The sequence below is a fragment of the Brachybacterium sp. B718/18 genome, from assembly GCF_055454375.1.
In genome coordinates, this window is sequence record NZ_JBVDDO010000003.1 from 73,491 (window position 1) to 177,137 (window position 103,647).

Here is a 103,647-nt window from a genome sequence, read left to right on the forward strand (position 1 = left end):
GTCGCCGAGGAGGAGCGGATCCGCACCGAGAAGGAGGCCAAGCGCCGCGCCCGTCAGCAGGAGCGCGAGGCGTACAGCCGCAGCTGACGCGGCGAGGTCGTCGTCGACTGCTGGCGCCTGGCGTACTGGTACGCCTCTATGCCTCTATGGGCGTCGTGGCACGCCGGGCGCCGGTGCTCGTCCGCGTCGGGGTGGCGTGACGGCGCTCAGTCCCGCGCGACCGCCGGGTCCTGCTGCAGCGCGGCGAGCACCAGCATCAGCTGGGCGGCGAGATAGGTGACCATGACCCACGCGCCGTGGGTCGGCAGCGTCAGCACGCCGAAGGCGTTCAGCGCGATCAGTGCATCGGAGAGCACGAACACCGCCGCCCCGATCCCGCCGAGCCTGCCGAGCCCCGTCGCGAGGCCGGCCATCGCCACGATCGCCCCGGCGTAGACCACGATCGCCGGGAGCAGGATGCCGGCCCGGGGAGCGCACAGGAGGATGATCACGATCGCCGCCGCGAGATAGGGCAGCAGCAGGACGGGCCGACGCAGCACGCTGCGCTCCCGCAGCGGCCAGAAGGCGCCCGCGTAGACGAGCTGCGCGAGCAGGAAGCAGCCCACCATCGCGAGGAAGGCCGCATCCCCCGCGAGCAGTCGGGGCACCGAGTCCCCGAGCCAGGAGAAGAGCAGCCCGAGGAGGACCCACCGCACCAGGCGCGGTCGCGGCGTCGAGGTGCCCGCGAGGAGCGCGACGGCGAGGAGCGGCATCACCAGGAGCTGCGTCAGGTCCGCCGTCGACCGATGACCGAGCAGCTGGGCGAGGAGGTGCAACGCCCCGACGACCAGATACACCCCCAGTGCCCCTCGCATGGGGCGGAGACTACCGGGGCTCAGCGGCCGACGGGGCCGTCCCAGTCCCAGCGGTGGACGGGCCGGTCCGCGGAGACCTCCGCCGCGGAGGTCGCGAACTCGTTCATCACGGTGCGGGTCGCCCACGCCCAGGAGGCGGAGATGGCCGACGCGGCGGGCTCGGGGATATCCGCTGCGGCGATCGCTCGGTCGAACACCGCGATGCCTGCCGCGTCGAAGTCCTCGTGGACGCCGTTGCCGGCATGGATCCGGTCGATATGGGCGGCGGGGCCGTAGGACCCGGTGTATCGCGGCGGGCCGCCGAGGGCCTCGCCGAGATAGGCGGCGAGCCGCTCCACATGGTCCTCGGCATATCCGTGGGAGAAGGCATGGGAGACGAGCGGGTCCTCGAGGGCGAGGTCGTGCCAGTGACGGGAGAGGCGGGGGAGGGCGTCCGGGCCGCCCGCCGCCTCGCAGATGCTGCGCCGCATGGCCCGGATGTTACGCCTCCCGGGGCGCAGGTCGGATCGTCTCGCCGGCATCATCCGTCGCCCCGTGTGGACCCGCTCTGGAGCCGCCGGTCAGCGGGCGTCCAGGATCGTGATCTGTCCGGCAGCCCCGAGAGGACCCGCACAGGATCCTCACGACTCCTCACGAACCCGGCGTCGGTGCAGGTCAGCGCTCCGCGTCACGTAAAGGGTGGACCATGCGCCGCTACTCGGAGGGTCACGCCGGGCCCGGGAGGGGCGTCGCGGACTTGATCCGCCCGGGGGCCGCTCCCCTACGGTGTCCGCCGTCCAGCTCCGCGGGAGCACCGTCGATGAGCGGTGGCCGCCGCGGGAACCGCGAGACCTGTGAAAGGACACCCATGTCCCGGCACAACACCCACCGTTCCACCCCGTCCGTCGGCGTCGTCCGCCGCGGCCTCACCCGTTCGGCCGTCGCCCTGGCCGGAGGCGCCGTCGTCGCCTCGGGCATGCTCGCCCTGACCACGACCTCCGCGAGCGCCGCGAGCGGCTGGGACGAGGTCGCCGCCTGCGAGTCCGGCGGAGACTGGTCGATCAACACCGGCAACGGCTACTACGGCGGCCTGCAGTTCTCCCAGCAGACCTGGGAGGGCTTCAGCGGCACTGAGTACGCCTCGAGCGCCGACCAGGCCTCCAAGAGCGAGCAGATCGCCGTGGCCGAGCGCGTGCTCGCCGAGCAGGGCCCCGGCGCGTGGCCCACCTGCGGCGTCGCCCTCTCCGGCGGCGCCGACACCGGCGGCGCGCCCGCCGCCGACGAGTCCGACGCGGACGACTCCTCCGAGTCGGAGCAGGACGACTCCTCGCAGCAGGAGCAGCAGTCCACCGAGAGCCGCGAGTCGGACGAGCAGGCGAACCGCTCCACCGAGCGCGAGAGCTCCGAGCCCCAGGGTGACTGGAGCTGCAACGGCGACGGCATCGCCGACAACTGCGACGACAACGGCTTCACGAAGGAGACCGAGCAGGAGCAGCCCGAGCAGGAGGAGGCCCCGGCCGAGGAGTCCGCTCCGGCCGAGCAGGATTCCGCGGACGAGCCCGGCTCGCGCGCGACCGGCGACCTCTCGGTGGCCGGCACCCTCGAGGTGGACGGGAAGATGGGCACCGAAACCATCACCGCCCTCCAGGACTGGCTGGGTGTCGAGCAGACCGGCGAGATGGACGAGGAGACCACCCTCGCCCTGCAGGCATGGTCGAAGACCGACCAGGACGGCGTGATCGGTGAGGACACCGTCGCCGGGCTGCAGCACGAGGTCGGTGCCACCCAGAACGGCTCCGACGAGATCGACGAGGACACCGTCGAGGTGCTGCAGGCCTTCCTCAACCTGTACTGATCCCGCATGCCCTGCCGCGCAGCCCGCGCGGCACTGCGATCCCGGACGGCCGGGCCGCCCTCGAGGCGGCCCGGCCGTCCCGCGTTCCGGAGGGCGGGCCTGCAGGGCGCGAGGCCTGCGCCTCTCGAAACTCGTGCCGCCGACCCCTTGTGCTTGACGCGACGTCACCCGACACAGTGGGTCATGCACCGAACGCGACGGCCGACGAGAGGAGAGGCGATGAGCACCCGGGACTGGCCGATGCAGGAGATCGTGCGGCTCACCGGCACCACGAGCCGCACCCTGCGGCACTACCAGCAGGTGGGCCTGCTCGAGCCGTCCCGCATCGGGCACGGCGGCCAGCGGTTCTACGACCGCACCGGTCTGCTGCGCCTGCAGCGGATCCTCGTGCTGCGCGAGCTCGGCCTGGGCCTGCCGGAGATCGGCCGGGTGCTCGCCGAGAGCGTCGACCTGGCGACGGCCCTGCGGGAGCATGCGGCGCAGCTCGACCTCGAGCAGGAGCGCCTCGCCCGGGTCGCCGCCTCGGTGCGCGCCACCCTCACCATGATCGTGACAGGAGGAGAGCTCGTGACCGAGACGATGTTCGACGGATTCGACCACACGCAGCACCGGGAGGAGGTGGAGCAGCGCTGGGGGCCGGAGGCCTACGCCCGCGCCGATCGCTGGTGGCGCTCGGTGACCGAGGCCGACCGCCGCCGGTTCCAGCAGGAGCTGACCGACGTCGTGGACGGCTTCGCGGAGCTCGTCGCCCGCGGGGCCGACGCCGCGGACCCCGCGACGCGGGAGCTCACCGGGCGGCTGCACACCTGGGTGTCACACGGCTGGGGCGGGCGGGCCCCGGAGGCGGAGGCCTTCACGGGCCTCGGCGAGCTCTACGTCGCCGATCCCCGCTTCGGGCGGACCTTCTCGCGGGACGGCGTCGAGCTCGCCCCCTTCGTGCGCGACGCGATGCGCGAGTACGCCCGGACCGTGCTGCGCTGACCCGCGAGGACCCCGCGTGCCGCGTGGTGCGACCGGGTCGGAACGTTCCGGCCCGATCGCACCGCGGGGCGAGAGTCATCGCACACGGCCCCCGCAGCCGCCTCGCGACCCCCGGGTCGGACCGGTACGGTCGCCGACGCCGTCCACCTGGAGCACCCGACCCTCAGGAGGTCCGCATGACCGGCACCCCCACCACCCGTACTTTCCGCACCGCCGTCGCGGTGCGCACGGCCGCCGCTGCCCTCGCCGTCGGCGCCGCCCTGGGCCTCGCCGCGTGCGGGCCCGAGGACCCGGCCCCGTCCGGCGCGAGCGATGCCGGAGGCGCCGCCCCGCCCGCCGCGAGCGACGGCGGCGGGGAGCAGGCCCTCCCCCAGCCCGACACCTCCTCGATCCCCGAGATCGTCGCCAAGGTGAACGGCGAGCGGATCATCCGCGAGGAGTTCGTGCCCGTCTACGAGGCGCAGTTCCAGCAGGCCGCGATGCAGCAGCAGACCACCGGGCAAGCGGTCGACGAGGCCACCCTGCAGCAGCAGGTCGCCGATCAGCTGGTCGACAACCGCCTGCTGCAGCAGGCCGCGGCCGACTCCGGCATCGAGGCGACGGAGGCCGACATCGACGCGACCCTCGACCAGATCGCCCAGCAGAACGGCCTCGGTTCCGGGGACGAGGTGGTCCAGACCCTCGCCCAGCAGGGGGTGGCCGAGGAGCAGGTCCGCGAGGATGCCGCGACCCAGTTCGTGCTGACCACCTATGTCACCCAGGAGGGCGGCATCACCGAGCCGACGGAGGAGGAGCTGCGCGCCCAGTACGACGACCTCGTCGCCCAGCAGGAGCAGTCCGGAGCCGACACCTCGCAGGTCCCGCCCTTCGAGGAGGTCCGCGAGCAGCTGGCCCAGCAGGCCCTCACCCAGCAGCAGAACGAGGCCGCGACGACCCTCGCCGCCGAGCTGCGCGAGCAGGGGGACGTGACGATCCTGCTGTGAGTCGCGCTTCCCGCTAGGGTGCCGGACGAGACGCCCGTCCCGACCCGACCCGACCCGACCCGACCCGACCCGACCCGACCCGACCCGAGAGGACCCCTGATGATCCTGATCAACGTCAAGTTCCCCGTGAAGCCCGAGTTCGCCGACCGCTGGCCGGAGATCTCCCGGCCCTTCACCGAGGCGACCCGCGCCGAGCCCGGCAACAAGTGGTTCGAGTGGTCCCGCAGCGTCGAGGACCCCACCACCTACGTCCTGATCGAGGCGTTCACCGACGAGGGCGCGGAGCCCCATGTGAACTCCGAGCACTTCCGCATCATGCAGCAGGAGTTCCCGCAGTATCTCGCCGCAACCCCGCAGATCGTCTCCCAGCAGGTGGACGTCGAGGACTGGGGCCCCATGGGGGAGGTCACCGTCGACTGACCGCCCCGGCACCCGGGAGCCGGCCGCGCCGTCGGCCCCGGGTGATGCCGGCCCGCCGCGCCGTCGTCGGCCGCCCGCCGTCGGCTCCTCAGCCGCGCAGGTCCGCGGCGACCGCCCGCAGCGACTCCGCAGAGCGGTGCAGGGCCGCGAGCTCCGCGTCCGAGAAGGGGGTCGCCGCGATCGGACGCGCGCCGTGGCGGCCGACGACGCAGGGCACCGACAGGGCCACCCCGTCGATCCCGTGCTCCCCGTGGAGCACCGGGGCGACGGGGAGGATCGCCTGCTCGTCCCGCAGAACCGCCTCGATGATCCGGGCGCTCGAGAGCCCGATCGCGTAGTTGGTGGCGCCCTTGCCGCGAATCACCGTGTAGGCGGCGTCCCGGACGTCGACCGCGATCCGGTCGAGCTCCGCCCGGTCGAAGCCGGTGCCGTCCTCTCCGCGCCAGTCGAGGATCGGGACGGTGCCGATGGTCGCCGTGGACCAGACGGGGAACTCGGTGTCACCGTGCTCCCCCACGATCTGGGCGTGGACGCTCGAGGTCGAGACCTTCGCGCGGCGGGCGATCTCCCAGCGCAGCCGGGAGGTGTCCAGCGCCGTACCCGAGGCGAACACCCGCCCCGCCGGGAGGCCTGCGGCCTCGTCGGCGAGCAGGGTGAGCACGTCACAGGGGTTGGTCACGATGACGTGCACGGCGTCCGGGGCGACCTCGAGCAGCTGGGGCATGAGGGTACGGAGGATGCCGGCGTTGGTCTCGGCGAGCTCGATCCGGGTCTGTCCCGGCCGCTGCTTCGCACCGGCGGTGATCACGACGACGTCGCTGCCGGCGGCGACGGTGATGTCGCTGCCGCCGGAGATCTCGCTGCTGCCCGCGAAGAAGGAGCCGTGCGCGAGGTCGAGCACCTCCGCCGCGGTCTTCTCGGGCGCGACATCGTAAAGGGCGATGTGCCGGGCGCTCCCCCGGATCAGCGCCGCATAGGCGACGCTCGATCCGACAGCTCCGGCTCCGACCACGGTCAGTTTTGAGGTTCCGCTCATGCCGCGAGCGTAGAGGCCCTCGCCGGTGCGCCGACAGGGGGCGCCAAGGTGCGGGACGGACGTTCCGGGGACTGCAACGCCCTGCAACTTCCCCGCTTCCGCCACCGGGACGGCGACGATCAGGGGACGCACCGCGCGCGCCCCACGAGGGCGCGGCGACTCGACGACGAGATCGAAGGAGGATCGCCCCGCCCACCGCCGACGGCATCCGTCGGGCCCGGTTCACCACCGCGTCCTGCCGATCCGTCCGGCCCCCGGTCCGGAGCGCTCCCCTTCACGACAGAACGGAGACAGCATGTCGGAGAAGAACGTCCGCCTCGGGATCATCGGCCTCGGCGCCCAGGGAGGCATGTACGCCGGCCTCCTCCAGGACGGGAAGATCGACGGGATGACGCTCGGCGCGATCGCCGACATCGACCCCGCGAAGAGGGAGCTCGCCGCGGAGAAGCACCCGGGCGTCCCCTTCTACGACGACTACGTGACCCTGCTCGACTCGGGTGACGTGGACGCCGTGGTCACCACCGTCCCCCACTTCCTGCACGCCGAGATGACCATCGCCGCGATCGGCAAGGGCATCCACGCCCTCACCGAGAAGCCCGCGGGCGTGTACACGAAGCAGGTCGAGGAGATGAACGCCTTCGCGGCGGAGCACCCCGAGACCACCTTCGCGATCATGTTCAACCAGCGCACCAACCCGGTCTACACGGACCTCAAGGCGCTCATCGACTCCGGCGAGCTGGGCAAGCTGCGCCACACCTCGTGGATCATCACCACCTGGTGGCGTCCGCAGGGCTACTACGACCAGTCGGAGTGGCGCGCCACCTGGGGCGGCGAGGGCGGCGGCGTCCTCGTGAACCAGGCTCCCCACCAGCTGGACCTGTGGCAGTGGCTCGCGGGCACCCCGAAGAAGGTCTTCGCCAAGCTGGCCTTCGGCTTCCAGCGCGACATCGCCACCGAGGACGAGGTCAACGCGGTCGTGGACTTCGGCGACGGCGCCACCGGCCACTTCATGACCTCCACCAACGACATCATCGGCACCGACCGCCTGGAGATGCTCTTCGACCAGGGCAAGGTCGTCGTCGACGCCTCGACCAAGGTCACCGTCTACCGCCTCTCCGAGAACGAGCGCGCCCTCAGCGACAAGATGACGATGCAGGACGTCGCGAAGCTGTTCCGCGGCGAGATGGATCCGAGCTCCGTCTACACCGTCGAGGAGAAGACCTACGAGTCGCAGTGGGGTCAGCAGCACATCGCCGTCCTCACCAACTTCGCGGCCCACATCAACGACGGCACCCCGCTGATCGCCGACGGCGCCGAGGGCATCAACGGCGTGCGCCTGGCCTCGGGCATGCAGCTGTCGGCGTGGACCGGCCGCGAGATCGACCTGGTGGACTACCCGGCGGACGAGTACCTCGCCGAGCTGAACCAGCGCATCGAGGCGGAGGGCAAGTTCCCCACCCGCTCCTGAGCGCCCCCGCGACCTCGCGGCACGTCCCGGCGTCGGCCCCGTCGGCGCCGGGACAAGCCGCACCCGCACCCCACCACCAGCCACGACCTCGAAGGAGAACACGCCCATGGCCGTCCTCGGACTGCAGCTCATGATGCTCAAGGACAAGATCAACGAGAAGGGGATGTACGAGGTGCTGCGCCAGGTGCGCGAGCTCGACATCGACGCCGTCGAGGTCTCCCAGGTGGAGATGACCGACGAGCTCATCGACGACCTCGTGCGCGGCAAGGCCGACTTCACTGTGGAGACCGCAGCGATGAGCGCCTCGATAGCCCCCGGCGGCAACGGCTTCGCTCTGGAGACCGAGTTCGACCGCGCCGTCGACGCCTGCCGCCGCACCGGCGCCCGCTTCCTGCGCATCGGCATGATGCCCTTCTCGGCGATGGTGTCGAAGGAGGCGACGGAGGCCTGGGCCGCGAGCGTCGAGCCGTACGCCGCCCGCCTGGCGGAGCAGGGCATCACCCTCTGCTACCACAACCACCACGTGGACCTGATCCAGTTCGACGGCGAGCGCATCTTCGACATCGTCCGCCGGGTCGCCCCCTCGCTGCTGTTCGAGGTGGACCTCCACTGGGTCCAGCGCGGCGGTATGGCCCCGCTGGACATGCTCGAGGCCTACGCCGGCGCCTGCAAGCTCATCCACGTCAAGGACTTCCGCGTGGCCCCGATGCCGGCGGAGGCCGTGCAGCGCTTCGAGGCCGGGAAGATGGACATGAAGGAGTTCTACGGGACGTTCCTCTCCCTCGGTCAGTTCGCCGAGGTCGGCCAGGGCAACATGAACTGGCCCGCCCTCCTGCCCGCCGCCGAGAAGGCCGGGGCGGAATACTTCCTCATCGAGCAGGACGACACCTACGGCCGGGATCCGGTCGACTGCATCCGCGAGTCCCGCGAGTACCTGAAGTCCATCGGGTACTGAGCCCGGGCCGCGCCCCGCGGGATGCCCCGGGGGCGATCTCCCGCACACCCCGCAGAGCGTCTCCACCAGCGCGTACGACGCCAGACGACGGCCGGGTCCCAGCATCGGGACCCGGCCGTCCGTCTCTCCGGCAGGCGGCCTAGAGTCGGGGCATGCTGACCGACACCGCGCTCCGCGAGGCCTTCTCCCACGTCCCCCAGGGAGTGGTCCTGGTCGCCGCGGAGATCGACTGGGTCCGGCACGGGCTCGTCGCGTCGACCTTCACGGTCGGGGTGTCCCTGGACCCGCCGCTGGTGTCCGTCGCGGTACAGCACAGCTCTCGCACCTGGCCGCTGCTGCGTGAGCACAGCCGACTCGGCATCACGGTGCTCGGAGCGAACCAGCGCGGGGTGACCCGCCAGCTCGCGGGTCCGGACCGCGAGCGCCGCTTTGACGGTCTCGACGTGGAGGTCGACGAGGGCGGGGCGCTCGTGCTGCGGGACGCCCCCGCCTGGATGACCGTGACGCTCCACGACGAGATGCGCGCCGGCGACCACGACCTCGCGCTGCTCGAGGTGCTCGCGATCGACAGCTCCCCCGCGGCGGCCGCGATGGTCTTCCACCGCAGTCGCTTCAAGAGGCTCGTCGAGGGCGACATCGCCTGCTGAGCGCTGCCCGCGCCGGGCGGCGCGGGATGGCACGATCGCCTCATGGCCACTCGACTGGTGCTGAGCCGACGCGGACGTCTGCTGCGCACCCTCCTCGTCACCGCCGCGGTGCTGCTGCTGGCGGTGCCGCTCGTCGTCGCGCTGACCTCCTCGGAACCGGATCCCGCGCTCGTCGGGCCGACGGGCACGGCGCTCCCCTCCGCCCCGGCGGATCCGGAGATCACCGCCACCACCGCCGCGGCTGATGTCGAGATGATCGCCCCGAGCGAGAAGCTGCATCGCTCCGGGACAGTCGGTCCCGGCACCTGGGCCGCCGCCGGGGCGGGCGCCGCGGGGCAGGCGACGACGGTGCACACCTATGCGCTGCGCGTCGAGGACGGGATCGGCGTCGACGTGCAGGAGGCGGCCGACGAGGTCGAGCGGATCCTCGCCGACGAGCGCGGCTGGGGCCCCGTCGAGGACGTCGCCTTCACCCGGGTCGCTGATCCGGCGACCGCGGAGTTCACCATCTCCCTCGCCTCCCCGACCACGACCGACGAGCTGTGCCTCCCGGCGCGCACGGAGAGCACCTGGTCCTGCCGCAACGACGGCGACGTGGTGCTGAACTCGGACCGCTGGTTGTACATGACCCCCACGTTCACCGATCTGCGGGAGTACCGGGCGTACATGGTCAACCACGAGGTGGGCCACTTCCTCGGCCACGGCCACCCCTCGTGCCCCGGCGAGGGGCAGCCGGCGCCGGTGATGCTGCAGCAGAGCATCGACCTGGGCGGCTGCACGCCGAACCCCTGGCCGACGGTCGCCGCCTGAGCGGGGTCCTCAGAGCTCCCGCACGGACCCCGATTCGACGTGCCAGCGGCGATCGGTGGAGACGGCCTCCAGCATGCGCCGGTCGTGGGTGACCAGAAGCAGGGTGCCGGTGTAGGACTCGAGGGCCTCCTCGAGCTGCTCGATGGCGGGCAGGTCGAGGTGGTTGGTGGGCTCGTCGAGGACGAGCAGGTTCACCCCGCGGCCCTGCAGCAGGGCGAGAGCGGCGCGGGTCCGCTCCCCCGGGGACAGCTCCGCCGCGGCGCGGCCGACGTGATCCGCGCGCAGCGCGAACTTCGCGAGCAGGGTCCGCACCTCGGCGGGGCTGAGCGCGGGCAGCTGGGCCTCGACCGCGGCGGAGAGCGGGAGCGGGGCGCCACCCGGCCCACTCGCCTCGAGCACGGTGCGGGCCTGGTCGATCTCCCCGATCAGCACCGAGGAGCCGAGGCTCGCCGAGCCCTCGTCCGGGGCGCGGTGCCCCAGCAGGAGGCGCAGCAGAGTCGTCTTGCCGGCGCCGTTGGGTCCGGTGACCCCCACCCGCTCACCGGCGTTCACCTGGAGGGACACGGGTCCGAGGGTGAAGTCGCCCTGGCGCACCACGGCGGCGCCGAGCGTGGAGACGACGGTCGAGGAGCGGGGCGCCTGCCCGATCGTGAACTGGAGCTGCCACTCCTTGCGGGGCTCCTCGACCTCCTCGAGGCGGGCGATCCGGCTCTCCATCTGCCGCACCTTCTGGGCCTGCTTCTCGCTGGACTCGGACTGCGCCCGACGTCGGACCTTGTCGTTGTCCGGTGACTTGCGCATCGCGTTGCGCACGCCCTGGCTGGACCACTCGCGCTGAATGCGGGCGCGGGAGACGAGATCCGCCTTGGTCGCGGCGAACTCCTCGTAGGCCTCGCGGGCGTGCCGGCGCACCGTGTCGCGCTCCTCGAGGTAGGCGTCGTAGCCGCCGCCGTAGAGCCGGTGGGAGGACTGCGCGAGATCGAGCTCGAGCACCTCGGTGACGCAGCGGGAGAGGAACTCGCGGTCGTGGCTGACCAGCACCGCCCCGCCGCGCAGGCCGCGTACGAAGGACTCCAGGCGGGCGAGGCCGTCGAGGTCGAGATCGTTCGTGGGCTCGTCGAGCAGCACCAGGTCGAAGCGGCTCAGCAGCAGCGCCGCGAGTCCGACGCGGGCCGCCTGCCCGCCGGAGAGCGCGGTCATGGGGGTGCTCGGGGCGAGGTCGAGACCGAGCTCCGCGAGGGTCGCGGGGATCCGGTCCTCGAGGTCCGCGGCGCCGACGGCGAGCCAGTGCTCGAGGGCGGCCGCGTAGGCGTCGGCGCTCGCGGCGGTCTCGTCGGTAAGCCGCTCGGCGGCGGCGTCCATCCGCGCGGTCGCCGCGGCGCAGCCGGTGCGCCGCGCGAGATGCCCGGCGATGGTCTCGCCCGGCCGGCGCTCGTGCTCCTGCGGGAGGTGGCCGACGACGGCGCTCGGCGGGGACAGCGCGATCGAGCCCGCCTGCGGGCTGTCGAGTCCGGCCAGGAGGCGGAGCAGGGTCGACTTCCCGGCGCCGTTCGCGCCGACGACGCCGATCACGTCCCCGGGGGCGACGGTGAGGTCGACCCCCTCGAACAGGATGCGGTGGCCGTACCCTCCGGCGAGACCGGAGGCGACGAGGGTCGCGCTCACCGGACCCAGACCGTGCCCGGCGGGGCGTCGAGGAAGAGGATGAGATCCACGGTGAGGTCCATGGGCCCATCCTCCCACCGTCCGCCCCGCGCCGCCCGGCCCGCACCGCCCAGAGGGGCTTCCGGCGCGGACCGGACGCGAGTAGCGTCGAGCCATGAGCAGCTCTGCGATGACCACCCCCGAGAAGGCCCAGGCGCTGAAGGCGCTCCACGAGGCCTCCGAGATCCTCCGCGTCGTGAACGTCTGGGACGCGATCAGCGCCCGCACCGTCGCCGACCTCCCCGGCACCCGCGCGCTCGCGACCGCCGGGCACTCGATCGCGGCGAGCCACGGCTTCGCCGACGGCGAGATCCCCCGCGACGTGGCCCTCTCGGCCATCGCCGAGATCGTCGCCGCGACCGATCTGCCGGTCACCGCGGATCTCGACGCCGGCTTCGGCGATCCGGGCGAGACGGTGCGCCGCGCGATCGGCGCGGGCGTCGTCGGCGCGAACGTCGAGGACCGACTCGTGCCGCTGCCGCAGGCGGTCCGCGCCGTCGAGGCGATCGTCGCCGCCGGCTCGGCGGAGGGCGTGGACTTCCAGCTCAACGCCCGCACCGACGCAATCGTGCGCGGCGGGGACCGGCCGCTCCAGGAGTCGGTGGCCGACGCGATCGAGCGGGGTCGGGCCTTCCTCGAGGCGGGCGCGAGCCTGGTCTTCGTGCCCGGGATCCTCGACCGGGAGGTGACGCAGCAGCTGGTCGAGGGGATCGGCGAGCGGAAGATGTCGGTGATCGGTCTGCCCGGGGCGCTCAGCGCCGCGGAGTACCAGGAGCTGGGCGTCGCCCGGATCTCCTACGGGCCGATGACCCAGCGCGTCGCACTGCGGGCTCTGCGCGACCTGGCGACGGACCTCTACGGGAGCGGCGTGATCCCGGAGGACACCCCGACGCTGAACTGATCCCGCTACCGGTATCCGGGAAGCCGCATGGACAGGACCTGTCCCTGCCCTACTCTCGGGCCATGATCCGACAGCTCATCGCGCGCCTGTTCTGGACGGTGTCGCCGTGGCGGCTCGCCGTCGAACGCGTCCCGGACCGGCCCACGATCTTCGTCGGCGCCCCGCACACCTCCAACTGGGACTTCGTGTACATGCTGGCTATCGGCTGGCGGCTGCGGCTCCGGCTGCGCTGGCTCGGCAAGCACACCCTGTTCACCGGTTGGAAGGGTCCGGTCATGCGCGCCCTCGGCGGGATCCCGGTGGACCGCCGCGACCCCGCCCGGGTGGTCGACGAGGTCATCGCCCTGGTGCACAGCGGGAAGGTGTTCGGGCTGGTCATCACCCCGGACGGTACACGGGGCGCCCACACCCACTGGAAGTCCGGCTTCCACCGCATCGCCCGGGCGACGGGGCTCCCGCTGACGCTCGGGTACATGGACCGCACCACGATGACCAGCGGCCTTGGCCCGACCTTCGAGGTCACCGGCGACGTCCGCGCGGACATGGACCGCATCCGCGCCTTCTTCGCCGACAAATCCGGCTACCACCCCGAGCTGCGCGTCGAGCCCCGACTGCGGGAGGAGGACGAGTCGAATGCCTGATCGCTCCCGCCCGCTGCGCCGTCTCGGGTTCCTCACCATCGGCCTGTTCGATCCCGCCGATCCCGGCCCGGGGCACGAGGCGACGCTGTCGCTGATCGAGCTCGGCGAGGAGCTCGGCCTCGACAGCGCCTGGCTGCGCCACCGCCACCTGCAGTTCGGGATCTCCTCCCCGATCGCGGTGATGGCCGCGGCGAGCCAGCGCACCTCCCGCATCGAGCTCGGCACCGCGGTGACCCCGCTGGGCTGGGAGAACCCGCTGCGCCTGGCCGAGGACCTCGCGACCGTCGACGTCCTCGCGGGCGGACGGATCAACCCCGGAGTCAGCGTGGGCACCCCGATGCAGTACGACACCGTCCGCGACGCCCTCTACCCGGACACCGCCGAGGTCGAGGACTTCTCGAAGGCGCGCGTGGAGCGCCTCGCACGGCTCCTCGCCGGCGAGCGGGTGCGCGAGCTCGAGGGGAAGCAGGGCGTGGTCGAGGAGTACTCGGCGCGGGTCGAGCCCCACTCCCCCGGGCTGCGCGAGCGGCTCTGGTACGGCGCCGGCTCCCTCGAATCCGCGGTGTGGGCCGGGGAGCACGGGCTGCACCTGCTCTCCTCGAGCGTGATCTTCCCCGGCCCCGACGAGGAGCCGGACTTCGCCGCGGTCCAGGCCGCGCAGCTCCGCGCCTTCCGCGCCGCGGGCGGGACCCGCGCCTCCCAAGGCCTCGTCGTGATCCCGACCGACTCGGCGAGCGCGGCGCAGGAGGAGCGCTACCGCGCCTACGTCGCCGAGCGCCTCCCCCGCACCCGTACCCCGCAGGGACCGCGCGGGATGCTGTTCGCCCCGGACCTGGTCGGCACGAGCGAGGAGATCGCCGAGCAGCTGTGGGCCCACGCGGGCTTCCGCGAGGTCGACGAGGTCGCCTTCGCGCTCCCCTTCAGCTTCGCGCCCGAGGACTACGCGGGGATCCTCACCGACATCGCCACCCGACTCGGACCGGCGCTCGGCTGGACGCCCGCACAGGACTGAACCGCCCCGGGGCCGGGGCGCCGCGGTCAGGACTGTCCGGCTCCGGCCCCGCCCAGCTCCTCGGCGAGCATGACCAGGATCCCGCTGGGCCCGCGCAGATAGGTCAGGCGGTAGACGTCGCCGTAGGTGGCCACGCCCCGCAGCGGATGGCAGCCGTGCCGGGCCGCTATCTCGAGCGCCGCGTCGAGGTCGTCGACGCGGAAGGCGACGCGGTGCATGCCGATCTCGTGCGGGAGGGTCGGGGTGGTCTCGAGCGCCTCGGGGTGCAGGTACTCGAACAGCTCGAGCCGCCCGGCGCCGTCGGGGGTGGTGAGCAGCGCGATCCGGGCATGATTGCCGTCGAGGCCGACGGCGGTGTCCGCCCACTCGCCCTGCACCGTGTCGGTCCCGAGCACTGTCAGGCCCAGATCGGTGAAGAAGGCGATCGCTTCGTCGAGGTCGCGCACGGCGATGCCGACGTTCTCCAGATGGATTCCCATGCTCCGGAGGCTAGCCCCCGGACGGGACGAGGAGGAGGATGCCGTCATGAGCACCCCGCGCATCGACGTGCAGACCTGCCTCTGGTTCGACGGCCGCATCGACGAGGCCGCCGACTTCTACGTCTCCCTCATCCCGGACTCGCGGATCCTCGCCCGCACCGCCTACGAGGCCGGCGGCGGCCCGCCCGACGGGCCGGACATGACCGGGCAGGCCCTCACCGTCGACCTGGTCCTCGGCGGCGTCCCGTACACGCTGCTGAACGGCGGCCCCGCTTTCCCGCTCTCCGAGGCGGTCTCGATCATCCTCACCGTGCAGACCCAGGAGGAGGTCGACCGACTGTGGGAGGCGCTGATCGCCGACGGCGGTGCCGAGTCGCAGTGCGGCTGGTGCCGCGACCGCTTCGGCCTGTCCTGGCAGGTCGTGCCCGAGCGGCTCAACGAGCTGCTGCGGGGCCCGCACGCCGAGGCGGTCACACGCGAGATGATGACTCAGGTCAAGCTCGACATCGCTCGTCTCGAGGCCGCCGCGCAGGGGTGAGCGGCGCGCTGGCGGCGCACTGAGGTCGACACTGTCGGCGCACGAGCCAGAATGGGACCCGAGACGGCTCGTCAGACGACACTGTCGACCCCGGCGCGAAGGAGGGTGAGGTGATGGCCGACCTCCACGTCGCCCCCGGCCCGGGCGCTCCCCAGGGGATCCTGATCCCGGAGGCGGAACTGATCGAGCGCTTCACCCATGCCTCGGGCCCGGGCGGCCAGGGGGTGAACACGACCGACTCCCGCGTGCAGCTCAGCTGGGACCTCGCCGCGAGCACCGCGCTCACTTCGGCGCAGCGGGAGCGCGCCGTGAGCGCGCTCGGCGAGGTCCTGCGGATCGAGGCGTCCGAGCAGCGCTCCCAGCACCGCAACCGGGCCGCCGCCCGCGAGCGCCTCGCCGCGCGGCTGCGCGAGGCGCTCGCGCCGCCGGTGCCGCGTCGGCCGACGACGCGCACGCGCGGCTCGCAGCGGCGTCGGCTCGAGGCGAAGACGCAGCGCGGGGCGATGAAGCAGCTGCGCCGTCGGCCGGAGATGTAGAGCACCGGTCCCGGAGGGGTCCCTTCCTGGCGGACGACGCTCTGCCCATGCACGCACAGCCCGTGTCCTTCACCGAGGTGCCCACCTCGGGTCTCGAGTCCTCCCCCGCGCTCGAGGTGAGCGTCAACGACGTCGAGGGGATCTTCTGGGTGCACGTGTTCTACGCGTCCGGACTCGCCGTGAACGTGCTGTGGACGCGCGAGGAGGGCGGCAAGCGGGCGGTCGGCTTCAAGCTCTCCGAGGGCATGGAGGTCCCGCCGGAGCTGGCGGCCTTCAGGTTCGCGCGACAGCGATCGAAGCTCGCCGGGGAGATCCGCGGCTCGTACTTCGTGATCACGGGCGAGCATCCGCTGCCCGAGGGCGCATGAGTCGGCGATGATGCGACGGTGACCAGCCGCCATCCCACCCTCGAGAAGCACCTGTGCCAGCAGTCGGGGGCGCCGCTCGCCGAGGCCGTCGCGCTCCTGCTGGTGAAGGTGGCCGTGCTCGCCCTGCCCGTGATGATCGTGTGGGCGGTGACGGTCGAGTACTACCCCGACGGGCTCGGCGGCTATCTCGGCTTCCTCGCCGTACTCGCCCTGCCGCTGCTCGGCCTCGTCTGGATCTCGCTGGTGCTCTCCAACCGCCTGATCGCCGGGCGGCTGCGTGGGGCCGGGCGATTCCGTCGGCCCTCCCGTGCCCGCCGACGGGCGGCCCGGCGGTCCACGTCGACCCCTCCCGTCGCGATCGCCCCCGCGGCGGCCTCGACCCCGTCGTCACCCGAGGTCACCCTGCGCACGACGCCCGCCGGGCAGGGTCCGGCGCTCCGACGCACCGCGCTCCTGCTCGCGCTCGGCCTGCCCGCGGCGGCGCTGGGCCTGTACGTGCTCCGCGCTCACGTCGTCCAGCTGCGCCGCGGGCTCACGGACCCGTTCGAGGACCTGTGGTCGTGGTCGGCACCGAGCCGCCTCGGCGCCGTCGGCGAGTGGTTCTTCACCGACGACCTGCTGGTCACGAAGGTGGCCGCGGTGTCCGCCTCGACCCTGTCCCTCGGCGCAGGGATCGTCCTGGCCCAGCTGATGCTCCCGCTGCTGCAGCGTCGCGGGGAGGACGCGCTGGACCTCGCCCTGACCCGTGAGGGTCTCATGGTGCGCGGCGGGTTCCTGCTGCGCTGGGAGGAGCTCGACGAGATCCTCGTCGTGCGGGACCGCCGGATGGGTTCTGTCGTCGGCCGGAAGGAGGTCCGGGTGGTCGGGCAGTCGCGGCGCGGAGTGAACCCGACGTTCATCCCGGGCCACTCCCGCACCCGGATCGCGCTGATCCCGTGGAACCTGCCCGAGGTCGCGCAGCGGGCGCTGGTCGCCGGGGCGCCGTCCTGCCGGGCGCTGCGCGTGGACCGTCCGCTCGAGACGGGGTACCTGCTGTGTGACCTGTGGACCCATTCCCCGGACGCCGTGGACCACGTGGTCGGCCGACTGCGGAAGCGCTGCTCACGGCTCGGCGTGCGCGTTCTCGAGGTGGAGCGGGGCGTTTGGGACCACGCGCTCGAGGGCCCCACCGGGATGCCGGGCATCCTGCTCGAGCGGGACCGACGCCCGCTCCGGGGCGGCGCCCGCCGCGAACCCCGCCGACGACCCCGACGCTCCGAGCCCTGGCCCGGCGCCCGGCGCGCGCCTGCGCTGACGTGATGACGATCCGTCTCGAGGCCGTGACGTTCGATGGGCCAGGCGCCGCGCCGGTCGCGGCGTTCTGGGCAGCGCTGCTGGGCCGGGAGGTCCGCCCCGAGCACGGCGCCGTGCTGGTGCCCGGGACGCCGACACAGGTCGGGCTGCGCTTCCGCGACGCGTACACCGAGCAGGAAGCGCCGCGGCAGCTCCATCTGCATCTCATCTCGACGTGGGGCAGGGTGCGGAGGTGCCCTTCGTGGTGCTCGCCGACCCGGGCGGGAACGAGCGATGCGTAATCGAGGCGGGCAATCGATACCTGGAGGGGACGGGTCTCCTCGGGGAGGTCACCTGCGACGGCTCCCCGGAGGTGGGGCGGTTCTGGAGCGCGGCCCTCGACTGGCCGATGGTGCTCGATCAGGACGGCCAGACCGCGGTCCAGTCACCGCTCGGCGGCACGAAGATCTCCTGGGCCTCCTGGGAGCACGATCCGGCGCCGCCCCGCTCCGCTCGGTGCCGCCAGCGCCTCGATCTGCTGGCTGATGATCCGGTCGCGGAGGCCGACCGGCTGGTGGGGTTCGGCGCGACGCGGATCGGCGAGCGCCATGACGGCTTGGAGCTGGCCGACCCCGACGGTCACGAGTTCGATCTGCGCCGCGGATGAGCCGCTCGCGGCGGCGACGTCCGGGCGCGCTCCCACTCGAGCGCCCGTGCCCAGTCCGTCGTCGGGGTGGCCGACTCGGCGGCCTCGACGTACTCCCCGCGGTCCAGGTGCGAGATGCTCGCCCGGTGCGCCACGAGGGTCCGAAGGTCCACGCGCACGGCACGGAGTGCCGCGTCGACCTGCGCCGGCGTGCCGTGCAGGACGGGGTCCAGGAGCGCGGCGGCCGCCTGCTCGTCCCAGTCGCCGCCGATGCCCGCCGCATCGCACAGGGGCCGCATCGCCGCATACAGCAGGAGATGACGCGGCAGGCTCGTGCGCAGCACCTCGAGATGGTCCTCGCGGAGCGGGACGGTGAACTCGCGGGGGTCGTGGTTCCCGTCGGCCCCGCCGACGACGTCGAGCCGGAGCGCGCCGTCGACCTCGACCACCCGGGGCATCCAGGTGTCGCGGGTGAAGCGGACCGTGGTCACCGGCGGCCTCCCGGGGTGCACAGCTCCCGGACCCACACCTCCGGGCCGCTCACTTGATGATCTCCGCATCGCTCGCGTGCAGGGCGGCGAGCCGCCCGCGCCAGAGGTCGAGCTCCTCCGGGGTCAGGCGGGTCCAGTCAGCGACCTCCTCGAGGATGCGCAGCGGCGCGCTCGAGCGGTAGGAGAGGGTCGGGTTGCCGGGGAACTTCTTGTCGGTGACGTTCGGATCGTCCTCGAAGGGACCGTCGGGGCCGAGCAGCACCGCGATCTCCGCGGCCAGGCCTCCGCCGTCCCGCTTCGCGGTGAAGTAGACGTGGTTCATCACCACCTCCGCGCGGTAGTTCGAGCGGTGCCCCGCGGCGAGGAGGTCCCCGGGCCGGAGCGCGGCCCGGGTGCCGTGGAAGTACTGGGGGGTCGAGGTCTCGTCGGCGTTCTCCACGGACGGAGTGTCCCACGGAGCACCTCCCCGGTCAGCCCTCCCCCGCGGCGCCGGGGCCGGAGCGCCCCTCGTTCGAGGACCGGGCGCCGATCGATGCGCACTCTCCCGCATCCGGCACGACCCGGGGCACCAGGCGGACCAGCACGACCAGGACCATCAGCTCGACGAGCGTCTGCGTGACCACGGCGAGCGGGGCAAGGTCGTACGCTGCGGGCAGCGCGAGGGCGAGCGGGAGGACCACGAGCGAGTTCCGGGTGACGCCGCTGAGCACGAGCGCCCGTCGGCCGGGCACGTCGAGGCGGGCGAGCCGGCCCGCGAGGAGGCCGAGGACCACCATCACCGCCGCGAAGAGGACGTGCACCGGCACCGTGCGCAGCAGGTCGCCGAGGCGGTCGCCGACGCCGGCGATCTGGGAGGCGACGACCACGGCGAGCGTCGCCGCCATGAGCGGCACCATCGCATCCTGCATGCCGCCGCCCACCCGACGGGCGAGCGGGCTCCGGTCCGAGGCCCGCCGGGTGAGCGCCGCCGCGAGGAGAGGCAGCACGATCAGGAGCGCGAAGGCCTCGAGGAAGGGCGCGAGGTCGATCGCGCGAGCGAGCTCCTCCCCCGCGAGCAGCCACAGGACGGCAGGAAGGAGCAGCATCTGGCCGAGCATCAGCAGCGGCGAGGCGGCGACGAGCCGTTCCGCGTCGCCGCCCGCGAGCCCGGTGAAGACGATGACGTAGTCGATGCACGGGGTCAGCAGCACCAGCAGCACGCCGATCAGCAGCGCCCGGTCGTCGGCGACCAGGAGCGAGAGCGGCCAGACGACCAGGGGCACGAGCACGAAGTTCGTCAGCAGCAGGGTCCCGAGGAAGCGGCGGTCGCGCAGCGCCCCGCCGATCCGCTCGAGCGGCAGTCCGAGGAAGGTGGTGTAGAGCAGGAGCGCCAGCACCGGGGTGACGGCGCGCTCCGCCCCGGGCGCGATCGCGGGGACGGCGAGGCCGACGACGGCGCCGAGCGCCAGTCCAGCGAGGTAGAGCGGGATCTGGTGACGCTCCATCCGCTCGACGATCGCGCGCATGCCGCACCTCCTCAGGGTCGGCGGAGGTCGCTCGCCTCCTCCAGCGCCTCGAATCCTGCCGCACGACAGGTCGCGACCGCTTCCGGGTTCGCCGAGGGTGTGGCGACGATCGCGCCGTCCTCGTCGCGCACCTCGTCGAAACGGGCGCCCCAGCGCGATCCGGTAGCGAGGATCGCGGAGATCGCGGTGCCGCGCAGAAAGGGCTCGGAATTGCGCCATGGGACGCCGACGGGTGGGACGCGCCGGTTCTGCGCGATGTCGTCGCACGCGATCCGCAGGGCGATCACCCCCGCTCCCTGCTGGCCGTCCGGCACCTCGACCGCGAGCTCGACCGCCATCACCATCCCGCCGATCCTCTCCTCGTGGACAATCGGCTCGGCGCCGAGGCGTCGAAGACGTGGTTCGGGAAGGCGGGTCGCGCGCTCATCTCCCCAGCCTCGCAGTGCACCGCCGCGACGTGACGGAGTCCGACACATCGACCGGCTCGGCCAGGCGCTCCGGAGGGGAGTCGAACGCGAGGAGGACGCGAGGAGGATCAGCCTCCCCGGACGCCCGCTCCACGAATGCGGGCGACGAGGTCGTCCAGCCAGGCACCCACGCTCTGCCGCGCCTCCGGGGTGTCCGGGTACCGGCAGCGCAGGTGGATGCCGGAGGTGTCGGTGACGAACCACAGCATCACTCCGTCAGTGCGGATGCCGGCGCTGATGTAGTGGGCGTCCAGGCTCCGGGTGTCGATCGTCACCGGCAGGCGACGCATGTCCAGCCACGACACGGCCAGCATCCCCGCCGCCTCGGGCATGCCGCCCCACGGCGTCATGAGCTCGGAGAGCGGATGGGAGCCGAGCCGCAGCGACTCCTTGATCGCGGCGGCGCAGGCCGACGGGTCGGGGTCGGCGGATTCCAGCACCGAGTTCGTGATGAACCAGCCGACGCTGCCGTGCCAACGCTGCTCGTAGCGGCTGTGCACCGGGAACACGGCTCTCAGCGCCGTGCCCGCGAGCTCCTGGGTGGTGCTCGTCATCGCGGAGATCGTCAGAGCGAGGGTCGAGACCCCCTCCTGCCGCGCCCGCTCGGAGTAGGCCGCCAGCGCGTCGCCGTCGAGCACGTCCCGGACGACCACCCTCTCGGGATGGACCGACGGATCTCCCAGCGGCAGCGGGAAGCGGGGCATCGCACCGCCGCCCGCGTCGATGACCTCGCGCCAGCGTCGATGCACCTCCTCCGGCGCCGCGGGACGGTCCCGGAGAGCCTCCGTGTGCTCGACGAAGGAGGGCACGGGCGCCGGTGCGGGGCACTCGCCGCGCTGGATCCTGTCGAGGGCGGTCAGGAGGTCCCGGACGATGACCAGCATCGACCACATGTCCACGTGGGAGTGGTCGGCGGCGACCACGAGCGTGGGCCCGTCGGACGTCTCGATCATGCACAGCCGGTGCGAGGGTCGCGAAAGCGGTCGGCAGTGCGCGTCCAGGACGTCCTGCAGCGCGGAGCTCATCGACTGCCCGGGCGCGACCTCGTGCTCGACCCAGGTCCCGGGGCCGTACGTGACCTCGTGCAGCGACGCGGGCGCATCGCCCCGATCGACGAAGACGGTGCGCAAGGTGCCGTGGGCCCGGACCACCACCGTCCACGCGGCGGCGAGCTCGTCACGATCGAGAGGGCCGGGCAGCCGGAAGGCGAGAGCCATCCAGGACCCGGGCCGGTCCCCGAGCTGAACGTGCCGTGCCTGGTCGAAGGAGATCGGCAACGACCGTCCGGGCGCTGACGCCTCGAGCTCGATCCCGAGCAGTGGCCCGAACGGCAGCCGCAGGTGGGAGACGTGCGTGAGCCGCATGGCGCTACTATAGGCGTGACCAGCGCAGATGCAGAGGCGGCGATCACATGCACAGGATCGAGGTCCCCGGAGCGCAGATCGCCTGGGCGTTCAGCGACGAGTCCGGCCCGCCCGTGGTCCAGCTTCACGGGCTCACCTCGAGCCGCTCCCGCGATCGACTGCTGGATCTCGATCTCGGGCGCGGGCTCTCCGACACGCGGCTGCTGCGGTACGACGCGCGCGGGCACGGGCACTCCACCGGCCGTCCGGTCCCGGAGGACTATCTGTGGCCCACCCTCGCCGAGGATCTGCTGCACCTGCTCGAGGTGTGGTTCCCCGGCGAACAGGTGCACGGCGTGGGCCCCTCGATGGGCGCGGGCACGCTGCTGCACGCTGCAGTGCTGGAGCCCGACCGCTTCAGCGGGTTCACCCTGCTGCTCCCACCGACAGCCTGGGCGACGAGAGCGGCGCGGGCCGAGGAGTACCGCAGGGCTGCGACGCTCCTCGAGGCGCACGGCATCGAGCGCATGCTCGCGGCCGACGCCGCGGCCCCGGGCCCGCCGGCGGCAGCAGGCCGCCCCGACACGGTGCCTCACGTCGCGGCGGACCTCCTGCCCGCCGTCTATCGCGGTGCGGCGCTCAGCGACCTCCCGACGCCGGAGCAGATCGCGCGCCTCACGCAGCCGACCACGGTGCTCGCCTGGATCGACGACCCGGGTCACCCGATCTCGACCGCCGAGGCGCTGGTCTCGCTCATGCCGAACGCCGCGCTGCAGGTCGCCTCGACACCCGACGAGGTGCGACGGTGGCCGGCCGTGCTCGCCGCCGACATCGCACGGTCGCCCCTCTCCGCCTGGTGCGCTCACAGACCGATGAGCAGGGGCAGGGTGTCGAACTCGGGTGCCGGATCCGCCCGCAGCCGGCCATAGGTCTCGACGTCGATGCGCTGCCCGTCGATGAGGAACTTGCCGCGCTCGGTCCCCTCCCGGACGAACCCGGCCCCCCTCGCGACGGCGCCGGAGGCCGGGTTGTTGGCGCGATGCCCGAGCTCGAGCCGCTCGAGGCCGCGCTCGGTGAGCGCCCATTCCGCGACGGTCGCGGCCGCACGGCGGGTGAGGCCGCGTCCTCGCGCGCGGTGCGTCATCCAGTACCAGAACCAGCCGCTGCGGTTCTCCTCGTCGACGGTGACGGCGACGAGGCCGATCAGCTCCTCCCCCTCGGCGATGGCCCAGGGCTCGTGCGGCGAGTCCTCGGCGAGCAGGTGCGCGACATAGCGCTCGGCTTCCTCGAGGGTGCTCACGTCCCCCTGGCGCGCCATGTCGTCAGCCGAGGCGAACGCGGCGTGCACCGCCGGGGCGTCGGACGGGCGGAGCCGCCGCAGAACGGTCGACGGGGTCGCGGCGTCCTCACCCCTGCATGTTTCCCGGGACGTGACGGCGTAGTCCCGAACGATCTCCGAGGTGGCCTCGAACCAGGGGCTCGCGCGGACACGGGCCTGGTGCGCATCGAACGCCGCGCGGTCCACGAACTCCTCGGAGACGCTCCAGACCAGCGGGTCCTCCGTCGGCTCGACCGCGAAGCGGAGACATCCGGGCTCGGCGAGGGTGCGGGCGACATGCTCGGGAAGGTGCTCCCGAGCCGTGGCGGCCTCGTCGAGGTCGGCGCAGAGGAGCCGCCCGGTGAGCTCGACGACGCCGGCGCGGATCCCGTCCTCCGTGCCGCCCGTCGGTCTGTCATCCGTCACATGCCCCTCCTCGTCATGGTCAGCCGTTCGGCGCGAGGAGGAACTCTCTGCTCGAGATCGCTTCCCTCACCGCTCTGGTGGTCTCCTCGGGCGTCTGGGCCGTCGTGTCGAGGACGTGGTGCTCGTACGCCGCCAGGCCCTCGAACTGCGACCACATCATGTCGACCGGGCCCTCGTCGACCAGGGCACCCGGAGCCGTGCGGGACAACGCCCGCCGGATCGTCTCGGCGCGTCCGGGGCGCAGCACGACGTAGTGGATCGCCGGCGCGTCCTGCCGTCCCGTCGGCGGAGTGAGGACGTCGAGCATCCACGGGCCGACGACGCCGTCGACGACCGTCGTGTACCCGCCCTCGGCGTAGGCCAGCGCCGCACTGCGGATCACGGTCATCACCGTCCGGTTCTGCTCCTCGGACTCGGGCAGGTACGGAGGAATCGCTCCGGAGGCAATGCAGTCCCAGAAGTCGTCGGTGTGCAGGTGCACGGCCCGGTCGTACCGTCGGGCGATCTCGGGCGCGGTGGTCGACTTCCCGGCCCCTGGCGGACCGGCCAGGACGATCACCTCGGCGCTCATAGCTCCACCCTACGGGGCGCGCACGTCCCCCGAGCGGTGGCGGAGCACGGACTCCACCGCGCGGCTAGGCTGGGGCGATGGCGACAGTTCTCCTCGTGCGGCACGGGCGCACCACGGCCAATGCGACGGGCCTCCTGGCGGGCCGGACTCCTGGCGTGAACCTGGACGAGGTGGGACTGGAGCAGGCGGTGCGGACCGGGGACCGGATCGCGGCGGTCCCCGTGGCCGGCGTGGTCTCGAGTCCTCTGGACCGCTGCCTCGAGACCGCACGGGCCATCGTCGGGCGACAGGCCGGCGCCCCGCCCGAGTCGATCGAGGACGAGCTCACGGAGTGCGACTACGGGCAGTGGCAGGGACGCAGGCTCCAGGACCTCGCCGCCGAGGCGCTGTGGTCGACGGTGCAGTCGCAGCCCTCCGCCGTCACCTTCCCCGGCGGCGAATCCATGGCGGGGATGCAGGCCCGGGCGGTCGCAGCGATCCGGCGCCACGACGCCGCGGTCGAGGCCGAGCACGGTCCCGGCGCGGTGTGGGCGGCGGTGAGCCACGGAGACGTCATCAAGTCGGTCCTGGCCGATGCGCTCGGCATGCACCTGGACATGTTCCAGCGGATCGAGGTCGGGCCCGCCTCGGTGTCGATCGTGACCTACGGAGCGGGCAGGCCGCGGGTCCTCGCGACCAACACCGACGCCGGCGACCTGTCCTGGCTCGCCAGGAGCGTCCCCTCCGGCGATGCCCCGGTGGGCGGCGGCGCAGGCGGCTCCGCCACCGTCAGGTCGGACGCCTAGGATCTGTACATGACCGACGTGCCCGCACATATTCATGAGTTCGACTGGCCGGATCGGGTCGTCATCGGGACGGTCGGACTCCCCGGGTCCCGGACGTTCTACCTCCAGGCGCGCACCGGGCGGCGGATCGTGAGCATCGCCCTCGAGAAGGAGCAGTCCGCCCTGCTCGCGGAGAAGATCGACGAGATCCTCGACCGGCTCCGCGAGGTCGAGGGCAATCGCTACAGCGTGCCCATCAGCACCCCCGTCGAGCTCGTCGACAACGATCCGCTCGAGACCGTCGAGGAGGAGTTCCGCGCCGGGACCCTCGGCATCGGCTGGGACCCCACCACGGCCCAGGTGATCATCGAGGCGCACCCGCTGCCCGCCGAGGGCGAGGAGTTCGACGAGGCCGCCGCGGCGACCTCCGAGATGTTGAGGGTGAAGATGCCCGTCGGCACCGCTCGAGCGTTCACCCGGCGCACCCGTGAGGTCGTCGACGCCGGACGTCCCCTGTGCACGCTCTGCGGCCATCCCATCGACCCCGATGGCCACACCTGCATCATCCCCGAGTCCTGATGTCCGCGCCGGACCTGGTGGCCGACGAGCTGGTGCTCACCGGTCGCCTCACGGCGGCGTCGAACGCGACGTTCCTCGCCGCCATCGGCGAGACGGTCGTCGTCTACAAGCCCGTGGCGGGCGAGGCCCCGCTCTGGGACTTCCCGGGCGCCACCCTGGCGCGCCGCGAGGTAGCCGCCCACCTGGTCTCCGAGACGCTCGGCTGGGACGTCGTGCCGCGCACCTGGCTGCGCGACGGCCCGTTCGGCGAGGGGATGGTCCAGCTGTGGCAGGAGCCGGATCCCGACCAGGACGCCGTGGACCTGGTGCCGTCGGACCAGGTGCCCGCGACGGGCTGGCGGACCGTGCTCGAGGGCGAGGACCAGGCCGGGCAGGCGGTGGCCCTCGTCCACGAGGACTCGCCCGCGCTGCGGCGCATGGCGGTGTTCGACGCGATCGTCAACAACGCGGACCGCAAGGGCGACCACATCCTCGCCATGTCGGGCGGGCACCGGCACGGCGTCGACCACGGCCTCACCTTCCATCACGAGGACAAGCTGCGCACCGTCCTATGGGGATGGATGGGCGAGGCGCTGCGTGCCGAGGAGCTGGACGGCATCGACCGCATCGCCGACGCTCTGGACGGCGAGCTCGGCCGAGACCTCGCGAAGCTGCTCCGCCCCGAGGAGCTCGAGGCGCTCGCCGCGCGCTGCACCCGGCTGCGGGCCGACGGATGCTTCCCGGCCCCGAGTGGAGTGATGCCCGCGGTGCCATGGCCGCTGTTCTGAGAGCTCTCGCCGTGCGACGATTCGCACCCGACATCCACCTGTCGACCTCGGGAGGCCCGACCATGGCGCAGTACATCATCTACTTCAACCAGCAGTGGGTGGGCGACCACAGCCCGGAGTGGTTCGCGGAGCGGGGCCCTCTCGCCAATGCTGTCGTGCAGGACATGCAGGATGCCGGGGTGCTGGTGTTCGCCGCGGGCGTCGACGAGGACGTCGATGCCGCGATCACCGCCGATGACACCGGAGGCACGCTGGAGTTCCGCGAGGGACTGCACACGCCGGACGAGCAGTACATCGGCGGGCTGACCATCGTGAATGTCGCTGATGACGAGAACGCGAGGATGTGGGGCGGCCGGATCGCCGAAGCATGCGGATGGCCGCAGCAGATCCGACGGGTCTACTGAATCACCCACGAGCCGGACCGCGAGCGCGGCCTGGATCTCGCGAGTCTGCTCCGCCCCGAGGAGTTCGCCGAGCGCAGCGCCCGGCGATGCGCTCGACGCTCCGATATCCCGTCGTGGTCCGGGGGCGCAGGAGCTCGATCGCGGCGGCCCGTTTCTCTAGGGTGCTGTCATCGTGTCCGGCTCCCGCGGCCACGACCGTGAGGGACGCAGAGAGGACACCGGAGACGTGATGACCGATATGCCGATCCAGGCGGCGCTGGACGCTGCGCTCGGGGCCGAACGGTCCGAGCAGCTGCTGACAGCGCTCGACAACTACTCGAACCAGCCCAACGCCATCAAGGGCGCGGCGAAGAGGGAGAGCGACCCCGAGGTCGAGGCGGCGGCGCATGCCGTGTTCGCCGCGGCCTCGCCGGAGGACATCGACCTCGAGCTCGACACGATCGGGATGTGGGGTCTGCTCACGCTCGCCGCGCGGGCGGACGTCACGATCCTCGACGCGCTGCCCGAGGACCGGAGGGACTCCCCGAAGGTCGCCTCGATCGGCCGGGCGGCGATCAAGCACCATCGCGCAGGAGCCTGAGCGCTCGGGGAGGACGGTGCGCCTCGATCAGCCCCGTCGTCTGGGCGGGGCGCCGCCGACGGCGCGCAGCTCGGCAGCCGGCCTCATGAGGTAGACGTCGATCGGGTCCTCGCTCACGAGGGTGAAGCCGTAACGCTCGTACAGGCGACGGGCGGGACTCCCCTGGAGGACGTTCAGCCGGAAGGGCTCTCCCGCGGTGTCCGTGCGCAGGATCTGCGCGAGGACCCGACCGCCCACGCCCCGTCCCTGCTGCGCGGGGTCGAGGTAGAAGTGCTCGATCCACACCCCGTCCGCCTCCGGTCGCACCGCGACCAGGCCGACGTCCTCCCCGGCGACCTGGATGACCCGGGTGTGCGCCGGGGTGAACGCGTCGAGGAAGCGCCGCCGCACGCGGTGCGAATCGTAGCGCCCGAGCCGCTCGAGATCGGGCCGCATGACCACCGCTCGGAGCTCGGCCATCCAGGGCGCATCGGCGATGCTGCTCGGTCGGAAGGTCGGCTCCGGGATCACGCGGCGAGACTATCCGCGTGCCGGGGGTGGGGTCTTGCGCTCCCGCGGTGCGGGACAGCACTCTGGGGTGCGGGTGCTGATCGGCGCTCGGTGAGCGAGGGGGATCCCATGTCATTCCAGGCCTATCTGGAGACGATCGAGAAGAAGACCGGCCTGACGCCGCGGCAGCTGGTCGAGATCGCGCAGGAGAAGGGCCTCGACCAGCCGGGCACGAAGGCCGGCGAGATCCTCGCGTGGCTCAAGGACGACTACGACCTGGGACGCGGCCACGGCATGGCTCTCGTCCACGTCATCCAGAAGGGACCGACGATCAGCAGCAAGCACGTCGGAACGGAGGGCGTGCATCGGGACGAGTCCGAGACGCTCTGGCTCGACGGGGTCGCGACCAAGCCCACGAGCTGACGCGCTCCCCGGGGCGGGGCGTCGCGGTCGATCCCGCATCAGCGGCTGCCGAACCGCGTCGTGAGGAGATCCGCGATCTCGTCGGCCGTCCGTCCGCCCGTGTCGACCTGCACGACGGCATCGGTCCACGCGGCATAGTCGGAGCGTCGGCGCTGCACGTCCTCCCAGGTCGGCTCGCCCACGTGCTCGAGGCCCCTCGAGGTCAGACGCTGGATCCAGCCCTGGGCCAGGGTCCGACGGCGGACCTGCATGAGGGAGGAGTCGAGCCCGGCGACTGGCGATATCCGGGAGTCTGCAACCATCGGCAGACCACTCGAGGTGCGCGGAGAGGGCGCCCCACAGGCCCAGAGGTATATGTCACGAACGGCAGAATATGCCGTAGTACGTCTGTGACCAGCACGTTCTGAGGGTCGAGAGCTCATCCCTCGGCTCGGAGCGCGGGATGCAGATGCTCGCCCTCGATCGCGACCCGCGCCTGCGCGGCCGCGGCGGAGAGCGCGGAGGGGATGCTCTGTCCGCGCAGCGTCGCCGCCAGCAGACCGGCCATGAAGGCATCGCCGGCGCCGTTGGTGTCCACGACCTCGGCCGGCACCGCTGCGACCTCATGCCGCGTCCCGTCGGCCTCCAGGGCGATCGCGCCCTGCGCGCCGAGGGTGCAGACCGCGAGTCGAGGACCGCGTGCGACGCAGGAGGCGAGCAGCGTCCAGGCGTCGTCGGTCGCATCGGCGTTCATCAGCACGACCTCGGCGGCCCGTAGGAAGGGCTCGTGGAACGCCGCGGTGCCGTCGTAGTCGTGCAGGTCGGTCCAGATGCTGGGGCGGCGCGGGGAGCGCTCGAGATCCCGGAGCACGGCGAGCCCCAGCTCCGAGAGGTCCAGCACGGCGACGCCGGCCGCGAGCGCCGACGCGGTGGCGGAGGAGACGTCGTCGGCCGACGGGGCCGACGGGGTCGCGACGTACAGGGAGACCCGCCCGTCCCGCGCCATCAGGTTCACATGCCTCTCGGTGCGCTCGCTCCGGACCGCACGCAGATCGACACCGGCACCGATCAGCAGCGCGGCGATCCGCTCGCCGTCCTCGTCGGCGCCGAGCGGCGCATGGAGCACCGTGGGGACGCCGAGAGCGGCGAGATGCGCCGCCTTGCCGGCCGATGTGCCTCCGACGGTGTGCCAGGCGCTCTCGGCGAACTGCATGTGCGGGACCGGTTCGGGAAGGCGGTCCAGGGAGATCAGGTGGTTCCAGGAGGCGGGACCGCAGACGACGACATGCGAGACCGGGTCAGGGGTGCTCATCGGATTATTGAACCCCATCGCGGGAGGCGAGGATGCGGGAGCGTCTCTGCGTGACACGGATCGGACGGTCCGCGTCGAGCGCGAGCAGGCGCTCGGCCTCGAGGTCGCGCACGATGCGCTCCGAGGAGACCTCCGGATACTGGGGATCGGTGCCGACCCACTCGTGGATCTCCTCGGCGTCGGCGCCGTCGGCCTGCTGGGTGAGCAGATGACCTCCGGGGGCCAGGACCCGAGCGATCTCGCGCGGATCGATCGCCTCATGGCGGGGCATGACCAGGTCGCTGCACTGCTCGCGGACCCGGCCCCGGGGATGATCGTCGCGAGCTCCTGCGATCCGCCATAGTGCGGGCGCTCGAACTCCACGGCGTCGCCACGGCTGGGAACGGATGCACGCCTCACCGGGCCAGACCGGTCTCAGGGCTACGGTCCCTCACCGCGCATGGCCGACTCAGCTGCCTCTCCGCTGGTCATCCAGCACCTGTTCCATCTCATCCGAAACCTCGTCCAGGAGGACCTGGAAGCCGGGCTCCTCGAGGGGGAAGTGGCCGCAGCCCGGAAGCATCACGACCCGGGTCTTGCCGCGAAGCCGACCAAGGTAGTCGAGGCTGAGCTCCGGCATAGTCCAACGATCCTCGGCCGGATGCAACAGCACGACCGGTGGTCCTTGGTATTGCTCGGGTGGAATAGCCGGACCCGCCTCGAGGAACGAGCGGTACCAGCCCACCGGCATCGCGCCACCACCGCCGCACGGGTCGGTGAGCACTGCATGACTGAGGACAGGGTCGTTCGAGATCGCAGACATAGGGGTCAGCACGCGGACCGGGATCCGTAGATTCGCCGCTGGCCCCCGGGCGAACTGCAGCAGTGGCAATCCCAGCCGCGCTATCCACGGGGCTCGCACGATGGCGGCAGTGATGCCCGGCCGAGTCGGGTCGAGCAGGCAGGTCGCGATGACCCGCTTGGCCAGCCCGGTCACTGCAGCGGTGTCGACCGCGAGGGCACCACCCATGCTCGCCCCGACGAGGACAAGTGGCCGCTCGTCATGCTCGCGACCCACGAGATCGAGGAGCAGCTGCTGCCAGTCGCCATAACTGACGCTGCGGCGTCCACGCCGCACCCGGATCGTTCGCCCGTAACCGGGCAGATCGACCACCGTAACCCGAGCGCCCAGGCGACTCAGGTGTGCAGCGTAGGGCCACATCGCCGCCGCGTTCCCTCCCGCTCCATGGACCAGCAGCATCCGGACCGAAGCCGTCGGGGCACCCACGTGCTCGATGTGCAGGTCCCACGAACCACCCCCGTCCGGCGCATCCCACCTCCACGACGAGGCCACCCGCCGCACTGGTGCAGGGACGAGGCGCACGAAAGGCTCGTACCGGCGGTCCGTGGAGTCAAGTCGGCCAGTCCGTGCCGGTGGCACCTTCGCTCGACCCTTCGTAAGCGCCCCATTCATGCCCGCAATGTTACGGGAGTGCCCGGTGTCAGGGACTAATGCGCGGGTAGGTGGGTCAGAAGCCTGTATTAGACATTGAATCTGAATTCAATCGAGTTCCGGTACATACCAACCTGTCGCTGTGCAGTAAGGGTGCAACTCCGGGGTACAGATCCACAGAGGGTCACCGGGGATCTCACTCAAGGCTGATACAGAGGGCTTACGCCGACTTTGACACGGTGCTGATTATTGACAGCGAGCGAAGCTGTGCGCGTCGGCTCCCATCCGTGAGTGCGAGCGCACCAAAGGTTTAGTTCGAGAAACGGAACTCCACCAAGGTCCGGCACATACCAACCTTAGGACTTGCCATCGATCCCGACACTTCCAAGGCATGCGCCAAAACCAGCACAGAGAACGTGAGCATCCCTCAGCGGCATCCACCAGCACGTCCAGCTAACAGGTTGGCCTCCGTCGGATGCGTCCTTTTCACCGCACCCTTGCGCTCCGGCACCTCCGGATCTACTAGCTCGAGTTGGAAGAAGTGTTGTTCGTGGACCTCGGGCTTGGCAGGCCACATGTCGTACGTTTCAACGCCGAGCGGAGGGACAATCCTGGCTATGAGGCCGGCCTCCTCCCCTACCTTGCGCACGACGGCATCCGTAGGCGACTCACCCTCGACAATCGATCCAGCGGGCACTTGCACACCGGTGATCTCCATCGGGAAATCGTCATGGGTGAACACGAGCAGCTGCCCTTGGTGGACGACGTACCCGACTGCCTTCTCGACCAAACGACTACTCATGTTCTCGATCGTCATTCCGCTTCGCCCCACCCGACCTCAGTAAGCACCTGAGCAAGCGCATCGCTCGCGCTGGCTTCAGCGTCAAACACAATCTCACCCAGTTCGGGAATCCTGTCGGACTCGCGATACCAAGATGAGACCTGTTCCTCCGACACTTCAGCTGCGAGCGTTTTCGTGCGATGCCTCCGCAAAGTCTCCGTCAATCCGAGCTCGTAAACGAACGTGCGCGTAACACCGCAATGATCCTTCTGGAGTTGGGTAAGCATGTCACCGTATATCTCCGAGTGGAGAATCCCCTCTACGACGACATCCAGGCCGTTGTCGAGCGCAAAGCGAGCCGACATGTCAATGTAAGCCACGCTGAGGGCTCGGGGACGATCCCGAACGTGAAGGATCTCCCGACGCACCGTATCCTGCCCCAGCAACGCGACTCCACGCGGCCGCGCTGCCCTGATCGATTGGGCAAGGAGCGACTTTCCGCTTCCTGAGTTTCCCCGAATGATTATCAGTCGCGAGCTCTGCGAGCCGGTCATCGATTTTTCGTAGCGCACCACGTTGTGACGATACGGCACCGCCGTCGACGGGTGCCCCAAGCTAACCGACGATCGCATAGTCTCTCGACGGCGGCAGCGCGAGCCTCCACCGGACGTTTCACCCTCTAAGGTTCAGTTCGAATACCGGAACTCGACTGCGTTCCGACACGGAGAACCATCAGCGATGACGTTCCCTCATTACGCGCCGAGATGCGCAGCGAGCGCGTCTGCGACCTCGTCCGCAGTCCGCGCAGCCGTATCGAACTCCACGACCTCATCGGACCACGCGGCGTAATCAGCGCGACGGCGCTGCACGTCCGACCAGGTCGGCTCGCCGACGTGGGAGAGTCCGCGATCCCTGCCGCGGAGCCTTCGCTCATGCTCCCGCGCATCGGAGATCATGAGGTACACGAACTCGATGCGTGCACCTGTTCGCGAGGCCGCCGTCCGCCATGTCTGCCGAGCCTCGTCACTGTCGTTGACCGCATCAACGACGACATCGTGACCGAGCCGCAGATTCTGCTCCGCCATTGCACGCGTCGCCTCGTACGCCGCGACACCTACTTCCCACCCTGCCGGCAGACCGCATGCAAGGAGCGACTCCTCGACGGCGTCGATGGACAGGTGGACCGACCCCGTCCTCGCCGCGATGATCTCGGCCACGCTTGTCTTTCCGACGCCGGGAAGGCCGGAGATCACGATGAGATGCCCGGTCATGCGACATGCAACGGCGTGATCGCGGCAACCTTGTCACGCAGTGCACGGCGCTCGAGCCGGAGCTCGTAGTTCGACTGCAGATTCATCCAGAGCTCCTCGGACGTTCCGAAGTAGCGCGCGAGACGGATCGCCGTATCAGCGGTGATCCCCCGCTTGCCGTGCACGATCTCGTTGATCCGGCGCGGCGGCACACCGATGGACACGGCAAGCTTGTTCTGCGTGATCCCGAAGCCCTCGATGAAGTCCTCCATCAGGATCTCCCCCGGGTGGATCGGCTCGATCAGGTCGTCCTCAGTGATAGTCGCCGAGTTCGACATCGTCCGCACCTCCCTCTCTCCGGACGAAGCAGAGACGCCATTGCGCGTTCACGCGGATGCTGTGCTGCCCGCGTCGGTCACCGACCAGACGCTCCAGGCGGTTACCTGGCGGGACCCTGAGGTCCTCGACATCCTTCGCCGCATGGATCAGCTCGAGCTTCCGCAGGGTCGCCCGTTGCACCGTCCGGTCGACGCGCTTGACGTACTCCTCATGCCAGATCCGCTCGGTGTCCTTGCTGCCGAACGATCTGATCACTCGACCAGCGTATAACGGGTTGCGTCATTAACGCTAGACGTTAAACCGGAACTTCACGCATTCGGGCACAGAGCAACCTCTGGATGGAAACCACTGCCTCGGACGGTGGGTCCGCGGGCACGACGGACAGCCCACCCCAGACCGCGGCGCTCTCGAGGTCACGACTCCCGTCGCGCACGGCGGACGCGAGGGATGATCTCGATGGCGATGACCAGCACCGTGCAGAAGAGCCCAAGACCGAGATTGAGCCGACGAACACGCCCCAGATGCCCCAGGACCATGCCATTGCGCACCCGCCGACCGCCAGCGCCGCCGTGACAGCGACGATCGCCCAGTGCTTCCTCGCGAGATGCAGCTGCATCCGCCTCGATCGCCCGAGGACCACTCACGCACCGCCGCTCATCGAAGGGTCAGACGTTGAAGCGGAACTCCACCGCATTCCGGCACGCGCAAACATCTGGGTTGTACAGGTCTGCCCGAGGCGTCAGATCGAGATGAATTATGCCTTTGACCGGCGGTTTTAGTCGAATGCCGAGGCGGTAGCGACCGCCCATCGGGGCCGATCGGCCGCCGCTGACCAGGGCAGCACCGGGGCAGATTGAGGGGTTCGCTGGTGGTGGCGTTGTACAGGTCGGCGCATGCCGCGATATGCAGGATTTGCGCAGACGCGGCGGTGCGTGGCAGCGACCGCCCGCGCCGACCAGTACTGACATTCACAGTCATGGTTCCCCGAGTCGCAAGCGCGAGGCCCCTCGTGGTTGTGCCAGCCACCGAAACACCGAAGCTCCATAGACCAGTGCTCGCAGCGGATGACCCTGTCGTGGCCCGAGCGACGGCAGGGCACAGATTTGCGCGCTTGCCCCGTCAACTTCTCCGACAGAGGACCACTGCTCCAACCCGTGTGCCGCACGCAGTCGAGCGACGCTCCTGATGAGAACAGGCTCCAAGGCGATCTCTACTCACGTCGACACTTGGTCGGCTACTAAGAGCGGGCGGCTGCCGCCCTGATCGCGAGCAGGAACGGGCTATCCTCGCGGCGAGTTTCAGGATCGAGGTCATCGAAGGGACGGATCGACTCGTGGCCGGGATCGACGCCGATCATCCACGCGGACCACGCGTCATGGACGTCTGTGGCCTGGGTGGCCGCGCCCTTGGCCCGCAGGAGCACTGCGTACATCAGGAAGAGCTCGTCCGAGTTGTCGGGGGCATCGACACCAGCGGGGAGGCACTGCCTGATCAGGTTTGCGTCGCGCTCCAAATAGGTCGTCATCCCACCAGCCTGCCGATGAGCAGCACGATATACAACAGGGCGAAGGCAAGCGGCACGATGCGCTCAACGCCACCGAGCTGCTTGAGCCCGGCCTTTACCTTGGCAGCGCGGCCAGCTTGAGCGTCGTCCTCGCCAAGGTAGACCCACTCGTCTTTGAACACCTTCACGGGCAGGTGCTCATCCTCGATCCGGCTGATAATGACGAACTTGGCCTCGCTGAGGCGGCGGTAGTTCTGCAGCAGGAACCACCAGCACGCGGCCATGACGACGCCGGCGAGACAGACCGCAACAGACGGCAGCGCCGAACCGGGAGCCTGGACACGTAGTCCGACGACCGCAACCAGGGTGGTATTGACTGTGAGGAAGAATGCGTTGGCGACGCCGCGACGGGCCGACATCCGATCGGCCATCTCGACGGCGAGTTTGTATGCCTCCATCACCCGAGGGTCGGGCGATTCCTCGCTCACCGCGCCCCACCGACGAGCGACTTGAGGTTGTCCCAGGTCCACTCGTAGAGCTTGTCGCCAGGTTTCGCAGTGGTCGGCTTGGTCGAGTCGTCGTAGCCGGCGAGCAGGAAGTACGAGACGCCCTCCTCCTGAGCGATGCTGAGTTCAACTGCGACCCCGGTCGCAGAGGCCATGTGCCGACCGCAGAGCACGATAACGAGGCCGCTCGCCCTAATCTGACGGCGTGCCCGGGCCTTCCAGTCGCTGGAGGGCTCCTTGAGCGACCAGTCGTGGATCACGAAGGGCGAATCGGAGTGCTTCGACTGCCCAATGAGCAGATCCTTGAGCCTGGCGTCGTTGTCGTAGTCGAAGCTGATGAATGCGCGCTGCGCCATGGGTTCCTCCCGTTGTCGCCTGTCCGGACGTCCCGGTCACAACCATCTTCTCAGCAGGCACCGACATTCGGAGGTAGTCACAGCAATGTGGCACACCTGGCGGCACTCACGTTGTCTCTCGCCCGCCAGTCACCGTCGGCCAGAGCCCCACCGCAATGGAACTTCAGCCGTCATGCCGAGAGCGCTCAGGCGCAGCGTGATCTCCGTGCCACCGTCATTTGCTGGTGCAGTTGCCCGCACATCGGTGTCTATGAGCGGTGCATCAACGTTCACTTCCACTGGCCCAGTTGTCACCGCGCTGAACGACCATGACGAGCCACGCTTGAGGAGCGCTGGCCTCACAAAGACGATGGCCTCGTCGGCACGGGCACCTACAGCCGGCGAGTTGGTCTGAACACCGCCGTTGACAGCGGTGAGCCCGTAGAAGGTCTGGTCGAACCTGACAGCGATAGATCTCCCACTGTCAAACATATCCGAGGCAAGATCGCGCGGGCCTGAGTTCCGAAACGTCACCGTAACCAGGTGCGGCGCGCTCACGGGGATGTCCCTATACGTCACCTCCAGCAGACCAGGCCGCATGCCTTCCGGTAGGAGCGGAATCGCGTCGATCGCCACGTCCAGGCGTGCGCGTCGATTGCCCCAATGTCGGGTCGCGAAGACCGTCGCAGGGATGGCAACGATCGCTACAACAAGTGCAGCAATCCCCAGCCAAGTACCCATGTCCAACTCAAAGCTCCTCAGTTCACTGCCGCCAGACGTTAAAGCAAAAATCTAAAATCCGACCCATTCAGGCGCAGGCCAACCACTACGTCGCACATGCCTACTAGGACTGTCAGCGAGAATTGTAACCAGCTTGCGACCTGAGTCTCTTGGTCACGCGCCGCTGTGTGGGGAGCGCCTCTTTCAAGGTCCCAGCGCACCACGGACGGGAGGCTATTGCCGGATCAAAGTGGGCCGGGCAAAGGGCAGCAGCGACAGGTTTGTCCACCCGCGCCACGCCCCGACCCTCAGACCTGGATCACGGGTTTGGCTTCCCGCCGACGCTTTCCCAATACGGACATTCTCCGTCGTGGTTTCCCCAGTCGCAAGCGTGGGGACCTTCATGGTGGTGCCAGCCGCCGAAGCGCCCCAGCTCCTCAGACCAGTGCTCGCAGCGGATGACCCTCGGCACGCGATCGTGGTTGTCCTCGGTCATGAGCCCATGATCCCACGCGTTGCTGGCCTCAGTCCCTAGACTCTTCGTTTCCCGCGGCAAGCCCTCGGAACCGCTCGAAGAATCCGGTGAGCGCTTCGATGACCCGCTTCTTCTTGTCGCCGTGGTTGGACTCGCGGTTGAACCGTGACACGGGCGGCAGGATGCGGGTGATCTCAGTTCCCGCCGTCCGCAGCTGTCCGTCCCGGAACGCCTCATCCACGAACGACTGCGTCTCCTCCAGCTTGAGCTTGTGCGTTTCGATGAGCTCCTGAAGCTCGGCCTCGCGCTTCGCGGCGATGTACGCCTGCCACTGCTCATCGACCGCGCCCTGCAGCGACACCGACTCGACGAAGTCCTCGACGAGGTCGCGCTTGCTGCGCAGGCTCGGGCTCGCGTCGACCGCGCGGGTAATCTCGGCGCGGACTTCCTTGTCGTCGCCGTCGCCCTTCTCGGCGCGGAGCTTCTCGACGAGCATGAGGATGTAGTCGACGTTGATCTCGACCTGCTTGACGAGTTCGATCTCGAACACGACGTCGTCATTGATGACTTCCTTGTCGCCGTCACGGTCGCGCGTGAATTCGTCGCGGAGGCGCAGGTAGATGCTGGTGTAGTCCTGACGGCGTCGCTCGGTCAACGGGTCGTTGCCGTCGAAGTCGTCGAACGACGTGAGGATGTTCTGCAGCCGCAGGATCGCGCCGAACAGCTGGATGAAGTCCTTCTGCGCCTGCTCCCCCACGATCTGCTGCCCGATCGGGAAGTGCGTGAGCAGTTCGGTGACCTTGTCGACGTACTCGCCGTAGTAGTCGCCGTACGGTTTCAGCAGGACGACGCCGCGGGCATCCTTGTTGCCGAACAGCTCCAGCGCAGCGTTCGTCTCCTCCTCGAGGTCGCGGAAGGCGACGATGTTGCCATAGGTCTTCACCGAGTTGAGGATGCGGTTCGTGCGCGAGTACGCCTGGATCAGGCCGTGCGCGCGCAGGTTCTTGTCGACGAACAGCGTGTTCAGCGTCGTCGCGTCGAAACCGGTGAGGAACATGTTCACCACGATGACCAGGTCGATCTCGCGGTTCTTCATCCGCTGCGACAGGTCCTTGTAGTAGTTCTGGAACCGGTCGGCGCTCGTGTCGTAGCTGGTCCCGAACATGTCGTTGTAGTCCTGGATCGCATCTTCCAGGAACGAGCGCGTGTCACCGTCGAGCGCATCGGTGTCGAACGCTTCATCATCGAGGATTCCGTCGGCTTCGGCCTCGTTCGCGCCGTAGCTGAAGATCAAGCCGACCTTCAGCCGCTTGTCCGGTGGCAGCTCTTCCATCTGCAGCTGGAACTGGTTGTAGTACCGGCGTGCGGCATCGATCGACGCGGTCGCGAACAGCGCGTTGAATCCGCGCACTCGTTTCCGCTCCTTGAGTGCCTCCGCCTGACGCCGGCCCCGCACTGAGTCGGCGACGTTCGTCACGACTGCGTGTTCGTAGCTCGATGAGCGCTTCGTCTTCTGATCGAAGTGCTCCAGGGTGTACGCCACGACGTCCCGGATCCGACGCACATCCAGGAGAGCTCGCTCCCGGTCGATCGCTGACACCTGCGAGTCGTCAGGATTTCCGACCTTGATGGTGTTGATGTAATCGATCCGGAACGGCAGTACGTTCTTGTCGGTGATGGCGTCGACGATCGTGTATGTGTGCAACTTGTCGCCGAACGCCTGCTCGGTCGTGCGCAGCTGAGGGTTGCCACCGCTTCCGGCGTTTGCAGCGAAGATCGGCGTGCCGGTGAACCCGAACAGGTTGTACTTCTTGAACGCGCGTGTGATGTCGATGTGCATGTCGCCGAACTGCGACCGGTGGCACTCATCGAAGATAATCACCGCGTGGCCCGAGAATACCTCGTGGCCCTTGTTCGCCTTGATGAACGTCGACAGCTTCTGGATCGTCGTGATGATGATCCGCGCACCTGGATCCTCCAGTTGCCCCTTCAGCACCGCCGTGGACGTGTTCGAGTTAGCCGCGCCCTTCTCGAACCGGTCGTACTCTCGCATCGTTTGGTAGTCGAGGTCCTTGCGGTCCACGACGAACAGCACCTTGTCCACACTCGGCATCTTCGATGCGAGCTGCGCTGCCTTGAACGAGGTGAGCGTCTTGCCCGAGCCGGTGGTGTGCCAGACGTATCCTCCGGCGTCGAGTGTGCCGAGCGTCTTGTAGTTCGTCGAGATCTGGATCTTCTGCAGGATCCGCTCGGTCGCGACGATCTGGTACGGCCGCATCACCAGCAGGTCGCGGTCCGCGGTGAGCACGCAGTACTTCGTCAGGATGTTCAACAGCGAGTGCTTCGCGAAGAACGTCTTCACGAACGCTGTCAGCTCGGTGATCGGTTTGTTGTTCGCATCGGCCCACCAGCTGGTGAACTCGAACGAGTTACTCGTCTTCCTGCCCTTGCCAGCACCGCCAGACTTCTTCTGCTCAGCCAGATGCCTGTTACGGGTGCTGTTGGAGTAGTACTTCGTCAGCGTGCCGTTACTGATCACGAACAGCTGCACGTACTCGAACAGGCCCGATCCCGCCCAGAAGCTGTCGCGCTGGTACCGGTTGATCTGGTTGAAGGCCTCGCGGATGTCGACGCCGCGACGTTTCAGCTCGATGTGCACCATCGGCAGCCCGTTGACGAGCACGGTCACGTCGTAACGGTTGGCGTACTTCGCACCGCCGTCACTGGCGTCGTCTTCGCCGCGCCCGATCTCGTACTGGTTGATGACCTGTAGCTGATTGTTGTGGATGTTCGTCTTGTCGATCAGCGTGATGTTCTTCGTCGTCCCGTCGTCGCGCTTGAGGATCTGGACGTGATCCTCTTGGACGCGCACAGTCTTCTCGATGATGCCGTCGTTGGCACCTGCGATCTTCGTCGTGAAGAACTGCCCCCACTCGGTATCCGAGAAGGTCATCTTGTTGACCTTCTCGAGCTGCACCCGGAGGTTCGCAACCAGCTCCGCCTCGGAGGTAATCGGCAGGTAGTCGTACGCCTGCCCCTTGAGGAGCCGGATCATCTCCTTCTCGAGTGCAGACTCCGACTGATACGCATCGGCCTGCAACGGATCGTGAACATACTCAGCGACGACCGTGCTCTCGGGGGAGACGGCGATCGGATCGTACGTACGTGCCGGCGCATCGGTCATGCCGCCAACTCCTTGAACGTCAGGAGCCGGTCACGATAGTGCTCGTACTGCTTGCGACGGGCCGCAAGCTCACATTCAAGTGAAGAAATCAGTCGATCACTGGCCCGTAGTACGCGCACGATTTCCCGCTGCTCATCAAGCGGCGGAAGATCGATCTCAAAGTCTACGAATTGACTCGATTTCCAACGTCTCCGACTCTTCATCGTTCCTCGTTCGGTACCGGTCACCTCGCGCTCGATCCTCTGTAGCGTGTGTGGATTGCACAGATGCTGCAGAAGCCAAAACGGCTCGACTTTCGATCGGTCAATGTTGAAAACCGGGAACTCGTTCGAAACTACGGCGCGGTCGCAGCCTGCTGGCACTATCGCAAAAGAGCCCTCTACAACGAACATTTTGTTGTAAATGAGGTGCCCCGGCTGTGCACGATACAGCGTCGTCGCCTTGATTTCAGCTCCATCACGAGCCTCACGAACTAGCACACCTTCGCCACGCCACTTCACACCGAGACCGGCATAGAGCTGACCGGCAACTACTGGCACGGGATCAATAACCTCGTGAGCAATCGAACCCAACTTAGTCACGTTCTGTACCGCGCGATCCCGTGCGGCGACGTCAAAGTTCGTGGCGAGAGCTACGCGTTGCGATCGCCTGGCTTCCAGCTCCGCCTCCAGTTCCACTTCAAGCTCGGTGAACTTTTCCAAAACTCGCACGATCTTGCGCTGCACCTCGAGAGGCGGCACGGGGATTCGAATCCTCTCCAGCGATGCCCCCGACACGCGACGTACCTTTGTTCCCGAGATGAAGCGCCGCTTCTGATCCTGGAATGACGTCGACTGGAAGAAGTACGCCACATACTTCGGGTCAAGTTCGTGACGATAGATGTAAGCGTCGCCGCTGAGGACGACGTCGGTATCACCGAGCCATGCCGTCGCCTTCGCGACCGCATCATCATCCTCACTCGTTGCGGCAATCAGCAGGTCGCCGGGCTGTGCATGACGAAGCTTAGCGGCGATTTCCGGATCCGTGAAGGACCTCGTCTCAGTCGCATGAACGCCGTAGAGGGTGTGGATCTGCCCATAATGGACAGCAGGGACACCCTTGTCACGCAAGTCGGCCTTCTGAAGGCCGTTCCCACGAATAAATTCCCCCGCCTGGCCAAGAGTCTTGTGCTCCACGCCTTGCGGGCACAGCTCCTGTGTCAGTTCATCGATGCGGCTCACTTGGAGCCCTCCAGATCCGCCACGATTTCGTCGATCGCTTTCCGCAGTTCTGCCTGGCGCGCCACGATGCGCGCGATCTCGGCGTTCAGCTCGACGATATCGACCAGCTCGCGAGTGTCCTCCGCCTCCACGTATGACGACACCGCGATGTTGTAGTCATTCGCCGCGATGTCCTCGTTGCTCACAACCGTGGCGAAGTAATCCTCGGGCTCGCGCGTCGTGAATGTATCGAGGATTCTCGCCCGGTGCTCCTCGAGTAGCTTGTTCTTATTGCCGACGCGCTTGAACTCGGCCGACGCGTCGATGAACAGCACGTCACTGGCCTTCTTCGACTTCTTCAGGACGAGGATGCAGGTCGCGATCGTCGTGCCGAAGAACAGGTCCGGCGGCAACTGGATGACCGCATCGACGTAGTTGTTGTCGACGAGGTACTGGCGGATCTTCTTCTCCGCTCCCCCGCGGTACAGCACGCCAGGGAACTCGACGATCGCCGCAGTGCCGTTGACGGCGAGCCAGCTGAGCATGTGCATCGTGAATGCGAGGTCGGCCTTCGACTTCGGCGCGAGGACACCGGCCGGAGAGAACCGGTCGTCGTTGATCAGGAGCGGGTTGGCATCGCCCTCCCACTTGATCGAGTAGGGCGGATTGGAAACGATCGCCTCGAACGGCTCGTCGTCCCAGTGGGCGGGGTCGAGGAGCGTGTCACCGTGTGCCAGATTGAAGTCCGCGTAGTTCACGTCGTGCAGGAACATATTAATCCGCGCGAGATTATACGTCGTCAGATTGATCTCCTGACCGTAAAACCCCTGGCGGACGTTGTTCTTTCCGAGAACCTTGTCGAACTTCAGCAGCAGCGAACCCGAGCCGACAGCCGGGTCATAGACCTTGTTCACCTGCGTCTTGCCGACCACGGTGATGCGCGCCAGCAACTCGGAAACCTCCTGCGGCGTGTAGTACTCACCACCGGACTTGCCCGCGTTGGCGGCGTACATCTGCATCAGGTACTCGTAGGCATCACCGAACAGGTCGATCGAGTTGTCCTCCCACCGCCCCAGCGGGAGGTCGCCGATCGCGTCGAGCAACTTCACGAGCTTCTGGTTCCGCTTGGCTACCGTCGAGCCCAGCTTGTTGCTATTGACATCCAGGTCGTCGAACAGCCCCTTGATGTCGTCCTCGCTGTCCGTACCCAGCGCCGACGCCTCGATGTTCTTGAAGACCCGCTCGAGCGTCTCGTTGAGGTTCTCGTCCCGCGCCGCACGCTTGCGAACATTGGCGAACAGGTCGGACGGCAGAATGTAGAACCCTTTCTCCGCGACAACCTCGTCGCGCGCAAACTCCGCGTCGGAGTCCGCCGTCAGCCGGTAGTCAAACGACGCGTCGCCCGCATCGTGCTCGTGCTTATTGAGGTACGCCGTGAGGTTCTCGGAGATGAAGCGATAGAACAGCATGCCCAGCACGTAGGACTTGAAGTCCCACCCGTCGACGCTGCCACGCAGGTCGTTAGCGATGCGCCAGATCGTCTTGTGCAGCTCAGCTCGCTGCGCCTCTTTGGTGGTCGGTGCCATCGGTCGTGCTCCTCCGCGCCACTGCGCAATCACGGTGTTGGGTTATTAGCTCTCACGATATCGGGTGCCACTGACACTCGGGCTTCCTGCATCATCACCGCGTCGCTTAGAACGCCACAGCCGTTGCGGCCGTCACGTTCAACGAGTCGACGCAGCCCATCATCCGGAGCGTGACCCGGCGACCGGGCAGTGCGTCGGACTCCGGTGTGATGCAGCGGCCCCCAGCTCACGCAGCGAGCATCATTGACGAACGATTAGTGCGTGCGCCCCGACGCCGAGCTGCTCGGCCAAGGCATCGACCGAATCCAGGGTGAGGTTGCGCTCTCCACGCTCGATCCCCGCGAGGTATCGAGTCGAGACGCCGAGCTCCTCGGCGAGACCCTCCTGCGACAGACGGCGCGCAAGGCGCAGAGCGCGCACCTGCGCTCCGAGCACCTTCTTGAGCGGTTCTGTCACACAACCAGCCTCAGGTCTGGTAGTCATGACTTCCAGGAAGTTATCGCTTCCAGTTACGGTCGAGGCAGGGTCGCGCGCGACTCGCAGTGAGCCGCATCAGACCTCGAAGGAGCGCATGGCCATGCCCGATTCACAACAGCTCCCTGAGGGCGACTCGAGCGCACTCCCCCGCGTCGTGCATACACCGCGTAGCCACGCATTGCTCTCGGAGGCCCGGGCACAAGCATTCGATGCGAAGCGGGCGGAGTGGGCGGGCCGCAACCCCCAGCTGTCCTATGAGGCCTACAAGGCGGGCGAACCATGTCGCGTTTGTGGACGAGCCATCCGCGGCGAAGCTGCCCGGGGCACGGATGAAGAGAGCATCGCTCTGATCGACGCCGACAATGCCGCGTTTCGCGCCGAGCATGAGGACTGCCCCATGGGAGTTTGGAAGCTCCAGGATCATCGCGTGGAGCACTGCCACGTGTGCTGCCCGTTCCCGCCGCTTTCCCCAGAACAACGCGAAGAAGTCTGGGCGCTCTTATCTCAGCCAAGAGTGCGTACTGTCCAAGATGCAATCTGGCGCGTGGACCTGACCTGCGGTCACGTCGATCCCGTCGCTTCAGGCACTGTCTACCGTGTTCCATCAACTGTCCGGTGCTCCGAGTGCGAGATCATCCGAGGCGTAGTCAAAGCTGAACGTGCCGACGGCCAGGCCGACGAGAGCGTCAACGCAAGCGGGCTCAACGCCGACGGTGCGCTTGAGTATCAGCCGCTGAGTGATGAGCAGTGGAGCTGGATCCAGCACATCGTCGAAACAGAGTCCGAACCTCGCCGCGGGCGACCGCGCACTTATGCGCGAACCATCGTGGATGCAGTGCTCTACAAGATCCATGCCCGCATTGCGTGGCGCGAGCTGCCGGCAGAGTTCGGCTCGTGGCAGACAGCCTCCCGCCGCTACCGAGAGCTCGTCGCAAGCAAACAGTGGGACGAGATCACCCGAACGCTGGCGGAGAGAGACCCACTTCAGTGAGGACTTCCGTTTTGAGACAAGCCGACTTTTTGAGTCAGGCACGGCACTGCCTGAGCGACTGCTGTGCGCAGATTCGCCGGCTCATCCCGTGAGCTTCTCCGGCAGACGAGCACTGACCCGATCATCCGCGCGCCGCATCAAGTCGAGCAAAACACCTGATGAGAGCTGGTTCTACCGCTGGCCTCTGCTCATGTCGAAATCAGGGAGAAGCAGCAGTCGTGATCCTCTCAAAAGTACGGTCTGACCTGCGGTTTTTTAAACATTGAAGCGGAACTCGACCACGTCGCCATCGCGCATGACGTATTCCTTGCCCTCCATACGGACCCACCCCTTGGCCTTCGCCTCGGCCATGGAGCCGGCCTCCATCAGCTGGTCGAAGGAGACGATCTCGGCCTTGATGAAGCCTCGCTCGAAGTCGGTGTGGATGACGCCGGCGGCCTGCGGGGCGGTCGCGCCCTTGGGGATGGTCCAGGCGCGGGACTCCTTGGGGCCGGCGGTGAGGTAGGTCTGCAGGCCCAGGGTGTCGAAGCCGACGCGCGCGAGCTGGTCCAGGCCCGACTCCTCCTGGCCGGTGCTCTCGAGCATCTCGGCGGCCTCGTCGGCGTCGAGCTCGATGAGCTCGGACTCGAACTTGGCGTCGAGGAAGATCGCCTCGGCCGGCGCCACGAGCTCGCGCAGCTGCTGCTGCATGGCGGTGTCGGCGAGGCCGTCCTCGTCGGTGTTGAAGACGTAGATGAAGGGCTTGGCGGTCATGAGCTGCAGCTCGCGCAGTTGGGTGACGTCGATGCCGGCGTCCTTCGCCCCCTGGTAGAGGGTCTTCCCGGTCTCAAGCAGGGACTTGGCCTTGAGGACGTTCTCGAGCACGGCGGCATCCAGCAGGCCGCGCTTGGTCTCCTTCTCGAGGCGCTGCATCGAGTTCTCGATGGTCTGGAGGTCGGCGAGGATCAGCTCGGTGGTGATGGTCTCCATGTCGCCGGCGGCGTCCTTCGAGCCCTCGACGCGGGTCACGTCGGGATCGGCGAAGGCGCGGGTGACCTGGCAGATGGCGTCGGCCTCGCGGATGTTGGCGAGGAACTTGTTGCCGAGGCCCTCGCCCTCGCTCGCTCCCTTGACGATCCCGGCGATGTCCACGAAGGACACGGTCGCGGGGACCAGCTTCTCGCTGCCGAACACGCCCGCGAGCTGCGCCAGCCGCGGGTCGGGCAGGGGCACCACGCCGACATTGGGGTCGATGGTCGCGAACGGGTAGTTCGCGGCGAGCACCTCGGCGCGGGTCAGGGCGTTGAACAGGGTGGACTTGCCGACGTTGGGCAGTCCGACGATTCCGATAGTGAGAGCCACGGTGCCCGATCCTACGGCGCGCACGGCCCGTGGCGCAGGTCGGGGCCGACGGTCGGGGCGCCCAGCGGGCGCACCTCACACCGTCGGCCCCGGAGCGCGGAGCCGGAGGGCTCAGTAGGCGACGTGGAAGCGGGCGCGGCGATGCGCCGGCTGCTGGATCTCGTCGACGATCGCGACACCGAGGTCCTCGGCGGAGAGGGCCGAGTTACCGTCGGCGTCAACGAGGAGCACGTCGTCGCTGGTCCGGTATGCGCCAGTGCGCTCGCCGGGGGCGTAGGCGCCGAAGCCGCCCGCGGGGCTGACGAAGAACCAGTCGAGCCCGGTCTCGTCGGCCCGGAGGTCCTCGAGCACGGCGGTGAGCTCGTTCGCCTCGGCCTTGAAGGCGTCGGGGAAGTCGGGGGTGTCCTGCACCCGCGGGCCGCCCTCGGCGACGAGCGTCGAGCCGGCCCCGCCGACGACGCCGAAGCGCGCGCCCTTCTCGCCCGCGAGGCGGGCGACGGTGGCGTAGATGCCGCGAAGGACGCCGGGCTCGGCGAGCTTACCGCGCGGGGCTGAGGCGGCGATGACGACGTCGGCTCCCTCGAGAACCTCGGCGAGCAGCGCCTCGTCCCGCAGGTCCCCCGCGCGGTGCGCGGCGCCGGCGGGGAGCTCCGCCGGGGCGGTGCGGGAGACGGAGAGGACGTCGTGGCCGCGCTGCGCGGCCTCCGTGACGATGCCGGTGCCGGCGTAGCCGGTCCCTCCGAGGACGACAATGCGAGCCATGGGGCTCTCCTTCCCGGCACTCCTGGTGCCGATTCGACGAAACGTCCACGACTACTGCCATGGACCTCGACGCTCACTGTAGGTAACCTTCTCTCCGCAGGGAAGTACGCACTTTCCGGTAACCACCCCAGGAGCCCCTCATGTCCTCTCTCGCCTATGACCCCTACGTCCACGACTGCCCATCCCGGCAGCTGCTGGACCGCATCGGTGACCGCTGGACGGTGCTGGTCATCGGCGCCCTCGAGGACGGCCCGCAGCGCTTCTCCCAGCTCGCCCGCCGGGTCGACGGCGTGAGCCAGAAGATGCTCACCCAGACCCTCCGCGCGCTCGAGGCGGACGGGCTGGTGCTGCGCACCGCGCACCCCGAGATCCCTCCGCGGGTCGAGTACGAGCTGACCGAGCTCGGCCGCTCCCTGCTCGAGCCGCTCGGCGCGCTGGTGTCCTGGGCGAGCGAGCACATGGGTGAGGTCCGCGCCTCCCGGGAGCTCGCCGAGCGGCGCTGACGGCCCGCCCTGGGCGTGGTGCCCCTCGTCCGTCGGACCCCCGTGATGTGCTGTCGGCATGAGCGGAACACAGATGCTGCTGGTGGGGATCGTGCTGGGCGCACTCCTCGGCGCTGTTGCGACCTGGCTGGTGCAGCGGGAGCGCGCGCGCAACCAGGGGGACGCCTCCACGCAGCTGCTGCGTCTGGCCGACGAGCGCCACGAGCGCGACGCGGCCCGTCGCGATGCCGCCGAGGAGGAGCGGGAGGCCGAGCTGCAGCGGACCCTCGCCCCGATCACCGCGACGCTCGCCCATCTCGAGCGCTCCCTGGCGCGGTCCGAGGCGGCCCGGGTCGAGGCCGAGGGGGCGCTGCGCGCGCATCTCGGCGAGCTGGGCCGACGGGCGCAGTCGCTCGAGACCGGCACGGCGGCGCTGACCTCCGCCCTGCGGGCGCCGACGGCACGCGGCCGCTGGGGCGAGGTCCAACTGCGGCGGATCGTCGAGGCCGCCGGGATGCTCGAGCACGTCGACTTCTCCGAGCAGGCGGCCGGTGCCCGGGCCGACGGGGAGAAGGGACAGCGCCCCGACCTCGTGGTGCGCCTCGCCGGTGAGCGCACCCTGGTGGTCGACGCCAAGGCGCCGATGGACGCCTATCTCGACGCGATCGAGGAGCAGGATCCGACCCGCGCCCGCACCCGCCGCACCGCGCACGCCCGGGCGCTGCGCCATCACGTGGATCAGATCTCGGCGAAGGCCTACTGGAAGGCGTTCGGGGACACCCCCGAGTTCACCATTCTGTTCGTGCCGAGCGACGGGGTGCTCGCCGCTGCCCTCGAGTCCGCCCCGGACCTGCTGGAGCACGCCTTCGCCCGGGACGTGGTGATCGCCTCCCCCGCGACGCTCATGGCGCTGTTGCGCACGGTCGCGCACACCTGGCGCACCGAATCACTCAACCGGGACGCCCGCGAGGTGCTCGAGGCGGGCCGCGAGCTGCACCATCGACTCGGCGTGTTCTCGGGACACCTGGGGAAGGTGGGGAGGTCGCTGGACTCCTCCGTCGCGGCCTTCAACGAGGCGGTCGGGTCGCTGCAAGCCCGGGTGCTGGTCACCGCGCGGAAGTTCGAGGACCTCGGCCTCGCGGGCACCGCCGTCGACGAGATCGAACAGCTCACCCGGCGCGCGCGCACGCTCGAGGAGGGCGAGATCGCGGATCTCGCCGCCCCGCGGGAGGCCGGGCGCGACCTTTCCGCGCGGCGCGAACGCGCTCGGGAGCAGGACGCCGGCTGACTCCTGCCGGCCGACCTCAGGACTCGGCAGTCGCGCGATCTCCCGAGGGCTTCGTCCGACGGTCGGTCTGGCCCGAGGCCTTCATCTCCTGGCGCAGCTCGCGAGGCAGGGAGAACATCAGGTCCTCGGTCGCGGTGCGCACCGGCTTCACGTCGCCGTAGCCGCGCTCGGCGAGTTCGGCCAGCAGCTCCTGCACCAGGACATCGGGCACGGAGGCGCCGGAGGTGACGCCCACGGTGCCGACGCCCTCGAACCACTCCTCGCGCAGCTCGGAGACGCTGTCGATGCGGTGGGAGGCCTTGGCCCCGGACTCGAGCGCGACCTCCATCAGCCGCACCGAGTTCGAGGAGTTCGGGGACCCGACCACGAGCACGAGATCCGCATCGGGGGCGATCTTCTTGATCGCGACCTGGCGGTTCTGGGTGGCGTAGCAGATGTCGTCGCTCGGCGGGGCCTGCAGGGTCGGGAAACGCTCCTTGAGCCGGTCCACCGTCTCCATCGTCTCGTCGACGCTCAGGGTGGTCTGCGAGAGCCAGACGACCTTCTCCGGGTCGCGGACCGTGACCTTGTGGACGTCCTCGGGCCCGTTGACGATCTGGACGTGCTCCGGCGCCTCGCCGGCGGTGCCCTCGACCTCCTCATGACCCTCGTGGCCGACCAGCAGGATGTCGTAGTCCTGGCGGGCGAAGCGCACCGCCTCCTTGTGGACCTTGGTGACCAGCGGGCAGGTCGCGTCGATGGTGCGGAGGTTCCTCTGCTCCGCCATCTCGCGGACCTTCGGGGAGATGCCGTGCGCGGAGAAGATCACGAGCGAGCCCTCGGGCACCTCGTCGACCTCCTCGACGAACACGGCGCCCTTCTCCTTCAGCCGGTCGACCACGAACTTGTTGTGCACGATCTCGTGGCGCACGTACACGGTCTCGTCGTAGTGCTCGAGCGCGCGCTCGACGGCGACGACGGCTCGATCGACGCCCGCGCAGTAGCCGCGGGGCTCGGCAAGGAGGACGGTTCCGCTGTTCACCCCGCCATCGTAGGAGACCCGCGCATCGCGCAGGGAGGCGGTGGGGCGAGACTCACCAACCCTCCACAGCCGCCCCGTCGACCGTGCACGTCGGCCCAGCTCGCCGCACGCTTCGGATCGTTCCTCCCCGCACGCCCTTCCTCCACAGCGACACGGGTCGCGGAGCGGGCGTGTGGGTCCCGAGTGGCACAGTGGTGCCCATGACCGAGCAGCCCCCGCCCCTCGCCGCGACCGCCGCGCAGACCACCCCGGAGAACCCGTGGCCGCTGCGCCAGCTGTCGGTGAAGGTCGGGGAGTATGTCGCCCGCATGTCGCCGCTGTGGGTCGAGGGCGAAATCGTGCAGCTGAACCGTCGGCCGGGCTCGGGCCTCGCCTTCATGACCCTGCGGGACATCGACGTAGACATGTCCTTCTCGGTACCGGTGCGGGAGTACGTCCTGCGCGCCCTTCCGGTTGAGCCGGTCGCCGGCGCCCGCGTGGTGATCCACGCGAAGCCCACCTTCTGGACCAAGCGCGGCACCCTCCAGCTCGAGGCCGACGAGATCCGGCCCGTCGGTCTCGGCGAGCTTCTCGCCCGGCTCGAGCAGCTCAAGCGGACCCTCTCCGCCGAGGGGCTGTTCGAGGCCGGCCGCAAGCAGCCGCTGCCGTTCCTGCCGCAGACCATCGGCCTGATCTGCGGGCGCGAGTCCGCCGCGGAGCGCGACGTCGTCGTCAACGCCCGCCGCCGCTGGCCGGCGGTGCGCTTCGAGATCCGCGAGGTCGCCGTGCAGGGCGCGAAGGCCGTCAAGGAGGTCTCCGCCGCACTGAAGGAGCTCGACGCCGACGAGGCGGTCGACGTCATCATCATCTCCCGCGGCGGCGGCTCCCTCGAGGACCTGCTCCCCTTCTCCGACGAGCAGCTGGTGCGCCTGGTCGCCGCGGCCCGCACCCCGATCGTCTCCGCGATCGGCCACGAGGTGGACACCCCGCTGATCGACCTCGCGGCGGACGTCCGCGCCTCCACCCCCACCGACGCCGCCAAGCGCGTGGTACCGGACATCGTCGCCGAGGTCGAGCAGCTCGACCTCGGCCGCACCCGGCTGCGCGCCGCAATCCGCGCCCGGATCGAGCGGGAGCAGTCGGGGCTCGACGCGATGCGCTCACGGCCCGTGCTGGACAACCCCTCGAGCATCCTCGCGGGCCGCCAGGACGAGATCCGCTCCCGCGTCGCCCTCGCCCGCACCCTCATCGGCTCCCGCCTCGACCGCGCCCGCGACGAGGTCGGCCACCTGGGCGCGCGGGTGCGCTCCCTCAGCCCGCTCGCGACCCTCGAGCGCGGCTACGCCGTGGTCCAGGCGCCCGATGGCACGATCCTGCGCCGCCCCGAGGACTCGACCGTCGGCGACGCCCTCTCCGTCCGTGTGGCGGGAGGCCGCTTCGGCGTGGAGCGCACCGAGACAGACCCCTACACCCCGCCCGCCGCCCCGAAGGAGCAGCCATGAGCCAGACCCCCGAGAACTCCCCCACCGAGACGACTCCTCTGCCCGAGGACGTGGCGGCGCTGTCCTATGAGGTCGCCCGCGACCAGCTCGTCGAAGTCGTGCGGCGGCTCGAGTCCGGGCAGGGCGGGCTCGAGGACTCGATCGCGCTGTGGGAGCGGGGCGAGATGCTCGCCCGCCGTTGCCAGCAGTGGCTCGACGGCGCCCGCGACCGGCTCGACGAGGCCGTGGCGGCACGGCGCGGCGGGGAGGGAGCCTCCGCGGCGGAGTGACGACAGCCGGTCGCCGCGCTCAGGCGACGTCGGCGAGCGCGGCGTCCATCAGCGCGCGCAGTTCCGTGTCCACTACGTCGCCGTGCACCACGAGGCCGAAGCCCTCACCCTCGCAGGCCAGTGCCCGCACTTCGCTGCCGTCCTGCACCCCCGTGAGCTGCTGGCATGAGGCGCCGGCGATCTCCAGCTCCGCCTCCACCACGGCGCCCGGCACGGCGGCGGAGACCAGCGTCGGGCTCAGCTCCGCCTCCTCGGTGAGGGTCACCAGATGCCCGGAGGGAGCGGTGTACTGCACCCGCCAGCTCGGCACCTCGCCCCCGGTGAAGCGAGCATCGCGCTCCGCCCACTCCTCCCCCATCTCCGGGGCGGCGACGGGGAAGTCCGCGGCGTCCTGCGCACGCTCGGCACTCGCGGCGACGTCCAGCTCCGAGTTCTCGAGCACCTGACGGTCGCCGCTGTCCCCCACGCCGAAGAAGGCGATCCCGATGATCACCACGACACCTATGGTGAGCAGCAGCGCCCACACCATGTTGCGCAGCACCATGTTCTTCCGGGACGGCAGCTCATAGTGGGACCTCTGGGGGGCTTCGGGCGGTTCCTGCATGGACCCATTGTCGCCGTGTCGCCTCGTCCGGCGAAACCTGACATGATCCGGGGGTGACTTCCACCTTCCTCACCGTCGGAGAAGCCCTCACGGACATCGTCGTCTCTGCCGACGGCACGCGCCGTGAGCACCCCGGCGGCTCCCCCCTGAACGTCGCCGTCGCCCTCGGGCGCCTCGGCCACACCTCGCATCTCCTGACCCGCATCGGTGCCGACGCCCGCGGCGACGCGATCCGCGCCCACCTCGAGCAGTCCCGCGTGCAGCTCACCCCGGCGAGCTCGACCGCGGAGCCGACCTCGACCGCCGAGGCAACCCTCGATGCGACCGGCGCCGCGACCTACGTCTTCGACCTGACCTGGGCCCCGGATCCGGCCGGGACGCCGACGGGGGTCGACGCGGTGCACACCTCGTCGATCGCCGCGGTCCTCGACCCCGGCGCGACGACGGTCCGGCAGGTGCTGACCGCCGCCCGTGAGCGCTCGACCGTCAGTTACGACCCCAACGCCCGGCCCAGCCTGATGGGCTCGCCCGAGTCCGTCAGGGCCCGGATCGAGGAGAACCTGCGCCTCGCCGACGTGATCAAAGCGTCGGACGAGGACGTCGCCTGGCTGTACGGCACGGACGACGTCGAGGACGTCGTCGCCTCCTGGCTCGACCTCGGAGCCTCCCTCGCGGTGCTGACCCGCGGCGGCGAGGGCGCGGTCGGCTTCGCCGCGAGCGGGCGCGTGCAGGTCGCCCCCGTGACCGTGGAGGCCGTCGACACCGTCGGTGCCGGAGACACCTTCTCGGCGGGCCTCCTCGACGGCCTCGCCGCCAAGGACCTCCTCGGCGCCGCGCGCCGCGAGGCGCTCTCCGCCCTGCCGTCGGACGACCTCGCCGCCGTCATGCGCCGTGCCGCCGCACTCGCCGCGATCACCGTCTCCCGCGCAGGGGCGAACCCGCCGTGGAGCCACGAGCTCGGCTGACCCGACGCTCGACCGACCGACCATCTGAACCCCGAGGGAGGAACTTCATGTCCCAGACCACGCCCGCCGCCGCGCAGGACGAGTACCGCATCGAGCACGACACCATGGGCGAGGTGCGCGTACCCGCCTCCGCCCTGTACCGCGCACAGACCCAGCGCGCCGTCGAGAACTTCCCGATCTCCGGGCAGGGCCTCGAGCCCGCCCACATCCACGCCCTCGCCCAAGTCAAGAAGGCCGCGGCCCGCGCCAACAAGGAGCTCGGCGTCCTCGACGGCGCCATCGCCGACGCGATCGTCGCCGCCGCCGACGAGGTCATCTCCGGCGCCCACGACGACCAGTTCCCGGTAGACACGTACCAGACCGGCTCCGGCACCAGCTCGAACATGAACATGAACGAGGTGCTCGCGACCCTCGCCTCCCGCGGCGAGCTGGAGGTGCACCCCAACGATCACGTCAACTGCTCGCAGTCCAGCAACGATGTCTTCCCCACCTCGGTGCACGTGGCCGTCACCGCCGGTGTCGTCGAGCACCTGCTTCCCGCGCTCGCCCACCTCGCCGAGTCCCTCGAGGCCAAGGCCGAGGCGTGGAAGGACGTCGTCAAGTCCGGCCGCACCCACCTCATGGACGCCACCCCGGTCACCCTCGGCCAGGAGTTCGGCGGCTACGCGGCCGCCGTCCGCTACGGCATCGAGCGGGTCGAGGCGGCCCTGCCCCGCACCGCGGAGGTCCCCCAGGGCGGCACTGCCGTCGGCACCGGCATCAACACCCCGCTCGGCTTCCCGCAGAAGGTCATCGCGAACCTCGCCGAGCAGACCTCGCTGCCGCTCACCGAGGCCCGCAACCACTTCGAGGCGCAGTCCGCGCGCGACGGGCTGGTCGAGATGTCCGGGGCGCTGCGCACGATCGCCGTCTCCGTCACCAAGATCTGCAACGACCTGCGCTGGATGGGCTCCGGCCCGAACACCGGCCTCGGCGAGATCGCGATCCCCGACCTCCAGCCCGGCTCCTCGATCATGCCCGGCAAGGTCAACCCCGTCATCCCCGAGGCCGTGCTGATGGTGTGCGCGAAGATCGTCGGGAACGACGCGGCGATCGCCTGGGGCGGCGCGCAGGGCGCCTTCGAGCTCAACGTGCAGATCCCGCTGATGGGCACGAGCCTGCTCGAGTCGATCCGCCTGCTGGCCAACGCCTCCACGGTGCTGGCCGACAAGACCGTCGACGGTCTCACCGCGAACGAGGAGAAGGCCCGCTTCTACGCCGAGGCCTCCCCCTCGATCGTCACCCCGCTGAACAAGCTGATCGGCTACGAGTCGGCGGCGAAGATCGCCAAGCACGCCGTCGCCGAGCGCATCTCCGTGCGCGAGGCCGTCATCGCCCTGGGCTTCGTCGAGCGCGGCGAGCTCACCGAGGAGCAGCTGGACAGCGCGCTGGACGTGCTGTCGATGACCGCGCCGAAGGCCTGATCCCGGCTACCCGGTCGGTCGGCCAGTCGGTCGGGCGTTGGCGGCGGTCGGTCGGTCGGGTCTGAGGCAGGGGCTGGACGCGGGTGATGCGAGGTGCACATATACGCACCTCGCATCACCCGAGTCCTTTCGTGCACACTCCTTCCTCATCCACCTCCCGCCGTGACCTCAGGCGGACAGGGCCGAGGAGTGCCGCCGCTGTCGCAGCAGAACCTGGAGCATGCGCGACGTCTGCTCCCATTGGGAGAACACCTGCTCCCAGGTCAGGCGCGTGACTCGGTAGCCCCGAACGGTGAGTGCGAGATCCCGTCGCCGATCCTCGGCATACTGCATCGGATCGTCATGGAACCTGCGGCTGTCGCATTCGATCTCCCAGTTCTCCTCCACGAGGAGATCGACGCGGACATCGGGCAGCAGTTGCACCTGGCTCCGCACCTTCACGGACCGCCCTTCGAGCCACCACCGAACAGCGGTCTCGGTACCGGACTGCGCGTCGGAACGGACCCGTCGCAGCGGCCGGCTGAATCTCTGCGGGAGTCCGTCGAGGAGAATCTGCAGCGAGCTCGCGTCGAGCAGACGCAGGTTGAGCGCGGACTCGAGGAGGATCGCCGCGTCGACGGTCGTCAGGCAGCGCGCAGCATGGTCCAGGACGCGCGAGAGATCAGGAACCGGATCGTCGTCCGGCCAGGCCCGCAGGCTCGGCCCGTGCAGGACGATCTCCTCCATCCAGGGCAGCGGCCCTGTCGAGGTGAGGTCCACGAGCGGCACCAGCTCTGCGGATGTCGAATCCCGGCGGCGACGAATCGGCATCGCCTGGGGAGCCGGCTCCGGCATCCGTGCGGCTCGCGGGCGATAGGCGTGGACTCCTCTGCCCATCGGGGTCCAGAGTCCGTACAGCACGGCGGCGTCGCGGCACGTGGGGCGAAGCCCCATCTCGAGGAGCGCGACGAGGTCGAGCGGCGCCTCCGCCGTCACGTACCACTCCCCGACCGAGCGGATCACGCCCGACCGTTTCAATCGGCGCCGCTCTGCCGGATCCGGAACCTTGTCGGGCAGCCGCGACGCGTGGATGACTCCAGTGACCTGCATGCGCTGATCGCATCATCCCTCGCGCTGCGAGGTCCGGGCGGGGACAGGAATGTGGACCGGCGACCTCTGGGGAGGAACGGTCCCGGCTCGACGGCGCCGGGGGAAGCACCGGGGAGGGTGGGGAGGCGCGCTGCGGTACGGGGAGCGAGGGTGGGCAGGCGCGCTGCGGTACGGGGAGCGATGCGCCGACGGGACGCCGGTGATGCGAGGTGCGTATATGTGCACCTCGCATCACCGGCGTCCCGTCGCCACGAGGGTCACACGGCGGAGAGGGCGGTAGCCAGCTGGCCGGGCTAGGTCAGGCCGGGCCGGGCCAGGTCAGGTCAGGCCGGGCCGGAACCAGCCAGCCGCCCGGCCGTACCAGGTCACGTCAGGCCGGGCCACCCGTCTCGGCCCGCCCGCCGCCACCTGCTCAGGGGATCGGCTCGTCCAGCACGTGGGTGACCAGCTCGGCGACTTTGGACCGCTCGGAGCGCTGCAGGGTGATGTGGGCGAAGAGCTCCCGCTCCTTAAGTGCTTCGACGACGCTCGCGATCCCGTCGTACCGGCCGATGCGCAGGTTGTCGCGCTGGGCGACGTCGTGGGTGAGGACCACGCGGGAGTTCTGGCCGATGCGGGAGAGCATCGTCAGCAGGACGTTCCGCTCGAGGGACTGCGCCTCGTCGACGATCACGAAGGCGTCGTGGAGGGACCGCCCGCGGATGTGGGTCAGCGGGAGCACCTCGAGCATGCCGCGGGAGAGCACCTCGTCGATGACGTTCTGGGAGACCATCGAGCCGAGCGTGTCGAAGACGGCCTGTCCCCAGGGGCCCATCTTCTCGGACTGGTCGCCGGGGAGATAGCCGAGCTCCTGCCCGCCCACGGCGAACAACGGCCGGAACACCATGATCTTGCGCTGGGTGCGCCGCTCGAGCACGGCCTCGAGACCGGCGCAGAGGGCCAGGGCGCTCTTGCCCGTGCCGGCGCGACCACCGAGGGAGACGATGCCGATCGACTCGTCCTGCAGCAGGTCGATCGCCACGCGCTGCTCGGCCGAGCGGCCGGCGACGCCGAACACCGTCTGATCTCCCTGGACCAAGCGCACCTGCTTCTCACGGGTGATGCGGCCGAGCGCCGAGCCCCGGGGGCTGGTGATCGTGAGCCCGGTGTGGACGGGCTGGTGCGCGACCTCGGGGATGTCGACGACCTGTCCGTCGTAGAGGTCGGTCATGGTCTGCTCGTCGACGGAGGCGGTGACCATGCCGATGTAGCCGCGGTCGCGGGCGAGCTCGGCGCGGTACTCCTCGGCGTGGATGCCGGAGGCGGAGGCCTTGATCCGCATGGGCAGGTCCTTCGAGACCAGCACCACGTGCTTCCCCTCGAGCTGCAGGTTCTTGGCGACCGCGAGGATGCGGGTGTCGTTGTCCCCGAGCCGGAAGCCGTCCGGCAGCGAGGAGGTGTTCATGTGGTTCAGCTCGACGTGGACGTGTCCTCCGTCCTTGCCGATCGGCAGCGGCACCGAGAGGTTGCCGTGAAGCTCGCGCAGGTCGTCGAGGATGCGCAGCGCCTGGCGGGCGAAGTAGCCGAGGTCGGGATGGTGGCGCTTGGCCTCGAGCTCGGTGACGACGACGATCGGCAGCACGATGTCGTGCTCGGCGAAGCGGTGCAGCGAGAGCGGGTCCGAGAGCAGTACGGAGGTGTCCAGCACGTAGGTGATCACGCCGGTCTCGACGCCGTCGAGCATCTGCTGGGCGCTGCCGGGGCGCAGTGAGGGCACCACCGGCGAGCCGTCCCGGTTGGCCGCGCCGATCACCCCCCTGTCCAGATCGGTGCTGGTGGTGATGATCTGATCCATCGGAGCCTCCCCAAATCGCGCGGATGACTGGACCTTAGCCTCCCGCGCACCCGATGTCGGGCGCGTCACACCGCGCGGCGCGGGGACGTTCACCGAATCGTCATCGGGAGTTGCTGGGCTCAGGCTCCGTACCGCCGCTCGCGGCGGCAGAACTCGCGCAGCGCGCGTAGCAGGTCGATGCGGCGGAATCCCGGCCAATAGGTCTCGCAGAACCAGAACTCGGAGTGCACGGACTGCCAGAGCAGGAAGCCGGAGAGCCGCTGCTCGCCGGAGGTGCGGATGATGAGGTCGGGGTCGGGCTGGCCACGGGTGTAGAGGTGCTCGGCGATGGAGCCGACGCTGATGGCGTCCGCGATCTCGTCGGCCCCGAGCCCGGCGGAGCCGAGGTCGCGCACCAGCTCCCGCACGGCGTCGACGATCTCCTCGCGCCCGCCGTAGCCGATCGCGACATTGACGGTGAGGCGGGAGTCGACGCTCGCGGCGCCGCGCAGCTCCTCGAGGTGCTCCCGGATCCGCGCAGGCAGCGCCTCGGCGTTGCCGGTCAGGCGCACGCAGTGACCGGCCGCGGTGATCTGCTGGACCGTGTCGACGATGATCCCGGAGAGGGCCTCGAGCTCCTCGGGCGGGCGGCGCAGGTTGTCGGTGGAGAGCATCCACACGGTGACCAGCGGGATCTCGAGCGCCTCGCACCAGGAGAGGAATTCGACGATCTTCGCGGCGCCGACGCGGTGGCCCTGCTCGGTGGTCGCCCCGGCGGCCTTCGCCCAACGCCGGTTGCCGTCGACGATGATCCCCAGGTGCTGCGGGAGCGAGAACGCCCCGAGCTCCCGCGCGAGGCGCCGCTCGTAGATCCTGTGGAGCAGTCCCTGCTCGGCCATCGCCACCTCCGCTCCCCGACGTCCCACCCGACCATTATCGACGACGGCGGCACCGGCGCGGCCCGTTCGCGGGAGCGGACTCCGAATCCTCACGGGATGCGCACAGCACACTCCCTGCCATGGTTACGGGTCCGTAGGTTACGCTTCCGTCATGTACACCGGCACCCGCACCTCGGCCTCCGAGATTTCGCCCCTCGAGGCCGACGAGGACCTGCCCACGGCCGAGTCCCACCCCTTCGCCCCGCGCACCTTCACCCGCGCCATGGCCGCCCGCGCGCGCCAGCTCGGGCTGCAGCCGCCCAAGCCCCGGCTGCGCGGCATGCTCCACCTGATCGCCTTCCCGACCACGCTCGTGATCGGTCTGCTGCTGGTCGCCCTCGCGGACACGCTGACGATCCGTCTGGCCTGCGCTGTCTTCGTGCTGACCGCGGCGCTGCTGTTCGGCATCAGCGCCGTCTACCACCGCGGCACCTGGTCCCCGCGCCGCGCGATCATGCTGCGTCGTTTCGACCACGCGAACATCTTCCTGATCATCGCGGGCACCTACACGCCGATCGCCGCGGCGCTGCTCGCGCCTCGCCAGGCCCTCGTGCTGCTGGCCATCGCCTGGGGCGGGGCGCTCGTGGGGGTGTGCTTCCGGATCTTCTGGACCGGGGCGCCGCGCTGGCTGTACGTCCCGGCCTACGTCGCGCTCGGCTGGGTCGCGGTCTTCTACATGCCGCAGCTGCACGCCACGGGCGGCTGGCCCGTGGTGATCCTGCTGGCCGCGGGCGGCCTGGCCTACACCGCGGGGGCGGTCGTGTACGCGCTCAAGCGGCCGAACCCGTCCTTCGCCTGGTTCGGATTCCACGAGATCTTCCACGCCGGCACGATCGCGGGTTTCGGCTGCCACTTCGCGGCCGTCGCGGTCGCGGTGATCTGAGGGCTCGCCTCAGCGCTGCGGATCCTCCGGGGCCGACGGGTGCTCCTCGGCCCGCGGCTCCGGCTCCTCCGCCGGCGGGCTCTGATCCGCCGAGGGCTCCTCGGCCCGCGGCTCCGGTTCCTCCGCCGACGAGCTCCGCTCCGCCGACGGGCTTTGCTCCGCCGCGGCCTGCTCCTCCCGCATCCGCTCTTCGACGCGCGCCCGCGCCTGGATGCGGCGCGTGCGGCGTGAGAGGTCCACGGCCAGGAGCACCACGACGACGGCGAGGACGAAGGCCGCGAAGAACCCGGGCAGCCCCGGCGAGACGGTCACGGAGTTCAACTCCCCGCCGTCGGAGGGGGCGGCGAACACCTCGCCGAGAACGAGCAGCGCCTCTGCACCGGTCACGGGCGGGCCTCCAGTGTCTCGTGGCGGAGTCCCGCGAACAGGTCGTCCTCGGGCAGGCGCACCCCGATGCGGGAGATGTGCAGCTCGTAGTCGTCGGTGCCCCAGGCCACCGTCTCGACCTCGTGCGGCACCTGGAAGAACAGGCCCTCCGGGTCGACCTGCGTGGCATGGGCGCGCAGCGCCTCGTCCCGCACGGTGAGGTAGTCGCGCACGTCCACCCTGGTCGTGAGCAGCCGGTCCCGGCTCTCGTCGTAGCGCGCCAGCATCTGCTCGAGGGACTCCTGGCGAATGCCCTGGGAGATCAGATGCCGGTTGATCGCCGAGAACCGCTGCCGGTGGAAGCCGTTGATGTAGTAGAGCTTCGCGACCTCCCACGGCTCGCCGAGCTCCGGGGCGTAGGCCGGATCAGCGGCGAGGTCGAAGGCGGCGAGGCTGATGCGGTGGACCTGGATGTGGTCCGGATGCGGGTAGCCGCCGTTCTCGTCGTACGTGGTCATCACGTGCGGGCGGAGCCGGCGCAGCGCCTCGACGAGAGGTCGGGCGGCCTCCTCGACGGGGAGCGACGCGAAGCTGCCCTCGGGCAGCGGGGGCAGCGGATCCCCCTCGGGCAGGCCCGAGTCGACGAAGCCGAGCCACTCGTGGTCCACGCCCAGGATCTCCTGCGCACGCGCCATCTCCCGTCGACGCACCGCGGGGAGGTCGCGGGCGATCTCCTCGTCACCCTGGAGCCGAGGGTTGAGGATGTCGCCGCGCTCGCCGCCGGTGCAGGTGATGACGGTGACTTGGACGCCTTCGCGGGCATAGCGCGCGGTCGAGCCGGCGCCCTTAGAGGACTCGTCGTCCGGATGGGCGTGGACGGCGACCAGACGCAGGGTCTCGTCGGGGGCGGGCAGCTGGACGCTCACGTCTCTCCTCAGGGTCCGGGGCGGGACCCGGGCACGGGACTCGCCAGCGCCCGATCGTACGCCACGGTCCCGAGCGGGCTCCCGGGCGGGGTCTGGGAGACTTGACACCATGACCTCCGTCCCCTCCCGCCCGACCGATCGCTACGGCGCCCCGCTAGTCTCCCGGCGCACGGCCCGGATCCTGGGTGCCGTCGCGGCCGCGCTCTTCGTCCTCGGCGTGATCGTCGTGGGGACGTGGATCTCGCGCACCCCGGTGCGCTACGACCTGGTCTCCTACGAGCACCTCGCCGACGATCGCCTCGAGGCCACCTTCGCGGTGACGATGCCTCCAGGCACCGCGGCGGACTGCCGAGTGCAGGCCCTGAACGAGGGACGCGCCCAGGTGGGCTTCGTGGAGGTGCGGATCGAGGCGCAGACCGAGCGCACCACCTCGCACACCGTCGAGATCTCGACGCAGGGCAGCGCCGTGTCCGCCGAGGTCGTCGGATGCGATCCGGTGTAGGATGCTCCGATACCGGTTTCCGGACCGGTCATCATCACCCGACCACGGGGCGCATGAGCACATGTGCCCCGTTCTTCGCGTCAGGGGCGGTTCCGCCCCGGCGCCCGAGGGACCACTGACAAGGAGTGAACCCATGAGCAGCCAGCCGAATGGCGCCTGGCTCACCCAGGATGCCTATGACCGCCTCGCCAAGGAGCTCGCCGATCTGGAGGGGCCTCGCCGCACCGAGATCGCCGAGCGCATCGCCGCGGCTCGGGACGAGGGCGATCTCAAGGAGAACGGCGGCTACCATGCGGCCCGCGAGGAGCAGGGCATGAACGAGGCCCGTATCACGGACCTCAAGCGCCTCCTCAAGGACGCCGTGGTGGGAGAGGCCCCGAAGGACGACGGCGTCGTCGAGCCCGGCATGGTCGTCACGATCACCATGGCCGGCAGGGAGCGCACCTTCCTGCTGGGCAACCGCGAGATCGCCGAGGGCACCGATCTCGAGGTCTTCTCGAGCGACTCGCCGCTGGGGTCGGCGATCCACGGCTCGAAGGTCGGCGACTCCGTCGACTACACGGCGCCGAACGGCAAGTCCCTGCCGATCGAGATCACGGCCGCCACGCCCTACGCGCCCTGATCCCCCGATCCGACAGGACCGTCCGGTGAGGCGGTTCCCGTCGGATCCCCCGCTTCCGGAGGCCACCGGTTCCCGAAGCTCAGGCGTCGGAGCCGGTGGCCTCCTGCACGACGGCCTGGGTCGCGCGGCGCACCGGGTTCTCGGGGCGCGGATCCTGTCCGGTGGCCGGGACCCGGCCGCGGCGCAGCGCGTCGAAGTGGGCGGCGGCCGCTTTGTCCACTCCCAGCTCGGGGCTGGGATCGCGGCCGACGACGTGCAGCAGGGTGGCGTTGACGAAGGCGATCAGCGGGATGGCGAAGAGGGCGCCGGGGATGCCGGCCACCATCGCACCGCCCGCGACCCCGAGGAAGACGGCGAGCGGGTGCAGCTCGACGGCCTTGCCCATGAGGAAGGGCTGGAGGACGTTGCCTTCGAGCTGCTGCACCGCGATCACCACGGCGAGCATGATCAGCGCGCCGACCCAGCTGTGCAGCACGAGGACGAGCAGCACTGCGATCGCTCCGGAGATCACCGCGCCGACCAGCGGGATGAAGGAGAACATGAAGACCAGCAGCCAGATCGGGACGGCGTAGGAGCCGAGACCCAGGCCGAGCATGCCGATCGCGATGCCGGTCGCGTCGACCGCCGCGACCAGGATCTGGGTGCGGACGTACGCCGAGAGGGCCTTCCAACCGCGGCGCACCGCCTCGTGGGTGGGCACGCGCGCCTCGGGCGGCAGCAGGCCGACCACCCAGCGCCACACCGTCGACCCGCTCGAGAGCAGGAAGAACAGGGTGAACAGGGTGACGATGATGCCGGTGGCGAGGTTGCCGAGCACGGCGGCCGTGGACAGCGCCGAGTTCACCAGCTGGTCGGCGTTCTGCTGCAGCTGGGCGAGGCCCTCGTCGATCGCGGAGTCGATCGTCGAGTTGCCGATGTTGAAGGTCGTGGTCACCCAGTTCATGACCGCCTGGAAGCCGGCGATCGCCTGGGTCTGGATGGAGCCCCACTGCGCGATCAGCTGCCGTCCGGCGAGGGTGAACATGCCCGCGATGACGAGCAGCAGGCCCAGCAGCGCCACACCGCTCGCGGCGCCGCGGCCGAGGAAGGTGTAGCGCGTGAGCGCCTTGACCACGGGGGTCAGCATCACGGCGAGCAGGATCGCGATGAGCACGGGGATCATCAGGCCCGAGACCTGGATCAGGCCCCACATCAGCAGCGCGCCGGCCGCGACGATCACCAGCAGCCGCCAGGACCATGCCGACAGCCGACGGATGCCGATCGGGATCTCGGCGACCTCCTGGGCGATCGCGGGTCGCCTCTCGCTCGGGCGCAGCTTCGACATCGTCTTCCCTCCTCCGGGCCGGTGCGGCCACCCGCACACTCTACGGGGCGCTAGGGTCCGACGAAGGTCGCCCCCGCGCTGGCCGAGCGACGGTGCGGGGCCCCCTCCCCCGCCGATAGCGTGACCCCATGCACAGCGATCCAGCCCCCGCCTTCTCCCTGCGCGGCCTGCGCAAGTCCTTCGGCGGCACGGAGGTGGTCCACGGGATCTCCCTGGACGTCCCGCGCGGCTCCTTCTACGGCATCGTCGGACCCAACGGTGCCGGCAAGACCACCACTCTGTCGATGGCGACGGGACTGCTGCGCCCGGACGACGGCACCGCCGATGTGCTCGGGGTGGACATGTGGGCGGAGCCCGAGAGGGCGAAGGCTCATCTCGGGGTGCTGGCCGACGGTCTGCGCACCTTCGACCGCCTGACCGGCCGAGAGCTGCTGACCTACGTGGGCCTGATCCGCGGCATGGAGCCCGCGGTCGTCGAGGAGCGCACGGACTCCCTGCTCGCGGCCTTCGACCTCGCCGGGGAGGACGGCAAGCTGGTCGTCGACTACTCCGCGGGCATGACCAAGAAGATCCTGCTCGCCTGCGCCCTGCTGCACGCCCCGCGGCTGCTGGTCCTCGACGAGCCGCTCGAGGCCGTCGACCCGGTCTCCGCCCAGGTGATCCGCACGGTGCTCACCTCCTACGTCGCGGGCGGCGGCACGGTCGTGCTCTCGAGCCACGTGATGGAGCTGGTGGAGGGTCTCTGCTCGCACGTCGCGATCATCGCCGGCGGCGAGCTGCGGGCCGCGGGCACCCTCGACGAGGTCCGTCGCGGCGGCAGCCTCGTGCAGACGTTCATCGACCTCGTCGGCGGCGGCGAGGTCGCGGAGGGGAGCCTGGCATGGCTGCAGTCCTGACCCCCGACGCCGTCGAGCACGGCACCGTCCCCGCGCGCGACCTGATCCGGCTGTCCCTCCGGCTGAAGTGGACGCTGTGGAAGCGGTCGTACCGCAAGAACGTCGGCAAGATCATCGGCGTCTCCATCGGCGTGCTGTACGCCCTCGGCGGCCTCGGATTGCTCGTGTTCCTCTTCCTCAGCACCACGGTGCTCTCCGGCGAGGGCTCCCTCTTCCCGATGATCGTGCGCGGCCTGGGCGTGCTCACCGTGCTGCTGTGGTTCCTGATCCCGGTGTTCGCCTTCGGGCTCGACGACACCCTCGACCCGCGCGCCTTCGCGGTCTACCCGCGCTCCGCGAAGGAGCTGCAGCCGGGCATGCTCGCGGCGGCCGTGCTGTCGATCCCCAGCCTGTTCACCCTCGCCGCCCTGCTCATCGCCACGGTCTTCGAGGCGCTGTGGCTGGTGCTCTACGGCCCCGGGGCCGTCGGCATCGCCGCCGGGCTGATCGCCCTGCTGCCCGCGAACCTCGCGGGCTTCGTCCTCTGCCTGCTGCTGCCCCGCGCCTGGTTCGCGCACTCCGCGGCCCGCTCCAGCTCCCGCTCCGGCCGGGAGATCGGCGGGGTGATCGGGATGATGGTCATGTTCGCGGCGATCTACGGCTTCTCCCTGGGGGCTCAGCGGATCGGCGACATCGACGGCGACTTGCTCATGCGCTGGCTGCCCCGCGTGATCGAGGGATTCGCGTGGACGCCCTTCGGCGCACTGTTCGCGGTGCCGATGGACCTCGCCGAGGGCCGCTGGCTGACGGGACTGCTGCGCGCGGTGATCGGCGCGGCCGCGATCGTGCTGACCTGGCTGTGGTGGCGACGCTCGATCGACGTCTCGCTCACCTCGGCGCTGACCGGCGATGCCTCCTCAGGGAGCACGAAGGTCACCTCGCTCGTGCCGCGCTTCGTCCCCGCCGGCCCCTTCGGCGCCGCGATGGGCCGCGCCCTGCGCTACTGGCGGCGCGACACCCGCTATCTCGCGGCGATCGGCATCTACCCGCTGATCGTGGTGTTCCTCGCGGCGATGGGGCTGATGCTCCCCGAGTCCCGCCCGATGATGATGGGCATGGCCGTGTTCATGGCCGGGCTGAGCGGCATCAGCCTCTCGAACGAGCTGGGCTTCGACGGTCCCGCCGGCTGGGTGCAGATCGTCGCGGGGATGCCTGCGCGGGCGAACCTCCTGGGGCGCGTCGCGGCGATGGCGCTGATCATGGTCCCGCCGCTGATGGTGGTGATGATCGTGCTGCCGCTGCTGTACGGGGTGCCGTCGCTGATCCCGCTGGTGATGATGGCCTCGTTCGGCACGATGCTCGGCGCCTGGGGCCTGTCGATGCTGATCTCGGTGCTGATGCCCTACCCGTCCTCCGCGCCGGGCACCAACCCGATGAAGGACAAGTCCGCCTCGAGCGCCAACGCCATGCTGTCGATGGGCATCGCGATGGTCGCGATCTTCATCCCGCAGCTGCCGACGATCGGCATCGGCATCTGGGGCGTCGTCGTCGGGAGCCTTCCGCTGCAGCTGCTCGCGGGCGGGCTGTCGCTGGTCCTCGGCGGCCTCGCCTTCTGGATCGGGATGCGCCTCGCGACGGCGCGCCTGGACGCCCGCTATCCGGACCTCTTCCAGAAGGTCAGGGACCACATCTAGGTGCGGGGGCCGCTGCCGACTCGCGCACGACGGACGCGAGTCGGTAGCAGCCGCTCAGAGCTCGCGCTGCATGACGATCGCGTCGACGTAGCCGTCGCGCACCCGGTAGTACGCGCGCCGTCGGCCGATCTCCTCGTAGCCGGCGGTGGTGTAGAAGGCGCGGGCGCGATCGTTGTCCTCGCGCACCTCGAGCAGGAGCCGTGCCGCGCCGCCGCTGCGGGCCTGCTCCTCGCACCATCCGAGCAGCGCCCGGCCGATCCCCTCTCCGGGGCGCCGGGTGCCGATGGTGTGGAGGTCCGCGGTGTCCCCGGCGAGCATGATCCCGGCATAACCGATCAGCCCGCGCTCGGCCTCCTCCCCCGCGGCCGCGATCACGTAGCGGCGATCGGGATGCTCGATCTCCGCGGCGACCTGGAAGACGTTCCACGCCTCCTCGGGGAACAGCTCGAGCTCGGCGAAGGCGATCTCCTCGACGTCCTCGAGGGTCGCGGGGCGCAGCGCCCAGCCGCGCCGCAGGGCGCCGCCTTCGTCGTCCTCTCCCGCCACCGCCATCTCAGCGCCCCAGGGCGGACTTGCGAGCGGTCGGCTTCGCGGCGTCGGGCTCGCGCAGGTAGAGCGGCGCGGTGTCGGAGAGGTCCTCCCCGACGGCGAGACGCTCGACGGCGGCGAGCAGGAGATGCCCGGCGTCGACGTGCTCGAGCGGGTCCGTCGCCGCCAGCAGGTCGGGGTAGAGCGCCGTCCCCGAGCCGACGAGCAGGTCGCAGCCGGTGAGCTCGGCGGCGACGTCGGCGGGCGCCGCGACGGCGGGCCCGTCGGTCCGCTCGAGACGGCCGTCCACCGCGCGGCGATAGCGGGCGTGGTAGACCTCGCGGCGGCGGGCGTCGAGGGCGACGCCGACGGTGAGCGGCTCGGCCCCGGGGTGCGACGCGAGCGCCTGGTGCGCGAGCGCGTCGAGGGAGCACAGCCCGTGCAGGGGCACCTGGAGCACGGAGGCGATGGTGCGCGCGCTGACCAGGCCCACGCGCAGTCCGGTGAAGGGCCCGGGCCCGCGGCCGGCGACCACGCCGGTGAGCTCGGCGCGGCTCGCACCGGCGGCCTGCAGGGTCTCGTCGACCAGCGCCAGCAGCACCTCGTCGTGGTGGCGGGCGCGGGTGTCGGTGCGGACGGCGAGCACCTCCCCCTCGCGGGCGACGGCGACGCTCACCGCCCCCGAGGTGTCGATCCCCAGCAGCATCAGCTCTCCTCCTGCACGGTCAGTCCAGCCTCCGCGAGCACCTGCCGCAGGGCGGCGAGGTCCCAGCGCGGGCCGCTCGGGACGAGCCGCAGGGTGCGCGGCTCGTCGGGGTCCTCGGGGTCCTCGACCCGGTCGGGGCGCTGCAGCTCGATGCGCAGCACCGAGGGGGCGAGGTGCTCGACCCGGTCCCGGCCCCATTCGACGACGGTCACGGCGGTCTCGAGATCGGCCTCGAGATCGAGGTCGTCGATCTCGCTCTCGCCGCCGAGCCGGTAGGCGTCCACGTGCACGAGATCCGGGCCGTCGCTCAGCGAGGGGTGCACGCGCTCGATGACGAAGGTCGGGGAGGCGACGGGTCCGCGCACCCCGAGTCCCGTGCCGAGACCCTGGGTGAAGGTGGTCTTCCCCGCGCCGAGCGGGCCGTCGAGGACCAGCAGGTCCCCGGCGCGCAGGGCGCCGGCGAGCGCGCGAGCGACGGTGCGGGTGCCGTCGGCGTCGGCCGTCCGCACGACGAGGGCGCTCATGCGCGCACCTCCCGCGAGACCCGGCCGGAGACGGAGGTGAGCACCTCGTAGGGGATGGTGCCCGCGGCGCGCGCCCAGTCCTCGGCCGTGGGGGCGGCGGGGTCGTTCGGGGCGCCCTTGGCGTCGCCGAAGAGGAACACCCGGTCGCCCGCGCGGGCGGAGGAGTCCGGGCCGAGGTCGAGCACGATCTGGTCCATGCTGATGCGGCCCACCTGGCGCGCGCGGCGGTCGCCGGAGGCGGTGCGGACGATGACGTCCACGCCGCCGCTCGCGGACCGGTGCAGGCCGTCGGCGTAGCCGATCGGGACCAGGCCCAGGCGGGTCGGCGTCTCGGTGCGATAGGTGCGGCCGTAGCCGACGCTCTGCCCGGCGGGCACCTCCTTGACCATCGCGAGACGGCTGGTGAGGGTCATCGCCGGGCGGAGCTGGACGTCGGTGGTGACCGGCGGGCAGCCGTACAGCGCGATGCCGGGCCGCACGATGTCGCGGTGCAGATCGGGTCGGGTGAGGAGGGCCGCGGAGTTCGCGAGATGCTGCAGCGGCACCGGGCCGACCTCGTCCTCGAGCGCCTCGACCGAGGAGTCGAAGATCTCGACCTGCTGATCGGTCGCGGGGTCCGCCGGATCGTCGGCCGAGGTCAGGTGGGTCCAGGCGGCGACGATCTGGATGACGTCGTCCTCCTGGGCGGCGGCGGCCAGGGGGCGCAGCTCGTGCGGCATGACGCCGCCGCGGCCCATGCCGGTGTCGATCTTGAGGTGCACGCGGGCGCGACGGTCGGCGGTGCGCGCGGCGCGGGAGACGAGCTCGAGCATCGCCCGCGACCCGACGGAGACGTCGATCCCCGCGGCGATCACCTCGGGCATCATCGCCTCGGCCGTCTCCGGCTCGTACAGCCAGGTCAGGATCGGCACCTCGAAGCCGGCGCGGGACAGGGCCAGCGCGCTCGCGGGATGGGCGACGCCGAGCCAGGTCGCCCCGCCCTCGACCGCGGCACGGGCGGCGGAGAGCATCCCGTGCCCGTAGCCGTCGGCCTTCACCACGGCCATGAGGGCGGTGTGCTCCTCGAGCAGGCCCGTCAGGGTGCGGGTGTTCTGCGTGATGGCCGAAGGGTCGATGACGGCGCGATTGGGCAGGTGCCGAGGGTCCTCGGCGGGGATCGGGATGGTCATCGGGCTCCTCGGATCACGGCTGGGCGCTCGCCAGGATAGTCCCGAGGGCGTGCGGGAGGGCGTCGGCGACGTCGAGAGCGACGAGCGGCACGCGCCCGCCGAGGGAGGCGCGATGCGCGGCGCGGCCGTGGATCAGCGCGGCGAGGGCGGCGGCGTCGGGGCCGGTCAGCCCGCCGCCGAGGAGGGCGCCGAGGATCCCGGCGAGCACATCCCCGGTGCCGGCGGTGGCGAGCTGGGCGGGGCCATCCGCCTGGCTGCGCAGCGGTCCGCCGCCGCCCGGGGCGATCACAGTGATCGCGCCCTTGAGCAGCACGGTCGCGCCGGTCGCGGCGGCGAGGGCACGGGCCAGCTCCGGGCCGGGCAGATCCGGGTCGAGCTCGAGCCGGCGGGCGAGCCGCTCCGCCTCGCCGCGGTGCGGGGTGAGGACCACGTCGGGGCCGAGGGCGTGCTCGGGGCCGATCGCGTCGAGCGCCCCGGCGTCCAGCACCCCGCGGCGGAGGACGGGTCCGTCACCGTCGGGCCCGGAGTGCCCGGAGAGCAGGGAGAGACCGCGCGCGGCCCGCGGGTCGTCGGGCGGGAGCCCGGGGCCGACGACGAGCACGTCGGTGCGCGGCAGCTCCGCGGGGGCGACCGGATGGCCGACCACCTCGGGGCGGGCGCGCCAGACGAGCTCCCGCGCGGACTCGGGGGCGAGCAGGCGCACCATGCCCGCGCCGGCGCGGGCGGCGCCCGAGCAGGCGAGGACCGCGGCGCCGGGGTACTCGGCACTGCCGGCCAGCAGGGTGACGACGCCGCGGCGGTACTTCGAGTCCGCGGGGCGGGCGGGCGGCCAGAGCGCAGCGGCGTCGGCGTCCTCGAGCCGCTCGACCGCGGCGGCGGACGGCAGGTGCGCGGCGAGCCCGAGCGGCACCAGGTGGACGGACCCGGCCCGCTCCGCCCCGCCGGGCAGCAGCAGCCCCGCCTTCACGGCGCCGAAGGTCACGGTCTCCGCGGCGACGAGCGCGTCCGGGTCGGCCTCACCGGTGGTGGCGTCGACGAAGCTCGGCAGGTCCACGGCGAGGACCGGGACCCGCGCGGCGCGCACCGCCGCGAGCAGGGGGCGCAGGGTCGAGGGCGCCTCAGGGCGGGCGCCGAGGCCGACGATCGCGTCGAGCACCAGGTCCGTCCCGGGGAGCAGTGCGGTCAGCGTCTCCTCGAGCTGCTCCGGCTCGGGCGCATGCACCGTGCCGCCCGCGCGGCGCAGCGCCTCGGCTCCGCCCTCGTGGACGGTCCCGGCGACGGCGAGCACCTCGGCACGGACCCCGTCGGCCCGCAGCAGCGCCGCCGCCCACAGGCCGTCGCCGCCGTTGCTGCCCCGCCCGGCGAGGACCAGCACCCGGCGGGCGCCGCGCAGCCGGACCCGGGCGCAGATCCCCTCGGCGGCGCGCAGCATGAGCGGTTCGCCCGCCGCGAGCAGCGGCTCCTCGGCTGCGCGCACCGCGGCCGCCCCGTGCGCGCGGATCATGATCGGCCCCGCTCGGCGATCACGATGGCGGTCGCGACGTCCCCGTCGTGCGAGAGGGACAGGTGCAGGTGCTCGACCTCCTGCTGCTCGGCGGCGCGCAGGGTCGCGCCGCGCAGACGCAGGTGGGGTCGACCCGAGGCGGCCCGCTCGACCGTGACGTCCTGCCAGGAGAACTCCCCCGGCGAGCCGAGCGCCTTGCCGACCGCCTCCTTGGCCGCGACCCGTGCCGCGCGCGAGGCGTCGGACAGCCCCCGCTCGGCCGGGGTCAGCAGGCGGTCCAGGAGGGCCGGGGTGCGTTCGATCATGCCGGCGAGGCGCTCGATGTGGACCACGTCGATGCCGGTGCCCGCGATCAGCGAACGCTCGGAGACGCCGAACGCCCGGCCCCCGAACGAGTCGGCGGACTCGGAGGGGTCGGGCGCGGGCGGCGGGACGATGCTCATCCCGGCAGTATCACTCGACCGTGACGGACTTCGCGAGGTTGCGCGGCTGATCCACGTCCAGACCCTTCGCGGTGGCGAGGGCGCAGGAGAAGATCTGCAGCGGGATCACGGTCAGCAGCGGGGCGAAGAGGGTGCGGGTGGCGGGCACGCGCAGCACCACGTCCGAGTACGGCAGGACGTCGTCGTCGCCCTCCTCCGCGATCACCAGCGTGCGGGCGCCGCGGGCGCGGACCTCCTGGATGTTGGAGACGACCTTGGAGTGCAGCGAGTCGCGGCCGCGCGGGGACGGGACGATCACGAACACCGGCTGGCCCTCGTCGACCAGGGCGATCGGGCCGTGCTTGAGCTCGCCCGCGGCGAAGCCCTCCGCGTGGATGTAGGCGATCTCCTTGAGCTTGAGCGCGCCCTCGAGCGCGGTCGGGTAGCCGACGTGGCGGCCGAGGAAGAGCACGCTGGTGGCGTCCTTCATCTCCTGCGCGAGCTGCTCGACGGACTCGGCGCCGTCGAGCACGGTCTGCACGTGCGCGGGCAGCTGCTCGAGGTCCTCCATGAGGGCGGCGATCTCGTCGGGGAAGAGGTTGCCGCGCACCTGGGCGAGGTAGAGGCCCAGCAGGTAGCAGGCGGTGATCTGGCCGAGGTACGCCTTGGTGGAGGCGACCGCGATCTCGGGACCGACGTGCAGGTACAGCGCGGCGTCGGCCTCGCGGGGGATGGTCGAGCCGTAGGTGTTGCAGATCGCGACGACCTTCGCGCCCTGCTCCTGGGCGTGACGCATGGCCATCAGCGTGTCCATGGTCTCGCCCGACTGGGAGATCGCCACGACCAGGGTTTTCTCGGTGACGATCGGGTCGCGGTAGCGGAACTCGTGGGCGAGCTCGACCTCGGTGGGGATCCGACACCAGTGCTCGATCGCGTACTTGGCGACGTTGCCGGCGTTCGCGGCGGTGCCGCAGGCGACGACGATGATCTTGTCGATGCTGCGCAGGACCGACTCGTCGATGCTCATCTCGTCGAGGTGCAGGGCGCCGGAGTCGATGCGGCCGCGGAGGGTGTCGGCGACGGCGGTGGCCTGCTCGTGGATCTCCTTCGCCATGAAGGACTCGAAGCCGCCCTTCTGCGCGGCGGTGACGTCCCACTCGATGGAGTAGCGCTTCTGCTCGGTGATCTCGGTGCCGGCGAAGTCGGTGACGACCACGTCGTCGGCCGTGACGGTGACGACCTGGTCCTGGCCGATCTCGAGCGCCTCGCGGGTGTTGTCCACGAAGGCGGCGACGTCGGAGCCGAGGAAGTTCTCGCCCTCGCCGAGGCCCACGACGAGCGGGGAGTTGCGGCGCGCGGCGACCACGCGGTCGGGCTGGTCGCGGTGGACGGCGAGGAGGGTGAAGGCGCCCTCGAGCTGGTTCGCGGCGGCGCGCAGGGCGACGGTCAGGTCGCCGGCGGTCGCCATCTCGCGGGCCACCAGATGGGCGGCGGCCTCGGAGTCGGTCTCGGAGCGGAAGGTGTAGCCGTCGGCCTCGAGCTCGGCGCGGAGTGCGGCGAAGTTCTCGATGATGCCGTTGTGGACCAGGGCGAGCTCGTCGTCCTTGCCGCCGAGGTGGGGGTGGGCGTTCCCGTCCGTGGGCGCGCCGTGGGTGGCCCAGCGGGTGTGGCCGATGGCGACCCGGCCGCTGGTCTCGGTCGCGCCGTCGAGGGCTTCGCGGAGGTTCGCGAGCTTGCCGGCGCGCTTCTCGATGCGCACGGCGCCGTCATCGATCACGGCGACTCCCGCGGAGTCGTACCCGCGGTACTCGAGGCGGGCGAGGCCCTGGAGGGCGACGTCCACGGGACGGGAGGAGGGGGCTGCGGCCTGCGGGCCTGCGTATCCGACGATTCCACACATGGGGCTCAACCTAGGGGACGACGGGCGGATTCGCCCGGCTCGGGACCCCCGTCGGGCGAGTCATGGATCACGCCCGCCGGGGGTGCTGGCGGACCCTGGCCGATCGTGATCGGCACCGGTCACGTTCGCGCACGCTCCCGGGATGGGCGAGAATCGTCCGCATGAAGGCTGCGCCGACGTCGAGCACCGTCACCCCGTTCGCGGAGATCCCCCGTGAGGAGTGGGCACGTCTCTCCCAGCAGACCCCGCTGCCGCTCTCCGCGGAGGACGTCGACCGGCTGCGCGGTCTCGGCGACGGGATGGACCTGCACGAGGTCGACGCCGTGTACCGGCCGATCTCCCGCCTGCTGAACATCCACGTCGCCTCCGCGCAGGGGCTGCGGCGGGCGCGCGAGCACTTCCTCGACCAGCACCAGCAGCGGACCCCGTACGTGATCGGCGTGGCCGGCTCGGTCGCCGTCGGCAAGTCGACCACCGCGCGTCTGCTGCGGGAGCTGATGGCGCGCTGGCCGGACACCCCTCGGGTGCAGCTGGTGACGACCGACGGCTTCCTCCACCCCAACGCCGAGCTCGAGCGGCGCGGGATCATGCACCGCAAGGGCTTCCCCGAGAGCTACGACCGGCGCGCGCTGCTGCGCTTCGTCTCGGACGTCAAGTCCGGGCACGAGCGCGTCGAGGCGCCCGTGTACTCGCACCTCACCTACGACATCCAGCCGGAGGAGCGGGTGGTGGTGGAGAGCCCCGACGTGCTGATCGTCGAGGGGCTCAACGTCCTCCAGCCCGCGCGGCCGCGCCGCGACGGGCGGCTGGGCATGGCGGTCTCGGACTTCTTCGACTTCTCGGTGTACGTCGACGCGCGGGTGGAGGACGTCCAGCGCTGGTACGTCGACCGCTTCCTCGCGCTGCGAGCCACGGCCTTCGCCGATCCACGCTCGTACTTCCGCCGCTACGCGGAGCTCACCGACGAGGAGGCGCGCCAGACCGCGTCGAGGATCTGGCGCACCATCAACGGCCCGAACCTCACCGAGAACGTGCTGCCCACCCGGGGCCGCGCGGATCTGGTGCTGAGGAAGGACGCCGAGCACCGGGTGCACTCGGTGCTCATGCGCAAGGTGTGAACCGGGGCGGGCCCGGAAAGGGCTCCCGCCGGGACGGGCGCCCGCCGGCTCAGAGGCCGACGCGCTCGCGCACCACCACGGAGAGCCGCTCGGCGATCGCGGTCGCCTGCTCGTCGCTCGGCGCCTCGACCATCACCCGCACCACGGGCTCGGTGCCCGAGGGGCGCAGCAGCACCCGGCCGGACTCGCCCAGCTCCGCCTCCGCGGCCGCGATCGCGTCGGCGACCCCGCGGTCGATGGTGGCCTTGGCCTTGTCGACGTCCTTGACGTTGATCAGCGCCTGCGGCAGACGTGTCATGACGGCCTTGAGGTCGGCGGCGCTGCGGCCGGTCTCGACCATGCGCTGCAGCAGGTGGAGGGCCGTGAGCTCGCCGTCGCCGGTGGTCGCGTGCTCGGCGAGGATCACGTGGCCGGACTGCTCGCCGCCGATCGAGTAGCCGCCGAGGTTCATCTCCTCGAGCACGTAGCGGTCGCCCACGCCGGTCTGGCCCAGCGCGATCCCGTGCTCGCGCATGGCGAGCTTGAGGCCGAGGTTGCTCATCACGGTCACCACCAGGGTGTCGTCGTGCAGCTTCCCGCGCTCCTTGAGGTCGAGGGCGAGGATGGCCATGATCTGGTCGCCGTCGATCTCCTCGCCGGCGGCGTCGACCGCGAGGCAGCGGTCCGCGTCGCCGTCGAAGGCGACACCGATGTCGGCGCCGTGCTCACGCACCGCGGCCTGCAGCGGGCCGAGGTGGGTGGAGCCGACGCCGTCGTTGATCAGCCCGCCGTCGGAGCAGTCGCCGATCACGTGGACGGTGGCGCCGGCGCGGCGCAGCGCCTCCGGACCAGTCACGGCGGCGGCACCGTTGGCGCAGTCGGCGACGACGGTGAGGCCCTCGAGGGAGCGATCCAGGGTGGAGACGAGATGGGCGACGTACTGCTCGATCGCGCCCTCGTAGCGGGTGATCGTGCCGACGTCGGTTCCCTGCGGGCGGTCCCACTCCTCGTGCAGCCGCGCCTCGATCGCGTCCTCCACCTCGTCGGGCAGCTTGGTGCCGCCGCGCGCGAAGAACTTGATGCCGTTGTCGGGAGCGGGGTTGTGGGAAGCGGAGATCATCACGCCGAGGTCCGCCCCGGTGGCCTGGACGAGATGGGCGAGTCCGGGGGTGGGCAGCACGCCCGCGTCCTCGACGTCGACGCCCGCCGAGGCGAGCCCGGCGCACACCGCGGCGGAGAGGAAGTCGCCCGAGGGACGCGTGTCCCGCGCCACGATCGCCCGCGGCCGGGTGCCGCCGAACGCGCCGAGGGTGCCCAACACATGAGCCGCTCCCACCGAGAGCTCGACCGCGAGCTCCGCGGTGATGTCGCCGTTCGCGCGTCCGCGCACTCCGTCGGTGCCGAAGAGTCGTGCCACAGGGTTCTCCTCACAGGGGGTCGGTGATCCGCTGTGAGAGTACCCGGTGGCGGATACTTTGGAGGGTATGCCCGACGACGCCCTCCTCCCCCGCGTGCTGCCCTCCGCCATCAGCCACCACGTCGGTGACCGGACGGCGGGTCGCGGGCTCGCGCGCGCCCGCGAGGGCCGGGTCCGCGGACTCGCCTGGGACGCCGGGGCGGTGACGGTCTCGGCGACGGTCACCGACGACGACGGCGCGGTGCAGGCTCCGCGGGTCGAGCTCGCCGAGTACGCGGAGGACGCCGTCTCCCGCCGTTTCCAGCGGCCCTCCCCCGGCGGGCTCTGGCGGCCGAGCGCGGATCGCTGCACCTGCACCTCCGGACAGGGCTGCGAGCACGTCGCGGCGCTGCTCTATCACCTCAACGACCGCGCCGACCGGGCGCAGCAGGAGGCCCCGCCCGCGGAGTGGCGCAGCGTGCTGCGGCCGTTGCTGCGCGGCACCGCGACGACGTCGGCCGTGCGCCCGGTGGCGGTGCGGGTGGACCTCGAGGCCGGGCCGGCCGGGTCCGCCGCCTCCCGCGGCAAGCGGCAGCCCGCGACGCCCGCGCACGTCGCCGCGGGGGACGAGTTCTGGGTGGGGCTGCGCCCCGTGACCCGCGGGTCGAAGGGCACCTGGATCCAGGGCGACCTCTCGTGGCGCACCTTCGAGTCCCGCACGGCCTCCCGCGATCTGGATTCGGTGCAGGCCGAGGCCCTGGCCCGCGTGTTCGCCGCCGCGGGCACCGAGCGCACCTACACCAGCGGCGCCGTCGAGCACCTATGGCTGAACTCGATCAGCTCCCCCCTGCTGTGGCAGGCCCTCGCCCACGCCGTCGCCGCGGGCGTGGAGCTGCTGCCCGGGGAGGGGCTGACCGCCGTCACCCTGCTCACCTCCGCGGAGGCGGGCCTGGACCTGCGGCTCGGCACAGAAGTTGGGGACGTCGAGGACGGCGAGGAGAGCGAGAGCGGTGAGATCGGCGAGGAGGGCGAGGAGGCGGCGTCGAGCGGTGACCTCTACGTGCTCCCCCGGATCACCCTCGACGGGGAGCCCGCCCCGGAGGCCCGGCTGCTCGGCGGTGCCGGGGTGCTCGAGGTCCGCGCCCACGACGCCGCGCTCGCGCTGCGCCTCGCCCCGCTGCCCACCGCGATCCCCCGCGAGCTGCGTGGCCTGCTGCAGCGCCACAGCCCGCTCGCCGTGCCCGCCGCGGACCGGACGGCGTTCGTCGAGGTCGCCTACCCGCAGCTGCGCACCCTCACCTCGGTGACCAGCGGTGACGGCAGCGTGGACCTGCCCGCCGCACCCCGTCCCACCCTGCACCTGCTCGCCTCCTATGCGGACGGTGACCGGCTCGCCCTGCGCTGGTCCTGGCGCTACCACGACCCCGAGCGCAGCCTCCCCATCGACCAGCGGCAGGGGGCCCGGCGCGACCTCGCGCACGAGGAGGAGGTGATCGCCGCCGCGATGACGCTGTGGCCGACGGCCGGCTCCACCACCCCCGAGCTGCTCAGCGGGGCGGACACCGCGAGCTTCTCCGAGCACGTGCTGGACCGCCTCGACGCGATGGACCACGTGGAGGTCGAGCTGGGCGGCACCCGCCACGCCTACCGGGAGCTGGACGGCGCCCCGCAGGTCCGCGTCACCCAGTGGCAGACCCCGGGCCGCAACGACTGGTTCGACCTCGGCTTCGAGATCACGATCGACGGCCGCCAGATCCCCTTCCCGAGCCTGTTCGTCGCCCTCGCCCGCGGCAAGGACCGGCTGCTCATGCCCGACCGCACCTACTTCTCCCTCGACCATCCGGCCTTCGACACGCTGCGGGAGCTGATCCGCGAGGGCGAGGCGCTCGCCGAGTGGGAGCCCGAGGTGCAGCGGATCTCGCGCTTCCAAGTGGACCTGTGGGACGAGCTGCAGGAGATGGCCGACGACGCGGAGACCGCCCAGAGCTGGTCCCGCGGCGTCGGCGCCCTGCGCGAACTCGAGACGATCCACGAGCCGCCGCTGCCCGCGGGCCTGCAGGCGGACCTGCGTCCCTACCAGCGGGAGGGCTTCACCTGGTTGTCCTTCCTGCACGAGCAGGGACTCGGCGGGATCCTCGCCGACGACATGGGCCTCGGCAAGACCCTCCAGGTCCTGGCGCTGATCGCGCGGGCCCGCGAGCTGACCCCGTCGGCCCCACCCTTCCTCGTGGTCGCGCCGTCGTCGGTGCTGCCGGTGTGGCGGCGCGAGGCGGAGCGGTTCACGCCGGCGCTGCGGGTGCGGGTGCTCGAGGCTACCTCCGCTGCGCGCGGCACGGAGCTGTCCGCCGAGATGCTCGGCGCGGATCTCGTGGTCACCAGCTATGCGGTGCTGCGTCGCGACGAGGAGGCCTTCGCCGACCATCCCGTCGCGGGACTCGTGCTGGACGAGGCGCAGTTCGTGAAGAACCGCCGCTCCCGCACCCATCTTGCGGCGAAGCGCGTCCCCGCCCCGTTCCGCCTCGCGATCACGGGCACCCCGATGGAGAACTCGCTCGACGACCTGTGGGCGATCTCCGACCTCGTCGCGCCGGGGCTGCTGGGCGGGTCGACCGGTTTCCGCCAGCGGTACACCCTGCCGATCCAGACCGGGGAGCACCCGCAGCGGATGGCGCAGCTGCGTCGCCGCGTGCGGCCCTTCCTGCTGCGTCGGACGAAGGAGCTGGTCGCCGCGGAGCTCCCGCCCAAGCAGGAGCAGATCCTCACGGTCACGCTGAGCCCCGAGCACCGCGCCGCCTACGACGCCGTGCTGCAGCGCGAGCGGAAGAAGGTGCTGGGGCTGATCGACACCGACCTCGAGCGCTCGCGATTCATCGTGTTCCGCTCCCTGACGCTGCTGCGGATGATGGCGATCGACCCGCGGCTGGTGGATCCCGAGGAGCATGCCGAGGCCCCGGGGACGAAGCTCGAGGCCCTCTTCGACCGGCTCGCCGAGGTGATCGGCGATGGGCACCGGGTGCTGCTGTTCAGCCAGTTCACCTCGTATCTCGACCTGGTCGCGGCGGAGCTGGACCGTCGGGACGTGGACTACGCGCACCTGGACGGCTCGACCCGTGACCGCGACGGGGTGGTCTCGGCCTTCCGCGAGGGGACGGCTCCGGTGTTCCTCATCTCGCTGAAGGCGGGCGGCTTCGGCCTCACCCTCACCGAGGCGGACTACGTGTTCCTGCTGGATCCGTGGTGGAACCCGGCGGCGGAGGCGCAGGCCGTGGATCGCGCGCACCGCATCGGCCAGGACCGCACGGTGATGGTGTACCGGATGATCGCGGAGGACACGATCGAGGAGAAGGTCCTCGCCCTGCAGCGCCGGAAGGCCGAGCTCTTCGACGCGCTGACCGACGGCGGCGAGGCCTTCCGCACCGCGGTCACCGCGGAGGACCTGCGCGAGCTGCTCAGCTGACCGGACTGCAGTCGCGCCCCGTGCCGGGGCCCGCTCGGACCGCGAAGGCGGGCGCGGCGGCGCCGTACTCCTCGACGTCCCGTGCGATCGTCCGCCCGTCGACGAGCAGGGGCGGTGGCGGAGAAGCCGAGCCCGGAGAGGAACAACGCCGCGGCCGCGCCCCGGTAGAAGGGCACCGTCGCGAGGAGCGAGGGTGCCGAGGCGCGCGGCGGGCTGCCGGCGGCCACAGAGTCTCCTTCGACGGGGCGGCCGAGGGGGTCACGGCACAATGCGGACGATCGTATTGCACCGTGGGGTCAGCGCCCCGAGCGGCTTACCCCTCGCTGGCCACCCAGTCGTAGGACAGGAACTTCCCGTCGATCGTGAGGACCACGCGGTCGCCGCCGGGGTGGTTGCCGCGGCGCAGGTCGATCGAGCAGTTGATCGCGCTCATGATCCCGTCGCCGAACTCCTCGTGGATCAGGGCCTTGAGCGCCGGGCCGTAGACCTGGATCAGTTCCTGGAAGCGGTAGATGGTGGGGTCGGAGAGCAGCTCGGGGTCGATCGTCCGATACGGCTGCCGCCGCAGGGCCTCGACCAGCTCGTCCTCGAGCTCCAGCTGCTCCGCGAGCGTCGCGGCGACCTCCTCGGGCACCGGGTGCGCGCCGAGCACCGCCGAGGTTAGCCACACCACCGGTCGCCCGGTTGTCTCGGCGAGCTGCGCCCAGGTAAGCCCCTTCTCCCGGCGCTGTGCGTCGATGATCTCGCCGGCGGTCCGCTTCTCGATCAGGTCCATGGCCCGTCCTCTCGTGGTGGTGGGGACAGGCTCGCCGGTTGCAGCGGCCAGGACGGCGGAGGTCCGGGCTCCGAGTCGCTCCGTCACGGTCCGGTCACGCGGTGCCCGGTCCGGTTGCGGGGTGTCCGGTCTGGTGACGGGGTGCCCGGCCCGCGACGGGTGCCGGACTGGTCGCGGCCATGGTCGAGTACTGGCGTGTGGCGTTTCAGTACGGCTATATATCCGTACTGGGACGCTACGCGCCGGTCACTGACCAAATCCCGCCGCGGTCCTGCCCCACCTGAGCTGCACAGGACCCGGCCACCCCAGCCCCCGAACGCGACGATGCCCCCGACCCGGAGGTCGAGGGCATCGTGCGCACAGCGGGATCGCGGCGGAGCAAGGGCTCCGCGGTCGATCAGCGCTTGGAGTACTGCGGCGCCTTGCGGGCCTTCTTGAGGCCGGCCTTCTTGCGCTCGATGATGCGAGCGTCGCGGCGCAGGAACCCGGCCTTCTTGAGGGTCGGGCGGTTGTGCTCCTCGTCGATCTGGTTCAGCGCGCGGGACACGCCCAGGCGCACCGCACCGGCCTGGCCCGAGGGGCCGCCGCCGGTGAGGCGGACGATGACGTCGAAGCGACCCTGGAGGTCGAGCACCGTGAAGGGGTCGTTGACCTCCTGCTGGTGCACCTTGTTCGGGAAGTAGTCCTCGAGGGTGCGGCCGTTGATGGTCCACTGGCCGGAGCCGGGGATCAGGCGGACGCGGGCGATGGCGCGCTTGCGGCGGCCGGTGCCGTAGCCCGGCGCGGTGGCCGACTGGCCGGCGCCGACGGCTGCCTCACCGGTGGACTCGGTGGTGTAGCTCGACGGGGCATCCTCGTCGGTCACGGCCTCGAGGGTGTCGGGGGTGGTCTCAGTCACGGTTCTCCTAGAATTTTCCGTGCGGCAGGGCGGAGTGGCGGGACGCCCCCGCTTACTGCGCCACCTGGTCGATGGTGAAGGGGACGGGCTGCTGCGCACCGTGGGGGTGCTCGGAGCCCGAGTAGATCTTCAGCTTCTTGATCTGCTGATCAGCGAGCTTGTTCTTGGGGAGCATGCCGCGGACGGCCTTCTCCACCGCACGCTCCGGGCGCTTCTCGAGCAGCTCGGAGTAGGGGACGCCGCGGAGGCCGCCGGGGTAGCCGGAGTGGCGGTAGGCCAGCTTGGTCTCCCGCTTGTTACCGGTCAGCGCCACCTTGTCGGCGTTGATGATGATCACGAAGTCGCCTGCATCCACGTGGGGTGCGAAGACCGGCTTGTGCTTGCCCCGGAGCAGCTGAGCAGCCTGGGAAGCGAGCCGGCCGAGGACGACATCGGTTGCGTCAATGACGTACCAGGAACGCTCGACATCGTCGGGCTTCGGGGTGAACGTACGCACTCGTGCCTTCTTCTCTCGTCAGAGTGCCCGGCGAGCAGGGGCTCGCGGGCACAGTTCGATGGACCGTGGACACGCTTCCTCGGAAAAAGCATGGCCTCACACGTCGTGCCCGTCCCGTTCCGCCTACGACGCGGCGACGGTCCTGGGTGCGGGTGAGACCCCTCCTCGCGCCGGAGATCTCGCTCGGCAGCGGAGTCGGGCACGCACCAAGGCACGACGACGGTCCAGAGTAGCCAGTGCGCGCAGGCAGGGTCAACGCGCGGGAGGGGCCGACGGGGTGTGATCCTCGCCCCGTCCTCGCACGCCGCGCCGCGACCAAGGACCCGGCCACCCCGGGAGGGCGGCCCGGCTCACCGTGCCGCGCCGCTCAGCGCACCGGCCCCCGTCGGGCGCGGGCGAGATGCGCGCGGGCGGCGAGCTCCTCGTCCGGCGGATACGCGACGTGTTCGAGGGTGAGCCCCTGCGGCGGGCACAGCGGCGCGGAGCCCGCCCCGTCGCGGGTCGCTGACTCGCGGGTGCGCGCGGCGAGCACCTCGGCGGGCCAGGTCTCGGGACGCCGCCCCTCCCCCACGCCGAGAAGCGCCCCGACGAGGGAGCGGACCATGTGGTGACAGAAGGCGTCGGCGACGACGGTCGCGACGACGAGGCCCTCGTCGGCCCGCCCCTCCCCCGGCCGCTCCCAGGTGAGCTCCCGCAGCTCGCGCACCGTCGTCGCGCCCTCGCGCGGCCGGCAGTAGGAGAGGAAGTCGTGCTCGCCGAGCAGCGGCTCGCTCGCGCGCGCCATCGCGGCGACGTCGAGCGGCCGACGGTGCCGCAGCACGTCCCGTCGCAGCGGGTCGTGGGCGGTCGGGCCGTCGGAGATGCGGTAACGGTATCGGCGCCACAGCGCTCCGAAGCGGGCGTCGAACTCGCCTGTCACCTCGCGGGCCAGATGCACCACGAGGTCGTCCGGGAGCACGCCCTCGAGCCGGGAGACGAGCGCCTCGGCGGGCGCCCGGTCCGAACGCCCGGGGAGGGTGGCGAGCACGGCATCCGGCAGGTCGAGATGGCACACCTGGCCGCGGGCATGGACCCCGGCGTCAGTGCGACCCGCGACCGTGACCCGCACGGGCACCCGAGCGATCCGGGCGAGGGCCTGCTCGAGCTCGCCCTGGACGGTGCGCTGACCGGGCTGATCGGCCCAGCCGTGGAAGGCGGTGCCGTCATAGGAGAGATCCAGTCGCAGCCGGGTGGTGGGGGTCGCGGGTTCGGGCATGCCAGCGATCGTAGCGGCGGACCGGAGACCGCCCCCTGGGCACCTCCGCGGGGCCGCCGGGGCCGTCGGTACCCTGTGCGGCGTGAAGATCCTCGTCATCGGCTCCGGAGGCCGCGAGCACGCGATCGCCCGTCGCCTCGCCGCCGACCGCCCCGCCCCCGAGCTGCACTCCGCCCCCGGCAACCCCGGGATCGCGCAGCTCGCCACCTGCCATCCCGTCGCGCTCGACGATCTCGACGGCCAGGTCGCCCTGGCCCGCGAGCTCGGCGTCGACCTGGTGGTGGTCGGACCGGAGGCGCCGCTGGTCGCCGGGGCCGCGGACCGCCTGCGGGACGCGGGGATCGACGTCTTCGGCCCGTCGGCCGAGGCCGCCCGCCTCGAAGGCAGCAAGTCCTGGGCGAAGGAGATCATGGCCGCCGCGGGCGTGCCCACCGCCGCCTCCGTGACGGTGACCTCCCCGGAGGGTCTCCCCGCGGGCCTGGACCGGGTGAACCCGCTGGGCGACGTGCCCTTCGTGGTCAAGGCGGACGGACTCGCCGCTGGCAAGGGCGTGGTCGTCACCGCCGATCGCGCCGCCGCGCTCGCCCACGGCGACGCGGTGCTCGCCGCGGGCGGTCAGGTGGTGCTCGAGGAATACCTCGACGGCCCGGAGGTCTCCCTGTTCTGCGTGAGCGACGGGACGGACGTGGTGCCCCTCGCCCCGGCCCAGGACTTCAAGCGCGCCCTCGACGGTGACGAGGGTCCGAACACGGGTGGCATGGGCGCCTACTCGCCGTTGCCCTGGGCTCCCGAGGGCCTGGTCGACGAGATCGTCGCCGAGGTCGCCCGGCCCACCATCGCCGAGCTGGCCCGCCGGGGCACGCCGTTCGTCGGCATCCTGTACTGCGGCCTCGCCCTGACCTCCCGGGGCCTGCGCGTGGTGGAGTTCAACGCCCGCTTCGGCGATCCGGAGACCCAGGTGGTCCTCGAGCGCCTCGCGACCCCCTTCGCGCCGCTGCTGCTCGCCGCCGCCCGCGGAGAGCTCGCCGCCGTCGGCGCCCCGACCTGGAGCGACGAGGCCGCGGTGACCGTCGTCGTCGCCTCCGTCGGCTATCCCGCCGCGCCCCGCACCGGGGACCCGATCGGCGGGATCGAGGCCGCCGAGGCGCTCGGTGCCCACGTCCTGCACGCCGGGACCTCCCGCGGCGAGGACGGGGTGCTGCGCAGCGCCGGCGGGCGCGTGCTGACCGTCGTCGGCACCGGACCGACGCTCGTCGCCGCCCGGGAGATCGCCCTCGCGGGAGCCCGCGCGATCGAGCTCGAGGGATCCCACCACCGCGGGGACATCGCCCTCGCCGCGTCCGAGGCGGAGGCCCGCGCATGAGCACCCCGCTGATCACCGCCCCCGACCTGCCCGGCTGGGACCACGTCGTCTCCGGGAAGGTGCGCGAGCTGTACGTCCCCACGGGCGTCGCGCCCGATGCGGCCGAGGAGGTGCTCGTCGTCGCGACCGATCGGATCAGCGCCTACGACCATTCGCTGCAGCCCGGGATCCCCGACAAGGGACGGCTGCTCACCGGCATCAGCGTCTTCTGGTTCGCCCAGCTCGAGGACCTGGTCCCCCATCACGTGCTCTCCGCGACCGACGTCCCGGACGCCGTCGCGGGCCGAGCCCTGCGCTGCCGGGGCCTGGACATGGTGCCGCTGGAGTGCATCGCCCGCGGCTATCTCACCGGCTCGGGCCTCGCCGACTACCGGGCCGGCGGCTCGGTGGGCGGTCACGTGCTGCCGACAGGGCTGGTCGAAGCCTCGCGCCTGGATCCCGCACTGTTCACCCCCTCGACCAAGGCGGAGGCCGGGGCGCACGACGAGAACATCACCGTCGCCCAGGCGCGCGACCTGCTGGGCGAGGAGCTCGCGGACGAGCTCGCCGAGCTGACCCTCGCCGTCTACGAGCGGGCCCGCGCCGTCGCCGCCGAGCGCGGCATCCTGCTCGCGGACACCAAGCTCGAGTTCGGGCACTCCCGCACCGATGGGCGGCTGCTGCTGGGTGATGAGGTGCTCTCCCCCGACTCCTCCCGCTTCTGGTCCGCGGACACCTACGTCGAGGGCCGCGTGCAGCCGAGCCTGGACAAGCAGTTCGTGCGGGACTGGCTCACCTCTTCCGCCTCGGGCTGGCACCGCGGCTCGAACACCCCGCCGCCCGAGCTGCCGGCCGAGGTCGTCGCCCAGACCCGCGCCCGCTACGTCGAGGCCTACGAGCGCCTGACCGGCACCAGCTTCTGAGCCGCGCGCGCGGGGGCGACGGGACACACACGGAGGCGCGGATCCAGCAGGTCGAGGAGGAGGTCGTCGCCGTGCGGAGCCCCCGCCGCGCTCCGCCGCTCAGGCCCGCGGCCCGACGGCACCGGCGGCGCAGTCCTTCGCTCAGACGCTGAGCAGCAGCACCGCGGTGACGATGCCCGCGATCGCGAGGACCAGCGCGGCATCGCCCGCGCCGAGCGGGGCGCTGCGCCACCAGGTCCGCTCCCCCGCGGCGACGCCCCGGCTCTCGAGGGCGAAGGCGATCCGGGCCGAGGAGCGGATCGCTTCGACCAGCAGCGCGAAGGCGCAGGTCATCAGCGCGCGCGGGCCGAGCCGCGCGGGATTCCCGTCCGGGGCGGAGGGCCGACGCAGGCGGTGCGCGCGGAGGATCGTCGACCAGCGCCGGGGCAGATCCTCGAGCAGTCGCAGCCCCGCGAGGAGGGAGAGGGCGATGCGGGCCGGCAGCCGGGCGTGGACGCGCAGGCTGGTCAGGGTGCGCCCGGGATCCGAGGAACGCAGCACCACTGCGGCTCCGAGCCCGATGACCAGCGCCCGCAGGGCGAGGGCGGTGCCGAGGACGATCCCCTCGGCGGTGACCCGCACGGGCAGATCCGGCCACGGCTCGTGCCCGGGACGGCTGAGCACGTTGACCACGAGCACACCGGCGGCGAAGGGGAGGAACGGGGCCTGCGCGCGCAGGAGGGCGAGCGGCCCGATCCGCAGCCCGATCATCGCGCCGCTCGCGAGGAGCAGGTGGAGCAGGAGCAGCGGGATCGGATCGGTCAGGGCGATGCAGACCACGCTCAGCGCCGTCAGCAGTCCCAACAGCACCGCGGGATCCCGGCGGGCGAGCAGGGCGCGGGGCCGCGGCGGGTCCTCGAGCGCGGTGAGCGGCCGGTCCGTCCCGTTCTCGGCGGACACGGACACTGACGCGGGCGCGGACCCGGGGTGCGGGGCGCGCCCCGGCTCCCGTTCCCCCGTCGTGCCGCCCGCCGGGTCCGCCGCCTCCCCGGCGCGCAGCCCGGCGCGACGGAGCAGCTCGCCGTCGGCGAGCAGCGCGGCCGGGGCGAGGGGGCCGACGAGCCGGCCCCCGGCGATCACCACGACCTCGTCGGCGGACTCGACCGCGCGGAGGTCGTGGGTGGTCAGGACCACCCCGCGTCCCTCCTGCGCCGCCTCGCGCAGCAGCGAGAGCACCTCGGCCTGCGCGGCGCGGTCGAGGCCGTAGCCCGGCTCATCGGCCAGCAGCACCGGCCGCTCGGTCAGCAGCATGGCGCCGAGGGAGAGCCGTCGCTGCTGCCCGCCGGAGAGCCGATAGGGGCTCTGGTCCGCGTGGTCGCCGAGGTCGAGGCGGGCGAGCAGCTCCGCCCGGGCCTGCTCCCCGGCCCCGCTCGCGGCGAGCTCCCCGACGACGGTGTCCGCCACGAACTGGGACTCGGGACGCTGCAGCACGAGCGCGGCGGCGCCGCCCTCGAGCGTCCCCGCGCGCAGCGGGTCCAGCCGGGAGAGGGCGCCCAGCAGCGTCGACTTCCCGGCGCCGTTCCGGCCGACGACGGCGAGCACCCGACCGGCCCGGACGGTGAGATCGGCGCCAGTCAGCACGTCGCGTCCCTCCGGTCCCAGGGTCGCCGAGCGCAGGCGAAGCAGCGGGGTCGGGGCGGGCGCGGGGGTCCCGGCCGTCTGACGAGGGGCCGCGCCCGTCGCCTCGACGTGCGCCGTACCGTCCGGGGCTGGGGAGATCCCGCTCGCACCGGCCCCGTCCTCGAGCCGCCGCTCGATCTCCCGCGGCAGCCAGCAGCCCTCCGCGCGCAGCCGCTCCCCGTGCTCCACGAGCACCCGGGCGGTGGGCCCGTCGGCGAGTACCCGCCCCGAACGGTCCAGGGCGATGGTCCGGGCCGGGAGCCCGGCAACGCCCGCCTCCCCCGCCCACTCGTCGAGCCGGTGCTCGACCAGCAGCACCGCGCAGTCCGTCGACTCGACGGCCGTATCGACCGCGCGGCGCACCGCGGCGACCCCCTCGGCGTCGAGCATCGCGGTCGGCTCGTCGAGCAGCAGCAGCCGCGGCCCGGCCACGACCGCGGCGGCGAGCGCGGCGCGCTGCAGCTGTCCCCCGGAGAGCGTGGCGGCGCGGCGGTGCGCGAGGTCCGCCGTGCCCGTCGCGGTGAGCACGGCATGGACGCGGGGCCCGATCCTCTCGGGCGGGGTGCAGGCGCTCTCGAGCGGGAGCGCCACGTCCTCGGCGATCCGCGGGAGGCAGACCCCGTCGGCCGGATCCTGACCGAGATGGCCCACGAGCGGGGCGGCGGCCGAGACCCCGCCCGCGACCGGGTCGACCCCGCCCGCGAGGCGCACGCTGCCGCGGACCCGCCCGCGCTGGTGGGAGGGGATCGCCCCGGCGAGCGTGCGCAGCAGCGTCGACTTCCCCGAGCCGGAGGGGCCGAGCAGCAGCACCTGCTCCCCGTCGTGGATCTCCCCGGTCCAGGGGCCCACGCCCGCCCCGGAGGGCAGCACCACCTCGAGCGCCTCGGCGCGCACCAGCGGGCTCGGGTCGGTCGCCGCCGCCCCTCCGGGGGTCGCGGCGCTCACCGGCCGCGCCGTCACCGACTCAGCGGACACGGCGCTCGGGGATCGCCGCCGCACCGGCGGCCCCGATCGCGAAGTCGGCGAGCACCCCGGTGCGCTCGAGCGCCCGCACGATCACGCGGGCGAGCAGCCCGCCGAGCAGGACCCCGGAGAGCATCTGCACTCCGAGGCGGAGGGTGAGCAGGTCCTGTCCGTACCAGCCCATGCGGTAGGCGGTCCAGAAGAAGACGAGGCTCGCGCCGAGCGCTCCCGAGACGGCGAACACGCCCCAGCCGTAGCGGCGGTAACGGGTCAGGGCGAAGGGCAGCTCGGAGCCGAGGCCCTGGAGCGCGGCGGAGAGCAGCAGCAGCGGGCCGACGGGGCTGCCGAGGAAGACCACCTCGATCACCGCCGCGAGGATCTCGGCGAGGATGCCTACGCCGGGGCGGCGCAGGATCGCGATGGCGATGGGCCCGACCAGCAGCCAGGACCCGAACAGCACGTGCTGGGCGAGGTCGCCGGCGGGCCCCATCGCAATCGCGAGCAGGTTCCAGGCCTGCACGAACGCCCAGTACAGGAAGCCGAACACGACGCCGAGCACGACGACCAGCACGAGCTCCCGGAGGGCCAGCGGAGCTCGGCGGGGGCGCGCGGCGCCGGTATCGGGAGAGGTCTGTGCGGTCTGCGGCGCCGCGGCCTCACGGGAGTCGGGGCTCTGCGGCCCGGCGCTCATCGGGCCTCCTCCGCGGACGCGTCCGGCCCGGTCCCCGCGGTCACGCCCGCAGAGATCTCAGCGGGCGCGTCAGGCAGCTCGCGCAGATCGTGGGACGGGCTGTTCAGGGAGATCGTGAGGTGGCTCGTGACGTGCTGGACGCCGCGGCCGACGAGCAGCCAGCCGGCGATGGCCGTCGCGATCACGTCGCCGAGGTCGCCCTCGAGGCGGGTGACGAAGTGCTCGGAGCCGCGGAAGGTGCCGAGCTCGCGGGCGTGGTCGATCGCGGCGTAGATGTCGCGCATGTGGTCGGGCGGGGTGCCGTCCTCGGCGACCGCGTCGGCCAGCGGGTACAGCGCCCACTCGGCGCTCGCGAACCGCCCGGTGCGCCGTGGCGGCGGCACGGCGGTGACGCGCGGTCCCGCCCCACCGGGCAGCTCGCAGGCCACCTCCCCGGGGCAGCCCCGCGAGAGCAGCACCGACATCGTCGCGTGGTGCTCGGTGCGGGCGAGCGCCTCGCCGAGGTCGATCAGCGCGCGCTGCAGGTGCGTCTCGTGGCCGCCCAGATAGGTGGAGACGTCCCCGGTCTCGCGCACGAGCCCGGTCAGGTCGAGGGCGGAGAGGGCGCCGACCAGGAACCGGGCGTAGTCCTCGCTCATCACGGCGGCGGTCACGCGGGCGCCGACGCCGAAGCCGAGCGGTGTCGCGGTCGGATCGGGCGAGGTGGTGGGGGCGGCGGGGGCTGCTGGCGGTGTGGTCACGGTCCATGCCTTTCGAGTGGGCACGGGCACGCGGCGACGATCGCCTGGCGGAGCTCCCTGCGCCGGCATGATCCGGATCAGGTTCTACGGTCGGAGTTGGAGAACTCCCTCTCAGCCCGGCTCACCGGACTCCCGTGCACGCCCGGCACCCTACCCGCTCACAGCTCGATCGAGCGCTCCGGGTCCACCCAGTCGCGTACCTCGGTGCCCTCGGCGGCGAGCGCCGTCGCCTGGCGGACGTAGATCGCGCGGCCCCCGGCGCTCGCGACCGCATCGTGCACCGGGAGGGCGAGCCGCGGACGGACCGCGCGCAGGAACTCGATCGTCTCGGACATCTTCGACCAGGGGGCGACGACTGCGAACGCGAGCACGTCGATGCCCTGGAACTCGGCGAGCGGCTCGAGGCTGTCGCCGGTGACGCCGAGGCGCGGCCCGTCCCCCGCCGAGAGCACGAGGCCCGTGTTGCCGACCCGCGGGATGTCCGGGTGGATGACGGCGTGCGCCCCGCCGGCCGCGGTCACCCGCAGTGGCGATCGGCCGTCGACGGCGGGCAGCTCGTGGGACTCCCCCGCGGGCAGGGCCCGCATCCGCTCCGCCGGGATCGCGGGCCCCTCGCCCATGGGGCCGGCGGCGGCCTGGGCGAGCAGAGCGACCGTCTCCGGCTCGGCGAGGACCTGCGCGCCCGGATGCCGCTCGAGCACCTCGAGGAGGAGGGCGCGCTGCACGTGATCGGCGTGCTGGTGGGTGATCGCGACCAGGTCGATCGGTCCGTCGACGGCGCGCACCGCGTCGACGCTGAACATCCCCGGGTCGATCAGGACGCGCCGCGCGGCGACCTCGACGAGCAGGCAGGAATGGACGAGATGGCGGATCCTCATGGCGACTCCCGGGGGGCGTGGTGGTCCTCCGACCGTACGCCCCTGGACCGCCCGCCTCCGGGTCCGGCGCGCTCGGTAGGATGACCCGCAGGTCCCTGCCCCGCCCGCCCCCGAGGAGCGCCCATGCCACGCGTCGTGGTCCACGTCATGCCGAAGCCCGAGATCCTGGACCCCCAGGGGAAGGCGGTCGCGGCGGCCCTGCCCCGTCTGGGCTTCGAGGGCGTCGCCTCCGTGCGCCAGGGCAAGCGGTTCGAGCTGGAGGTCGCCGGCGAGGTGACCGAGGAGGTCCTCGCGACCCTGCGCGAGGCCGCCGAGACCCTGCTGTCGAACCCCGTGATCGAGGACGTCGTCGCCCTCGAGGTCGAGGACGCCTGATGCGCATCGGTGTGGTCACCTTCCCGGGAACGCTCGACGACCGGGACGCCCTGCGCGCCGTGCGGCTGGCCGGGGCCGAGCCGGTCACGCTCTGGCACGGCGAGGACTCGCTGCAGGACGTCGACGCCGTGGTGCTGCCCGGTGGCTTCTCGTACGGCGACTACCTGCGCGCCGGGGCGATCAGCCGGTTCGCGCCCGTGATGGAGAAGGTGGTCGATGCGGCGAACGGCGGCATGCCGGTGCTCGGCATCTGCAACGGCTTCCAGATCCTCTGCGAGACCCACCTGCTGCCCGGCGCGATGATCAAGAACGCCCACCGCTCCTTCATCTGCCGCGATCAGCCGCTGCGGGTGGAGAACGCCCGCACCGCCTGGACCTCCGGCTACGCCCAGGACCAGGTGATCCGCGTGCCGCTGAAGAACCAGGACGGCCAGTACATGGCCGACGCCCGCACCCTCGACGAGCTCGAGGCGGAGGGCCGCGTGGTGTTCCGCTACGTCGCGGGTGCCACCCACGGCCCGGCCGGCTTCGAGGACAACCCCAACGGCTCGCAGCGCGACATCGCCGGCATCACCAATGCCGCGGGCAATGTCGTGGGGCTGATGCCGCACCCCGAGCACGCGGTCGAGGCCGGTTTCGGCCCCGACGAGCCCGGCCAGGGCACGCGCACGGGCACCGACGGCCTGGCGATGTTCACCTCGGTGCTCACCGGCCTCGTCGCCTGAGCCCCGGGCGCCTGCGGCCGGGCCGCCGCCCTATCCCACTCACTACCGCGTCGCGCTGAGCACCGTGAAGCGGCGATCGCGGGCGCGCTCCCGCACCGGGCCGACGCGCCGCTCCACCTCCGGCCGGTAGCGCAGGTGCGAGTTGTGCACGAACCACAGCTGCCCGCCGGGGCGCAGCACCCGCGCGGCGGCGTCGAGGAGGTCCTGCACGAGCGTCGCGTCGACGGCGGTGCCGTCGTGGAAGGGCGGGTTCAGCAGCACCAGGTCCGTGCTGCCGTCGGCGACCCGGGAGAGCGAGACGTCCCAGGTGACCTCCACGCCGTCCTGCGCCAGTCCGCTCGCGGCGAGGGTCGCGCGGGTCGCGGCCACCGCATCCGCGTCGTCGTCGCTGCCGAGGACTGCCGCGTCCGGGAGCGCCGCCGCGAGATAAGCGGTCAGCAGGCCGTTGCCGCAGCCGACATCGACCGCGCGCGCGATGGCCGACGACGTCCCGCCCGCACTCGACCCAGCAGCTGACGTCGCCTCCGCTGCGCCGCCCGGGACACCGCCCACCGCGAGCTCCCCCGCGACGAGCGCCGCATCGAGCGCCCCCAGCAGCAGCAGCGAGCCGGCGTCGGCCCGCGCCCCGCCGAACACGTCGCCGATCCCGCGCAGCCCGAGCTCCCGGCTCTCGCCCCGGACCGCCACGGTCGCCGTGCCGGTCGCGGGCGCGGGCAGGGTCGTCTCCGGCCGCGGCGCGGACGCGACGAGGGCGCGGGACTTACCGAGGCCGCGCGAGCCGCGCACCTGTGCGAACGCCGTGGCCAGGACGTCATTCTGGGAGGGGCTCATGTGCTTGACCCGCCCACCCGCGATCAGGGTCAGGTCCTCCCTCCCGCTGCGCGCCGCGAGCACCGCGACGCGCCGCGCGAGGTCCTCGAGGCCGGCGAGGGACTTCGGCAGCCGCGCGAGCACCAGGTGCGCCTCGGCCCCGGCTGCGAACTCCTCGAGCGGGGCGGGCTCGGTCCCCGTCGGCAGCACCAGACGCCCCGCGGCGAGCGCCTCCGGGAGCCGCTCGGCGAGCGCGGCGGTCTCCGCCCGCGAGGCGCTCCAGGAGTGGACTCTCGCGCCGGGATGCTCGGTGACGAGCTCGAGGGCGGCGGCGGTGAGCGCGCCGGTGGTGTCGCCGACGACGAGCAGGTCGCAGGGGCAGCCGATGCCGCCCTCCTCCTCGGCGGCGCGCAGGATCACCCGCTCGGTTTGGTCGAGGGTGGGGAGGGCGTCGGTGCTGGTCATGTCTTCTCTCGGGGATCAGGGGGAGCTCCCGGCCGCCGCAGGAGCAGGCTGCAGGCGGCCAGAACAGTCAGGACGGGCAGAACAGTCTGGTCGGTCAGGGCGATCAGTCGGGCAGGCCGTGGCGGCCGCGGGCGCGGAGCCGGCCGCGGGGCAGCTCCGGGGCGGGCAGTGCGGCGGGGGTGTGCGCGGCGAAAGGGCCGAACTGCTCGGCGTCGGCGGCGAGGCCGCCTCGCTCCCGCACCACGGGCGCGATCGGCGTGTCCTCGAGGGCGAGCTCCACGCCGATCTCCGCCTGGTAGCGGGCGCGGAACGCCTCGATCTCCTCATGGGTGCGGCCCACGAAGTTCCACCACATGACGATGTCCTCGCCGAGCGGCTCACCGCCCAGGAGCATCAGGCGCAGGGGCAAATCGCCGGTGGCGCGGATCTCGAGATGCTTGGCGCCGTCGGGCAGCACCATCAGCTCGCGCTCGGCGACATGGCTCTCCCGCTCCTCCACCCGCAGCCGCGCGGCGCCGCGGTCCACGAGCACGCCGTGCTCGTGCGCGGGGTCGAGCGCGAGCCGCAGCGTACCGCCCGCGTCGAGGTCGAGCTGGGCCATGGTGAGCGCGGTGTCGGTCGCGACGGGGCTGCGGTCCTCGAGCGGCACCCCGTCAGTGTCGACGGCGCGCAGGGTGCCGAGACCCACCCGAGCGCGGGCGGTGCCGGTCGCGAGCTCCACGGGGGTGTGCACCGTGAACTCCCGCTCGCGGAAACGGGTGCGATCGGGCAGGGCGAACCACAGCTGCACCCCGTGGAGCACGGTGGTGTCGAGCGCGGAGAACTCCGAGTGGGTGATGCCGGCACCGGCGACCATGAGGTCGACGTCACCGGGGCGCACCAGGGCGTGGCTGCCGAGCGAGTCGCGGTGCGTGATGGCACCGTCGAACAGCCAGGACACCGTGGCGAGACCGGTGTGGGGGTGGCGGGCGACGCGCATCCCGTCGGTCGCGGAGACGTCGTCGGGACCGAAGTGGTCCACGAAGCACCAGGCGCCGATGAGGGAGGTACGACGGGCGGGGAGGGTGCGGTGCACGGTCATCCCACGCGGCCCGCCGAGCGGCACCTCGCGCGGCTCCAAGCGGACGAAGTCCGAGAACGTGCTCATGGGCCGAGTGTAGGCGGCGCCGGTCGCCCTACTCTGGGGCCATGTCGACGCCGACCTCGCCCGCCGTCCGCCTGCTCGAGTCCGCGATCCGCGCCGGCACGGTGCCCGGCGGGATCATCGCGCACGGGGCCGACCCCGAGCCGGTCGCGCGCGGCCGGGTCGCGCCGGGAGGACCGCCCTTCCCCACCGACGCGATCCTCCGCATCCAGTCGATGACCAAGGTCATCACGGCCGTGGCGACGCTGCGCCTGATCGAGCGGGGAGAGCTCGCGCTCGACGCGCCGGTCGCCCGCTGGCTGCCGGAGCTCGCCACCCCGCGCGTGCTCCCGCACCCCCTCGCGCCGCTCGAGGCCGCCCGACCCTCCGCCACCCCGATCACCGTGGAGCACCTGCTGACCTGCACCTCCGGTCTCGGCATCGCGACCGCGGAGGGGCCACTGCAGCGGGCCATGGCCGTCGCCGGCCTCGAGGCGGGCTCGGCGCCGTGGAGCCTCGGCGCCGACGAGTGGCTCGCCGCGCTGGGCGGTCTGCCGCTCGTCGGCGAGCCCGGAACGGTGTGGCGCTATCACCATTCCTTCGGGGTACTGGGCGTGCTGCTCTCGCGACTGACCGGCAGACCCCTCGGGGAGCACCTGCGCGCCGACCTGCTGGATCCGCTGGGGATGGCGGACACCGGCTCCTTCGTGCCCGCGGCGCAGCGGCATCGGCTGCCGCCGGCGTTCCGGATCGAGGACGGCGGCCTCGTCGAGGTCGAGCCGGCGGCCGGCGGCCCGCTCGTCGGCCCTCCCCCGCACGACGTGTCGCACGGCGAGCTGGTCTCCACCGCCGCGGACTACCTGCGCTTCCTGCGGGCGCTACGGAACGGGGATCTGCTCTCCGCGGAGCACCTCGCGCTGCTGGCATCGGACCTGGTGCCCGCGGCGGCCAAACAGGAGGACTCGTTCTTCCCCGGATTCTGGGACGGCACGGGCTGGGGCTGCGGCGTCGCGGTCGTCACGGGCGGGGAGCGTCAGGGCAGCTGGGGCTGGTCCGGCGGGTTCGGCACGGACTTCTTCGTCGCGGCCGACGGGACGATCGGCCTGCTGCTGGTGCAGGTCGAGATGGGAACGGAGCTGATGGGGCTGATCGACGAGTTCCAGCAGCTGCCCGCGCCGCGCGGCTGATCCCCGCCCTCCGGGGTGGCCTCCCGCCCGACTCCCCGCGACGGCGCGGATCAGGCCCGGCGCGGGGAACCCTGCTCGAGCTCGGCGAGCAGGCGCGCCGGGGCGACGGTGCGGTACGACTCCTCGATCAGCTCGGCGAGTTCCGCGTCGTCGGTGCGCACGTCGAGGTCGATCCCCAGCCAGCCCGAGGTCCCGAGATAGGCGGGCGCATAGCTGCGCTCGTCCGCGACGAGCGCGGTTCGCTCCCTCTCGGGCAGGTGCACGAGCACCGACCGAGGATGCTGCTCCCAGTCCCCATCCACCGTCAGAGCTCCGCCGTAGTAGCAGTGGACCTTCACGGTGTGGAAGGCGGGTCGGCCGTGGCTGATCTTCTCCCGGGCACCGGGCAGGGCCAGCGCGATCGCGCGGACCCTCGCCAGAACCGGGTCGTCGTCGTCGAACATCTGCGGATGCGGCATGGGCCGATCATCTTCCGGCGCGGGCGCCGCGGCCAGGCCCGCCGCGGCTCCGCAGGGCTCCGTAGGCTGACCCCATGACGCTCCCCGTCCTCGTCGACTGCGACACCGGCATCGACGACGCCTTCGCCCTCACCTATCTCGCGCTGCGGGAGGACGTCGAGGTGACAGGCATCGTCTCGACCGGCGGGAACGTCCCCGCCTCGGTGGTGCACCGCAACAACCTCGTGCTCGCGGAGCTGCTCGGGATCCCTGCTCCCGTCGCCCTCGGCGCGGATCGGCCGCTCGTCGAGCCGCCGATGTTCGCCGACGACACCCACGGCCCGGGCGGGCTCGGCCATGCCGTGCTGCCCGAGCCGACGCGCGCGGAGGATCCGCGCTCGGGGGCGCAGCTGTGGGTGGATCTCGCGCGGGAGCGTCCGGGCGAGCTGGTCGGCCTCGTGCTCGGCCCGCACACGAACCTCGCCCTCGCGCTCGAGATCGAGCCCGAGCTGCCGCGGCTGCTGCGACGGCTGCACGTGATGGGCGGCGCGATCCATCACCGGGGCAACACCGGCCCGACGAGCGAGTGGAACATCGCTGTGGATCCGGAGGCGGCGCAGCGGGTTCTGGCGGCCTTCGCGAGCGCGCCGCGTCTTCCCGTGCTCGGCGCCCTGCAGGCGACCGAGTCGGTGCACGTCCACGGCGAGGTGCTCGAGCGGGTCGAGCAGCTCGCCGGGACGTCCGCGAACCCGGTCGCGCGGATCCTCGCCGACGCGCTGCGGTTCTACTTCGAGTTCCACGAGTCCGACGGATTCGGCTGGAGCGCGCACGTCCACGACCCGCTGGTCGCGGCGCACGCCGTCACGGGCGACTTCGCATCGACCCGCCCACTCGCGGTGGACGTCGAGCTCACAGGCACCCTGACCCGCGGCCAGACCGTCGGCGACGAGTTGGGCCGCTGGGGCCGGGAGCCGACGGTCGGCCTGCTCACCGACGTGCAGGCCGACGCCTTCGTGGAGCATCTGCTGAGCACCCTCGAAGCCGGGCTGAGCTGACCCCTCCGCTCACCGCTCGAGGGTCGTGACCTCGACCTCCAGGCACCGGCGCGGACCCTTCTCGCCGCGGCCCGGGCGCCAGCCGACGCAGCGCACCGTTCCCGTCGCCGGATCGTCCTCGAAGGCGACGAGCAGCGATCCGGGCAGGGTGACCGGGGCGTCGAAGGAGACGTCCCAGCGCAGCGGCCGCGACAGGTCCACCCGCGACTCGGTGAAGGCGCGGGAGGCGGTGTACATGCCGTGCGCGATCGCCGACGGGAAGCCGAAGGCGCGGGCGCTGAGCGCGGAGAGGTGGATCGGGTTCACGTCCCCGGAGACCGCGGCGTAGCGACGGCCGGTGTCCGCTCCGAGCCGCCAGCGGCCCGTGGGACGCGGGGGCGAGAACTCCTCGCGCGCCGGAGCGGCACCAGCGGCACCGTCGGCACCAGATCGCGTATCCGCCGCAGCGGCTGCACCGTCCGACCCGGCCTCGGATCCGCGGCCGCGCACGAGATAGGTGGACACGTCGGTCGCGATGATCCGCCCGTCCTGGCCGAGGATCGTCGAGACCGCTTCGAAGGTGCGGCCCTTGCGGTGCGGGCGCAGATCCCGCACCCGGCACTCGACGTCGACCAGTTCGCCCACTCGCACCGGACGGTGCTGCAGCACCTGGTTGCGCAGATGCACCAGGCCGAGCAGCCGGAAGGGGAAGTCGCGCCGGGCCATCAGCGCGAGCGAGACGGGAAAGGCGAGCACGTGGAGCACGCCGGGGTGGACCAGGTCGGTCGCGGCTCCGCCCATCAGATGGTCGAAGTCGCGAGCCCGCTCCCCGTCGATCCGGACGGCCCGGACCCGGTAGGCGATCTCCGGCAGGCGCGGTTCCCTGCCGTCGCGGCGCGCCCCGCGCGGATCGAGGGCGGCGGCGTAGATCGCGGGGAAGGAGGGCAGATCGGCGAGGTCGCGGATCTGTTCCCCGTCGGCCGGAGGACGCCAGGAGGCGCCGTGCCCGGGCTGGGCGTGCCCCGCGCTCATCGACCCACCATGTTCTGTCCGCACACCCGCAGGGTCTCGCCCTGGATGCCGCCCGCCTCGTCGCTCGCGAGGAAGGCGATCGCCTCGGCGACGTCCACGGGCAGCCCGCCCTGCTGGAGCGAGTTCAGCCGACGGGCGATCTCGCGGGTCACCGGCGGGATCTTCGCGGTCATCTCGGTCTCGATGAACCCGGGGGCGACGGCGTTCGCGGTCCCGCCCGCGGGGGCGAGCCGTGCCGCGAGCGCGTCGACGAAAGCCATCACCCCGGCTTTCGAGGCGGCGTAGTTGGTCTGGCCGCGGTTGCCGGCGATGCCGCTGGTGGACGCGAGGGAGACGACGCGCGGGTGCTCCCCGAGCACGTCCCCGGCCTCGAGCAGCGCCTCGGTCAGCGCGATCTGGCTGGTGATGTTCACGGCGAGCACCGGATCCCAGCGGTCCGGGGTCATGTTCGCGAACAGCTTGTCGCGGGTGATGCCGGCGTTGAGCACCAGGATGTCCAGGGGCAGATGCCGCTCCCGCAGGAAGGCGACCAACCGCTCCCCGGCGGTGGGCGAGGTGACGTCCAGCTGGATCGGCACGGCGCGCAGCTCGTTGGCCAGGCGGGAGAGCTCGGTGCCCGCGCCCGGCACGTCGAGGACCACGAGCCGGGCCCCGTCGGCCGCGAGGGTGCGGGCGATCGATGCGCCGATGCCGCGCGCGGCCCCGGTGACCAGGGCGGTGCGTCCGGCGAGCGGGAGGGAGCGGTTCTCGGTCTCCGTCCCCGCCGGACTCGAGACGGTCAGGAACTGGCCCGTGACGAAGGCGCTGCGCGCCGAGAGCAGGAACCGCAGCGCGCCGAGCACCCCCGGGGCGTCCAGGCCCACGCCGTCGGCCACCAGCACGCCGTTGGCGGTGCCGCCGGCCCGCAGCTCATGGGCGAGGGAGCGGACGAAGCCCTCGACGCCGCCGCGGGCGGCGTCCCGCGCGGGCTCCTCTCCCGTCGCGGGACGGGAGACGGTGACGACCCGCGCCCCGGGCGCGAGGGAGCGGACGGCCCCGGCGAACGGCAGCACGAGCGGCCCGAGCTCGGCGGGGGCGGCGAGCTCGTCCGCCACCACCAGCACGGTGCCGACGGTGCGCAGGTCCTCGAAACGGCGGCGCACGTCGGCGCCGTCCTCGAGGAGGCGGTGGGCGATCGCGTCGGCTCCCGCCGAGGCGCCGAGCACCACGACGGGGCCGAGCACGGGCTCGGGGCGGTCCTCGCGGCGCAGCAGCCGGGCGGGGCGGGGCAGGCCCAGCTGCTTGGCGAGCATCCCTCCGGGCCCGGAGCGGACGAGTCGGGTGTAGGTGTCGGTCATCGGTTCCTCCTGGTCGGCTGGTCTGCTGCTCTGATCCGGGTTCAGGCCGTGACGGACTCGAGCAGCATGACGGTGCCCTGTCCGGCGGCGGCGCACACGGAGATCAGCCCGCGCTGGGTGCGGCCGGTCTCAGCGGCGCGCGCGTGCAGCAGCTTGGCGAGGGTCGCGACGATGCGTCCGCCGGTCGCGGCGAAGGGGTGGCCCGCGGCGAGCGAGGAGCCGGACACGTTCAGGCGCGCGCGGTCGATCGCGCCGAGCGGGGCGGAACGGCCGAGCCGGGTCCGGCAGAAGTCCTCCGACTCCCAGGCCTTCAGCGTGCTCAGCACGGTCCCGGCGAAGGCCTCGTGGATCTCGTAGAGGTCGAGGTCCTGCAGGCTGAGGCCGTTCGCATCGAGCAGCTCGGGCACCGCGTAGGCCGGGGCCATGAGCAGCCCCTCGTCGCCGTGGGCGAAGTCGACGGCGGCGCTGCGCGCGTCGACCACGCGGGCGAGCGGGGTGAGGCCGCGCTCCGCGGCCCAGTCGTCGCTGCCCAGCAGCACGCTCGAGGCACCGTCGGAGAGCGGGGTGGAATTGCCGGCGGTCATGCTCGGCTCCGCGACCTGAGGGGACGTGACGCCGAAGACCGGCTTCAGGGACGCGAGCTTCTCGAGGCTCGAGTCCGGGCGCAGGTTCTGGTCGCGGGCGAGGCCGCGGTAGCCGGTGACGAGGTCATCGAGGAAGCCGGCGTCGTAGGCGGCGGCGAGGTTCCGGTGGGAGGCGAGGGCGAGCTCGTCCTGGGCCTCGCGGGTGATGCCCCACTGCGCGGTGGTGAGCGCCTGGTGCTCCCCCATGGACAGCCCGGTGCGGGGTTCGCTGTTGCGGGGCGGGAGCGGGGAGAGATCGGCGGGGCGGATCGCGGAGAGGGCCTTGACGCGCTGGAGGGGCGTCTTCGCCGCGGCGGCGCGGTGCAGGATGCGGCGCAGGCGCGCGGAGACCTCGATCGGCGCGTCCGAGGCGGAATCGACGCCGCACGCGATGCCGGAGTCGATCTGGCCGAGCCGGATCCGGTTGGAGACGTGCAGCACGGTCTCGAGGCTCGTGGCGCAGGCCTTGGACATGTCCAGGGCGGGGGTGCGCGGGTCCAGCGGGGTGCCGAGCGCGCTCTCCCGGGTGAGGTTGAGGTCGCCGGCGAGCTTCAGCACGGCGCCGCCGGCGATCTCGCCGAGCTTCTCGCCCTGCAGGGAGTAGCGGGCGACGAGGCCGTCGAGGGCGGCGGTGAGCAGGTCCTGGTTGGAGATCCCGGCGTAGGGACCGCCCGAGCGGGCGAACGGGATGCGGTTGCCGCCGAGGACGAGGGCGTCGCGGGGAGCATCGGGGTGGGTCACGGGGTGCACCTCTTCGTGGTCGTGGGGTCGCGGACTGTGCAGGTCCCGGGAGGGACTTTACATAGAACCAGCGGTACTTGATACCCTAGGTTCCGTGAATGCGACGACGCAAGCCCCCGTGGACGGGCGCTCCGCCCGCTGGGCCCGGCACCGCGAGCAGCGGCGCACCGAACTGCTGGACGTGGCCCGCCATCTGATCCACGAGCGCGGCCCCGACGTGACGATGGAGGACATCGCCGCGGCTTCCGGGACGTCCAAGTCCATCGTCTACCGGTACTTCGAGGACAAGGCGCACCTGCAGCGCGAACTGGGCCGGGCGATCCTCGCGGCGATGCACCGCAAGCTGCTCGTGGAGCTGCGGGAGCTCGAGCGGCGCAGCGGCCGCGAGCCCTCCCCCGAGGAGCGGATCCGCGCCATGATCGCCGCCTACGTCGAGACGGCCCAGCGCTCCCCCGGCGTGTACCGCTTCGTCACCCGGCCCAGCGACGGCCTGAGCCACTTCCTCGCCGCGGTCACCCGGCTCGTCGCGACCTTCCTGCCCGCCGAGACTCCCTCTCCCCAGGTCTGGGCCCACGGCGCCGTGGGCTTCGTCGAGCGCGCGGTCGACAGCTGGATGGCGGTGGTCGAGAGCGCGGACCGCTCCGCCGCGGCCGACGCCTCGGGCCCATCCGCTCCGGCCGACCCGTCCGACCCGTCCGCCGCTGCCGCCGCCGCTGCACCCGGCTCCTCCCCGACCACCGCACCGCCCGCCGACCCGATCACCGCCGATCAGCTCGTGACCCACCTGGTCACCTGGCTCATGAAGGGACTGACCCGATGACCCCCCAGACCACACAGCCCGCGCAGCACGATCGCACCGCGCAGGCCGCCGAGCCCGCGACTCGCACCGCGACCCCCACCGGTCCGATCCCCGTCCCGGCCGACGGGAGCGCACGCCTCGACGTCGAGCTGGTCTCCGAGGCGCTCCTGGGCCGCTGGGCCGACGCCCGCCGCACCTCCCGCGACCGGGCCGCACAGCCCGCGTTCCACCGCCCCCTCGACGCGAGCGTCGCCGAGCACCGCGAGCGCGTCTACGCTCAGCTGCAGGAGCTCGCCGACCAGCAGGTGTCCCTGCCGATGCTCCCCGAGCACCTGGGCGGCCCGAACGACAACGGCGCGAACGTCGCCGCCTTCGAGGAGCTCGTCGTCGCCGACCCGTCTCTGCAGATCAAGGCCGGCGTGCAGTGGGGCCTGTTCACCTCCGCGATCGTGCAGCTCGGCGACGAGGAGCAGCAGAAGGCCTGGGTCCCGGGCGCGATGAGCCTCGAGACCCCCGGCGCCTTCGCGATGACCGAGATCGGGCATGGCTCCGACGTGCAGTCGCTCGCGACCACCGCGACCTTCGACCCCGACGGCGGCGAGGACGGCGAGTGGGTCCTGCATACCCCGTTCCGCGCCGCGTGGAAGGACTACCTGGGCAACGCCGCGATCCACGCCCGCGCCGCGACGGTCTTCGCGCGGCTCATCACGAACGGCGTCGACCACGGCGTGCACTGCTTCTACGTGCCCGTCCGGGATGCCGACGGGAACCTCTTGCCCGGCGTCTCGAGCGAGGACGACGGCGAGAAGGGCGGCCTGAACGGCATCGACAACGGGCGTCTCGCCTTCGACCACGTGCGGGTGCCGCGCCGGAACCTGCTGAACCGCTACGGCGACGTCGCCCCCGACGGCACCTACACCTCGCCCATCGAGTCGCCCGGGCGCCGCTTCTTCACGATGATCGGCACGCTCGTGCAGGGCCGCGTCTCCCTCGACGGCTCCGCGATCCGCGCCTCGCAGCTCGCGCTGCACATCGCGATCACCTATGCGACCCAGCGCCGCCAGTTCACCGCCGCGGATCCGACCCGCGAGACGGTGCTGATGGACTACCAGGCGCACCTGCACCGCCTCCTGCCGAAGGTCGCCGCGACCTATGCGGGCGCCTTCGCGCACGAGCAGCTGCTGCAGGCGTTCGACGACGTCTTCTCCGGCCGCGGCGACACGCCCGAGGCGCGCGAGGACCTCGAGACGCTCGCCGCGACCCTCAAGCCCACCTCGACCCGGCTCGCCCTGGACACGATCCAGGAGTGCCGCGAGGCGTGCGGCGGCTCGGGCTTCATGGCGGAGAACCAGCTCGTGGGGCTCCACCAGGACCTCGACGTGTACGCGACCTTCGAGGGCGACAACACGATCCTGCTGCAGCTCGTCGCGAAGCGCCTGCTCTCGGACTACACCTCCGAGCTGAGGAGCGTGGACCGGGCCGGGATCGGCCGCTTCATCGCCCAGCGCGCGGAGGTGCTCGCCAAGCGCCACACCCCCTGGGCGCGCCTCGGCCAGTCCATGAGCGACCGCGGGAACCCGCGCCGCGCCTTCGACTCGATGCGCCAGGCCGATTTCCAGGAGGAGATGCTCGCCGACCGCGCCCGGGTCAAGGTCGAGGAGGTCGCCCTCGCCCTGCGCGGCACCGCGAAGATGAGCCCGGCCGACGCCGCCGCCGAGGTCAACAAGCACCAGGTGGAGATGCTGGACGCCGCCCGCGCCCATGCCGACCTGGTCCGCTGGCGCGCCTTCACGGCAGGGATCGAGGCCCTCGACGGCCCCGGCGCCGAGGACAGCCGTGCGGTGCTGACCGACGTGCGCGACCTCTGCGGTCTCACCGCCATCCAGGACGACCTCGCCTGGTTCCTGCTCTCGGGGATGATCTCCCCGCAGCGCGGTCGGCAGATCGGCGCGGACCTCCGCCGACTGCTGTGGCGTCTGCGCCCGCACGTGCTGGACCTGGTCGCCGCCTTCGACATCCGCCCCGGTCACGTCCGCGCGCCGATCGCGCTCGGCGGGGAGCAGGAGCGGCAGGACGAGGCCGCGGCGTACTACCGCGCCCAGCGGGCGAGCCACGACGCACCGGTCAGCGAGAAGGCGCTGCGGGACGCCGCGAAGCAGCGGCCCGGTCGCCGCTGAGGGAGAGGCGGACCGTCACGACCCGGATCGCGGGACGACCGTAGACTGGGCGGGCATCGGGCGGCGGCGCCCGGTGCTCCCCCAGCCCTCGTGACGAACGGACCCCACCCCGCGATGACCGCTGAGACCACGACCTACCCCGCCGGCCCCGTCGGCGAGTCCGACACCGTCGAGAACGCGGCCGCGACGCCGGACCAGGTCCAGCCGTACGCGGAGCTCGGGCTCAAGGACGACGAGTACGCCCGCATCCGCGAGCTGCTGGGCCGCCGCCCCACCAACGCCGAGCTGGCCATGTACTCGGTGATGTGGTCCGAGCACTGCTCCTACAAGTCCTCCAAGAAGCACCTGCGCACCTTCGGGAAGCACACCACCGCGAAGATGCGCGAGAAGCTCCTGGTGGGCATGGGCGAGAACGCGGGCGTCGTCGACATCGGCGACGGCTGGGCCGTGACCTTCAAGGTCGAGTCCCACAACCACCCCTCCTTCGTCGAGCCGTACCAGGGCGCCGCCACCGGCGTGGGCGGCATCGTGCGCGACATCATCTCGATGGGCGCTCGGCCGGTCGCCGTCATGGACCAGCTGCGCTTCGGCGCGATCGACCATCCCGACACCGCGCGCGTGGTGCACGGCGTGGTCTCCGGCGTCGGCGGCTACGGCAACTCCCTGGGCCTGCCGAACATCGGCGGAGAGACCGTCTTCGACGCCTCGTACCAGTCCAACCCCCTGGTCAACGCGCTCGCCCTGGGCGTGATGCGCCATGAGGACATCCACCTCGCCTCCGCCACCGGCGCGGGCAACAAGGTCGTGCTCTTCGGCGCCCGCACCGGCGGCGACGGCATCGGCGGCGCCTCGATCCTCGCCTCGGAGACCTTCGAGGAGGACGGCCCGGTCAAGCGGCCCAGCGTCCAGGTGGGCGACCCCTTCATGGAGAAGGTCCTCATCGAGTGCTGCCTCGAGCTGTACGCGGCGGGCACCGTCGAGGGCATCCAGGACCTCGGCGCCGCCGGCATCTCCTGCGCGACCAGCGAGCTCGCCGCCAACGGCGGCTCCGGCATGCACATCCATCTTGAGGAGGTGCTGCTGCGCGATCCCACCCTCACCGCAGGCGAGATCCTGATGAGCGAGTCCCAGGAGCGGATGATGGCGGTGGTGAGCCCCGAGAAGCTCGCCGAGTTCCAGGCCATCACCGCGCGCTGGGACGTCGAGGCCGCCGTGATCGGCGAGGTCACCGGCGACGGGCGGCTCACGATCGACCACCACGGCGAGCGCATCGTGGACGTGGACCCGGCGACCGTCGCGATCGACAGCCCCGTCTACGACCGCCCCTACGCCCGGCCCGACTGGCAGGACGCCCTCCAGGCGGACGCCGCCGAGGCGCTCCCTCGGCCGGGCACCCCCGAGGAGGTCATCGCGCAGCTGCGCACCCTGATCGCCTCCCCGAACCTCGCCTCGACCGGTTGGATCACCGATCAGTACGACCGCTACGTCGGCGGCAACACCGCCCTCGCCATGCCCGACGACGCAGGCGTGCTGCGCATCGACGAGGAGACCGGGCGCGGCATCGCCCTCGCGACCGACGCCAACGGCCGCTACACCAAGCTCGACCCGCGCGCCGGGGCGCAGCTCGCCCTCGCCGAGGCCTACCGCAACGTCGCCACCGCCGGTGCGGTGCCGCTCGCGATCACCGACTGCCTGAACTTCGGCTCCCCCGAGGATCCGGGCCCGATGTGGCAGCTGGTCGAGGCGATCGGCGGTCTCGCCGAGGCGTGCGAGACCCTCGAGGTGCCCGTCACCGGCGGCAACGTCTCCCTGTACAACTCCACCGGCGAGCCCGGGCGGATCGACTCCGCCATCCACCCCACCCCCGTCGTCGGCGTGCTCGGCGTCTTCGAGGACGTCGCCCTTCGCGTGCCCTCGGGCTGGCAGGGCGAGGGCCTCGCGGTGCTCCTGCTCGGCACCACGCGCGAGGAGCTCTCGGGCTCCGCCTGGGCCGACGTGATCCACCAGCACCTCGGCGGGCTCCCCCCGCGGGTGGAGCTCGAGGCGGAGCGGTCGCTCGCGCGCGTGCTCATCGCCTCCTCGGAGCAGGGACTAGGCGCCGCCGCGCACGACCTCTCCGACGGCGGGCTCGCCCAGGCCCTCGTGGAGTCCGCGACCCGCTTCGGCACCGGCGCCGCCATCGACCTCGGCCCGCTGCTCGAGCGCGACGGCGTGGACCTCGCCACGGCGCTGTTCTCCGAGTCGCAGGCCCGCGCCCTGGTGGCCGTGCCCGCGGAGCGCCTCGAGGAGTTCACCGCCCTCGCCGCCGAGCACGGCGTGCCGCTGCTCGCCCTCGGCACGACGGGCGGCGGCGAGCTGTCGATCGCCGGCCTCGCCGATCTCGGCGTCGCCGAGCTGCAGGAGCTGCGCGAGGGCACGCTCCCCCGCTACTTCGGCTGAGGGCCGGGGACGACAGGAGCGCCCCGGGAC

The 103,647-nt window shown here is 71.4% G+C and carries 109 protein-coding genes, 1 pseudogene and 1 riboswitch (1 of these 111 cut by a window edge); of the genes and pseudogenes, 48 read left to right on the forward strand and 62 right to left on the reverse strand.

Annotation, left to right across the window (positions count from 1 at the left end; genetic code table 11):
- Positions 1-87: the end of a TerC family protein gene (locus ACZCAH_RS06570; protein WP_464340320.1), read on the forward strand. The gene continues 1,293 nt to the left of window position 1, outside the view; the window shows 87 of its 1,380 coding nt (coding positions 1,294-1,380); the start codon falls outside the window, past its left edge; the stop codon is at positions 85-87.
- A gap of 119 nt (positions 88-206) precedes the next feature.
- On the opposite strand, the gene ACZCAH_RS06575 is transcribed toward ACZCAH_RS06570, so the two are convergent.
- Positions 207-854, reverse strand: coding sequence for a lysoplasmalogenase (locus tag ACZCAH_RS06575; RefSeq protein ID WP_464340321.1), 648 nt, complete (start codon positions 852-854; stop codon positions 207-209).
- Positions 855-874: 20 nt separating this feature from the next.
- A complete protein-coding gene (locus tag ACZCAH_RS06580) occupies positions 875-1,324 on the reverse strand; it encodes a globin domain-containing protein (protein WP_464340322.1) in 450 nt (149 codons plus the stop codon).
- Between the two features lie 377 nt (positions 1,325-1,701).
- Here ACZCAH_RS06580 and ACZCAH_RS06585 point away from each other — a divergent pair, with 377 nt between their 5' ends.
- The 4 genes from ACZCAH_RS06585 (at position 1,702) to ACZCAH_RS06600 (ending at position 5,072) form a co-directional block, all read left to right on the forward strand.
- Complete coding sequence (locus tag ACZCAH_RS06585; protein WP_464340323.1) at positions 1,702-2,688, forward strand: transglycosylase family protein; 987 nt, start codon at positions 1,702-1,704, stop codon at positions 2,686-2,688.
- Positions 2,689-2,907: 219 nt separating this feature from the next.
- On the forward strand, positions 2,908-3,669 hold the full coding sequence (locus ACZCAH_RS06590) for a MerR family transcriptional regulator (protein ID WP_464340324.1): 762 nt from the start codon (positions 2,908-2,910) through the stop codon (positions 3,667-3,669).
- A 176-nt stretch (positions 3,670-3,845) separates the two neighbouring features.
- The gene (locus ACZCAH_RS06595; protein WP_464340325.1) at positions 3,846-4,652 is read left to right on the forward strand and encodes a SurA N-terminal domain-containing protein; all 807 of its coding nucleotides are present in this window, start codon (positions 3,846-3,848) and stop codon (positions 4,650-4,652) included.
- Positions 4,653-4,751: 99 nt separating this feature from the next.
- Entirely contained in the window at positions 4,752-5,072 is a 321-nt protein-coding gene (locus ACZCAH_RS06600) for a putative quinol monooxygenase (protein ID WP_464340326.1), read from the forward strand.
- Between the two features lie 88 nt (positions 5,073-5,160).
- Here the strand turns inward: ACZCAH_RS06600 and ACZCAH_RS06605 are convergent, their stop codons facing one another.
- Complete coding sequence (locus ACZCAH_RS06605) at positions 5,161-6,108, reverse strand: L-lactate dehydrogenase (protein WP_464340327.1); 948 nt, start codon at positions 6,106-6,108, stop codon at positions 5,161-5,163.
- 295 nt (positions 6,109-6,403) lie between these two features.
- Here ACZCAH_RS06605 and ACZCAH_RS06610 point away from each other — a divergent pair, with 295 nt between their 5' ends.
- The 4 genes from ACZCAH_RS06610 to ACZCAH_RS06625 all read left to right on the forward strand — a co-directional run bounded on the left by ACZCAH_RS06610 (position 6,404) and on the right by ACZCAH_RS06625 (position 9,988).
- Positions 6,404-7,576 carry a Gfo/Idh/MocA family protein gene (locus ACZCAH_RS06610; protein ID WP_464340328.1) on the forward strand — a complete coding sequence of 391 codons (1,173 nt, stop codon included), beginning with the start codon at positions 6,404-6,406 and terminating at the stop codon, positions 7,574-7,576.
- A gap of 106 nt (positions 7,577-7,682) precedes the next feature.
- Positions 7,683-8,531, forward strand: coding sequence for a sugar phosphate isomerase/epimerase family protein (locus tag ACZCAH_RS06615; RefSeq protein ID WP_464340329.1), 849 nt, complete (start codon positions 7,683-7,685; stop codon positions 8,529-8,531).
- A 152-nt stretch (positions 8,532-8,683) separates the two neighbouring features.
- On the forward strand, positions 8,684-9,178 hold the full coding sequence (locus ACZCAH_RS06620) for a flavin reductase family protein (protein ID WP_464340330.1): 495 nt from the start codon (positions 8,684-8,686) through the stop codon (positions 9,176-9,178).
- A gap of 42 nt (positions 9,179-9,220) precedes the next feature.
- Complete coding sequence (locus ACZCAH_RS06625; RefSeq protein WP_464340331.1) at positions 9,221-9,988, forward strand: DUF3152 domain-containing protein; 768 nt, start codon at positions 9,221-9,223, stop codon at positions 9,986-9,988.
- A 9-nt stretch (positions 9,989-9,997) separates the two neighbouring features.
- On the opposite strand, the gene ACZCAH_RS06630 is transcribed toward ACZCAH_RS06625, so the two are convergent.
- On the reverse strand, positions 9,998-11,653 hold the full coding sequence (locus ACZCAH_RS06630; protein WP_464340332.1) for an ABC-F family ATP-binding cassette domain-containing protein: 1,656 nt from the start codon (positions 11,651-11,653) through the stop codon (positions 9,998-10,000).
- Between the two features lie 154 nt (positions 11,654-11,807).
- Here ACZCAH_RS06630 and ACZCAH_RS06635 point away from each other — a divergent pair, with 154 nt between their 5' ends.
- From ACZCAH_RS06635 to ACZCAH_RS06645, 3 genes are all read left to right on the forward strand, one after another.
- Complete coding sequence (locus tag ACZCAH_RS06635) at positions 11,808-12,593, forward strand: isocitrate lyase/PEP mutase family protein (RefSeq protein WP_464340333.1); 786 nt, start codon at positions 11,808-11,810, stop codon at positions 12,591-12,593.
- A 62-nt stretch (positions 12,594-12,655) separates the two neighbouring features.
- The gene (locus ACZCAH_RS06640) at positions 12,656-13,234 is read left to right on the forward strand and encodes a 1-acyl-sn-glycerol-3-phosphate acyltransferase (RefSeq protein WP_464340334.1); all 579 of its coding nucleotides are present in this window, start codon (positions 12,656-12,658) and stop codon (positions 13,232-13,234) included.
- Entirely contained in the window at positions 13,227-14,246 is a 1,020-nt protein-coding gene (locus tag ACZCAH_RS06645) for an LLM class flavin-dependent oxidoreductase (protein ID WP_464340335.1), read from the forward strand. The genes ACZCAH_RS06640 and ACZCAH_RS06645 overlap by 8 nt, the downstream gene beginning before the upstream one ends.
- Before the next feature lie 26 nt (positions 14,247-14,272).
- Here ACZCAH_RS06645 and ACZCAH_RS06650 read toward each other — a convergent pair whose 3' ends face one another.
- Positions 14,273-14,725, reverse strand: coding sequence for a VOC family protein (locus ACZCAH_RS06650; RefSeq protein WP_464340336.1), 453 nt, complete (start codon positions 14,723-14,725; stop codon positions 14,273-14,275).
- 46 nt (positions 14,726-14,771) lie between these two features.
- Here ACZCAH_RS06650 and ACZCAH_RS06655 point away from each other — a divergent pair, with 46 nt between their 5' ends.
- The 6 genes and pseudogenes from ACZCAH_RS06655 (at position 14,772) to ACZCAH_RS06680 (ending at position 18,106) form a co-directional block, all read left to right on the forward strand.
- Positions 14,772-15,263 (forward strand): VOC family protein, encoded by a 492-nt coding sequence (locus ACZCAH_RS06655; protein WP_464340337.1) that lies wholly within the window; start codon positions 14,772-14,774, stop codon positions 15,261-15,263.
- Positions 15,264-15,376: 113 nt separating this feature from the next.
- The gene (gene arfB, locus ACZCAH_RS06660; RefSeq protein ID WP_464340338.1) at positions 15,377-15,799 is read left to right on the forward strand and encodes an alternative ribosome rescue aminoacyl-tRNA hydrolase ArfB; all 423 of its coding nucleotides are present in this window, start codon (positions 15,377-15,379) and stop codon (positions 15,797-15,799) included.
- A gap of 101 nt (positions 15,800-15,900) precedes the next feature.
- Positions 15,901-16,167 (forward strand): annotated as a pseudogene (locus ACZCAH_RS06665) (phage tail protein); the annotation flags it as partial.
- A gap of 18 nt (positions 16,168-16,185) precedes the next feature.
- On the forward strand, positions 16,186-17,466 hold the full coding sequence (locus ACZCAH_RS06670) for a hypothetical protein (protein WP_464340339.1): 1,281 nt from the start codon (positions 16,186-16,188) through the stop codon (positions 17,464-17,466).
- Positions 17,466-17,741: a VOC family protein gene (locus ACZCAH_RS06675; protein WP_464340340.1), complete on the forward strand. Its 276-nt coding sequence runs from the start codon at positions 17,466-17,468 to the stop codon at positions 17,739-17,741. The genes ACZCAH_RS06670 and ACZCAH_RS06675 overlap by 1 nt, the downstream gene beginning before the upstream one ends.
- A complete protein-coding gene (locus tag ACZCAH_RS06680; RefSeq protein WP_464340341.1) occupies positions 17,675-18,106 on the forward strand; it encodes a VOC family protein in 432 nt (143 codons plus the stop codon). Before ACZCAH_RS06675 ends, ACZCAH_RS06680 begins: the two co-directional genes overlap by 67 nt.
- Here the strand turns inward: ACZCAH_RS06680 and ACZCAH_RS06685 are convergent.
- The 5 genes from ACZCAH_RS06685 to ACZCAH_RS06705 all read right to left on the reverse strand — a co-directional run bounded on the left by ACZCAH_RS06685 (position 18,079) and on the right by ACZCAH_RS06705 (position 21,912).
- Positions 18,079-18,576 carry a DUF6357 family protein gene (locus tag ACZCAH_RS06685; protein WP_464340342.1) on the reverse strand — a complete coding sequence of 166 codons (498 nt, stop codon included), beginning with the start codon at positions 18,574-18,576 and terminating at the stop codon, positions 18,079-18,081. The two genes, ACZCAH_RS06680 and ACZCAH_RS06685, sit on opposite strands and share 28 nt — an antisense overlap.
- A 49-nt stretch (positions 18,577-18,625) precedes the next feature.
- A complete protein-coding gene (locus tag ACZCAH_RS06690) occupies positions 18,626-19,015 on the reverse strand; it encodes an NAD(+)--rifampin ADP-ribosyltransferase (RefSeq protein ID WP_464340343.1) in 390 nt (129 codons plus the stop codon).
- A gap of 31 nt (positions 19,016-19,046) precedes the next feature.
- A complete protein-coding gene (locus ACZCAH_RS06695) occupies positions 19,047-20,081 on the reverse strand; it encodes an arsenic resistance protein (protein ID WP_464340344.1) in 1,035 nt (344 codons plus the stop codon).
- A gap of 11 nt (positions 20,082-20,092) precedes the next feature.
- Positions 20,093-20,425, reverse strand: a complete 333-nt coding sequence (locus ACZCAH_RS06700) for a hypothetical protein (protein WP_464340345.1) — start codon at positions 20,423-20,425, stop codon at positions 20,093-20,095.
- A 191-nt stretch (positions 20,426-20,616) separates the two neighbouring features.
- Complete coding sequence (locus tag ACZCAH_RS06705) at positions 20,617-21,912, reverse strand: condensation domain-containing protein (protein ID WP_464340346.1); 1,296 nt, start codon at positions 21,910-21,912, stop codon at positions 20,617-20,619.
- Positions 21,913-21,959: 47 nt separating this feature from the next.
- On the opposite strand from ACZCAH_RS06705, the gene ACZCAH_RS06710 reads away from it, so the two are divergent.
- On the forward strand, positions 21,960-22,820 hold the full coding sequence (locus tag ACZCAH_RS06710; RefSeq protein WP_464340347.1) for an alpha/beta fold hydrolase: 861 nt from the start codon (positions 21,960-21,962) through the stop codon (positions 22,818-22,820).
- Here the strand turns inward: ACZCAH_RS06710 and ACZCAH_RS06715 are convergent.
- Both ACZCAH_RS06715 and ACZCAH_RS06720 read right to left on the reverse strand, forming a co-directional pair.
- Positions 22,754-23,635 carry a GNAT family N-acetyltransferase gene (locus ACZCAH_RS06715; protein WP_464340348.1) on the reverse strand — a complete coding sequence of 294 codons (882 nt, stop codon included), beginning with the start codon at positions 23,633-23,635 and terminating at the stop codon, positions 22,754-22,756. The genes ACZCAH_RS06710 and ACZCAH_RS06715 overlap by 67 nt on opposite strands.
- Positions 23,636-23,654: 19 nt before the next feature.
- Positions 23,655-24,206 carry an AAA family ATPase gene (locus tag ACZCAH_RS06720; RefSeq protein ID WP_464340349.1) on the reverse strand — a complete coding sequence of 184 codons (552 nt, stop codon included), beginning with the start codon at positions 24,204-24,206 and terminating at the stop codon, positions 23,655-23,657.
- 77 nt (positions 24,207-24,283) lie between these two features.
- Between ACZCAH_RS06720 and ACZCAH_RS06725 the strand changes: the two genes are divergently transcribed.
- The 5 genes from ACZCAH_RS06725 (at position 24,284) to ACZCAH_RS06745 (ending at position 27,300) form a co-directional block, all read left to right on the forward strand.
- A complete protein-coding gene (locus ACZCAH_RS06725; RefSeq protein ID WP_464340350.1) occupies positions 24,284-24,991 on the forward strand; it encodes a histidine phosphatase family protein in 708 nt (235 codons plus the stop codon).
- 9 nt (positions 24,992-25,000) lie between these two features.
- Complete coding sequence (locus ACZCAH_RS06730) at positions 25,001-25,549, forward strand: DUF3090 domain-containing protein (protein WP_464340351.1); 549 nt, start codon at positions 25,001-25,003, stop codon at positions 25,547-25,549.
- Positions 25,549-26,316 (forward strand): SCO1664 family protein, encoded by a 768-nt coding sequence (locus ACZCAH_RS06735; protein WP_464340352.1) that lies wholly within the window; start codon positions 25,549-25,551, stop codon positions 26,314-26,316. The genes ACZCAH_RS06730 and ACZCAH_RS06735 overlap by 1 nt, the downstream gene beginning before the upstream one ends.
- Positions 26,317-26,378: 62 nt before the next feature.
- The gene (locus ACZCAH_RS06740) at positions 26,379-26,720 is read left to right on the forward strand and encodes a YciI family protein (protein WP_464340353.1); all 342 of its coding nucleotides are present in this window, start codon (positions 26,379-26,381) and stop codon (positions 26,718-26,720) included.
- A gap of 229 nt (positions 26,721-26,949) precedes the next feature.
- Positions 26,950-27,300 (forward strand): hypothetical protein, encoded by a 351-nt coding sequence (locus ACZCAH_RS06745; protein ID WP_464340354.1) that lies wholly within the window; start codon positions 26,950-26,952, stop codon positions 27,298-27,300.
- 27 nt (positions 27,301-27,327) lie between these two features.
- Here ACZCAH_RS06745 and ACZCAH_RS06750 read toward each other — a convergent pair whose 3' ends face one another.
- Positions 27,328-27,759, reverse strand: coding sequence for a GNAT family N-acetyltransferase (locus ACZCAH_RS06750; protein ID WP_464340512.1), 432 nt, complete (start codon positions 27,757-27,759; stop codon positions 27,328-27,330).
- Between the two features lie 159 nt (positions 27,760-27,918).
- On the opposite strand from ACZCAH_RS06750, the gene ACZCAH_RS06755 reads away from it, so the two are divergent.
- Complete coding sequence (locus ACZCAH_RS06755; RefSeq protein WP_464340355.1) at positions 27,919-28,212, forward strand: DUF4287 domain-containing protein; 294 nt, start codon at positions 27,919-27,921, stop codon at positions 28,210-28,212.
- 38 nt (positions 28,213-28,250) lie between these two features.
- On the opposite strand, the gene ACZCAH_RS06760 is transcribed toward ACZCAH_RS06755, so the two are convergent.
- The 17 genes from ACZCAH_RS06760 to ACZCAH_RS06840 all read right to left on the reverse strand — a co-directional run bounded on the left by ACZCAH_RS06760 (position 28,251) and on the right by ACZCAH_RS06840 (position 43,270).
- Entirely contained in the window at positions 28,251-28,514 is a 264-nt protein-coding gene (locus ACZCAH_RS06760; protein ID WP_464340356.1) for a hypothetical protein, read from the reverse strand.
- Positions 28,515-28,630: 116 nt separating this feature from the next.
- Positions 28,631-29,503: a carbohydrate kinase family protein gene (locus tag ACZCAH_RS06765; protein WP_464340357.1), complete on the reverse strand. Its 873-nt coding sequence runs from the start codon at positions 29,501-29,503 to the stop codon at positions 28,631-28,633.
- 4 nt (positions 29,504-29,507) lie between these two features.
- Entirely contained in the window at positions 29,508-29,774 is a 267-nt protein-coding gene (locus ACZCAH_RS06770) for a hypothetical protein (RefSeq protein ID WP_464340358.1), read from the reverse strand.
- Positions 29,775-29,951: 177 nt separating this feature from the next.
- Complete coding sequence (locus ACZCAH_RS06775) at positions 29,952-30,956, reverse strand: alpha/beta hydrolase (protein WP_464340359.1); 1,005 nt, start codon at positions 30,954-30,956, stop codon at positions 29,952-29,954.
- A 406-nt stretch (positions 30,957-31,362) separates the two neighbouring features.
- Complete coding sequence (locus ACZCAH_RS06780) at positions 31,363-31,752, reverse strand: NUDIX domain-containing protein (RefSeq protein ID WP_464340360.1); 390 nt, start codon at positions 31,750-31,752, stop codon at positions 31,363-31,365.
- A complete protein-coding gene (locus ACZCAH_RS06785) occupies positions 31,749-32,291 on the reverse strand; it encodes a P-loop NTPase family protein (RefSeq protein ID WP_464340361.1) in 543 nt (180 codons plus the stop codon). Before ACZCAH_RS06785 ends, ACZCAH_RS06780 begins: the two co-directional genes overlap by 4 nt.
- A gap of 177 nt (positions 32,292-32,468) precedes the next feature.
- Complete coding sequence (locus ACZCAH_RS06790) at positions 32,469-32,987, reverse strand: P-loop nucleotide/nucleoside kinase family protein (protein ID WP_464340362.1); 519 nt, start codon at positions 32,985-32,987, stop codon at positions 32,469-32,471.
- Positions 32,984-33,304, reverse strand: a complete 321-nt coding sequence (locus ACZCAH_RS06795) for a HigA family addiction module antitoxin (protein WP_464340363.1) — start codon at positions 33,302-33,304, stop codon at positions 32,984-32,986. Before ACZCAH_RS06795 ends, ACZCAH_RS06790 begins: the two co-directional genes overlap by 4 nt.
- Positions 33,279-33,560 carry a type II toxin-antitoxin system RelE/ParE family toxin gene (locus ACZCAH_RS06800; protein ID WP_464340364.1) on the reverse strand — a complete coding sequence of 94 codons (282 nt, stop codon included), beginning with the start codon at positions 33,558-33,560 and terminating at the stop codon, positions 33,279-33,281. Before ACZCAH_RS06800 ends, ACZCAH_RS06795 begins: the two co-directional genes overlap by 26 nt.
- 982 nt (positions 33,561-34,542) lie before the next feature.
- Positions 34,543-34,830, reverse strand: coding sequence for a DUF7701 domain-containing protein (locus ACZCAH_RS06805; protein ID WP_464340365.1), 288 nt, complete (start codon positions 34,828-34,830; stop codon positions 34,543-34,545).
- Complete coding sequence (locus tag ACZCAH_RS06810) at positions 34,827-35,267, reverse strand: RipA family octameric membrane protein (RefSeq protein ID WP_464340366.1); 441 nt, start codon at positions 35,265-35,267, stop codon at positions 34,827-34,829. The genes ACZCAH_RS06805 and ACZCAH_RS06810 overlap by 4 nt, the downstream gene beginning before the upstream one ends.
- A gap of 26 nt (positions 35,268-35,293) precedes the next feature.
- The gene (locus ACZCAH_RS06815) at positions 35,294-35,671 is read right to left on the reverse strand and encodes a TIR domain-containing protein (protein WP_464340367.1); all 378 of its coding nucleotides are present in this window, start codon (positions 35,669-35,671) and stop codon (positions 35,294-35,296) included.
- Positions 35,672-35,800: 129 nt separating this feature from the next.
- A complete protein-coding gene (locus tag ACZCAH_RS06820; RefSeq protein ID WP_464340368.1) occupies positions 35,801-36,391 on the reverse strand; it encodes a hypothetical protein in 591 nt (196 codons plus the stop codon).
- Between the two features lie 503 nt (positions 36,392-36,894).
- A complete protein-coding gene (locus ACZCAH_RS06825) occupies positions 36,895-40,029 on the reverse strand; it encodes a type I restriction endonuclease subunit R (RefSeq protein ID WP_464340369.1) in 3,135 nt (1,044 codons plus the stop codon).
- A complete protein-coding gene (locus tag ACZCAH_RS06830; RefSeq protein ID WP_464340370.1) occupies positions 40,026-41,249 on the reverse strand; it encodes a restriction endonuclease subunit S in 1,224 nt (407 codons plus the stop codon). Before ACZCAH_RS06830 ends, ACZCAH_RS06825 begins: the two co-directional genes overlap by 4 nt.
- Positions 41,246-42,814, reverse strand: a complete 1,569-nt coding sequence (locus ACZCAH_RS06835) for a type I restriction-modification system subunit M (protein ID WP_464340371.1) — start codon at positions 42,812-42,814, stop codon at positions 41,246-41,248. Before ACZCAH_RS06835 ends, ACZCAH_RS06830 begins: the two co-directional genes overlap by 4 nt.
- 240 nt (positions 42,815-43,054) lie before the next feature.
- Positions 43,055-43,270: a helix-turn-helix domain-containing protein gene (locus tag ACZCAH_RS06840; protein WP_224817495.1), complete on the reverse strand. Its 216-nt coding sequence runs from the start codon at positions 43,268-43,270 to the stop codon at positions 43,055-43,057.
- A 115-nt stretch (positions 43,271-43,385) separates the two neighbouring features.
- On the opposite strand from ACZCAH_RS06840, the gene ACZCAH_RS06845 reads away from it, so the two are divergent.
- Entirely contained in the window at positions 43,386-44,282 is an 897-nt protein-coding gene (locus ACZCAH_RS06845; RefSeq protein WP_464340372.1) for a transposase, read from the forward strand.
- A 255-nt stretch (positions 44,283-44,537) separates the two neighbouring features.
- Here the strand turns inward: ACZCAH_RS06845 and ychF are convergent, their stop codons facing one another.
- Positions 44,538-45,623: a redox-regulated ATPase YchF gene (gene ychF / locus ACZCAH_RS06850; RefSeq protein ID WP_464340373.1), complete on the reverse strand. Its 1,086-nt coding sequence runs from the start codon at positions 45,621-45,623 to the stop codon at positions 44,538-44,540.
- A 111-nt stretch (positions 45,624-45,734) separates the two neighbouring features.
- Positions 45,735-46,385 (reverse strand): NAD(P)-dependent oxidoreductase, encoded by a 651-nt coding sequence (locus ACZCAH_RS06855; protein WP_464340374.1) that lies wholly within the window; start codon positions 46,383-46,385, stop codon positions 45,735-45,737.
- A gap of 140 nt (positions 46,386-46,525) precedes the next feature.
- Between ACZCAH_RS06855 and ACZCAH_RS06860 the strand changes: the two genes are divergently transcribed.
- On the forward strand, positions 46,526-46,888 hold the full coding sequence (locus ACZCAH_RS06860; protein WP_464340375.1) for a winged helix-turn-helix transcriptional regulator: 363 nt from the start codon (positions 46,526-46,528) through the stop codon (positions 46,886-46,888).
- Between the two features lie 58 nt (positions 46,889-46,946).
- Entirely contained in the window at positions 46,947-48,155 is a 1,209-nt protein-coding gene (locus ACZCAH_RS06865) for a DNA recombination protein RmuC (RefSeq protein WP_464340376.1), read from the forward strand.
- 16 nt (positions 48,156-48,171) lie between these two features.
- Here the strand turns inward: ACZCAH_RS06865 and ACZCAH_RS06870 are convergent, their stop codons facing one another.
- Positions 48,172-49,176, reverse strand: a complete 1,005-nt coding sequence (locus tag ACZCAH_RS06870; protein WP_464340377.1) for a 4-hydroxy-3-methylbut-2-enyl diphosphate reductase — start codon at positions 49,174-49,176, stop codon at positions 48,172-48,174.
- A 200-nt stretch (positions 49,177-49,376) separates the two neighbouring features.
- Here ACZCAH_RS06870 and xseA point away from each other — a divergent pair, with 200 nt between their 5' ends.
- Together xseA and ACZCAH_RS06880 are read left to right on the forward strand one after the other, a co-directional pair.
- Entirely contained in the window at positions 49,377-50,657 is a 1,281-nt protein-coding gene (gene xseA / locus ACZCAH_RS06875; protein WP_464340378.1) for an exodeoxyribonuclease VII large subunit, read from the forward strand.
- A complete protein-coding gene (locus ACZCAH_RS06880; RefSeq protein WP_464340379.1) occupies positions 50,654-50,926 on the forward strand; it encodes an exodeoxyribonuclease VII small subunit in 273 nt (90 codons plus the stop codon). Before xseA ends, ACZCAH_RS06880 begins: the two co-directional genes overlap by 4 nt.
- 19 nt (positions 50,927-50,945) lie before the next feature.
- Here the strand turns inward: ACZCAH_RS06880 and ACZCAH_RS06885 are convergent, their stop codons facing one another.
- Entirely contained in the window at positions 50,946-51,530 is a 585-nt protein-coding gene (locus tag ACZCAH_RS06885; RefSeq protein WP_464340380.1) for a DUF4245 family protein, read from the reverse strand.
- A gap of 53 nt (positions 51,531-51,583) precedes the next feature.
- Here ACZCAH_RS06885 and ACZCAH_RS06890 point away from each other — a divergent pair, with 53 nt between their 5' ends.
- On the forward strand, positions 51,584-52,495 hold the full coding sequence (locus ACZCAH_RS06890) for a carbohydrate kinase family protein (protein ID WP_464340381.1): 912 nt from the start codon (positions 51,584-51,586) through the stop codon (positions 52,493-52,495).
- Positions 52,496-52,542: 47 nt separating this feature from the next.
- On the forward strand, positions 52,543-53,958 hold the full coding sequence (locus ACZCAH_RS06895) for a class II fumarate hydratase (RefSeq protein WP_464340382.1): 1,416 nt from the start codon (positions 52,543-52,545) through the stop codon (positions 53,956-53,958).
- A 168-nt stretch (positions 53,959-54,126) separates the two neighbouring features.
- Here the strand turns inward: ACZCAH_RS06895 and ACZCAH_RS06900 are convergent, their stop codons facing one another.
- The 3 genes from ACZCAH_RS06900 to uppS all read right to left on the reverse strand — a co-directional run bounded on the left by ACZCAH_RS06900 (position 54,127) and on the right by uppS (position 57,759).
- Entirely contained in the window at positions 54,127-55,047 is a 921-nt protein-coding gene (locus ACZCAH_RS06900; protein WP_464340383.1) for an endonuclease domain-containing protein, read from the reverse strand.
- 412 nt (positions 55,048-55,459) lie between these two features.
- Complete coding sequence (locus ACZCAH_RS06905) at positions 55,460-56,770, reverse strand: PhoH family protein (RefSeq protein ID WP_464340513.1); 1,311 nt, start codon at positions 56,768-56,770, stop codon at positions 55,460-55,462.
- 230 nt (positions 56,771-57,000) lie between these two features.
- Positions 57,001-57,759, reverse strand: a complete 759-nt coding sequence (uppS, locus tag ACZCAH_RS06910) for a polyprenyl diphosphate synthase (RefSeq protein ID WP_464340384.1) — start codon at positions 57,757-57,759, stop codon at positions 57,001-57,003.
- 151 nt (positions 57,760-57,910) lie between these two features.
- Here uppS and trhA point away from each other — a divergent pair, with 151 nt between their 5' ends.
- Complete coding sequence (gene trhA, locus ACZCAH_RS06915; protein ID WP_464340385.1) at positions 57,911-58,681, forward strand: PAQR family membrane homeostasis protein TrhA; 771 nt, start codon at positions 57,911-57,913, stop codon at positions 58,679-58,681.
- 9 nt (positions 58,682-58,690) lie between these two features.
- Here trhA and ACZCAH_RS06920 read toward each other — a convergent pair whose 3' ends face one another.
- Positions 58,691-59,068: a hypothetical protein gene (locus tag ACZCAH_RS06920; protein ID WP_464340386.1), complete on the reverse strand. Its 378-nt coding sequence runs from the start codon at positions 59,066-59,068 to the stop codon at positions 58,691-58,693.
- Positions 59,065-59,973, reverse strand: coding sequence for a mycothiol conjugate amidase Mca (mca, locus tag ACZCAH_RS06925; RefSeq protein WP_464340387.1), 909 nt, complete (start codon positions 59,971-59,973; stop codon positions 59,065-59,067). Before mca ends, ACZCAH_RS06920 begins: the two co-directional genes overlap by 4 nt.
- A gap of 109 nt (positions 59,974-60,082) precedes the next feature.
- Between mca and ACZCAH_RS06930 the strand changes: the two genes are divergently transcribed.
- Positions 60,083-60,475 (forward strand): DUF4307 domain-containing protein, encoded by a 393-nt coding sequence (locus ACZCAH_RS06930; RefSeq protein WP_464340388.1) that lies wholly within the window; start codon positions 60,083-60,085, stop codon positions 60,473-60,475.
- A gap of 133 nt (positions 60,476-60,608) precedes the next feature.
- The gene (greA, locus tag ACZCAH_RS06935; RefSeq protein ID WP_464340389.1) at positions 60,609-61,097 is read left to right on the forward strand and encodes a transcription elongation factor GreA; all 489 of its coding nucleotides are present in this window, start codon (positions 60,609-60,611) and stop codon (positions 61,095-61,097) included.
- A gap of 79 nt (positions 61,098-61,176) precedes the next feature.
- Here the strand turns inward: greA and ACZCAH_RS06940 are convergent, their stop codons facing one another.
- The gene (locus tag ACZCAH_RS06940) at positions 61,177-62,421 is read right to left on the reverse strand and encodes an AI-2E family transporter (protein ID WP_464340390.1); all 1,245 of its coding nucleotides are present in this window, start codon (positions 62,419-62,421) and stop codon (positions 61,177-61,179) included.
- A gap of 128 nt (positions 62,422-62,549) precedes the next feature.
- Here ACZCAH_RS06940 and ACZCAH_RS06945 point away from each other — a divergent pair, with 128 nt between their 5' ends.
- Both ACZCAH_RS06945 and ACZCAH_RS06950 read left to right on the forward strand, forming a co-directional pair.
- Complete coding sequence (locus ACZCAH_RS06945) at positions 62,550-63,317, forward strand: ABC transporter ATP-binding protein (RefSeq protein WP_464340391.1); 768 nt, start codon at positions 62,550-62,552, stop codon at positions 63,315-63,317.
- Positions 63,302-64,990 (forward strand): hypothetical protein, encoded by a 1,689-nt coding sequence (locus tag ACZCAH_RS06950; protein ID WP_464340392.1) that lies wholly within the window; start codon positions 63,302-63,304, stop codon positions 64,988-64,990. The genes ACZCAH_RS06945 and ACZCAH_RS06950 overlap by 16 nt, the downstream gene beginning before the upstream one ends.
- Positions 64,991-65,044: 54 nt before the next feature.
- Here ACZCAH_RS06950 and ACZCAH_RS06955 read toward each other — a convergent pair whose 3' ends face one another.
- The 7 genes from ACZCAH_RS06955 to glmS are packed head-to-tail and all read right to left on the reverse strand — an operon-like array spanning position 65,045 to position 71,743.
- A complete protein-coding gene (locus tag ACZCAH_RS06955) occupies positions 65,045-65,542 on the reverse strand; it encodes a GNAT family N-acetyltransferase (RefSeq protein ID WP_464340393.1) in 498 nt (165 codons plus the stop codon).
- A gap of 1 nt (position 65,543) precedes the next feature.
- Complete coding sequence (tsaB, locus tag ACZCAH_RS06960) at positions 65,544-66,224, reverse strand: tRNA (adenosine(37)-N6)-threonylcarbamoyltransferase complex dimerization subunit type 1 TsaB (RefSeq protein ID WP_464340394.1); 681 nt, start codon at positions 66,222-66,224, stop codon at positions 65,544-65,546.
- Complete coding sequence (gene tsaE / locus ACZCAH_RS06965) at positions 66,224-66,748, reverse strand: tRNA (adenosine(37)-N6)-threonylcarbamoyltransferase complex ATPase subunit type 1 TsaE (RefSeq protein ID WP_464340395.1); 525 nt, start codon at positions 66,746-66,748, stop codon at positions 66,224-66,226. The genes tsaB and tsaE overlap by 1 nt, the downstream gene beginning before the upstream one ends.
- Positions 66,745-67,917 carry an alanine racemase gene (gene alr, locus ACZCAH_RS06970; protein WP_464340396.1) on the reverse strand — a complete coding sequence of 391 codons (1,173 nt, stop codon included), beginning with the start codon at positions 67,915-67,917 and terminating at the stop codon, positions 66,745-66,747. The genes tsaE and alr overlap by 4 nt, the downstream gene beginning before the upstream one ends.
- A 13-nt stretch (positions 67,918-67,930) precedes the next feature.
- On the reverse strand, positions 67,931-69,421 hold the full coding sequence (locus tag ACZCAH_RS06975) for an NAD(P)H-hydrate dehydratase (protein WP_464340397.1): 1,491 nt from the start codon (positions 69,419-69,421) through the stop codon (positions 67,931-67,933).
- Positions 69,418-69,864 (reverse strand): holo-ACP synthase, encoded by a 447-nt coding sequence (locus tag ACZCAH_RS06980; RefSeq protein ID WP_464340398.1) that lies wholly within the window; start codon positions 69,862-69,864, stop codon positions 69,418-69,420. Before ACZCAH_RS06980 ends, ACZCAH_RS06975 begins: the two co-directional genes overlap by 4 nt.
- A 10-nt stretch (positions 69,865-69,874) precedes the next feature.
- The gene (gene glmS, locus ACZCAH_RS06985; protein ID WP_464340399.1) at positions 69,875-71,743 is read right to left on the reverse strand and encodes a glutamine--fructose-6-phosphate transaminase (isomerizing); all 1,869 of its coding nucleotides are present in this window, start codon (positions 71,741-71,743) and stop codon (positions 69,875-69,877) included.
- A gap of 161 nt (positions 71,744-71,904) precedes the next feature.
- Here glmS and coaA point away from each other — a divergent pair, with 161 nt between their 5' ends.
- Positions 71,905-72,861 carry a type I pantothenate kinase gene (coaA, locus tag ACZCAH_RS06990; protein WP_464340400.1) on the forward strand — a complete coding sequence of 319 codons (957 nt, stop codon included), beginning with the start codon at positions 71,905-71,907 and terminating at the stop codon, positions 72,859-72,861.
- A 49-nt stretch (positions 72,862-72,910) separates the two neighbouring features.
- On the opposite strand, the gene glmM is transcribed toward coaA, so the two are convergent.
- A complete protein-coding gene (gene glmM, locus ACZCAH_RS06995) occupies positions 72,911-74,257 on the reverse strand; it encodes a phosphoglucosamine mutase (protein WP_464340401.1) in 1,347 nt (448 codons plus the stop codon).
- 67 nt (positions 74,258-74,324) lie between these two features.
- On the opposite strand from glmM, the gene ACZCAH_RS07000 reads away from it, so the two are divergent.
- Complete coding sequence (locus ACZCAH_RS07000) at positions 74,325-77,693, forward strand: SNF2-related protein (RefSeq protein ID WP_464340402.1); 3,369 nt, start codon at positions 74,325-74,327, stop codon at positions 77,691-77,693.
- A gap of 313 nt (positions 77,694-78,006) precedes the next feature.
- On the opposite strand, the gene cynS is transcribed toward ACZCAH_RS07000, so the two are convergent.
- The 4 genes from cynS to truA form a co-directional block, all read right to left on the reverse strand.
- Positions 78,007-78,468 carry a cyanase gene (gene cynS, locus ACZCAH_RS07005; protein ID WP_464340403.1) on the reverse strand — a complete coding sequence of 154 codons (462 nt, stop codon included), beginning with the start codon at positions 78,466-78,468 and terminating at the stop codon, positions 78,007-78,009.
- Between the two features lie 397 nt (positions 78,469-78,865).
- Positions 78,866-79,366: a 30S ribosomal protein S9 gene (rpsI, locus tag ACZCAH_RS07010; protein WP_464340404.1), complete on the reverse strand. Its 501-nt coding sequence runs from the start codon at positions 79,364-79,366 to the stop codon at positions 78,866-78,868.
- A gap of 52 nt (positions 79,367-79,418) precedes the next feature.
- Positions 79,419-79,862, reverse strand: a complete 444-nt coding sequence (gene rplM, locus ACZCAH_RS07015) for a 50S ribosomal protein L13 (RefSeq protein WP_329747510.1) — start codon at positions 79,860-79,862, stop codon at positions 79,419-79,421.
- Between the two features lie 367 nt (positions 79,863-80,229).
- On the reverse strand, positions 80,230-81,117 hold the full coding sequence (truA, locus tag ACZCAH_RS07020; protein ID WP_464340405.1) for a tRNA pseudouridine(38-40) synthase TruA: 888 nt from the start codon (positions 81,115-81,117) through the stop codon (positions 80,230-80,232).
- 82 nt (positions 81,118-81,199) lie between these two features.
- On the opposite strand from truA, the gene purD reads away from it, so the two are divergent.
- Together purD and ACZCAH_RS07030 are read left to right on the forward strand one after the other, a co-directional pair.
- On the forward strand, positions 81,200-82,480 hold the full coding sequence (gene purD, locus ACZCAH_RS07025; protein ID WP_464340406.1) for a phosphoribosylamine--glycine ligase: 1,281 nt from the start codon (positions 81,200-81,202) through the stop codon (positions 82,478-82,480).
- Positions 82,477-83,382 carry a phosphoribosylaminoimidazolesuccinocarboxamide synthase gene (locus ACZCAH_RS07030; protein WP_464340407.1) on the forward strand — a complete coding sequence of 302 codons (906 nt, stop codon included), beginning with the start codon at positions 82,477-82,479 and terminating at the stop codon, positions 83,380-83,382. The genes purD and ACZCAH_RS07030 overlap by 4 nt, the downstream gene beginning before the upstream one ends.
- 141 nt (positions 83,383-83,523) lie before the next feature.
- Here ACZCAH_RS07030 and ACZCAH_RS07035 read toward each other — a convergent pair whose 3' ends face one another.
- The 4 genes from ACZCAH_RS07035 to ACZCAH_RS07050 all read right to left on the reverse strand — a co-directional run bounded on the left by ACZCAH_RS07035 (position 83,524) and on the right by ACZCAH_RS07050 (position 88,313).
- Positions 83,524-85,986: an ATP-binding cassette domain-containing protein gene (locus ACZCAH_RS07035; protein ID WP_464340408.1), complete on the reverse strand. Its 2,463-nt coding sequence runs from the start codon at positions 85,984-85,986 to the stop codon at positions 83,524-83,526.
- A 19-nt stretch (positions 85,987-86,005) separates the two neighbouring features.
- Entirely contained in the window at positions 86,006-86,695 is a 690-nt protein-coding gene (locus ACZCAH_RS07040) for an ECF transporter S component (protein ID WP_464340409.1), read from the reverse strand.
- The gene (locus tag ACZCAH_RS07045) at positions 86,692-87,435 is read right to left on the reverse strand and encodes a YkoF family thiamine/hydroxymethylpyrimidine-binding protein (protein WP_464340410.1); all 744 of its coding nucleotides are present in this window, start codon (positions 87,433-87,435) and stop codon (positions 86,692-86,694) included. The genes ACZCAH_RS07040 and ACZCAH_RS07045 overlap by 4 nt, the downstream gene beginning before the upstream one ends.
- A gap of 37 nt (positions 87,436-87,472) precedes the next feature.
- Positions 87,473-87,581, reverse strand: a riboswitch (TPP riboswitch).
- Positions 87,582-87,593: 12 nt separating this feature from the next.
- Positions 87,594-88,313, reverse strand: a complete 720-nt coding sequence (locus tag ACZCAH_RS07050; RefSeq protein WP_464340411.1) for an MBL fold metallo-hydrolase — start codon at positions 88,311-88,313, stop codon at positions 87,594-87,596.
- Between the two features lie 123 nt (positions 88,314-88,436).
- Between ACZCAH_RS07050 and purS the strand changes: the two genes are divergently transcribed.
- Positions 88,437-88,688, forward strand: a complete 252-nt coding sequence (purS, locus tag ACZCAH_RS07055; RefSeq protein ID WP_329747501.1) for a phosphoribosylformylglycinamidine synthase subunit PurS — start codon at positions 88,437-88,439, stop codon at positions 88,686-88,688.
- Positions 88,688-89,413, forward strand: coding sequence for a phosphoribosylformylglycinamidine synthase subunit PurQ (gene purQ / locus ACZCAH_RS07060; RefSeq protein ID WP_464340412.1), 726 nt, complete (start codon positions 88,688-88,690; stop codon positions 89,411-89,413). The genes purS and purQ overlap by 1 nt, the downstream gene beginning before the upstream one ends.
- Before the next feature lie 42 nt (positions 89,414-89,455).
- Here the strand turns inward: purQ and ACZCAH_RS07065 are convergent, their stop codons facing one another.
- Both ACZCAH_RS07065 and ACZCAH_RS07070 read right to left on the reverse strand, forming a co-directional pair.
- On the reverse strand, positions 89,456-90,688 hold the full coding sequence (locus tag ACZCAH_RS07065) for a class I SAM-dependent methyltransferase (RefSeq protein WP_464340413.1): 1,233 nt from the start codon (positions 90,686-90,688) through the stop codon (positions 89,456-89,458).
- Positions 90,689-90,791: 103 nt separating this feature from the next.
- Positions 90,792-91,835 (reverse strand): pirin family protein, encoded by a 1,044-nt coding sequence (locus tag ACZCAH_RS07070; protein ID WP_464340414.1) that lies wholly within the window; start codon positions 91,833-91,835, stop codon positions 90,792-90,794.
- Positions 91,836-91,876: 41 nt separating this feature from the next.
- On the opposite strand from ACZCAH_RS07070, the gene ACZCAH_RS07075 reads away from it, so the two are divergent.
- A complete protein-coding gene (locus ACZCAH_RS07075) occupies positions 91,877-92,998 on the forward strand; it encodes a serine hydrolase domain-containing protein (protein WP_464340415.1) in 1,122 nt (373 codons plus the stop codon).
- Positions 92,999-93,048: 50 nt separating this feature from the next.
- Here ACZCAH_RS07075 and ACZCAH_RS07080 read toward each other — a convergent pair whose 3' ends face one another.
- Positions 93,049-93,456 (reverse strand): MmcQ/YjbR family DNA-binding protein, encoded by a 408-nt coding sequence (locus ACZCAH_RS07080; RefSeq protein WP_464340416.1) that lies wholly within the window; start codon positions 93,454-93,456, stop codon positions 93,049-93,051.
- Positions 93,457-93,530: 74 nt separating this feature from the next.
- Between ACZCAH_RS07080 and ACZCAH_RS07085 the strand changes: the two genes are divergently transcribed.
- Complete coding sequence (locus ACZCAH_RS07085; RefSeq protein WP_464340417.1) at positions 93,531-94,490, forward strand: nucleoside hydrolase; 960 nt, start codon at positions 93,531-93,533, stop codon at positions 94,488-94,490.
- A 9-nt stretch (positions 94,491-94,499) separates the two neighbouring features.
- On the opposite strand, the gene ACZCAH_RS07090 is transcribed toward ACZCAH_RS07085, so the two are convergent.
- The 3 genes from ACZCAH_RS07090 to ACZCAH_RS07100 are packed head-to-tail and all read right to left on the reverse strand — an operon-like array spanning position 94,500 to position 98,202.
- Entirely contained in the window at positions 94,500-95,501 is a 1,002-nt protein-coding gene (locus ACZCAH_RS07090) for a MaoC/PaaZ C-terminal domain-containing protein (RefSeq protein WP_464340418.1), read from the reverse strand.
- A complete protein-coding gene (locus tag ACZCAH_RS07095) occupies positions 95,498-96,838 on the reverse strand; it encodes a 3-oxoacyl-ACP reductase (RefSeq protein ID WP_464340419.1) in 1,341 nt (446 codons plus the stop codon). Before ACZCAH_RS07095 ends, ACZCAH_RS07090 begins: the two co-directional genes overlap by 4 nt.
- A gap of 41 nt (positions 96,839-96,879) precedes the next feature.
- A complete protein-coding gene (locus tag ACZCAH_RS07100; RefSeq protein ID WP_464340420.1) occupies positions 96,880-98,202 on the reverse strand; it encodes an acetyl-CoA C-acetyltransferase in 1,323 nt (440 codons plus the stop codon).
- Positions 98,203-98,296: 94 nt separating this feature from the next.
- Between ACZCAH_RS07100 and ACZCAH_RS07105 the strand changes: the two genes are divergently transcribed.
- From ACZCAH_RS07105 to purL, 3 genes are all read left to right on the forward strand, one after another.
- Positions 98,297-99,022 carry a TetR/AcrR family transcriptional regulator gene (locus ACZCAH_RS07105; RefSeq protein WP_464340421.1) on the forward strand — a complete coding sequence of 242 codons (726 nt, stop codon included), beginning with the start codon at positions 98,297-98,299 and terminating at the stop codon, positions 99,020-99,022.
- Positions 99,019-101,178 (forward strand): acyl-CoA dehydrogenase family protein, encoded by a 2,160-nt coding sequence (locus tag ACZCAH_RS07110; RefSeq protein WP_464340422.1) that lies wholly within the window; start codon positions 99,019-99,021, stop codon positions 101,176-101,178. The genes ACZCAH_RS07105 and ACZCAH_RS07110 overlap by 4 nt, the downstream gene beginning before the upstream one ends.
- 114 nt (positions 101,179-101,292) lie before the next feature.
- Complete coding sequence (gene purL / locus ACZCAH_RS07115; RefSeq protein WP_464340423.1) at positions 101,293-103,617, forward strand: phosphoribosylformylglycinamidine synthase subunit PurL; 2,325 nt, start codon at positions 101,293-101,295, stop codon at positions 103,615-103,617.
- Positions 103,618-103,647 lie beyond the last annotated feature (30 nt).

What these genes read in the sequence shown, in the direction of transcription:
- ACZCAH_RS06855 (WP_464340374.1), bottom strand. Translation starts at nt 46,385, where the DNA reads ATGGCTCGCATTGTCGTCCTCGGAGGGACCGGCTACGCCGGCACCGGC.
- ACZCAH_RS06780 (WP_464340360.1), bottom strand. Translation starts at nt 31,752, where the DNA reads ATGACGATCGAGAACATGAGTAGTCGTTTGGTCGAGAAGGCAGTCGGG.
- ACZCAH_RS06865 (WP_464340376.1), top strand. Translation starts at nt 46,947, where the DNA reads ATGAGCGGAACACAGATGCTGCTGGTGGGGATCGTGCTGGGCGCACTC.
- ACZCAH_RS06700 (WP_464340345.1), bottom strand. Translation starts at nt 20,425, where the DNA reads ATGGTGATGGCGGTCGAGCTCGCGGTCGAGGTGCCGGACGGCCAGCAG.
- ACZCAH_RS06705 (WP_464340346.1), bottom strand. Translation starts at nt 21,912, where the DNA reads ATGCGGCTCACGCACGTCTCCCACCTGCGGCTGCCGTTCGGGCCACTG.
- ACZCAH_RS06810 (WP_464340366.1), bottom strand. Translation starts at nt 35,267, where the DNA reads ATGGAGGCATACAAACTCGCCGTCGAGATGGCCGATCGGATGTCGGCC.
- ACZCAH_RS06745 (WP_464340354.1), top strand. Translation starts at nt 26,950, where the DNA reads ATGACCGATATGCCGATCCAGGCGGCGCTGGACGCTGCGCTCGGGGCC.
- ACZCAH_RS06845 (WP_464340372.1), top strand. Translation starts at nt 43,386, where the DNA reads ATGGCCATGCCCGATTCACAACAGCTCCCTGAGGGCGACTCGAGCGCA.
- ACZCAH_RS06765 (WP_464340357.1), bottom strand. Translation starts at nt 29,503, where the DNA reads ATGAGCACCCCTGACCCGGTCTCGCATGTCGTCGTCTGCGGTCCCGCC.
- ACZCAH_RS06645 (WP_464340335.1), top strand. Translation starts at nt 13,227, where the DNA reads ATGCCTGATCGCTCCCGCCCGCTGCGCCGTCTCGGGTTCCTCACCATC.
- cynS (WP_464340403.1), bottom strand. Translation starts at nt 78,468, where the DNA reads ATGGACCTGATCGAGAAGCGGACCGCCGGCGAGATCATCGACGCACAG.
- xseA (WP_464340378.1), top strand. Translation starts at nt 49,377, where the DNA reads ATGACCGAGCAGCCCCCGCCCCTCGCCGCGACCGCCGCGCAGACCACC.
- ACZCAH_RS06755 (WP_464340355.1), top strand. Translation starts at nt 27,919, where the DNA reads ATGTCATTCCAGGCCTATCTGGAGACGATCGAGAAGAAGACCGGCCTG.
- ACZCAH_RS06725 (WP_464340350.1), top strand. Translation starts at nt 24,284, where the DNA reads ATGGCGACAGTTCTCCTCGTGCGGCACGGGCGCACCACGGCCAATGCG.
- ACZCAH_RS06655 (WP_464340337.1), top strand. Translation starts at nt 14,772, where the DNA reads ATGAGCACCCCGCGCATCGACGTGCAGACCTGCCTCTGGTTCGACGGC.
- ACZCAH_RS06585 (WP_464340323.1), top strand. Translation starts at nt 1,702, where the DNA reads ATGTCCCGGCACAACACCCACCGTTCCACCCCGTCCGTCGGCGTCGTC.
- ACZCAH_RS06900 (WP_464340383.1), bottom strand. Translation starts at nt 55,047, where the DNA reads ATGCAGGTCACTGGAGTCATCCACGCGTCGCGGCTGCCCGACAAGGTT.
- greA (WP_464340389.1), top strand. Translation starts at nt 60,609, where the DNA reads ATGAGCAGCCAGCCGAATGGCGCCTGGCTCACCCAGGATGCCTATGAC.
- ACZCAH_RS06610 (WP_464340328.1), top strand. Translation starts at nt 6,404, where the DNA reads ATGTCGGAGAAGAACGTCCGCCTCGGGATCATCGGCCTCGGCGCCCAG.
- ACZCAH_RS06820 (WP_464340368.1), bottom strand. Translation starts at nt 36,391, where the DNA reads ATGGGTACTTGGCTGGGGATTGCTGCACTTGTTGTAGCGATCGTTGCC.
- tsaB (WP_464340394.1), bottom strand. Translation starts at nt 66,224, where the DNA reads ATGCTGCTGGGGATCGACACCTCGGGGGCGGTGAGCGTCGCCGTCGCC.
- ACZCAH_RS06760 (WP_464340356.1), bottom strand. Translation starts at nt 28,514, where the DNA reads ATGGTTGCAGACTCCCGGATATCGCCAGTCGCCGGGCTCGACTCCTCC.
- ACZCAH_RS06795 (WP_464340363.1), bottom strand. Translation starts at nt 33,304, where the DNA reads ATGTCGAACTCGGCGACTATCACTGAGGACGACCTGATCGAGCCGATC.
- ACZCAH_RS07085 (WP_464340417.1), top strand. Translation starts at nt 93,531, where the DNA reads ATGACGCTCCCCGTCCTCGTCGACTGCGACACCGGCATCGACGACGCC.
- ACZCAH_RS06720 (WP_464340349.1), bottom strand. Translation starts at nt 24,206, where the DNA reads ATGAGCGCCGAGGTGATCGTCCTGGCCGGTCCGCCAGGGGCCGGGAAG.
- ACZCAH_RS06815 (WP_464340367.1), bottom strand. Translation starts at nt 35,671, where the DNA reads ATGGCGCAGCGCGCATTCATCAGCTTCGACTACGACAACGACGCCAGG.
- ACZCAH_RS07090 (WP_464340418.1), bottom strand. Translation starts at nt 95,501, where the DNA reads ATGAGCGCGGGGCACGCCCAGCCCGGGCACGGCGCCTCCTGGCGTCCT.
- coaA (WP_464340400.1), top strand. Translation starts at nt 71,905, where the DNA reads ATGAAGGCTGCGCCGACGTCGAGCACCGTCACCCCGTTCGCGGAGATC.
- ACZCAH_RS06730 (WP_464340351.1), top strand. Translation starts at nt 25,001, where the DNA reads ATGACCGACGTGCCCGCACATATTCATGAGTTCGACTGGCCGGATCGG.
- ACZCAH_RS07095 (WP_464340419.1), bottom strand. Translation starts at nt 96,838, where the DNA reads ATGACCGACACCTACACCCGACTCGTCCGCTCCGGGCCCGGAGGGATG.
- ACZCAH_RS07080 (WP_464340416.1), bottom strand. Translation starts at nt 93,456, where the DNA reads ATGCCGCATCCGCAGATGTTCGACGACGACGACCCGGTTCTGGCGAGG.
- ACZCAH_RS07000 (WP_464340402.1), top strand. Translation starts at nt 74,325, where the DNA reads ATGCCCGACGACGCCCTCCTCCCCCGCGTGCTGCCCTCCGCCATCAGC.
- ACZCAH_RS06640 (WP_464340334.1), top strand. Translation starts at nt 12,656, where the DNA reads ATGATCCGACAGCTCATCGCGCGCCTGTTCTGGACGGTGTCGCCGTGG.
- ACZCAH_RS06835 (WP_464340371.1), bottom strand. Translation starts at nt 42,814, where the DNA reads ATGGCACCGACCACCAAAGAGGCGCAGCGAGCTGAGCTGCACAAGACG.
- ACZCAH_RS06735 (WP_464340352.1), top strand. Translation starts at nt 25,549, where the DNA reads ATGTCCGCGCCGGACCTGGTGGCCGACGAGCTGGTGCTCACCGGTCGC.
- alr (WP_464340396.1), bottom strand. Translation starts at nt 67,917, where the DNA reads ATGACCATCCCGATCCCCGCCGAGGACCCTCGGCACCTGCCCAATCGC.
- ACZCAH_RS06675 (WP_464340340.1), top strand. Translation starts at nt 17,466, where the DNA reads ATGACGATCCGTCTCGAGGCCGTGACGTTCGATGGGCCAGGCGCCGCG.
- ACZCAH_RS06980 (WP_464340398.1), bottom strand. Translation starts at nt 69,864, where the DNA reads ATGAGCATCGTCCCGCCGCCCGCGCCCGACCCCTCCGAGTCCGCCGAC.
- ACZCAH_RS06575 (WP_464340321.1), bottom strand. Translation starts at nt 854, where the DNA reads ATGCGAGGGGCACTGGGGGTGTATCTGGTCGTCGGGGCGTTGCACCTC.
- ACZCAH_RS06740 (WP_464340353.1), top strand. Translation starts at nt 26,379, where the DNA reads ATGGCGCAGTACATCATCTACTTCAACCAGCAGTGGGTGGGCGACCAC.
- ACZCAH_RS06825 (WP_464340369.1), bottom strand. Translation starts at nt 40,029, where the DNA reads ATGACCGATGCGCCGGCACGTACGTACGATCCGATCGCCGTCTCCCCC.
- ACZCAH_RS06805 (WP_464340365.1), bottom strand. Translation starts at nt 34,830, where the DNA reads ATGACGACCTATTTGGAGCGCGACGCAAACCTGATCAGGCAGTGCCTC.
- ACZCAH_RS07040 (WP_464340409.1), bottom strand. Translation starts at nt 86,695, where the DNA reads ATGAGCGCCGGGCCGCAGAGCCCCGACTCCCGTGAGGCCGCGGCGCCG.
- purQ (WP_464340412.1), top strand. Translation starts at nt 88,688, where the DNA reads ATGCGCATCGGTGTGGTCACCTTCCCGGGAACGCTCGACGACCGGGAC.
- ACZCAH_RS06790 (WP_464340362.1), bottom strand. Translation starts at nt 32,987, where the DNA reads ATGACCGGGCATCTCATCGTGATCTCCGGCCTTCCCGGCGTCGGAAAG.
- ACZCAH_RS06770 (WP_464340358.1), bottom strand. Translation starts at nt 29,774, where the DNA reads ATGCCCCGCCATGAGGCGATCGATCCGCGCGAGATCGCTCGGGTCCTG.
- ACZCAH_RS06940 (WP_464340390.1), bottom strand. Translation starts at nt 62,421, where the DNA reads ATGTCGAAGCTGCGCCCGAGCGAGAGGCGACCCGCGATCGCCCAGGAG.
- ACZCAH_RS06955 (WP_464340393.1), bottom strand. Translation starts at nt 65,542, where the DNA reads ATGGCGGTGGCGGGAGAGGACGACGAAGGCGGCGCCCTGCGGCGCGGC.
- ACZCAH_RS07075 (WP_464340415.1), top strand. Translation starts at nt 91,877, where the DNA reads ATGTCGACGCCGACCTCGCCCGCCGTCCGCCTGCTCGAGTCCGCGATC.
- uppS (WP_464340384.1), bottom strand. Translation starts at nt 57,759, where the DNA reads ATGGCCGAGCAGGGACTGCTCCACAGGATCTACGAGCGGCGCCTCGCG.
- ACZCAH_RS06975 (WP_464340397.1), bottom strand. Translation starts at nt 69,421, where the DNA reads ATGATCCGCGCGCACGGGGCGGCCGCGGTGCGCGCAGCCGAGGAGCCG.
- ACZCAH_RS07065 (WP_464340413.1), bottom strand. Translation starts at nt 90,688, where the DNA reads ATGACCAGCACCGACGCCCTCCCCACCCTCGACCAAACCGAGCGGGTG.
- ACZCAH_RS06885 (WP_464340380.1), bottom strand. Translation starts at nt 51,530, where the DNA reads ATGCAGGAACCGCCCGAAGCCCCCCAGAGGTCCCACTATGAGCTGCCG.
- truA (WP_464340405.1), bottom strand. Translation starts at nt 81,117, where the DNA reads ATGCCCGAACCCGCGACCCCCACCACCCGGCTGCGACTGGATCTCTCC.
- ACZCAH_RS06860 (WP_464340375.1), top strand. Translation starts at nt 46,526, where the DNA reads ATGTCCTCTCTCGCCTATGACCCCTACGTCCACGACTGCCCATCCCGG.
- ACZCAH_RS06605 (WP_464340327.1), bottom strand. Translation starts at nt 6,108, where the DNA reads ATGAGCGGAACCTCAAAACTGACCGTGGTCGGAGCCGGAGCTGTCGGA.
- ACZCAH_RS06945 (WP_464340391.1), top strand. Translation starts at nt 62,550, where the DNA reads ATGCACAGCGATCCAGCCCCCGCCTTCTCCCTGCGCGGCCTGCGCAAG.
- ACZCAH_RS06625 (WP_464340331.1), top strand. Translation starts at nt 9,221, where the DNA reads ATGGCCACTCGACTGGTGCTGAGCCGACGCGGACGTCTGCTGCGCACC.
- ACZCAH_RS06775 (WP_464340359.1), bottom strand. Translation starts at nt 30,956, where the DNA reads ATGAATGGGGCGCTTACGAAGGGTCGAGCGAAGGTGCCACCGGCACGG.
- ACZCAH_RS06635 (WP_464340333.1), top strand. Translation starts at nt 11,808, where the DNA reads ATGAGCAGCTCTGCGATGACCACCCCCGAGAAGGCCCAGGCGCTGAAG.
- ACZCAH_RS06930 (WP_464340388.1), top strand. Translation starts at nt 60,083, where the DNA reads ATGACCTCCGTCCCCTCCCGCCCGACCGATCGCTACGGCGCCCCGCTA.
- arfB (WP_464340338.1), top strand. Translation starts at nt 15,377, where the DNA reads ATGGCCGACCTCCACGTCGCCCCCGGCCCGGGCGCTCCCCAGGGGATC.
- ACZCAH_RS06750 (WP_464340512.1), bottom strand. Translation starts at nt 27,759, where the DNA reads ATGGCCGAGCTCCGAGCGGTGGTCATGCGGCCCGATCTCGAGCGGCTC.
- ACZCAH_RS06695 (WP_464340344.1), bottom strand. Translation starts at nt 20,081, where the DNA reads ATGCGCGCGATCGTCGAGCGGATGGAGCGTCACCAGATCCCGCTCTAC.
- ACZCAH_RS07030 (WP_464340407.1), top strand. Translation starts at nt 82,477, where the DNA reads ATGAGCACCCCGCTGATCACCGCCCCCGACCTGCCCGGCTGGGACCAC.
- ACZCAH_RS07110 (WP_464340422.1), top strand. Translation starts at nt 99,019, where the DNA reads ATGACCCCCCAGACCACACAGCCCGCGCAGCACGATCGCACCGCGCAG.
- ACZCAH_RS06880 (WP_464340379.1), top strand. Translation starts at nt 50,654, where the DNA reads ATGAGCCAGACCCCCGAGAACTCCCCCACCGAGACGACTCCTCTGCCC.
- purS (WP_329747501.1), top strand. Translation starts at nt 88,437, where the DNA reads ATGCCACGCGTCGTGGTCCACGTCATGCCGAAGCCCGAGATCCTGGAC.
- ACZCAH_RS06710 (WP_464340347.1), top strand. Translation starts at nt 21,960, where the DNA reads ATGCACAGGATCGAGGTCCCCGGAGCGCAGATCGCCTGGGCGTTCAGC.
- ACZCAH_RS06905 (WP_464340513.1), bottom strand. Translation starts at nt 56,770, where the DNA reads ATGCTCGACGGCGTCGAGACCGGCGTGATCACCTACGTGCTGGACACC.
- trhA (WP_464340385.1), top strand. Translation starts at nt 57,911, where the DNA reads ATGTACACCGGCACCCGCACCTCGGCCTCCGAGATTTCGCCCCTCGAG.
- ACZCAH_RS06595 (WP_464340325.1), top strand. Translation starts at nt 3,846, where the DNA reads ATGACCGGCACCCCCACCACCCGTACTTTCCGCACCGCCGTCGCGGTG.
- ACZCAH_RS06580 (WP_464340322.1), bottom strand. Translation starts at nt 1,324, where the DNA reads ATGCGGCGCAGCATCTGCGAGGCGGCGGGCGGCCCGGACGCCCTCCCC.
- ACZCAH_RS06590 (WP_464340324.1), top strand. Translation starts at nt 2,908, where the DNA reads ATGAGCACCCGGGACTGGCCGATGCAGGAGATCGTGCGGCTCACCGGC.
- ACZCAH_RS06620 (WP_464340330.1), top strand. Translation starts at nt 8,684, where the DNA reads ATGCTGACCGACACCGCGCTCCGCGAGGCCTTCTCCCACGTCCCCCAG.
- ACZCAH_RS06600 (WP_464340326.1), top strand. Translation starts at nt 4,752, where the DNA reads ATGATCCTGATCAACGTCAAGTTCCCCGTGAAGCCCGAGTTCGCCGAC.
- ACZCAH_RS06615 (WP_464340329.1), top strand. Translation starts at nt 7,683, where the DNA reads ATGGCCGTCCTCGGACTGCAGCTCATGATGCTCAAGGACAAGATCAAC.
- ACZCAH_RS07050 (WP_464340411.1), bottom strand. Translation starts at nt 88,313, where the DNA reads ATGAGGATCCGCCATCTCGTCCATTCCTGCCTGCTCGTCGAGGTCGCC.
- ACZCAH_RS06650 (WP_464340336.1), bottom strand. Translation starts at nt 14,725, where the DNA reads ATGGGAATCCATCTGGAGAACGTCGGCATCGCCGTGCGCGACCTCGAC.
- glmS (WP_464340399.1), bottom strand. Translation starts at nt 71,743, where the DNA reads ATGTGTGGAATCGTCGGATACGCAGGCCCGCAGGCCGCAGCCCCCTCC.
- purL (WP_464340423.1), top strand. Translation starts at nt 101,293, where the DNA reads ATGACCGCTGAGACCACGACCTACCCCGCCGGCCCCGTCGGCGAGTCC.
- ACZCAH_RS06895 (WP_464340382.1), top strand. Translation starts at nt 52,543, where the DNA reads ATGTCCCAGACCACGCCCGCCGCCGCGCAGGACGAGTACCGCATCGAG.
- ACZCAH_RS06950 (WP_464340392.1), top strand. Translation starts at nt 63,302, where the DNA reads ATGGCTGCAGTCCTGACCCCCGACGCCGTCGAGCACGGCACCGTCCCC.
- tsaE (WP_464340395.1), bottom strand. Translation starts at nt 66,748, where the DNA reads ATGAGCGCCCTCGTCGTGCGGACGGCCGACGCCGACGGCACCCGCACC.
- ACZCAH_RS07070 (WP_464340414.1), bottom strand. Translation starts at nt 91,835, where the DNA reads ATGAGCACGTTCTCGGACTTCGTCCGCTTGGAGCCGCGCGAGGTGCCG.